The organism is Pseudomonas sp. JAI111, assembly GCF_024809425.1.
Lineage (GTDB): Bacteria > Pseudomonadota > Gammaproteobacteria > Pseudomonadales > Pseudomonadaceae > Aquipseudomonas.
The window spans coordinates 230,687-346,029 of sequence record NZ_JANUCB010000007.1 but is presented as its reverse complement, the minus strand read 5'-3'; the positions used below and the strand labels follow the sequence as shown (position 1 = coordinate 346,029).

At 60.0% G+C, this 115,343-nt stretch carries 94 protein-coding genes and 3 pseudogenes (2 of these 97 running past the window's edge); 47 read left to right on the top strand and 50 right to left on the bottom strand.

All coding sequences use genetic code 11. From position 1 onward, the window contains the following. The 18 genes from hutU to HNR03_RS22115 form a co-directional block, all read left to right on the top strand. Window positions 1–440, top strand: partial view of a urocanate hydratase gene (gene hutU, locus HNR03_RS22200; RefSeq protein ID WP_090176693.1) — the 3' portion only. The gene continues 1,249 nt to the left of window position 1, outside the view; the window shows 440 of its 1,689 coding nt (coding positions 1,250–1,689); its start codon lies beyond the left edge, outside the window; the stop codon is at window positions 438–440. A gap of 156 nt (window positions 441–596) precedes the next feature. Beyond that, window positions 597–2,072, top strand: coding sequence for a cytosine permease (locus tag HNR03_RS22195; protein WP_259155748.1), 1,476 nt, complete (start codon window positions 597–599; stop codon window positions 2,070–2,072). Between the two features lie 69 nt (window positions 2,073–2,141). Next, window positions 2,142–3,110 (top strand): ABC transporter substrate-binding protein, encoded by a 969-nt coding sequence (locus HNR03_RS22190; RefSeq protein WP_090176687.1) that lies wholly within the window; start codon window positions 2,142–2,144, stop codon window positions 3,108–3,110. Window positions 3,111–3,180: 70 nt separating this feature from the next. Beyond that, window positions 3,181–4,032, top strand: coding sequence for a proline/glycine betaine ABC transporter permease (locus HNR03_RS22185; RefSeq protein WP_010464518.1), 852 nt, complete (start codon window positions 3,181–3,183; stop codon window positions 4,030–4,032). Beyond that, window positions 4,029–4,859, top strand: a complete 831-nt coding sequence (locus HNR03_RS22180) for a glycine betaine/L-proline ABC transporter ATP-binding protein (protein ID WP_109627517.1) — start codon at window positions 4,029–4,031, stop codon at window positions 4,857–4,859. Before HNR03_RS22185 ends, HNR03_RS22180 begins: the two co-directional genes overlap by 4 nt. Before the next feature lie 140 nt (window positions 4,860–4,999). Continuing rightward, window positions 5,000–6,523: a histidine ammonia-lyase gene (hutH, locus tag HNR03_RS22175; RefSeq protein WP_259155745.1), complete on the top strand. Its 1,524-nt coding sequence runs from the start codon at window positions 5,000–5,002 to the stop codon at window positions 6,521–6,523. Between the two features lie 118 nt (window positions 6,524–6,641). After that, window positions 6,642–8,174, top strand: a complete 1,533-nt coding sequence (hutH, locus tag HNR03_RS22170) for a histidine ammonia-lyase (RefSeq protein WP_259155744.1) — start codon at window positions 6,642–6,644, stop codon at window positions 8,172–8,174. Between the two features lie 133 nt (window positions 8,175–8,307). Further along, entirely contained in the window at window positions 8,308–9,513 is a 1,206-nt protein-coding gene (gene hutI / locus HNR03_RS22165) for an imidazolonepropionase (RefSeq protein WP_222589406.1), read from the top strand. 10 nt (window positions 9,514–9,523) lie between these two features. Next, entirely contained in the window at window positions 9,524–10,327 is an 804-nt protein-coding gene (hutG, locus tag HNR03_RS22160; protein WP_222589407.1) for an N-formylglutamate deformylase, read from the top strand. A gap of 224 nt (window positions 10,328–10,551) precedes the next feature. Further along, the gene (locus HNR03_RS22155) at window positions 10,552–11,499 is read left to right on the top strand and encodes a choline ABC transporter substrate-binding protein (RefSeq protein WP_259155741.1); all 948 of its coding nucleotides are present in this window, start codon (window positions 10,552–10,554) and stop codon (window positions 11,497–11,499) included. Then, the gene (locus HNR03_RS22150; RefSeq protein WP_259155740.1) at window positions 11,499–12,416 is read left to right on the top strand and encodes an alpha/beta hydrolase; all 918 of its coding nucleotides are present in this window, start codon (window positions 11,499–11,501) and stop codon (window positions 12,414–12,416) included. The genes HNR03_RS22155 and HNR03_RS22150 overlap by 1 nt, the downstream gene beginning before the upstream one ends. 104 nt (window positions 12,417–12,520) lie before the next feature. Beyond that, window positions 12,521–13,492, top strand: a complete 972-nt coding sequence (gene pip, locus HNR03_RS22145) for a prolyl aminopeptidase (RefSeq protein ID WP_208670458.1) — start codon at window positions 12,521–12,523, stop codon at window positions 13,490–13,492. Further along, window positions 13,489–13,926, top strand: a complete 438-nt coding sequence (gene dtd / locus HNR03_RS22140; protein WP_090176657.1) for a D-aminoacyl-tRNA deacylase — start codon at window positions 13,489–13,491, stop codon at window positions 13,924–13,926. The genes pip and dtd overlap by 4 nt, the downstream gene beginning before the upstream one ends. A 321-nt stretch (window positions 13,927–14,247) precedes the next feature. Beyond that, complete coding sequence (locus tag HNR03_RS22135; RefSeq protein WP_259155739.1) at window positions 14,248–16,071, top strand: glucan biosynthesis protein G; 1,824 nt, start codon at window positions 14,248–14,250, stop codon at window positions 16,069–16,071. Beyond that, entirely contained in the window at window positions 16,064–18,634 is a 2,571-nt protein-coding gene (gene mdoH / locus HNR03_RS22130; RefSeq protein WP_222589411.1) for a glucans biosynthesis glucosyltransferase MdoH, read from the top strand. The genes HNR03_RS22135 and mdoH overlap by 8 nt, the downstream gene beginning before the upstream one ends. Window positions 18,635–18,824: 190 nt before the next feature. Beyond that, entirely contained in the window at window positions 18,825–19,622 is a 798-nt protein-coding gene (locus tag HNR03_RS22125; protein ID WP_259155738.1) for a transporter substrate-binding domain-containing protein, read from the top strand. A gap of 143 nt (window positions 19,623–19,765) precedes the next feature. Further along, window positions 19,766–20,725: an amino acid ABC transporter permease gene (locus HNR03_RS22120; protein ID WP_259155737.1), complete on the top strand. Its 960-nt coding sequence runs from the start codon at window positions 19,766–19,768 to the stop codon at window positions 20,723–20,725. Then, entirely contained in the window at window positions 20,718–21,452 is a 735-nt protein-coding gene (locus HNR03_RS22115; RefSeq protein ID WP_208670455.1) for an amino acid ABC transporter ATP-binding protein, read from the top strand. Before HNR03_RS22120 ends, HNR03_RS22115 begins: the two co-directional genes overlap by 8 nt. Before the next feature lie 156 nt (window positions 21,453–21,608). Here the strand turns inward: HNR03_RS22115 and HNR03_RS32010 are convergent, their stop codons facing one another. The 11 genes and pseudogenes from HNR03_RS32010 to ubiE form a co-directional block, all read right to left on the bottom strand. Then, the gene (locus HNR03_RS32010; RefSeq protein WP_405046076.1) at window positions 21,609–22,322 is read right to left on the bottom strand and encodes a methyl-accepting chemotaxis protein; all 714 of its coding nucleotides are present in this window, start codon (window positions 22,320–22,322) and stop codon (window positions 21,609–21,611) included. 144 nt (window positions 22,323–22,466) lie between these two features. After that, window positions 22,467–23,525: pseudogene (locus tag HNR03_RS32005) on the bottom strand (methyl-accepting chemotaxis protein); the annotation flags it as partial. A 206-nt stretch (window positions 23,526–23,731) separates the two neighbouring features. Further along, window positions 23,732–24,439 (bottom strand): 16S rRNA (uracil(1498)-N(3))-methyltransferase, encoded by a 708-nt coding sequence (locus HNR03_RS22105; RefSeq protein WP_259155735.1) that lies wholly within the window; start codon window positions 24,437–24,439, stop codon window positions 23,732–23,734. Next, window positions 24,436–25,230, bottom strand: a complete 795-nt coding sequence (gene tatC, locus HNR03_RS22100) for a twin-arginine translocase subunit TatC (protein ID WP_090176639.1) — start codon at window positions 25,228–25,230, stop codon at window positions 24,436–24,438. The genes HNR03_RS22105 and tatC overlap by 4 nt, the downstream gene beginning before the upstream one ends. Next, entirely contained in the window at window positions 25,227–25,670 is a 444-nt protein-coding gene (gene tatB, locus HNR03_RS22095) for a Sec-independent protein translocase protein TatB (RefSeq protein ID WP_259155734.1), read from the bottom strand. Before tatB ends, tatC begins: the two co-directional genes overlap by 4 nt. 10 nt (window positions 25,671–25,680) lie before the next feature. Continuing rightward, window positions 25,681–25,959, bottom strand: coding sequence for a twin-arginine translocase TatA/TatE family subunit (locus tag HNR03_RS22090; RefSeq protein WP_084322538.1), 279 nt, complete (start codon window positions 25,957–25,959; stop codon window positions 25,681–25,683). A gap of 25 nt (window positions 25,960–25,984) precedes the next feature. Next, a complete protein-coding gene (locus HNR03_RS22085; RefSeq protein ID WP_259155732.1) occupies window positions 25,985–26,317 on the bottom strand; it encodes a phosphoribosyl-ATP diphosphatase in 333 nt (110 codons plus the stop codon). After that, window positions 26,310–26,711: a phosphoribosyl-AMP cyclohydrolase gene (hisI, locus tag HNR03_RS22080; RefSeq protein WP_259155731.1), complete on the bottom strand. Its 402-nt coding sequence runs from the start codon at window positions 26,709–26,711 to the stop codon at window positions 26,310–26,312. The genes HNR03_RS22085 and hisI overlap by 8 nt, the downstream gene beginning before the upstream one ends. A 178-nt stretch (window positions 26,712–26,889) precedes the next feature. Then, a complete protein-coding gene (gene ubiB / locus HNR03_RS22075) occupies window positions 26,890–28,494 on the bottom strand; it encodes a ubiquinone biosynthesis regulatory protein kinase UbiB (RefSeq protein WP_222589416.1) in 1,605 nt (534 codons plus the stop codon). Further along, the gene (locus tag HNR03_RS22070; RefSeq protein ID WP_259155730.1) at window positions 28,491–29,114 is read right to left on the bottom strand and encodes an SCP2 domain-containing protein; all 624 of its coding nucleotides are present in this window, start codon (window positions 29,112–29,114) and stop codon (window positions 28,491–28,493) included. Before HNR03_RS22070 ends, ubiB begins: the two co-directional genes overlap by 4 nt. Further along, on the bottom strand, window positions 29,114–29,884 hold the full coding sequence (gene ubiE, locus HNR03_RS22065; protein ID WP_007948968.1) for a bifunctional demethylmenaquinone methyltransferase/2-methoxy-6-polyprenyl-1,4-benzoquinol methylase UbiE: 771 nt from the start codon (window positions 29,882–29,884) through the stop codon (window positions 29,114–29,116). The genes HNR03_RS22070 and ubiE overlap by 1 nt, the downstream gene beginning before the upstream one ends. Before the next feature lie 155 nt (window positions 29,885–30,039). On the opposite strand from ubiE, the gene HNR03_RS22060 reads away from it, so the two are divergent. The 3 genes from HNR03_RS22060 to HNR03_RS22050 all read left to right on the top strand — a co-directional run bounded on the left by HNR03_RS22060 (window position 30,040) and on the right by HNR03_RS22050 (window position 31,831). Next, complete coding sequence (locus HNR03_RS22060; protein WP_259155724.1) at window positions 30,040–30,315, top strand: polyhydroxyalkanoic acid system family protein; 276 nt, start codon at window positions 30,040–30,042, stop codon at window positions 30,313–30,315. A 246-nt stretch (window positions 30,316–30,561) separates the two neighbouring features. Further along, window positions 30,562–30,984, top strand: a complete 423-nt coding sequence (locus tag HNR03_RS22055) for a phasin family protein (protein ID WP_259155722.1) — start codon at window positions 30,562–30,564, stop codon at window positions 30,982–30,984. 10 nt (window positions 30,985–30,994) lie between these two features. Further along, window positions 30,995–31,831, top strand: coding sequence for a phasin family protein (locus tag HNR03_RS22050; protein ID WP_259155721.1), 837 nt, complete (start codon window positions 30,995–30,997; stop codon window positions 31,829–31,831). A gap of 196 nt (window positions 31,832–32,027) precedes the next feature. Here HNR03_RS22050 and HNR03_RS22045 read toward each other — a convergent pair whose 3' ends face one another. The 10 genes from HNR03_RS22045 to HNR03_RS22000 all read right to left on the bottom strand — a co-directional run bounded on the left by HNR03_RS22045 (window position 32,028) and on the right by HNR03_RS22000 (window position 44,973). Next, complete coding sequence (locus HNR03_RS22045) at window positions 32,028–32,648, bottom strand: TetR/AcrR family transcriptional regulator (RefSeq protein ID WP_140680643.1); 621 nt, start codon at window positions 32,646–32,648, stop codon at window positions 32,028–32,030. 59 nt (window positions 32,649–32,707) lie between these two features. After that, window positions 32,708–34,390: a class II poly(R)-hydroxyalkanoic acid synthase gene (gene phaC / locus HNR03_RS22040; protein ID WP_222589421.1), complete on the bottom strand. Its 1,683-nt coding sequence runs from the start codon at window positions 34,388–34,390 to the stop codon at window positions 32,708–32,710. Window positions 34,391–34,504: 114 nt separating this feature from the next. Further along, entirely contained in the window at window positions 34,505–35,359 is an 855-nt protein-coding gene (phaZ, locus tag HNR03_RS22035; protein ID WP_222589422.1) for a poly(3-hydroxyalkanoate) depolymerase, read from the bottom strand. Between the two features lie 148 nt (window positions 35,360–35,507). Beyond that, window positions 35,508–37,187 (bottom strand): class II poly(R)-hydroxyalkanoic acid synthase, encoded by a 1,680-nt coding sequence (phaC, locus tag HNR03_RS22030; RefSeq protein WP_222589423.1) that lies wholly within the window; start codon window positions 37,185–37,187, stop codon window positions 35,508–35,510. 263 nt (window positions 37,188–37,450) lie between these two features. Beyond that, window positions 37,451–37,828, bottom strand: a complete 378-nt coding sequence (locus tag HNR03_RS22025) for a gamma-butyrobetaine hydroxylase-like domain-containing protein (protein ID WP_222589424.1) — start codon at window positions 37,826–37,828, stop codon at window positions 37,451–37,453. Between the two features lie 81 nt (window positions 37,829–37,909). After that, window positions 37,910–39,250, bottom strand: a complete 1,341-nt coding sequence (gene hslU, locus HNR03_RS22020) for an ATP-dependent protease ATPase subunit HslU (protein ID WP_208670444.1) — start codon at window positions 39,248–39,250, stop codon at window positions 37,910–37,912. A gap of 55 nt (window positions 39,251–39,305) precedes the next feature. Next, window positions 39,306–39,836, bottom strand: a complete 531-nt coding sequence (gene hslV, locus HNR03_RS22015; protein ID WP_090176604.1) for an ATP-dependent protease subunit HslV — start codon at window positions 39,834–39,836, stop codon at window positions 39,306–39,308. A 232-nt stretch (window positions 39,837–40,068) separates the two neighbouring features. Continuing rightward, window positions 40,069–40,776, bottom strand: coding sequence for an SPOR domain-containing protein (locus HNR03_RS22010; protein ID WP_222589425.1), 708 nt, complete (start codon window positions 40,774–40,776; stop codon window positions 40,069–40,071). A gap of 1 nt (window position 40,777) precedes the next feature. Next, entirely contained in the window at window positions 40,778–42,514 is a 1,737-nt protein-coding gene (argS, locus tag HNR03_RS22005; RefSeq protein WP_259155719.1) for an arginine--tRNA ligase, read from the bottom strand. A 239-nt stretch (window positions 42,515–42,753) separates the two neighbouring features. Continuing rightward, window positions 42,754–44,973 carry a primosomal protein N' gene (locus HNR03_RS22000; RefSeq protein ID WP_259155717.1) on the bottom strand — a complete coding sequence of 740 codons (2,220 nt, stop codon included), beginning with the start codon at window positions 44,971–44,973 and terminating at the stop codon, window positions 42,754–42,756. Between the two features lie 290 nt (window positions 44,974–45,263). Between HNR03_RS22000 and rpmE the strand changes: the two genes are divergently transcribed. From rpmE to HNR03_RS21985, 3 genes are all read left to right on the top strand, one after another. Then, window positions 45,264–45,497, top strand: coding sequence for a 50S ribosomal protein L31 (gene rpmE, locus HNR03_RS21995; RefSeq protein ID WP_027922104.1), 234 nt, complete (start codon window positions 45,264–45,266; stop codon window positions 45,495–45,497). Between the two features lie 14 nt (window positions 45,498–45,511). Then, window positions 45,512–46,312: a thermonuclease family protein gene (locus tag HNR03_RS21990; protein WP_259155716.1), complete on the top strand. Its 801-nt coding sequence runs from the start codon at window positions 45,512–45,514 to the stop codon at window positions 46,310–46,312. Between the two features lie 183 nt (window positions 46,313–46,495). After that, entirely contained in the window at window positions 46,496–47,764 is a 1,269-nt protein-coding gene (locus HNR03_RS21985) for a malic enzyme-like NAD(P)-binding protein (protein WP_090176589.1), read from the top strand. Between the two features lie 142 nt (window positions 47,765–47,906). Here HNR03_RS21985 and HNR03_RS21980 read toward each other — a convergent pair whose 3' ends face one another. Further along, a complete protein-coding gene (locus tag HNR03_RS21980; RefSeq protein WP_405046075.1) occupies window positions 47,907–50,348 on the bottom strand; it encodes a penicillin-binding protein 1A in 2,442 nt (813 codons plus the stop codon). Between the two features lie 217 nt (window positions 50,349–50,565). On the opposite strand from HNR03_RS21980, the gene HNR03_RS21975 reads away from it, so the two are divergent. From HNR03_RS21975 to hemE, 11 genes are all read left to right on the top strand, one after another. Beyond that, the gene (locus HNR03_RS21975) at window positions 50,566–51,630 is read left to right on the top strand and encodes a pilus assembly protein PilM (RefSeq protein WP_259155712.1); all 1,065 of its coding nucleotides are present in this window, start codon (window positions 50,566–50,568) and stop codon (window positions 51,628–51,630) included. After that, window positions 51,630–52,196 carry a PilN domain-containing protein gene (locus HNR03_RS21970; RefSeq protein ID WP_259155710.1) on the top strand — a complete coding sequence of 189 codons (567 nt, stop codon included), beginning with the start codon at window positions 51,630–51,632 and terminating at the stop codon, window positions 52,194–52,196. The genes HNR03_RS21975 and HNR03_RS21970 overlap by 1 nt, the downstream gene beginning before the upstream one ends. Further along, window positions 52,193–52,816 carry a type 4a pilus biogenesis protein PilO gene (pilO, locus tag HNR03_RS21965; protein WP_222589432.1) on the top strand — a complete coding sequence of 208 codons (624 nt, stop codon included), beginning with the start codon at window positions 52,193–52,195 and terminating at the stop codon, window positions 52,814–52,816. The genes HNR03_RS21970 and pilO overlap by 4 nt, the downstream gene beginning before the upstream one ends. Next, a complete protein-coding gene (locus HNR03_RS21960; RefSeq protein WP_222589433.1) occupies window positions 52,813–53,340 on the top strand; it encodes a pilus assembly protein PilP in 528 nt (175 codons plus the stop codon). Before pilO ends, HNR03_RS21960 begins: the two co-directional genes overlap by 4 nt. Before the next feature lie 13 nt (window positions 53,341–53,353). After that, entirely contained in the window at window positions 53,354–55,429 is a 2,076-nt protein-coding gene (gene pilQ / locus HNR03_RS21955) for a type IV pilus secretin PilQ (protein ID WP_259155709.1), read from the top strand. A gap of 4 nt (window positions 55,430–55,433) precedes the next feature. Then, window positions 55,434–55,952, top strand: coding sequence for a shikimate kinase AroK (gene aroK / locus HNR03_RS21950; protein ID WP_259155708.1), 519 nt, complete (start codon window positions 55,434–55,436; stop codon window positions 55,950–55,952). Between the two features lie 150 nt (window positions 55,953–56,102). Further along, window positions 56,103–57,203 carry a 3-dehydroquinate synthase gene (gene aroB, locus HNR03_RS21945; RefSeq protein ID WP_259155707.1) on the top strand — a complete coding sequence of 367 codons (1,101 nt, stop codon included), beginning with the start codon at window positions 56,103–56,105 and terminating at the stop codon, window positions 57,201–57,203. Between the two features lie 10 nt (window positions 57,204–57,213). Next, a complete protein-coding gene (locus tag HNR03_RS21940) occupies window positions 57,214–58,821 on the top strand; it encodes an AAA family ATPase (protein ID WP_222589437.1) in 1,608 nt (535 codons plus the stop codon). Window positions 58,822–59,170: 349 nt separating this feature from the next. After that, window positions 59,171–63,619: a glutamate synthase large subunit gene (gltB, locus tag HNR03_RS21935; RefSeq protein WP_259155706.1), complete on the top strand. Its 4,449-nt coding sequence runs from the start codon at window positions 59,171–59,173 to the stop codon at window positions 63,617–63,619. A gap of 127 nt (window positions 63,620–63,746) precedes the next feature. Beyond that, a complete protein-coding gene (locus tag HNR03_RS21930) occupies window positions 63,747–65,165 on the top strand; it encodes an FAD-dependent oxidoreductase (RefSeq protein WP_222589439.1) in 1,419 nt (472 codons plus the stop codon). A 248-nt stretch (window positions 65,166–65,413) separates the two neighbouring features. After that, window positions 65,414–66,481 carry a uroporphyrinogen decarboxylase gene (gene hemE / locus HNR03_RS21925; RefSeq protein WP_222589440.1) on the top strand — a complete coding sequence of 356 codons (1,068 nt, stop codon included), beginning with the start codon at window positions 65,414–65,416 and terminating at the stop codon, window positions 66,479–66,481. 191 nt (window positions 66,482–66,672) lie between these two features. Here the strand turns inward: hemE and HNR03_RS21920 are convergent, their stop codons facing one another. Beyond that, window positions 66,673–67,947, bottom strand: a complete 1,275-nt coding sequence (locus HNR03_RS21920; RefSeq protein WP_222589441.1) for an MFS transporter — start codon at window positions 67,945–67,947, stop codon at window positions 66,673–66,675. Between the two features lie 118 nt (window positions 67,948–68,065). Between HNR03_RS21920 and HNR03_RS21915 the strand changes: the two genes are divergently transcribed. Beyond that, on the top strand, window positions 68,066–68,962 hold the full coding sequence (locus HNR03_RS21915; protein WP_259155704.1) for a LysR family transcriptional regulator: 897 nt from the start codon (window positions 68,066–68,068) through the stop codon (window positions 68,960–68,962). Between the two features lie 417 nt (window positions 68,963–69,379). Here HNR03_RS21915 and HNR03_RS21910 read toward each other — a convergent pair whose 3' ends face one another. Genes HNR03_RS21910 through HNR03_RS21820 form a run of 19 tightly spaced genes read right to left on the bottom strand, consistent with a single transcriptional unit; the run spans window position 69,380 to window position 86,677 of the window. After that, entirely contained in the window at window positions 69,380–70,606 is a 1,227-nt protein-coding gene (locus HNR03_RS21910) for a beta-ketoacyl-ACP synthase (protein WP_259155703.1), read from the bottom strand. Next, window positions 70,606–71,334 carry a 3-oxoacyl-ACP reductase FabG gene (gene fabG / locus HNR03_RS21905; protein ID WP_222589447.1) on the bottom strand — a complete coding sequence of 243 codons (729 nt, stop codon included), beginning with the start codon at window positions 71,332–71,334 and terminating at the stop codon, window positions 70,606–70,608. Before fabG ends, HNR03_RS21910 begins: the two co-directional genes overlap by 1 nt. Then, complete coding sequence (locus HNR03_RS21900; protein ID WP_259155702.1) at window positions 71,331–71,792, bottom strand: hotdog family protein; 462 nt, start codon at window positions 71,790–71,792, stop codon at window positions 71,331–71,333. Before HNR03_RS21900 ends, fabG begins: the two co-directional genes overlap by 4 nt. After that, window positions 71,789–72,985 (bottom strand): beta-ketoacyl-[acyl-carrier-protein] synthase family protein, encoded by a 1,197-nt coding sequence (locus tag HNR03_RS21895; protein ID WP_259155701.1) that lies wholly within the window; start codon window positions 72,983–72,985, stop codon window positions 71,789–71,791. The genes HNR03_RS21900 and HNR03_RS21895 overlap by 4 nt, the downstream gene beginning before the upstream one ends. After that, on the bottom strand, window positions 72,982–73,464 hold the full coding sequence (locus tag HNR03_RS21890) for a hypothetical protein (RefSeq protein ID WP_259155700.1): 483 nt from the start codon (window positions 73,462–73,464) through the stop codon (window positions 72,982–72,984). Before HNR03_RS21890 ends, HNR03_RS21895 begins: the two co-directional genes overlap by 4 nt. Window positions 73,465–73,513: 49 nt before the next feature. Further along, on the bottom strand, window positions 73,514–74,761 hold the full coding sequence (locus tag HNR03_RS21885; RefSeq protein ID WP_259155699.1) for an NAD(P)/FAD-dependent oxidoreductase: 1,248 nt from the start codon (window positions 74,759–74,761) through the stop codon (window positions 73,514–73,516). Further along, the gene (locus tag HNR03_RS21880; RefSeq protein ID WP_259155698.1) at window positions 74,748–75,908 is read right to left on the bottom strand and encodes a sodium:proton antiporter; all 1,161 of its coding nucleotides are present in this window, start codon (window positions 75,906–75,908) and stop codon (window positions 74,748–74,750) included. Before HNR03_RS21880 ends, HNR03_RS21885 begins: the two co-directional genes overlap by 14 nt. Next, window positions 75,905–78,244, bottom strand: coding sequence for an MMPL family transporter (locus tag HNR03_RS21875; RefSeq protein WP_259155696.1), 2,340 nt, complete (start codon window positions 78,242–78,244; stop codon window positions 75,905–75,907). Before HNR03_RS21875 ends, HNR03_RS21880 begins: the two co-directional genes overlap by 4 nt. Then, window positions 78,228–78,830: an outer membrane lipoprotein carrier protein LolA gene (locus HNR03_RS21870; RefSeq protein WP_259155695.1), complete on the bottom strand. Its 603-nt coding sequence runs from the start codon at window positions 78,828–78,830 to the stop codon at window positions 78,228–78,230. The genes HNR03_RS21875 and HNR03_RS21870 overlap by 17 nt, the downstream gene beginning before the upstream one ends. Continuing rightward, window positions 78,827–79,252, bottom strand: a complete 426-nt coding sequence (locus HNR03_RS21865) for a thioesterase family protein (RefSeq protein WP_222589455.1) — start codon at window positions 79,250–79,252, stop codon at window positions 78,827–78,829. Before HNR03_RS21865 ends, HNR03_RS21870 begins: the two co-directional genes overlap by 4 nt. Beyond that, on the bottom strand, window positions 79,245–80,789 hold the full coding sequence (gene hutH, locus HNR03_RS21860) for a histidine ammonia-lyase (RefSeq protein WP_259155694.1): 1,545 nt from the start codon (window positions 80,787–80,789) through the stop codon (window positions 79,245–79,247). The genes HNR03_RS21865 and hutH (HNR03_RS21860) overlap by 8 nt, the downstream gene beginning before the upstream one ends. Beyond that, window positions 80,770–81,717 (bottom strand): glycosyl transferase, encoded by a 948-nt coding sequence (locus HNR03_RS21855; RefSeq protein WP_259155693.1) that lies wholly within the window; start codon window positions 81,715–81,717, stop codon window positions 80,770–80,772. Before HNR03_RS21855 ends, hutH (HNR03_RS21860) begins: the two co-directional genes overlap by 20 nt. Then, window positions 81,714–82,448 (bottom strand): glycosyltransferase family 2 protein, encoded by a 735-nt coding sequence (locus HNR03_RS21850; protein WP_222589458.1) that lies wholly within the window; start codon window positions 82,446–82,448, stop codon window positions 81,714–81,716. Before HNR03_RS21850 ends, HNR03_RS21855 begins: the two co-directional genes overlap by 4 nt. Further along, window positions 82,441–84,123: an acyl-CoA synthetase family protein gene (locus HNR03_RS21845; RefSeq protein WP_259155692.1), complete on the bottom strand. Its 1,683-nt coding sequence runs from the start codon at window positions 84,121–84,123 to the stop codon at window positions 82,441–82,443. Before HNR03_RS21845 ends, HNR03_RS21850 begins: the two co-directional genes overlap by 8 nt. Continuing rightward, window positions 84,120–84,665 (bottom strand): hypothetical protein, encoded by a 546-nt coding sequence (locus tag HNR03_RS21840; protein ID WP_090176512.1) that lies wholly within the window; start codon window positions 84,663–84,665, stop codon window positions 84,120–84,122. Before HNR03_RS21840 ends, HNR03_RS21845 begins: the two co-directional genes overlap by 4 nt. Beyond that, complete coding sequence (locus tag HNR03_RS21835) at window positions 84,662–84,916, bottom strand: acyl carrier protein (protein WP_090176510.1); 255 nt, start codon at window positions 84,914–84,916, stop codon at window positions 84,662–84,664. Before HNR03_RS21835 ends, HNR03_RS21840 begins: the two co-directional genes overlap by 4 nt. Before the next feature lie 9 nt (window positions 84,917–84,925). Then, complete coding sequence (locus tag HNR03_RS21830) at window positions 84,926–85,186, bottom strand: phosphopantetheine-binding protein (protein WP_090176507.1); 261 nt, start codon at window positions 85,184–85,186, stop codon at window positions 84,926–84,928. Beyond that, window positions 85,167–85,976 carry a 1-acyl-sn-glycerol-3-phosphate acyltransferase gene (locus tag HNR03_RS21825; RefSeq protein WP_222589461.1) on the bottom strand — a complete coding sequence of 270 codons (810 nt, stop codon included), beginning with the start codon at window positions 85,974–85,976 and terminating at the stop codon, window positions 85,167–85,169. The genes HNR03_RS21830 and HNR03_RS21825 overlap by 20 nt, the downstream gene beginning before the upstream one ends. Next, entirely contained in the window at window positions 85,952–86,677 is a 726-nt protein-coding gene (locus HNR03_RS21820) for a beta-ketoacyl synthase chain length factor (protein ID WP_259155691.1), read from the bottom strand. The genes HNR03_RS21825 and HNR03_RS21820 overlap by 25 nt, the downstream gene beginning before the upstream one ends. Before the next feature lie 355 nt (window positions 86,678–87,032). Here HNR03_RS21820 and HNR03_RS21815 point away from each other — a divergent pair, with 355 nt between their 5' ends. Continuing rightward, on the top strand, window positions 87,033–87,803 hold the full coding sequence (locus tag HNR03_RS21815; RefSeq protein ID WP_259155690.1) for a ParA family protein: 771 nt from the start codon (window positions 87,033–87,035) through the stop codon (window positions 87,801–87,803). 64 nt (window positions 87,804–87,867) lie between these two features. Here the strand turns inward: HNR03_RS21815 and trxC are convergent, their stop codons facing one another. Then, window positions 87,868–88,302, bottom strand: a complete 435-nt coding sequence (gene trxC / locus HNR03_RS21810) for a thioredoxin TrxC (RefSeq protein WP_046045645.1) — start codon at window positions 88,300–88,302, stop codon at window positions 87,868–87,870. A gap of 271 nt (window positions 88,303–88,573) precedes the next feature. On the opposite strand from trxC, the gene HNR03_RS21805 reads away from it, so the two are divergent. Both HNR03_RS21805 and HNR03_RS21800 read left to right on the top strand, forming a co-directional pair. Next, window positions 88,574–88,843 carry a PbsX family transcriptional regulator gene (locus tag HNR03_RS21805; RefSeq protein ID WP_259155689.1) on the top strand — a complete coding sequence of 90 codons (270 nt, stop codon included), beginning with the start codon at window positions 88,574–88,576 and terminating at the stop codon, window positions 88,841–88,843. Further along, on the top strand, window positions 88,843–89,205 hold the full coding sequence (locus tag HNR03_RS21800; protein ID WP_222589465.1) for a type II toxin-antitoxin system PemK/MazF family toxin: 363 nt from the start codon (window positions 88,843–88,845) through the stop codon (window positions 89,203–89,205). Before HNR03_RS21805 ends, HNR03_RS21800 begins: the two co-directional genes overlap by 1 nt. 6 nt (window positions 89,206–89,211) lie before the next feature. Here HNR03_RS21800 and selO read toward each other — a convergent pair whose 3' ends face one another. From selO to HNR03_RS31995, 5 genes and pseudogenes are all read right to left on the bottom strand, one after another. Further along, on the bottom strand, window positions 89,212–90,675 hold the full coding sequence (gene selO / locus HNR03_RS21795) for a protein adenylyltransferase SelO (RefSeq protein ID WP_259155687.1): 1,464 nt from the start codon (window positions 90,673–90,675) through the stop codon (window positions 89,212–89,214). Between the two features lie 48 nt (window positions 90,676–90,723). Next, window positions 90,724–94,071 carry a mechanosensitive channel MscK gene (gene mscK / locus HNR03_RS21790; protein WP_259155686.1) on the bottom strand — a complete coding sequence of 1,116 codons (3,348 nt, stop codon included), beginning with the start codon at window positions 94,069–94,071 and terminating at the stop codon, window positions 90,724–90,726. Between the two features lie 34 nt (window positions 94,072–94,105). Beyond that, a complete protein-coding gene (locus HNR03_RS21785) occupies window positions 94,106–95,848 on the bottom strand; it encodes a potassium/proton antiporter (protein ID WP_222589468.1) in 1,743 nt (580 codons plus the stop codon). A gap of 249 nt (window positions 95,849–96,097) precedes the next feature. Continuing rightward, window positions 96,098–96,961: a methyl-accepting chemotaxis protein gene (locus tag HNR03_RS32000; protein WP_405046074.1), complete on the bottom strand. Its 864-nt coding sequence runs from the start codon at window positions 96,959–96,961 to the stop codon at window positions 96,098–96,100. Beyond that, window positions 96,953–97,708: pseudogene (locus tag HNR03_RS31995) on the bottom strand (MCP four helix bundle domain-containing protein); the annotation flags it as partial. The pseudogene HNR03_RS31995 and the gene HNR03_RS32000, both read right to left, overlap by 9 nt. A 290-nt stretch (window positions 97,709–97,998) precedes the next feature. On the opposite strand from HNR03_RS31995, the gene HNR03_RS21775 reads away from it, so the two are divergent. From HNR03_RS21775 to HNR03_RS31985, 4 genes and pseudogenes are all read left to right on the top strand, one after another. Next, window positions 97,999–98,229 (top strand): hypothetical protein, encoded by a 231-nt coding sequence (locus HNR03_RS21775; protein WP_090176480.1) that lies wholly within the window; start codon window positions 97,999–98,001, stop codon window positions 98,227–98,229. Then, complete coding sequence (locus HNR03_RS21770; RefSeq protein WP_259155684.1) at window positions 98,226–98,528, top strand: cell division protein ZapA; 303 nt, start codon at window positions 98,226–98,228, stop codon at window positions 98,526–98,528. The genes HNR03_RS21775 and HNR03_RS21770 overlap by 4 nt, the downstream gene beginning before the upstream one ends. Before the next feature lie 100 nt (window positions 98,529–98,628). Further along, window positions 98,629–99,717 (top strand): annotated as a pseudogene (locus HNR03_RS31990) (cache domain-containing protein); the annotation flags it as partial. An 18-nt stretch (window positions 99,718–99,735) separates the two neighbouring features. Continuing rightward, window positions 99,736–100,581 (top strand): methyl-accepting chemotaxis protein, encoded by an 846-nt coding sequence (locus tag HNR03_RS31985; RefSeq protein ID WP_405046073.1) that lies wholly within the window; start codon window positions 99,736–99,738, stop codon window positions 100,579–100,581. 124 nt (window positions 100,582–100,705) lie between these two features. Here HNR03_RS31985 and HNR03_RS21760 read toward each other — a convergent pair whose 3' ends face one another. Together HNR03_RS21760 and putA are read right to left on the bottom strand one after the other, a co-directional pair. Then, window positions 100,706–102,508 (bottom strand): acyl-CoA dehydrogenase, encoded by a 1,803-nt coding sequence (locus HNR03_RS21760; protein WP_259155682.1) that lies wholly within the window; start codon window positions 102,506–102,508, stop codon window positions 100,706–100,708. 246 nt (window positions 102,509–102,754) lie between these two features. Next, window positions 102,755–106,705, bottom strand: a complete 3,951-nt coding sequence (gene putA / locus HNR03_RS21755) for a trifunctional transcriptional regulator/proline dehydrogenase/L-glutamate gamma-semialdehyde dehydrogenase (protein ID WP_259155681.1) — start codon at window positions 106,703–106,705, stop codon at window positions 102,755–102,757. Window positions 106,706–107,168: 463 nt separating this feature from the next. Between putA and putP the strand changes: the two genes are divergently transcribed. From putP to HNR03_RS31980, 4 genes are all read left to right on the top strand, one after another. Beyond that, window positions 107,169–108,653 (top strand): sodium/proline symporter PutP, encoded by a 1,485-nt coding sequence (gene putP / locus HNR03_RS21750; RefSeq protein WP_259155680.1) that lies wholly within the window; start codon window positions 107,169–107,171, stop codon window positions 108,651–108,653. A gap of 367 nt (window positions 108,654–109,020) precedes the next feature. After that, window positions 109,021–111,039: a type VI secretion system tip protein VgrG gene (locus tag HNR03_RS21745; protein ID WP_259155679.1), complete on the top strand. Its 2,019-nt coding sequence runs from the start codon at window positions 109,021–109,023 to the stop codon at window positions 111,037–111,039. After that, window positions 111,029–111,766 (top strand): DUF4123 domain-containing protein, encoded by a 738-nt coding sequence (locus HNR03_RS21740; protein ID WP_259155678.1) that lies wholly within the window; start codon window positions 111,029–111,031, stop codon window positions 111,764–111,766. The genes HNR03_RS21745 and HNR03_RS21740 overlap by 11 nt, the downstream gene beginning before the upstream one ends. Beyond that, on the top strand, window positions 111,766–115,343 hold the 5' portion of the coding sequence (locus HNR03_RS31980; RefSeq protein WP_405046071.1) for an RHS repeat-associated core domain-containing protein. 1,084 nt of this gene lie beyond the right edge of the window; only the first 3,578 of its 4,662 coding nucleotides appear in the window; it begins with the start codon at window positions 111,766–111,768; its stop codon lies beyond the right edge, outside the window. Before HNR03_RS21740 ends, HNR03_RS31980 begins: the two co-directional genes overlap by 1 nt.

The window sequence follows — 115,343 nt, the reverse complement described above, 5'->3', positions numbered from 1 at the left end:
TTGGCCTGGGTCTGCGCGCCAAGCTCGGCCTGGCGTTCAACGAAATGGTGCGCAGCGGTGAATTGTCCGCGCCAATCGTTATCGGCCGCGACCACCTGGACTCCGGTTCGGTAGCCAGCCCGAACCGCGAAACCGAGTCGATGCAGGACGGTTCCGACGCTGTGTCCGACTGGCCTCTGCTCAACGCCCTGCTCAATACCGCGAGCGGCGCGACCTGGGTTTCCCTGCACCACGGCGGCGGCGTCGGCATGGGCTTCTCCCAGCACTCGGGCATGGTGATCGTCTGCGACGGTACTGACGAAGCGGCTGAGCGTATTGCTCGCGTGCTGCACAACGACCCGGCGACCGGTGTCATGCGTCACGCCGATGCGGGCTACCAGATCGCGATCGACTGCGCCAAGGAGCAGGGTCTGAACCTGCCGATGATTACCGGCAAGTAATTCAGATCGCTTCACCTGTGGGAGCGAGCTTGCTCGCGATAGCGATGTGTCAGCCAATGTAGATGTTGGATGTGCCGACCTCATCGCGAGCAAGCTCGCTCCCACAGGGATCTCATACAGACAGTAATTTCAATAACAATCCATAGAGGTTGAATCATGGCTGTTAACAGCGAACGTGCAGGCAGTAAACCGTTGATCGAGAAACGCTCGATCGACTACATCCCGGAAGCGGAAAGACACGGTCGTCTGTTTAGCCAGTTCACCCTGTGGATGGGCGCCAACCTGCAAATCACCGCCATCGTGACGGGCGCTCTGGCCGTCGTGCTGGGCGGTGATGTGTTCTGGTCGTTGATCGGTTTGCTGATCGGGCAACTGCTCGGCGGCGGTGTGATGGCGTTGCATGCGGCGCAAGGGCCCAAGCTTGGCCTGCCGCAGATGATCTCCAGTCGCGTGCAGTTCGGCGTGTATGGCGCAGCCATCCCGATCGTTCTGGTCTGTCTGATGTACCTCGGCTTCACCGCAACCGGTACGGTGCTGTCCGGCCAGGCGCTGGGCCAATTGTTTGGTGTCAGCGACAGTGTCGGCATCTTGATCTTCGCCAGTGTCATTGTGTTGGTGACGGTGCTCGGTTATCGGGTAATCCACTGGATCGGCCGTGTTGCCAGTGTCATTGGCGTGATTGCCTTCGTTTATCTGTTCAGCCGTTTGATGAGCCAGACTGACGTGGGTGCACTCCTGCAAATTCGCCACTTCAGCTGGAGCAGCTTCCTGCTGGCGGTGTCGCTCGCGGCATCCTGGCAGATCGCCTTCGGTCCTTACGTGGCTGACTACTCTCGCTACCTGCCGAGCAAGACTTCCTCGGTGAAAACTTTTTTCGCCGCGGGTGCCGGTTCGGTCATTGGTGCACAAGTGGCGATGATCCTCGGTGTGTTTGCCGCCGCTTCGTCCAACGGGCAGTTTGCTGGCCATGAAGTGGCCTACATCGTCGGTCTGGGCGGTACAGGTGCCACCGCTGCTCTGCTTTACTTCAGTATCGCGTTCGGCAAGGTCACCATCTCCACGCTGAACTCCTACGGCAGCTTCATGTGCATCGCGACCATCATCAGCGGTTTTCGTGGTGATCTGAAAGTATCGCGCCTGCAGCGTCTGGCCTTCGTGCTGGTCATCGTAGGTGCTGCGACCCTGATGGCGTTGCTCGGTCAGCACTCGTTCCTCGGTGCGTTCAAGTCCTTCATCCTGTTCCTGCTGGCGTTCTTCACGCCATGGAGCGCGATCAACCTGGTGGACTACTACTGCATCACTCGCGAGCGCTATGACGTGCCGGCGCTGGCCGATCCGAACGGTCGCTACGGCCGTTGGAATATCCTCGGCATCAGCGTCTATGTGTTCGGTGTGCTGGTACAGCTGCCGTTTATTTCAACCAAGTTCTATACCGGTCCGCTGGTGGCGGCCCTGGGCGATGTGGATATTTCCTGGATCATCGGCCTGGTGCTTCCCGCAGCCGTGTATTACGTGTGCGCAAAAAAATGGCACAGCGCCGTACCCGATCGCTTGATTCTGCCAATCGAGCGGGACAGCGTCACAGCACCAAAAACAAGTGGGGCTGGCCGCGCTGCTGCTGCGCAGGCCTGATTGGACGTGGACAGGGCTGGATGCCTCTTGACTGCCGTAAGCCAATTAATGATTAGGAGCGTCACAACAATGAAATCGAACAAGACCCTGCTGACCACACTGCTTTCCATGGGCCTGTTGGCCAGTGCCGGCGCCACTCAGGCTGCCGGTTGGTGCGAGTCGGGCAAACCAGTGAAATTTGCTGGTCTGAACTGGGAAAGCGCCATGCTGCTGACCGACGTGCTGCAAGTCGTGCTGGAAAAAGGCTACGACTGCAAGACCGACAGCCTGCCAGGCAACTCCATCACCATGGAAAACGCCCTGAGCAGCAATGACATTCAAGTGTTTGCCGAAGAGTGGGTCGGGCGCAGCGAAGTCTGGAACAAGGCCGAGAAGGCCGGCAAAGTCGTCGGCGTCGGTGCTCCAGTCGTTGGCGCAGTCGAAGGCTGGTACGTACCGCGCTACGTGATTGAAGGCGACGCCAAGCGCAAGCTCGAAGCGAAGGCACCCGACCTGAAAAACATTGCCGATCTGGGCAAATACTCAGCGATTTTCAAGGACGCCGAGGAACCATCCAAAGGCCGTTTCTACAACTGCCCGGCCGGTTGGACCTGTGAGCTGGACAACAGCGAAATGCTGAAAAGCTACGGCCTGGAAAGCACCTACACCAACTTCCGCCCAGGCACCGGCCCGGCGCTGGATGCGGCCGTGCTGTCGAGCTACAAGCGTGGCGAGCCGATCCTGTTCTACTACTGGTCGCCAACCCCGCTGATGGGCCAGATCGACGCAGTGAAACTCGAAGAAAAACCAGGCGTGAACAAAACCGTGGATATCAAGGTAGGCCTGTCCAAGACTTTCCACGAACAAGCCCCGGAACTGGTGGCCGTGCTGGAAAAGGTCAACGTGCCCATCGACATCCTGAACCAGAACCTTGGGCGCATGACCAAAGAGCGGATCGAGTCGCCAAAACTGGCCAAGATCTTCTTGAAGGAACATCCTGAAGTCTGGCACGCATGGGTGAGCGAAGACGCAGCCAAGAAAATCGACGCGGCCTTGTAGGTTGAGCCTCTGCGACTGTCGTACGCGGCAGTCGCACGCTGAATCGCAACCCCTTGATTGAGAGTCTCTTATGTTTCCCGAAAGTTTTACCTTTTCCATCGCCGACTGGGTCAACGGTTGGGTCGATTCGCTGGTCACCAACTATGGCGATGTGTTCCGGCACATCTCCGACACCCTGTTGTGGGCCATCGTCAATCTTGAAGGTTTGCTGCGTGCAGCGCCCTGGTGGCTGATGCTGGCAATCGTGGCGGGCGTAGCCTGGCACGCGACCCGCAAAGTCGTGACCACCGCCGTGATCGTCGGCCTGCTGTTTTTGGTGGGTGCCGTCGGCCTCTGGGACAAGCTGATGCAGACCCTGGCGCTGATGATGGTGGCGACGGTCATTTCGGTGCTGATCGGCATTCCGCTGGGTATCCTCTCGGCACGCAGCAATCGCCTGCGTTCGGTGCTGATGCCGTTGCTGGACATCATGCAGACCATGCCGAGCTTCGTGTACCTGATCCCGGTGCTGATGCTGTTCGGCCTGGGCAAGGTCCCGGCGATTTTCGCCACGGTGATCTACGCGGCTCCACCGCTGATTCGCCTGACCGACCTGGGTATTCGCCAGGTTGACGGTGAAGTGATGGAAGCCATCAACGCCTTCGGTGCCAACCGTTGGCAGCAACTGTTCGGCGTGCAATTGCCGCTGGCCCTGCCGAGCATCATGGCCGGGATCAACCAGACCACCATGATGGCCCTGTCGATGGTCGTCATTGCCTCGATGATCGGTGCTCGTGGCCTGGGCGAAGACGTACTGGTGGGGATTCAGACCCTCAACGTCGGACGTGGCCTTGAAGCCGGTCTGGCGATCGTGATTCTGGCAGTGGTCATCGACCGCATTACTCAGGCGTATGGTCGGCCACGGCATGAGGTGAGCAAATGAACAACGAAGCCATCAGCAAAATCGAAGTCAAAAACGTCTTCAAGATTTTCGGTAACCGTTCCAAGGAAGCGCTGGGCATGATCGGCCAGGGCAAGACCAAGGATCAGGTGCTGGCCGAAACCGGCTGCGTGGTCGGCGTGAACGACCTGTCGCTGAGCATCGGTACCGGTGAGATCTTCGTCATCATGGGCCTGTCCGGTTCCGGTAAATCGACCCTGGTGCGGCACTTCAATCGCCTGATCGACCCGACCAGCGGCGCGATCCTGGTGGATGGCGTGGACATCCTGCAATACGACATGGAAGCCTTGCGCGAATTTCGCCGGCACAAGATCAGCATGGTGTTCCAGAGCTTCGGCCTGCTGCCACACAAGACCGTGGTGGATAACGTCGCCTATGGCTTGAAAGTGCGTGGCGAGAGCAAGCAAATGTGCTCTGAGCGCGCGCTGCACTGGATCAACACCGTGGGCCTCAAAGGCTACGAAAACAAATACCCGCATCAGCTCTCGGGCGGTATGCGTCAGCGTGTGGGCCTGGCCCGTGCCCTGGCAGCGGACACCGATATCATCCTGATGGACGAAGCGTTCAGTGCCCTCGACCCGCTGATTCGCGCCGAGATGCAGGACCAATTGCTGGAGCTGCAAAAGACCCTGCACAAGACCATCGTCTTCATCACCCACGACCTCGACGAGGCCGTGCGCATCGGCAATCGCATTGCGATCCTCAAGGACGGGCGCCTGATCCAGGTCGGCACCCCACGAGAGATTCTGCATTCGCCAGCGGATGAGTATGTCGATCGGTTCGTGCAGCGTCGGGCTGCGGTGGTTTAAGAATTTGCGGTGATCTGGCGGGCCTCTTCGCGGGCAAGCCCGCTCCCACAGGGGGACGCATTCCAATGTGGGAGCGGGCTTGCTCGCGATGAGGCCGGTAGAGCTGCATCAATTTTCAGGTTGTACGCACGAGGTCAAAGATGTCCCAGGCTGAAAAAATCGTTATCGCCGACGCCCCGTTGCGTTGGCAGGATGTGGTGGCCGTTGCCCGTCATGGCGCACAGCTTGAGCTGTCGACCCAGGCCTGGGCGCGGATCGACAATGCGCAGGCCATTGTTCAGCGCATCGTCGTCAGCGGCGAGCGTGCCTATGGCGTCAACACCGGCCTCGGTGCCTTGTGCAACGTCTCGCTCAAGGACGAACAACTCAGCCAACTGTCGCGCAATACCCTGCTCAGTCATGCCTGTGGAGTCGGTGCTCCACTGGCCGATGAGCAGACCCGCGCGATCATGTGTGCGGCGATCCGCAATTACAGTCACGGCAAATCAGGCATTCATCGTCGGGTGGTCGAAGCCCTGTTGGCGTTGCTCAACCGCGGCATCACCCCGCAAGTGCCGTCTCAGGGCTCGGTGGGTTATCTGACCCACATGGCCCACATCAGCATCGCCTTGCTGGGTGTCGGCAATGTCAGCTATCGCGGGCAGATTGTTTCTGCGCAACAAGCCCTGGCTGAAGAAGGTCTGCAACCGGTCCAGCTCGGCGCCAAAGATGGCCTGTGCCTGGTCAACGGCACACCGTGCATGACCGGCCTGAGCTGCCTGGCACTGGCCGACGCCACGCTTCTGGTGCAGTGGGCCGACGTGATTGGCGCCATGAGTTTTGAGGCCCAGCGCGGTCAGATCGCGGCGTTCGATGCCGAGATTATTGCGCTCAAGCCGCATCCGGGCATGCAGCAAGTCGGGATCAATTTGCGCGCGCTGCTCGATGGCAGTGAGGTGATTGCGACGAGCAAGGGCATCCGCACGCAGGATGCGCTGAGCATTCGTTCGATCCCGCAGGTTCACGGCGCCGCTCGCGATCAGCTTGCGCACGCGACCCAACAGATTGAAACCGAACTCAACAGCTGCACCGACAACCCTTTGCTGCTGGGCACGCCGGACAACTTCCGTGTCATGTCCCAGGCCAACCCGCACGGCCAATCGGTCGCGCTGGCGGCCGACCTGTTGGCGATTGCCATGGCGGAAATCGGCTCCATCGCCGAACGTCGCCTCGACCGATTGATCAACCCTCACGTCAGCGGTTTGCCGGCATTCCTGGTCGCCAATCCGGGGGTTAACTCCGGGATGATGATCGTCCAATATGTGGCCGCTTCTCTATGCGCGGAAAACCGCCAGTTGGCGCAACCGGCCGTGCTCGACAACTACGTCACCTCCGGCCTGCAAGAAGATCACTTGAGCCTGGGCACCAACGCCGCGCTTAAGCTGCATCGCGCGCTGGAAAACTGCACGCAGATCCTCGCCATCGAATATCTGCTGGCGGCCCAGGCATTTGAGTTCCTCAAGGAACAACGTTTCGGCGCCGGTACCGATGCCGCGTGGCGTCTGTTGCGCGAGCGAGTTCCTGCCTACGACCAGGACCGCTGGTTGGCGCCTGATATCGCCGCTGCGGCCGGCGTGCTGAAAGACCCGATTTTGCTGCACAAGGCTTTACCGAACCTGAACTGATTTCCACAACACCAGCGTGCCAAGGCGCCAGCCCTCTCAAAAAGATGGGAAGCGACGGACAACGGACATCTCCGGAGCGTCTGGTTAGTTAATAAAAAGCTCTCAAAAGGAGAATGATGTGACTGCGCTTAATTTGATTCCCGGCCAACTGAGCCTTGCCCAGCTGCGTGATGTTTATCAGCACCCGGTCAAAATCACCCTCGATAACAGCGCCTCGGCCCAGATCGAAGCCAGCGTTGCCTGCGTGGAACAGATCCTCGCCGAAAACCGCACCGCCTACGGCATTAACACCGGTTTTGGCCTGTTGGCCTCGACCCGCATTGCCAGCGAAGACCTGGAAAACCTGCAGCGCTCGCTGGTGCTGTCCCACGCCGCCGGTGTTGGCGAGCCAATCAGTGACGCCCTGGTGCGCCTGGTCATGGTGCTCAAGGTCAACAGCCTGAGCCGTGGTTTCTCCGGCATTCGTCGTGTGGTGATCGACGCGTTGATCGCGCTGATCAACGCCGAGGTTTACCCGCACATTCCTTTGAAGGGTTCGGTCGGTGCATCCGGTGACTTGGCGCCTTTGGCGCACATGTCGCTGGTGTTGCTGGGCGAAGGCAAGGCCCGTTACAAGGGCGAATGGATGGAAGCGACCGAAGCGCTGAAAGTCGCCGGCCTGACACCTCTGACCCTGGCCGCGAAAGAAGGCCTGGCGCTGCTCAATGGCACACAAGTGTCGACCGCTTACGCGTTGCGTGGCCTGTTCGAAGGCGAAGACCTGTTCGCCGGCGCCGTGGCTATTGGTGCCCTGACGGTTGAAGCAGTCTTGGGTTCGCGCTCGCCGTTTGACGCACGCATCCACGCCGCACGTGGCCAGAAAGGCCAGATTGACGCCGCTGCTGCTTACCGCGATCTGTTGGGCGAGCGCAGTGAAGTGTCCGACTCGCACCTGAACTGCGAAAAGGTCCAGGATCCGTACTCCCTGCGCTGCCAGCCGCAAGTCATGGGCGCCTGCCTGACCCAGTTCCGTCAGGCTGCCGAAGTGCTGGCGGTGGAAGCCAATGCCGTTTCCGATAACCCGCTGGTATTCGCCGCTGAAGGCGACGTGATCTCCGGCGGTAACTTCCACGCCGAGCCCGTGGCCATGGCCGCTGACAACATGGCGCTGGCGATCGCTGAAATCGGTTCCCTTAGCGAGCGTCGCATCTCGTTGATGATGGACAAGCACATGTCGCAACTGCCGCCGTTCCTGGTGGCCAATGGCGGTGTGAACTCCGGCTTCATGATTGCCCAGGTGACGGCGGCGGCATTGGCCAGCGAGAACAAGGCGCTGTCCCATCCGCATTCGGTGGACAGCTTGCCGACGTCGGCGAACCAGGAAGACCACGTGTCGATGGCGCCGGCCGCCGGCAAGCGTTTGTGGGAAATGGCCGAAAACACTCGCGGCGTTCTCGCGGTGGAATGGTTGGCTGCCGCACAAGGGCTGGACCTGCGCGAAGGCCTGAAAACCTCGGCAAAACTGGAAAAGGCCCGGGCGATTTTGCGTAATGAAGTGCCGTTCTATGAGAAGGACCGGTTCTTTGCACCGGACATCAATGCGGCGACCGAGTTGCTGGCCACGCGTTGCCTGAATGATTTGGTTTCGGTGAAGTTGCTGCCGAGCCTCTAAACCCCACCATACCGATCGTTCCCACGCTCTGCGTGGGAATGCAGCCCGTGACGCTCCGCGTCACTGGACGCAGAGCGTCCCTAGAGGCATTCCCACGCGGAGCGTGGGAACGATCAAAGACGAGGAATTCGGGATGAAAACTCTCTGGCAACACTGCCACGTCGCAACCATGGCGCAAGGCGTCTACTCGATCATCGAGGACGCGGCCATCGTGACGTCCGGTGCGCACATTGAGTGGGTCGGCCCGCGCGATAAATTGCCGGCGGGTGAGTACCCGGCCGTCAACGATTTGAAAGGGGCCTGGGTTACCCCAGGCCTGATCGACTGCCACACCCACACGGTGTTCGGCGGTAACCGCAGCGGTGAATTCGAACAACGCCTGCAAGGCGTCAGCTACGCAGAAATCGCCGCGGCTGGTGGTGGCATTGCCAGCACCGTGCGCGCCACTCGTGCTGCCACGGAAGACGAACTGTTCGCCAGCGCCGCCAAGCGCCTGAAAAGCCTGATGCGCGACGGTGTTACCACGGTCGAAATCAAGTCAGGCTACGGCCTGGACCTGACCAACGAACGCAAAATGCTGCGGGTCGCGCGTCGTCTCGGTGCCGAGCTGCCGGTCAGCGTGCGCAGCACTTGCCTGGCCGCTCACGCCTTGCCGCCGGAATACGCGGATCGCGCCGACGACTACATCGAACACATCTGCGCTGAAATGCTCCCGGCCCTTGCTGCCGAGGGTTTGGTGGATGCTGTGGACGCGTTCTGTGAATACCTGGCGTTTTCGCCGGCGCAGGTCGAGCGGCTGTTTATCACCGCGCAGGAACTCGGTTTGCCGGTGAAGTTGCATGCCGAGCAGTTGTCCTCGCTGCATGGTTCGAGTCTGGCGGCGCGTTATCACGCCTTGTCGGCTGATCACCTGGAATTCATGACCGAAGACGACGCCATCGCCATGGCCAAGTCCGGCACCGTCGCAGTGTTGTTGCCCGGTGCGTTCTATTTCCTGCGAGAAACGCAATTGCCGCCGATGGAGGCCCTGCGCAAGCACGGCGTGAAAATCGCCATCGCCAGCGACCTCAACCCCGGCACTTCGCCGGCGCTTTCGTTGCGCTTGATGCTCAACATGGCGTGCACCTGTTTCCGCATGACCCCGGAAGAAGCATTGGCCGGCGCAACCATTCATGCCGCCACCGCGCTGGGCATGGCCGACACTCACGGTTCGCTGGAAGTCGGCAAGGTCGCGGATTTCGTCGCCTGGCAAATAGATCGTCCCGCCGACCTGTCGTACTGGCTGGGCGGCGACCTGGAAAAACGCGTCGTGCGTCACGGCGTCGAAACGAGCGTTTAGGAGAACAGTTGTGGATAAGGTTCTGAATTTCAAACAAGGCCGCGTGCCGCTGCTGATCAGCATGCCGCATGCGGGGCTGCGCCTGACTCCGGCGGTCGAGGCCGGGTTGATCCCCGACGCGAAAAGCCTGCCGGACACTGACTGGCACATCCCGCGGCTTTATGAGTTCGCCGCCGAACTCGGCGCCAGCACCCTGGCTGCCGAATACTCGCGGTTTGTCATCGACCTGAACCGGCCGTCCGACGACAAGCCTTTGTATGTCGGCGCGACGACCGGCCTGTACCCGGCAACGCTGTTCGACGGCATTCCGTTGTTCCGCGAGGGCATGGAACCGTCGGCGGCTGAGCGTGCGACCTATCTGGAGCAGGTCTGGACGCCGTATCACAGCACACTGCAGAACGAGCTGGCGCGACTGAAAGCCGAATTCGGTTACGCATTGCTGTTCGATGCGCACTCAATCCGTTCGATCATCCCGCACCTGTTCGACGGCAAGCTGCCGGACTTCAACCTGGGCACCTTCAACGGCGCCAGTTGCGATCCACAGCTGGCCACTCAACTGGAAGCGATTTGCGCCAGGCACACCGATTACAGCCATGTGCTCAATGGTCGCTTCAAGGGCGGCCACATCACCCGTCATTACGGCAACCCGGCTGAAAACATCCACGCGGTGCAGCTGGAATTGGGCCAGTGCACGTACATGGAAGAGTTCGAGCCGTTCCGTTATCGCCCGGACCTGGCCGAGCCGACGCAAGTGGTGCTCAAGGAATTGCTGCAAGGCCTGTTGGCCTGGGGCCAGAAGCACTACAACGCATAACCCCTGTGGGAGCGAGCCTGCTCGCGATGGCGGGGTGTCAGTCGACGCAAGTGTTGTCTGACCCACCGCTATCGCGAGCAGGCTCGCTCCCACATGGAACAGTCGCCGCTGTGCAAATCTCGGTCGCTACAGTTCGCTTTTCTCCTCTCGACGCTGCGTAATGTTCTGGGCACGGTGCATGAAGACACCGACCTCACAATAATCTGCCGCACGAGATCCTACCGATGAAAAGACTGTTCACCCGCTGTCTCTCAATCCTCTGCGGCACCGCTCTCCTGAGCACCAGCGTCCTGGCCAGCGACGACGCCTCCTGCAAGGCTGTACGCATGGGCGTGGTCAACTGGACCGACGTCATCGCCACCAGTGGCATGGCCGATGTGCTGTTGAACGGGCTGGGCTACGAAAGCAAACAGACCAGTGCTGTGCAGCAAATCATCTTCGCCGGCATCCGCGACAAGCGCCTGGATATCTTTCTCGGCTACTGGAAACCGGCGATGGACAAGAACATCGCTCCGTTCGTGGCCGCCAATCAGTTGAAGGTCATGGACAAACCGAGCCTGGCCGACGCCCAGGCAACGCTCGCTGTGCCGGATTACGTCGCGGCGGCGGGGCTGAAAACCTTTGCCGACATCGCCAAGTTCAAAGACAAGCTTGGCGGCAAGATCTACGGCATCGAACCGGGCAGTGGCGCCAACACCACGATCAAAACCATGATCGAGACCAATCACTTCGGCTTGAAGGATTTCAAACTGATCGAGTCCGGTGAGGCCGGCATGCTTGCCGCCGTGCAACGGGCGGTCAACCGCAAGGAATTCGTGGTGTTCGTCGGCTGGACCCCGCACCCGATGAACATCAACATGAAGATCACTTACCTGACCGGCAGCGAAGACGTCTATGGCCCGAATGAAGGCGCGGCGACCGTCTCCACCGTAACCGCACCGGACTATGCCCAGCGCTGCCCTAACGTGTATCGGCTGCTGGAAAACCTGACCTTCACCGCCGCCCAGGAAAGCCAGTTGATGGTGCCGATCATGGAGCGCAAGACGCCTCAGGATGTTGCCAAGCAGTGGCTGCGTGATCACCCCGAAGATCTTTCGCGCTGGCTGTCAGGCGTCACCAGTCTCGATGGCAAGGACGGCGTCGCCACCGTTCAGGCCAGTTTGAAACCCTGATGACGGCTTATCCTTTATCCGCGCAGATGACGGCGTTCGTCGAGAAGACCGTCAGCTTCAACAGCACTGACGCCAGCCTTCCCGGTTTGCGTAAGGCTTACAGCGAGATGTGCCGGGCGTTCACCCCGCCACGTCCCGCAGGGCTTTATGTGGTCGATTTCGAATTGGCCGGCGTGCCGGTGCGGTCCTATCAACCGTCAGTGACATCACCTGCCGGCGGTTGCCCGTGCATTGTGTATCTGCACGGTGGCGGCTGGGTGGTGGGGGATCTGGACTCCCACGACTTCATCTGCAGCGAACTGGCGTCCACGCTTGGCGTGTTGGTGGTTGCTGTCGATTACCGTTTGGCGCCGGAGCATCCGTATCCGGCCGGCTTCAACGATTGCCTGGGTGTCTGGCGCGCGCTGCGAAGCGGCCCGTTCCGGCTTGACCCCGCGCGAACGCTGGTGGCCGGGGACAGCGCTGGCGGCAACCTTGCCGCCGCACTTTGCCTGGCGCTGCGGGATGCGAACGAGCCATTGCCGGCGGCGCAAGTCCTGATCTATCCGGGGTTGGGTGGTGATCATCAGTTGCCGTCGCGCAGTGAATGCATTGACGCCCCCTTGCTCAGCAGCAGCGATGTTGATTGCTATCACGCCCTGTACTTGCGCGGTTCGCGAAAGCCGAGCGCTTATGCGATGCCGTTGCTCGCCGGGGATTTGGCCGGCTTACCTCCGGCGCTGATCGCCGTGGCGCAATTCGACCCGCTGCGTGACGACGGTGTCTGCTACGCCGAGCGACTGAATGCGGCGGGCGTGACCGCCACGCTGTATTACGGCGAGGGGCTGGTTCACGGCTGTTTGCGGGGGCGCGGCCAGGTCGCCGAGGTCGACGCGCTCTATGAAACCCTGCTCGATTTTCTGGCGGCAAAACTCTGACTCAGCAAGGGCATGCTCATTGACGTAATTCGGGTTTATGATGCCGGACGGCAGAATAATAGAAGTCCCCCCAGGGATGACCTCGACCCCTTACGGAGCGCGCAATGCAGACTTTGTACCCGCAGATCAAACCCCACGCCCGGCACGATCTGGCTGTCGATGAAACCCATACCCTGTATGTCGACGAAAGCGGTTCACCGGAAGGTTTGCCCGTGGTGTTCATCCATGGCGGCCCGGGCGCCGGGTGTGATGCCCAGAGCCGCCGGTACTTCGATCCGAACCTGTATCGCATTGTGACGTTCGACCAGCGCGGTTGCGGTCGCTCCACGCCCCACGCCAGCCTCGAGAACAACACCACCTGGGATCTGGTTGCCGACCTTGAGCGGATCCGCAAACACCTGGGCATCGAAAAATGGGTGCTGTTTGGCGGTTCCTGGGGCTCGACGCTGGCCCTGGCTTATGCGCAAACCCATCCAGAGCGCGTGCACGGCCTGATCCTGCGCGGGATTTTTCTCTGCCGCCCGCAGGAAATCGAATGGTTCTACCAGTGTGGCGCCAGCCGTCTGTTCCCCGATTACTGGCAGGACTATGTCGCACCGATTCCACTGGACGAGCGCGACGATTTGCTCAGCGCTTTCCACAAACGCCTGATCGGCAACGATCAGATCGCGCAGATGCATGCCGCCAAGGCCTGGTCGACCTGGGAAGGCCGCACCGCGACCCTGCGTCCGAACCCGCTGGTGGTCGATCGCTTCTCCGAACCTCAGCGCGCCTTGTCCATCGCCCGCATCGAATGCCACTACTTCACCAACAACGCGTTCCTTGAACCCAATCAACTGATTCGCGACATGGGCAAGATCGCGCATTTGCCGGGTGTGATCGTCCACGGTCGTTATGACGTGATCTGCCCGCTGGACAACGCCTGGGAACTGCATCAGAACTGGCCGAACAGCGAACTGCAGGTGATTCGCGACGCCGGCCACGCCGCTTCCGAACCAGGCATCACCGATGCGCTGGTACGCGCCGCCGGCCAGATGGCTCGTCGCCTGCTCGACCTGCCACCTGAAGAAGCATGAAGGGCCTGCTGCAACGCGTGCGTGGCGCGCGAGTCGAGGTAGCGGGGGAGGTGGTCGGTGCGGTCGATCAGGGATTGCTGGTGCTGGTGGCTGTCGAGCCGGAAGATACTCGTGTCAGCGCCGACAAACTTCTGCATAAGCTGCTTAACTATCGAGTGTTCAGTGACGCCGAGGGCAAGATGAACCTGTCCCTGGCGGAGGTGGGTGGCGGGTTGCTGCTGGTCTCGCAGTTCACTCTGGCCGCCGACACCAAAAGCGGGTTGCGCCCGAGTTTTTCGACCGCGGCCCCTCCGGCCCTGGGCGAGGAGCTTTTCGACTATCTATTAAGCAAAGCGAAACAGGTGCATGGCACTGTGGCATCAGGTAGATTCGGCGCGGATATGCAAGTGCATCTGGTCAACGATGGCCCGGTGACATTCCTGTTACAGACCTGAAAGCCCTTGAAACTCCTTTTTAAGGGCTTTTCGACTGAAAACAGGGGCTTTTCGCGATAAATACTTTGTTCGCCCTGATGCGTTGTAACGCGGCCTACTAGATAATCGCGCGCTACGGGGATCGGCGTTCGTTGGTCCATTTTGACTTAGGTAGAGACTTGTCCGGGACCTGTTGGGGAATCATTTAGCCCCATAGGAGTCGGAACAATGCTCGCCAACTTGGCAAGAGTGGTCTGTAGGGTCGGTTTTTTCATGCCGGATTCCTCACAGGCCCTTTAACTGGCCGTTGGTTTTTTGATCTGTTTTCGGCGAGGGTTGCTCGTGATTGTTAGTCCCTGTAATGCACCAAAATTGTCTGCCAAACGGTTGCGAAGCGCTCTTGTAGCGGGTTCGGCATTCTTTTGCCTGCTCAGCGCCGGCCAGCTTTGGGCGTTTAATCTGGATGATGTGTCGGCCAAGGCAAAAGAGATGGCCGGGCAAAAATACGAAGCCCCGCGCAGTAACCTGCCGAACGAATTTCGTGAGATGAAATTCGCGGATTACCAAAAGATTCGTTTCCGCACCGAAAAAGCCGAATGGGCCGACCAGAAAACCCCGTTCAAGCTTTCGTTCTATCACCAGGGCATGCATTTCGACACGCCGGTGAAAATCAACGAAATCACGGCTAACACCGTCGAAGAGATCAAATACGACCCAAGTCGTTTCGATTTCGGCGATGTCAAGTTCGATCCTAAAGCCACCGAACAACTGGGTTATGCCGGTTTCCGTGTGCTTTACCCGATCAACAAGGCCGACAAGCAAGACGAAATCATGACCATGCTGGGCGCGAGCTACTTCCGCGTTGTCGGCAAGGGCCACACCTATGGCTTGTCCGCTCGCGGCATGGCCATCGATACCGCATTGCCGTCCGGCGAAGAATTCCCGCGTTTCACCGAGTTCTGGATTCAACAGCCAAAGCCGGGTGACAAGCATCTGGTCATCTTCGCGCTGCTGGATTCGCCACGCGCCACGGGTGCCTATCGGCTGACCCTGCGTCCGGGCAGCGACACCATTGTCGACGTCAAGGCCCAGATGTTCCTGCGTGACAAGGTCACCAAGCTTGGCGTTGCGCCGCTGACCAGCATGTTCCTGTTCGGCGCCAACCAGCCATCGAAAGTGCTGAACTACCGTCGCGAACTGCACGACTCCAGCGGTCTGTCGATCCATGCCGGCAACGGCGAGTGGATCTGGCGCCCGTTGAACAACCCCAAACATCTGGCCGTGAGCAACTTCTCGATCGAGAACCCGCGCGGTTTCGGTTTGCTGCAACGTGGCCGCGACTTCAGCCACTATGAAGACCTCGACGACCGTTACGACAAGCGCCCAAGCGCCTGGATCGAACCGAAGGGCGACTGGGGCAAGGGCTCCGTTGATCTGGTTGAGATTCCGACTGCCGACGAAACCAACGACAATATCGTTGCTTTCTGGAGTCCGGAAAAACTGCCGGAGCCTGGCCAGCCGCTGGACGTCGCTTATCGCTTGCACTGGACTATCGACGAAGCCGCGCTTCATGCACCGGACAGTGCCTGGGTTCAACAGACCCTGCGCTCTACAGGTGACGTGAAACAGTCCAACCTGATCCGTCAGCCGGACGGCACCGTGGCTTATCTGGTGGACTTTGAAGGTCCGTCCCTCGCGGCCCTGCCGGAAACAGCGGACGTTCGCAGTCAGGTCAGCGTTGGCGATAATGCCGAGCTGGTCGAGAACAGCGTGCGTTACAACCCGGAAACCAAGGGCTGGCGCCTGACTCTGCGGATGAAGATCAAGGATCCGGGCAAGCCTACCGAGATGCGTGCTGCACTGGTCGAAAACATCGTGCCTGCCGATCTCACCAAGACATCGCTGCCAGCCTCCAATTCTTCTGTTGCCAAGGCCGACAAGGTCGCCGCCAAGCAACAAGAGAAGACGGACAAGGAAGCCAAGGACGCCAAGCAAGCTGACGCCAAACAGGCCGATGCCAAGCCAGCTGCGGATGCCAAGAACAAGGACAACAAAGACGCCAAGCAGCCTGTCGCTGCGGACGCGGCCCCAGCCACACCGGAATCGGCATCGACTGAAGAAGTCCTGACCGAGACCTGGAGCTACCAGTTGCCTGCCGATGAGTAATTCTCAAGTACAGCCAGAGACTCTTGCCGAGTATCTGGCGCATTTACCGATGACCGACCAGCAGCGCGCGGAACTCGCGGGCTGCAAGTCCTTCAGCGAGTTGCACCAGCGTCTGTCATCTTCGACGTTCGACGCGCCGACCGAGGCTGCACAAGCCTCGGTGGGCAAGCGCCTGCTCCTGAATTCTGCTGAAGAGCTGGAAGAGGCGGAAATGCTGGGGGTCGACGCGAGCGGTCGTGTCGTACTCAAAGCGACGCCGCCTATCCGTCGAACCAAAGTCGTGCCGGAGCCTTGGCGCACCAATATTCTGGTGCGTGGCTGGCGGCGTCTGACCGGTCGCACCAATCCACCGGCTCCGCCCAAGGATGAACGCGTGTTGCCGGCGGCTCGCTGGCGCACCGTCGGTTCGATCCGCCGCTACATTTTGCTGGTACTGATGCTGGGCCAGACGATCGTTGCCGGCTGGTACATGAAAGGCATCATGCCGTACCAGGGCTGGTCGTTTGTCGACCTGAACGAAGTACTGCATCAACCGCTGCTGCAAACGGCTACTCAAGTACTGCCGTACGCGCTGCAAACCAGCATCCTGATTCTGTTCGGGATTCTGTTCTGCTGGGTGTCGGCCGGTTTCTGGACTGCGTTGATGGGCTTCCTCGAGTTGCTCACCGGTCACGATAAATACCGCATCTCCGGTAAAAGTGCCGGCAACGAGCCGATCGCCAAGGACGCGCGCACCGCACTGGTGATGCCGATCTGCAACGAGGACGTGCCACGGGTGTTTGCCGGTTTGCGGGCGACCTTCGAGTCGGTGGCGGCCACGGGTGACCTGGATCGCTTCGACTTCTTCGTCCTCAGCGACAGTAATGAAGCCGACATCTGCGTTGCCGAACAGCAAGCCTGGCTGGACGTCTGCCGTGAAGCCAAGGGTTTCGGCAAGATCTTCTATCGCCGTCGTCGCCGTCGTGTGAAACGTAAAAGCGGCAACCTCGACGACTTCTGCCGTCGTTGGGGCGGTGACTACAAGTATATGGTTGTGCTCGACGCCGACTCGGTGATGAGTGGTGAATGCCTGACCAGCCTGGTGCGCTTGATGGAAGCGACCCCGGATGCGGGCATTATCCAGACCGCGCCACGTGCGTCGGGCATGGACACCCTTTATGCGCGCATGCAGCAGTTTGCGACTCGCGTATACGGTCCGCTGTTTACCGCCGGTCTGCACTTCTGGCAGTTGGGTGAATCCCACTACTGGGGCCACAACGCGATCATCCGCATGAAGCCGTTCATCGAGCATTGCGCCTTGGCGCCGTTGCCCGGTAAAGGTGCTTTTGCCGGTGCAATCCTGTCCCACGACTTCGTTGAAGCAGCGCTGATGCGCCGTGCCGGCTGGGGCGTGTGGATCGCCTACGACTTGCCGGGCAGCTACGAAGAGCTGCCACCGAACCTGCTGGACGAACTCAAGCGTGACCGTCGCTGGTGCCACGGTAACTTGATGAACTTCCGCCTGTTCCTCGTGAAGGGCATGCACCCGGTACACCGTGCGGTGTTCCTGACCGGCGTGATGTCTTACCTGTCGGCGCCGCTGTGGTTCTTCTTCCTCGTGCTGTCGACGGCGCTGCTGGCGGTCAACACGCTGATGGAGCCGCAGTACTTCATGGAGCCGCGTCAGCTGTATCCGCTGTGGCCACAATGGCACCCGGACAAGGCCGTGGCGCTGTTCTCGACGACCATCGTGCTGCTGTTCCTGCCGAAACTGTTGAGCATCATCCTGATCTGGGCCAAGGGCGCGAAAGAGTTCGGTGGCAAGTTCAAGGTGACCTTCTCGATGCTGCTGGAGATGCTGTTCTCCATGCTGCTGGCGCCGGTGCGGATGATCTTCCACACCCGTTTCGTGCTCGCCGCGTTCCTCGGCTGGGCTGCGACCTGGAACTCGCCGCAACGTGACGACGACTCCACGCCATGGAGCGAGGCGGTCAAACGCCACGGTCCGCAAACCCTGCTGGGTTTCTTCTGGGCGCTGCTGGTGGTCTGGCTGAACCCGAGTTTCCTGTGGTGGCTGGTGCCGATCGTCGGTTCGTTGATGCTGTCGATCCCGGTGTCCGTGATCTCCAGCCGCGTCGGTCTGGGCCTCAAGTCTCGCGATGCGAGCCTGTTCCTGATTCCTGAGGAATACAATCCGCCGCAGGCGTTGCTGGCGACGGATCAGTACACTCACGAAAATCGTTGGCATGCTCTGAATGACGGCTTCGTGCGCGCGGTGGTCGATCCACAGCAGAACGCCTTGGCGTGTTCGCTGGCGACTTCGCGTCATGCTCATGCCGAGCCGATCGAATGGCTGCGCAACGAACGGGTTCGCCATGCATTGAAAGTCGGTCCTGACGGGCTGACCAACAATGAGCGTGTGTACTTGCTGAGCGATCCGGTGGCATTGGCTCGCTTGCACGAACAGGTCTGGGACGAAGGTAACCCTGAGTGGCTGGGAGCCTGGCGCAAATCGGTGAAAGCCGATCCCCATGCGCCGCTGCTGCCACTCAAGCCACTGAGCGCACAACCTCAGATGGCCTGATGAGAAGCCCCGCGAAAGCGGGGCTTTTTTTTGCCTGATCGTTTCCAACCCCTTGTGCAAATGGCCGAGTGGGTTAGCATCCGTCCCCGAATTGGTGCGCCCGGACAGTTTTCTGTTCGTATCTGCTGGTTTTCTAAAGAAAAACCGCCGTTTGCGCGCCTCACAACGCAATGGTTTTGGGGACTTGATGATGAAGAAGTATCTGTCGATGCTGCTGGTCGGCGTCACGGCATTGGTTGCAGCGGGCGCGGCGCAGGCCGGTGCCATCGATGACGCGGTCAAGCGCGGTACGCTGAAAGTCGGCATGGACCCGACCTACATGCCGTTCGAAATGACCAACAAGCGCGGCGAGATCATCGGTTTCGAAGTCGACATCCTCAAAGCCATGTCGAAGGCCATGGGCGTCAAGCTGGAGCTGGTGTCCACCGGCTACGACGGCATCATCCCGGCCCTGATGACCGACAAGTTCGACATGATCGGCAGCGGCATGACCCTGACTCAGGAACGCAACCTGCGCCTGAATTTCAGCGAACCCTTCATCGTGGTTGGCCAGACCCTGCTGATCCGCAAGGAGCTGGAAGGCACCATCAAGTCCTATAAAGACCTGAATACCGCTGACTATCGCATCACCTCCAAGCTGGGCACCACTGGTGAGATGGTCGCGAAAAAACTGATCGCCAAAGCCAAGTACCACGGCTACGACAACGAACAGGAAGCCGTGCTCGATGTAGTCAACGGCAAGGCGGACGCGTTCATCTACGACGCACCGTACAACGTAGTGGCGGTGAACAAGGTCGGTGCCGGCAAACTGGTGTTCCTCGACAAGCCGTTCACCTATGAGCCGCTGGCTTTCGGTCTGAAGAAGGGTGACTTTGACAGCATCAACTTCATCAACAACTTCCTGCACCAGATCCACGAAGACGGCACCTACGATCGAATCCATGACAAGTGGTTCAAAGACACCGCTTGGCTCAAGGACATGGAATAACGCCGGTCAGCTAGACCACGTCGCCGCCATCGCCAGCAGGCTGGCTCCCACAGGAGATTTGTGTACACCACAGATCCAATGTGGGAGCCAGCCTGCTGGCGATGGCTTCCCTGGCGACATAACTTTCGGATTTCGCTAAACCCATGAAACAGAAAAAAGCCCAATGGCCGTGGCACGTTTTGACCGTGCTGCTGCTTATCGGCCTGGCCGGCGCGTTGTATTACGCCACCTCGCTGATGTCCTACGAATGGCGCTGGAACCGCGTGCCGCAATACTTCGCCTACCACGCCGAAGAGTCCCAGCGCGCCGCCGACATCTCTACCGTCAGCGAACTGGTGCGCAAGGGCGATAAAGCCGAAGTCACCCTGCGCAATGACGCGGGCGATGAACAGCACCTGACCGTCGACGACAACAGTCTTCAAGTTGCCCAAGGCGATGACGTCGCCGAAGGCGATGTGATCGGCGTCACCCGCCACTGGGCCGCAGGACCGCTGATGTGGGGCCTGTGGACCACCTTGTGGTTGTCGGTGGTCTCCGGCGTGCTGGGGCTGTTGATCGGTCTCGCCACGGGACTGTGTCGTCTGTCGAATAACCCGACGTTGCGCGATCTCTCGACGATCTACGTTGAGCTGGTGCGCGGTACGCCGCTGCTGGTGCAGATCTTCATTTTCTACTTCTTTATCGGCACGGTGATGAACCTGTCCCGGGAGTTCGCCGGGATCGCCGCGCTGTCGTTGTTCACCGGCGCCTATGTGGCGGAGATCATCCGTTCCGGCGTGCAGTCCATCGCCCGTGGCCAGAACGAAGCCGCGCGTTCCCTGGGTTTGAGCGCTGGCCAGTCGATGCGCCACGTAGTGCTGCCGCAGGCGTTGAAGCGCGTGCTGCCGCCGTTGGCCGGGCAGTTCATCAGCCTGGTCAAGGACACCTCGCTGGTGTCGGTGATCGCGATTACCGAGCTGCTCAAAAGCGGTCGCGAAGTCATCACCACCTCGTTCTCGCCCTTCGAAATTCTGTTCTGCGTAGCCGGGCTGTACCTGTTGATCAACCTGCCGCTGTCGAAAATCGCCAGCCGTCTTGAGCGGAGGCTCGCGCAAAGTGATTGAAGTCCGCAATCTGGTAAAAGTCTTCGACACCCGTGGCCAGGTGGTTCGCGCGGTGGATAACGTCACCACGCAGGTGGCCAAGGGCGAAGTGCTGGTGGTCATCGGCCCCTCGGGGTCCGGCAAGTCGACGTTCCTGCGCTGCCTCAACGGCCTGGAAGCATTCGACTCGGGCTCGGTGAGCATCGACGGGCTGCAACTGGCCGATCCGAAAACCGATGTGAACGCCTATCGCCGCGAAGTCGGCATGGTGTTCCAGCACTTCAACCTGTTCCCGCACATGACCGTGCTGGAAAACCTCTGTCTGGCCCAGAAAGTCGTGCGCAAGCGCGGCAAGAAAGAGCGCGAGGCCAAGGCCATGGTGCTGCTGGAAAAGGTCGGTATTGCGCAGAAGGCCCACGAGTTTCCATCGCGCCTGTCCGGCGGCCAGCAGCAGCGTGTGGCCATTGCTCGTGCGTTGGCCATGGAGCCCAAGGTGATGCTGTTCGATGAACCGACCTCGGCACTCGACCCGGAGATGGTCGGCGAAGTGCTGGACGTCATGAAAACCCTGGCCGTGGAAGGCATGACCATGGTCTGCGTCACCCACGAAATGGGTTTTGCGCGGGAAGTAGCGGATCGGGTGTTATTTTTCGATCACGGTAAATTGCTGGAAGATGCTTCGCCGGCCGAGTTCTTCGATGCACCGAAGGACCCGCGGGCGCAGGCTTTCTTGCGCCAGGTTCTCTGACTTCGGCGACCTTACGGTCGCCATCGCGGGCAAGCCCGCTCCCACAGTAATTTCGTTGTTTACGCTACTTGCGTTACACCGCCGAACCCTGTGGGAGCGGGCTTGCCCGCGATTGCATCACCTCGGTCCCAAGTGAACCGAGGCCTTCGCATCACCTCAAACCTTGAATCTGCCCACCAGCATCTGCAAATGCGTCCCCAGCCGCGCCAGTTCGACACTGGACGCCGCGGTCTCTTCACTGGCTGCCGAGGTCTGTTCCGACACATCGCGCACGTTCAGCACGCTGCGGTTGATCTCTTCAGCCACTGCAGTTTGCTGCTCGGCAGCGGCGGCAATCTGCTGGTTCATCGACTGGATCGCCGACACGGTACGCGTGATGCTTTCCAGCGAGCTGCCGGCGCGGCGCGTCAGTTCGACGCTGCTGTCGGTCAGGCTGCGGCTGTTGTCCATGATGGTTGCGACTTGCTGGGTGCCGGTTTGCAGGCCGACGATCAGCTCTTCGATTTCTTCGGTGGACTTCTGGGTGCGCTGGGCGAGGCTGCGGACTTCGTCGGCGACTACCGCAAAACCACGTCCGGCCTCACCGGCCCGAGCGGCTTCGATCGCCGCGTTGAGCGCCAGCAGGTTGGTCTGTTGGGCGACGGATTTGATCACGTCGAGGACGCTGCCGATCTTGTCGCTTTCGCGTTTGAGATCGCTCATGGCGGCGGTGGAATTGCCGACTTCGAGGGCCAGGCGTTCGATCTGGGCGATGGCTTCGCCGACGACCTTGTCACCTTCACGCGCCTGCTGATCGGCGGCGACGGCGGCTTCAGAGGCTTCTTCAGCGTTACGCGCGACCTCCTGAACAGTGGCGGTCATTTCGTTCATGGCGGTCGCCACCTGATCGGTCTCGACCTTCTGGCTGTTGACCCCGGCGCTGGTTTGCTCGGTCACGGCGGACAGTTCTTCGGCGGCGCTGGCAATTTGCGTGACGCCATTGCTGATGCCGCCGATCAGCTCGCGCAGGCCCAAGGTCATGCTCTGCATGGCGCGTTGGAGCTGGCCCAGTTCATCGCGGCGCTCGGAGACCAGGTTGTGGGTCAGGTCGCCTGCTGCGACGCGTTCAGCCACCTTAAGGGTCTGGTTCAACGGGATCACGATCTGGCGAGTGATGGCCCACGCAGCGAGCAAACCAAACGCCAAGGCCAGAACGGTCGCCATCAGCAGCAGGTTTTTGGCGTGCGCAGCGTCGGTGTCACGGACGATGGTTTGCGATACGGTCAGTTTTTTGCTGACATCGAGCAGGATGTCCCCTTGCGCGGCCATTTGCTTGAGGGCGGCGGCGCTGGCGACCTGCGAGTCGCGGAATTGGCTGACGGCGGCGCGGTAGGCTTTGAGCGAATCCGTCGCCTGTTGCAGGTTGGCGATATGTTGCTCAGGCAGTTTGGCCGGCAGGCTTTCGAGATTTTTCAGGGCGTTGTCGATGGCGTCCAGCGCGGGTTGCTCGGCCTCGGTTTTGCCGCTGTAGGTATAACCGCGAACCTGGAAGCGCGCTTGCTGAATCAGCTTGCTCAGGTCGATCACACTGTTGAAGTCGGCGACGCTGTTGCCTTGCAGCATGGACTTCTCGACTTCGGCGACGCGGGCCACGGCGTTGTCGGCGTTCGCACCGAGTTTGCTGCGGGCATCTTCGCGATTCGCTCCGGCCTGGACCATGGTGCCGAACGCTTGCTTGTACTGGCTGACGGCGGTCAGTTGCTGGTCGATCATCGCCACGTCGTCTGGCTGTTCGATCAGTTTGCGCGCGGTTTGCAGGCCGGCGTCGAGCTGGCCCAACAAGTCGTTGACGGCGCCCGGACCTTGTTCGCCTCGGCGCATTTCATAGTCCAGGCGTGCCAGACGCAGGTCTTTGGTCAGGTCATTAAGGCTGGCGATGAACCCGAGCTTGTCGCCACGGTTCATCACGCCTGTCAGGCCGGTCCAGCCCGTGAAGGTGATCAGCAACGTTAGCAGCAGCACCAGACCGAAGCCGATCCCCAGTTTGCGATTGACGCTTACATTTCCCAGACTCTCGGCTAGCGAACGGTACATGCTGCAACTCCCTCGGACCACACATGGTTTTATGAGGGCTGTATCGGCAGGCGAGCACGAATCTGTAGGCGTATACGTTGGCCGGGACGAGGAATTTGCCTGTGGGAGTGAGCCTGCTCGCGAAAGTAATCTACCAGTCAATATTGATGTTGAATGTGATGGCCTCTTCGCGAGCAAGCCCGCTCCCACAGTGTAGGTGTTCAGCTTTAGAACAGGCGGGCGAGCAGGGCGGTGACGGCGGTTTCGACGCGCAGGATGCGCTCGCCCAGTTGCACCGGTTGCAGGCCAGACTTGGCCAGCAGGTCGATTTCGTAAGGAATCCAGCCACCTTCGGGGCCGATGGCCAGGGTCACCGGCTCGTCCAGGCCGCGGGGGCAGGGCGGATAGTTGCCGGGATGGCCGACGAGGCCGAGGGTGCCCTCGCTGATGGCGGGCAGGCGATCCTCGACGAACGGCTTGAAGCGCTTCTCGATTACGATGTCGGGCAGCACACTGTCCCGGGCCTGTTCGAGGCCGAGGATCAACTGTTCGCGAATCGCCTCGGGTTCAAGGAACGGCGTTTGCCAGAAGCTCTTCTCGACGCGATAGCTGTTCACCAGGATGATTCGTGGCACACCCATGGCCGCTACGGTCTGAAACACCCTGCGCAGCATTTTGGGCCTTGGCAGGGCCAACACCAGTGTCAGCGGCAGCTTGGCCGGTGGCGGCTGGTCGAGGGTGACGCGCAATTCGGCTTCATCGGTGTCCAGGCGCAGCACTTCGGCTGAGCCCATAAGCCCGCCGATGCGCCCGACCCGCATGCTGTCACCGACGACGCAGCGATGGACTTCCTGCATGTGCGTCAACCGGCGATCACGCAGGATCACCCGGTCGGCCGCAATGAAGTCGGCCTCTTCGAGGAGCAGCAGGTTCACGGCTGGGTCGCTGGCGGCTGGTCGTTGTGATCGTCCGCCGGCTGGTCGTCCGGATGCTCGCCGCGTTTGCTGATCAAGCCGCCGAACAGCACGCCGATTTCAAACAGCAGCCACATTGGCACCGCCAGCAAGGTCTGCGAGAAGATGTCCGGTGGTGTCAGGATCATGCCAACCACGAAGCAGCCGATGACCACATACGGGCGGATTTTCTTCAGGTATTTGACGTCGACCACGCCGATCCATACCAACAAGACCACGGCCACCGGGATCTCGAACGCAACGCCGAAGGCGAAGAACAGCGTCATGACGAAATCGAGGTAGCTGGTGATGTCGGTCATCATTTCCACGCCGGCCGGTGTGGCGGCGGCGAAGAATTTGAAGATCAGCGGGAACACCAGGTAATAGGCGAACGCCATGCCGGTGTAGAAAAGCACAATGCTGGACATCAGCAATGGCACCGCAATGCGCTTCTCATGCTTGTACAGGCCCGGCGCGATGAAGCCCCAGATCTGATGCAGGATCACCGGGATCGCCAGGAACAGCGAGACCATCATCGTCAGTTTCAGCGGCGTCAGGAACGGCGACGACACGTCGGTGGCAATCATCGTCGCGCCAGCCGGCAGGTACGCGCGCAGTGGCGTGGAGACGAAGGTGTAGATCTGCTGGGTGAACGCAAACAGCCCGGCGAAGATAATGAAAATCGCCGCTACGCAGCGCAGCAGACGGGTACGCAGCTCGGTGAGGTGCGAAACCAGCGGCATGTGCTGGTCGTTTTCAGGGAGATCGCTCATGGGGCTCGCGGCGGCAGTGTTGGGTCATGAGGGGCTGGCGCAACAGGCGCAGCCGCAGGCGTAACAGGTTCAACCGGCGTTGCTGCAACAACGGGCGCAGGTTCGGCGGCCACTGCAACAGGTGTAGCGGCTGGAGCCTGAATCATCTGTTCTGCCACGGGCTCAACCGGCTGGACCGGTGTGGCTTCCTGCTGGGTCGGCGTGAAAATCTTCCGCGCCTCCTGTTCCAGCGACAGAATGTGCTCATTGTGCAGTTGGCGACGGATCTCGTCGGCACCGATTTCACGTTCAACTTCCTGTTTGATCGCGTTGAAGCTGCGCTTCAGGCGGCCGACCCACAGGCCGGCGGTGCGCGCAGCACCCGGCAGACGCTCGGGGCCCAGCACCAGCAGGGCAACGAGGCCGACGAGCAGCAGTTCAGAGAAGCTGATACCAAACATAAGTCAGTGCTCACACGTCTTTGCGGATTGGCTCTTCGACTTTTTGCGCCTGCACATCGATGGTGTGCGGCTGGTTCACGGACTGCGTGGTCTGTGGCTGAACCGGTGGAACCGGTTGGGCCGGGGTCACAGTCGGGTCAACCGGCTTGTCTTCGTCGCTCATGGCTTTCTTGAAACCCTTGATCGACTCGCCCACGTCAGTGCCGAGGTTTTTCAGTTTTTTGGTGCCGAACACCAGCACGACAACAACCAGGATGACGATCCAGTGTTTCCAGTCAAAAATGCCCATGTTGCTGCTCCTCTCTAATAATTGTTCAGGCGGACGGGCGCGAGGCTTTCTCGGCGTGTCCGGACAGACCGAAACGACGGTCCAGTTCATCGAGTACAGCCTGAGGATGCTGCCCCAGTTGGGCGAGCATTACCATGCTGTGGAACCACAAATCGGCGGTTTCGTAGATCACATCGCTGCAGTCGCCGCTGATGGCGGCATCCTTGGCGGCAATGATGGTTTCGACCGACTCTTCGCCGACTTTTTCCAGAATCTTGTTCAAGCCCTTGTGGTACAGGCTGGCGACATACGAGCTGTCGGCGGCCGCGCCTTTGCGATCTTCAAGTACCTGGGCCAGACGGGTCAGCGTGTCACTCATGGGTGTGTCCTGCGCTATAGATGGCGTGCGGGTCCTTGAGCACCGGGTCGACGGTTTTCCAGTCGCCGTTCTCGAAGACACGGTAGAAGCAACTCTGGCGGCCGGTATGGCAGGCGATGTCACCGATCTGCTCGACCATCAGGATGATCACGTCGGCGTCACAGTCCAGACGCATCTCATGCAGCGTCTGCACATGGCCGGACTCTTCGCCCTTGCGCCACAGCTTGCCGCGCGAACGTGACCAGTAAATGGCGCGGTTCTCGGCAGCGGTCAATTCCAGTGCTTCGCGGTTCATCCAGGCCATCATCAGGACGTGCCCGGTCTTGTGATCCTGTGCGATCGCCGGCACCAGGCCATCGGCATCCCACTTGATCTCGTCCAGCCAGTTTTTCATCTTCGATTCCCGAGGGGCAGCGACAAGCTTCAAGCTTTAAGCTTTAAGCCACAAGTAAAAGCCGATCTGTATCGCGCTTTCATAATGTGTAGCGTTGCTAATCTACAGCCATAAACCAAAAGTGAGCGCTACGAATATCGCTTGAAGCTTGAAGCTTATCGCTTGCAGCTCAATACGGCTATCGGCGAACGACCAGATACAAGCCGACGGCCATCATGATTCCGGCCGGCCAGTAAGCCAGTTCGTTCAGCGGTCCGCCGATGGCGAGTATCGCACCACCCGCCAGGTGGGCGGTGCCGAGCAATCGCAGGAACCATTCATCCCGGCGCCGGTGCCACGGTGGCGGCGGGTCATAGGCATGAGGCTGGGACATCCGTTCGAGCAGGTCGCGGGCCATGTTGGCCAAATGCGGGAGCTGCTCGAACTGGCTCTGTACGTTGCCAAGCAAGGCTTTGGGGCTGACCCGCTCGCGCATCCAGCGTTCGAGGAACGGTTGGGCGGTGTTCCACAAGTCCAACTCCGGGTACAGCTGACGGCCCAGGCCTTCGATGTTCAACAGGGTTTTTTGCAGCAAAACGAGCTGCGGCTGCACTTCCATGTTGAAGCGTCGAGCCGTCTGGAACAGGCGCATCAGCACCTGGCCGAAGGAAATATCTTTTAACGGTTTTTCGAAGATCGGCTCGCACACGGTACGGATCGCCGCTTCGAACTCGTTGAGTTTGGTTTCCGCCGGCACCCAGCCCGAATCGATGTGCAATTGCGCCACACGACGGTAATCGCGCTTGAAGAAGGCGAAGAGGTTGCGGGCCAGGTAATCCTGGTCTTCCGGGGTGAGGCTGCCGACGATGCCGCAGTCGATCGCAATGTACTGCGGGCTCCACGGGTTCACGGTGCTGACAAAGATGTTGCCCGGGTGCATGTCGGCATGAAAGAAACTGTCGCGGAAAACCTGGGTGAAGAAGATCTCCACACCGCGTTCTGCGAGCATTTTCATGTCGGTGCGCTGGTCGGCCAGGGTCGCGAGATCGGTGACCTGAATCCCGTAAATGCGCTCCATCACCAGCACTTTCGGCCGGCACCAGTCCCAGTAGACTTGCGGCACGTAAAGCAGCGGCGAGCCTTCGAAGTTGCGCTTCAGCTGGCTGGCGTTGGCCGCTTCGCGCAGCAGGTCGAGTTCGTCGTAGATGGTTTTTTCGTAGTCCTGGACCACGTCCACCGGGTGCAGCAGACGCGCGTCGGCCGAGAGTTTCTCGGCGGCGCGAGCGAGAATGAACAGCCACGCGAGGTCCTGGGCGATGATCGGTTTGAGGCCCGGGCGGATCACCTTGACCACCACTTCTTCACCGGTTTTCAGCTGCGCGGCATGCACCTGCGCCACCGAGGCCGAGGCCAGCGGCTCGACGTCGAATCGGCTGAACACTTCGCTGATCTTTTTGCCGAGCTGCTCTTCGATCAGGTTGACCGACACCTGTGAGTCGAACGGCGGCACGCGGTCCTGAAGTTTCATCAGCTCATCGGCGATGTCTTCCGGCAGCAGGTCGCGGCGTGTTGAAAGGATCTGGCCGAACTTGATGAAAATCGGTCCGAGGTCCTGCAGCGCCAGGCGCAAGCGTGCGCCACGGCTCAGGTCCAGCGTCTTGCGCGGGAACCAGCGCCACGGCAACACGTAGCGCAGCGCCAGCAGAAACCAGGGCAGTGGCAAGGCGAACAGCAGGTCATCGAGGCGGTAGCGAATCACAACGCGCTGGATGCGCAACAAACGGCGGACGGCAAGCAGCTTCATGCGTTATCGCTTGGGTCGAGGGATCGGGAAAGGCGCTCGAAACGCGCCTCGAGACGTTCCAGATCGAGTTTGATCTGGTCCAGTTCACTGAAACGGGCTTCGGCTTCGCGCTGGCCGACGAGGGTGCGCGATTCTTCAGCCAGGTATTCGCCCAGGTTCTGGTTGAGGCTGGCGAACCCCTGCTGATACCAGCGTGCGCGGCTGCGCAGGTGACCGCCAACCAGTTGCGTGGCGACCGGCCCCAGCCAGCGCGAGAGCTCGTACTCCCAGTCCAGTTCAAGGTCCTGAAGGATCGCCGCCAGTTCCAGCAGTACGCCGCTGTCGCCGTCGAGTTCGACTTCAGGGCCATGCAGGACTGAGGTCTTGTCCTTGCTCATCGCCAGTTTCAACAGGCTGGAACCCGGTGCACGCAAGGTGCAATCGGCGCCGGTTTCCCAGTGAGCGGCGAGCATCAAGCCTTCATCGCTGGGCAGGATGAACAGTTGCAGCGCCGGACTGCGGCAATCGACGGCAATCACCCTGCCGCTCAAATGCGCCAGTCGCGGCAGCGCCGTGCTGTCGAGACGCAGCACCCGGTTCAGACCGAGTTCAACGCTGGCGAGCAGGCCGGCCAACAACATCAGGGTTTGATGCCGCGGTGCAGGGCGACGATGCCTGCGGTCATGTTGTGATAGGTCACGCGGTCGAAACCGGCCTCGACCATCATCGACTTCAGGGTTTCCTGGTTCGGGTGCATGCGGATCGATTCGGCCAGGTAGCGATAGCTTTCCGAGTCGTTGGTGATCAGCTTGCCCATCAACGGCATGAAGGCGAACGAGTAGGCGTCGTAGGCTTTGGACATCAGCGCGTTGGTCGGTTTGGAGAATTCCAGCACCAGCAGACGGCCGCCCGGTTTCAGCACGCGCAGCATCGAGCGCAGTGCATCTTCCTTGTGGGTGACGTTACGCAGGCCGAAGGCAATGGTGACGCAGTCGAAATGGTTGTCCGGGAACGGCAGTTTTTCAGCATCGGCCTGAACGAATTCGACGTTGCCGGCCACACCCAGATCCAGCAGGCGGTCGCGACCGACCTTGAGCATGGATTCGTTGATGTCGGCCAACACCACTTGGCCGGTCGGGCCAACGAGGTGCGAGAACTTCTTGGTCAGGTCGCCCGTGCCACCGGCGATATCCAGCACCCGATTACCGGTGCGAACACCCGACAGTTCGATCGCGAAACGCTTCCACAGACGGTGCATGCCGCCCGACAGGAGGTCGTTCATCAAGTCGTATTTGGCGGCTACCGAGTGGAAAACCTCAGCGACTTTTTCCGCTTTTTGGCTTTCCGGAACGTTTTTGAAACCGAAGTGAGTGGTGGGTTCGGCATCGCTGCCTTTGCGCTGATCAGTCATATCGCTGTCACCAGAAGAGAATGCGGGACATTCTAATCCCGGTGGCCTGCTTTGTCTTGGCAAGGCTGCAGGTAAGATGGACTGCCACGGGGACGTTTTGCCGCAGTGACGGTCAAGATGCTTCAGGAAAGTACTCATAAAGCAGGAGTTATTTGATGGCCCGTATTAGTGTTGAACGTGCCCACGGCCTGGGTAAGGAAGCTGCCCGCGAGAAGGCCGAGAAGCTGGCGCAGAAACTGTCCGAGCAATATGGCCTGGAACCGCAGTGGTCCGGCGACACCCTGAACCTCAAGCGTTCCGGTGTTAAAGGGGCGGTGCATGTGGGTGAGGATTCGATCAAGGTTGATGTCGAGCTGGGTCTGTTGATGTCGGCCATGAGTGGCACCATCAAATCGGAAATCGAAAGGGCCCTCGATAAAGCGTTGGCCTGATTTCCGAATCGAAACACATCCCCTGTGGGAGCCAGCCTGCTGGCGATTGCGGTGGCATCAGTCAGCAGTGATGTTGATGGAAAAATCGCTATCGCCAGCAGGCTGGCTCCCACATTTGTTTTGTGGTGTGTCCCAAAGGTTTATGTCAGTTGTTAGGGTGCCGTTTCTAATTTTTCTCCCTACTTTGTGCCTGAGCCCGACACTTTCGCGGGCAGTTCCTCAAACCTTCTGCGCGTGAGGTGCACCATGGCCAAAGTTATTTTGAAGAAAAAAATCGACGCTTCGACAACCGCTCTGAGCGACGTCAAATCCTATGCCCGCAAGATCTGGCTGGCAGGCCTGGGTGCCTATACCAAGGTCGGCCACGAGGGCAGCGAATACTTTCAAGAGTTGATCAAGGCTGGTCAAATCGTTGAAAAGAAAGGCAAAAAAGTAGTGGCCGAGAAACTTGAAGCCGCTAACTCAGAGATCGATGAAGCCAAGAGTGAAGTGAGCACTTTCAAAGGCAAGGTGGAACTTCAACTCGACAAGGTCGAGAAGGCTTTTGACTCGCGTGTCGCAAGTGCCTTGAATCGCATCGGCATTCCGTCTAAACATGACGTTGAGACACTCTCTGCTAAGCTCGATGAGCTGACGGCATTGCTCGAACGCGTCGCGCGTAAATCTTAAGGAGAACGGGATGGCTGGCAAAAAGAACACCGAAAAAGAAGGCAGCTCGTGGATCGGGAAAGTCGAAGACTACTCCCGCAAAATCTGGCTGGCTGGTTTAGGCGTGTACTCGAAGATCGACACTGACGGCAGCAAGCTCTTCGATACATTGGTTAAAGACGGCGAGAAAGCCGAGAAGCTCACCAAAAGCGCTGTCGGCAAGAAAGTCGATGCCGCCAAGGACACCGCTTCGTCGGCCAAGTCGCGTATCAGCGGCGTTAAAGACCGTGCACTGGGCAAGTGGGATGAGCTGGAAGGCGCTTTCGACAAGCGTCTGAACAGCGCCATTTCGCGCCTGGGTGTACCAAGCCGCAATGAAGTGAAAGCACTGCACAGCAAGGTCGATACCCTGACCAAGCAAATCGAAAAACTCACCGGTGCCAAGGTTGCGCCTGTTGCGGCGAAAACCGCGGCAGCCAAACCTGCGGCAAAAACCGCTGCCAAGCCGCTGGCAAAAGCTGCCGCTAAACCAGCTGCTAAAGCAGCGGCCAAGCCGGCGGCCAAAACTGCTGCCGCCAAACCTGCTGCCAAAGCAGCAGCCAAGCCGGTCGCAGCGAAAGCAGCTGCAAAACCAGCGGCCAAGCCTGCGGCAAAAACCGCAGCAGCCAAGCCAGCGGCCAAACCTGCCGCAGCGAAAAAACCGGTCGTGAAAAAACCGGCAGCGCCTAAAGCGGCTGCACCGAAACCAGCAGTGGCTGCCGCCAAACCGGCAGCCCCGGTCAGCGCATCGAACTCCGCTGCCGCACCGACCCCTGCTGTCACCCCGACTGCCGCGCCAGCTCCATCGACGCCAACCAGTCAGTCCTGATTTTTCAGGGCTCAAAAAAACGCCCGGCCTGCAAAGGTCGGGCGTTTTTGTTTGTGAATGTTTTTCCCGGTACGCCGTAAATTCCTGTGGGAGCTAGCCTGCTAGCGATAGCGGTTCATCAGTCAACAGCAATGTCGGCGGATAAATCGCTATCGCTAGCAGGCTAGCTCCCACAGGGTGCGGCGGTGTTCAGGGGTTAATCGTGTTCTTCGAGGTACTGCAAAGCCAACTGCTCCGTCGCGACCTTGATCGGCGGCAGCAAGTGCGGCGCCACCAGCATCATGATCTGGTAGACCACCAGCCTCACCTCACCCTCTCGATCCAGAATCCGCTGATAGTCCAGTGAGAACAGCAGCGTCATGGTGATCTGCTCTACCAGTTGCCCCAACGCTTGCGTGTCGCTGACCAACTGTCCTTGGGCTTTGAGCCGCGCGAGCAGTGAAGCCAGCGTGCGTTTGAGTGCATTGAGCAGATTGCGGATGCCCTTGGCCAGTTTCGGCAAGCGCCCGGCCAGGTTCGACAGGTCCTGAAACAAAAACCGGTAGTGAGCCAGCCGTTCGACGATCAGGTGCAGGAACAGCCAGTAATCCTCCGGGGCCAGTTCCACATCGGCCGGGGGATCAAGCAGTGGCGCGAGCTCGGCCTGGAAACGCTCGAACAGTCCGAGAATCAGCGGTTCCTTGCCGTGGAAGTGGTAGTAGAGGTTGCCTGGGCTGATCCCCATTTCGTTGGCAACTTCCATGGTGGAGACGTTGGGTTCGCCCTTCTGATTGAATAACTGCAGGGCACATTCGAGGATCCGGTCGCGGGTTTTCATCCAGTCTTCTTAATGGTCGAGTCATGCCACGGCAGGCGTGTGTCGTGGTTCGTGGTCCGTCAGCGCACACGCACGTAAGTGCCGGGTGCCGCCTCCATCGGTGGATAGTTCTGGTTGCCCAGGGCCATGTGGGTTTCCTTTAGCGCGCCCGAACGCTGTTGAATCCAGCCCAGCCACTGCGTCCACCAACTGCCGTCGACTTGTTTGGCGTCGTAATACCAGGCCCTTGGGTCGCTGCTCAGTTTCGCGCTCTCGACGAAGTTGGCTTTGGGGTTGCTCGGCGGGTTGAGGATGCTCTGCACGTGGCCGCTGTTGGAAAGAACGAAGCGCCGCTCGCCCCCCAGCAACAGCGTCGAGCGATACACCGCGTCCCATGGCGTGATGTGGTCGTTGATGCCGGCCACGCTGAAACTGTCGACGGTGACTTTCTGCAAGTCGATCGGCGTACCGCACACTTCAAGACCGCCCGGATGACTCAACGGGTTGTGCTTGAAGAAGTCCAGCAGATCACCATGGAAGGCGGCAGGCAGGCGGGTGTTGTCGTTGTTCCAGTAGAGAATGTCGAAGGCCGGCGGCTCCTTGCCCAGCAGGTAGTTGTTGACGAAGTAACTCCAGATCAAATCGTTGGGGCGCATCCAGGCGAACACCTTGGCCATGTCGCGCCCGTCCAGCACGCCCTTCTGATAAGAGCGACGCTTGGCCGCTTCCAGCGTCTGCTCGTCGGCGAACAGTGTCGCTGGAGAGTCCATCTGACTGTCCAGCAGGCTGACCAGATACGTCGCGCTGGACACCCGCCGCAGCTGCCGCTTGGCCTGCAAGTGCCCTTGCAGGGCGGCGATGGTCAGCCCGCCTGCGCAAGCACCCATCAGGTTGACCTCGCGGGCACCGGTGATCGCCCGGCAGACATTCATGGCTTCTTCAACGGCTTCTACGTAGGACGACAGCCCCCATTCGCGATGCCGCACATCCGGGTTGCGCCAGCTGATCATAAAGGTCTGCAGGCCGTTCTTCAGGGCGAACTGGACGAAGCTGTTGTGTGGGCTCAGGTCGAAAATGTAGTACTTGTTGATCTGCGGAGGCACTACCAGCAGCGGCTTGGAATACTGCTTTTCACTCATTGGCTTGTACTGGATCAGCTCCAGCAGTTCATTGCGAAACACCACGGAGCCGGTGGTGGTTGCGACGGTTTTGCCGACCTCGAAAGAGTGCTTGGTGACCTGTCTGGGCAGGCCGTCGTTGTGCAGGAAGTCGTCAACCAGATGGCCGAGGCCACGCACCAGACTGTTGCCGCCGGAATTGAAGATTTCCTTGATCGCCAGTGGATTGAGCAAGGTGTTTGACGGCGCCACGGCGTCGTTGAGCAAGGCAAAGGCAAAGTGCGCGCGGGCAAGGTCGTCGGGCGCCATGCCGCTTTCGTCGATCCAGCTTTTGACCTGCTTCTGCCAGCTCAGGTAGGCCTGCAAGCTGCGGCGATAAAAAGGGTTGAGGCTCCACGCCGGGTCGGCAAAACGACTGTCCTGCGGGTTGATGGGGTGCAGGGTTTCACCCAACAGTACGCGACCCAACTGACCGCCCAGCTTCAAGGCATGGCGGGCACTATGCACCGGGTGGCGCAAACCGTGGGATGCCACACTGCGCAAGGTCGATAAAAGATCCCGGCCGCGCAGACCGGTAATTGCACTCTGTGCGTTGATGAACGCGGCGGGCGTAGGCAAAAAGTCCCTTGCTGGTCTTTCGCGCATGAATCAACACTCCTTCGTCTTCAGGCCAAAAACAAATACACCGAACCAGAACACCATAGACGCTGTAACGGGTTGTTGCGCGGTGCGGCGTCCTGCCGCCCGACAATGGGCCGGTTAACCGCCCAATGGCGACGGATGCGGGTGCATCACGGCGCGCTGCCGCTCCTCTTCAAGGAATTTCATGATGATCGGTGCCACGGCTTCGGCGCGGGTAATCAAAAACAGATGCCCGTCATCGATGATATGCAACTGGGCATTGGGAATCCGCCAGGCCAGCATGCGCATGTTGATCAGCGGGATCAGGGGATCATCATCGCCGGCCAGTACCAGGGTTGGCTGGTTGATCTTGTGCAGCCAGTGAATGCTGGTCCAGCCGAATCCGGCGAACAGCTGCCAGTAGTAACCGAGCTTGCCTGCCGAACGCACCTTCGCCGCATGGCTGGCGGCCAGCGTCGGATCGCGCCGGAACGAGCCGCCGTAGATCATCGGTGCAATACGAATCACATGGGATGGCTGGATGTAGCGCCGAGGGCTGGCCATCATCCACAGCACTTTCGGTTTGCCCGGCACCATCACGGTGCCGGCCGCAGTGGCCGCCAGCACGAGTTTCTTGCAGCGTTCGGGATAGTCATAGGCGAATTGCTGGGCGAGGGCGCCTCCCCAGGAAACGCCGATGACGTTGACTTGCCCGTAGTCGAGGTAGTCGAGCATCCGCGCCGTGAGTTTGGCCAGGCCCGGAAAGCGGTATGGCCGATTGGGCGTGGATGATCCGCCGACGCCGGGGACGTCGAACGCGATGACTTCCAGGTCCGGGTCCAGTGCCGCGACAAACGGAAACACCAGCTCCAGGTTGGCGCCGATACCGTTGAAAATAAGCAAGGGCGTCAAATGAGGCTTGCCGGGACGTACTGCCGTGCGGAGGGTCTGGCCATCCAGGTCGACGGTACGGAATATGAAAGATTGCGGCATGGCTTCAAGCCCTGTGGGTGAATTCATCCCCGATCTCCCCTGAGGGAGCGGGCTTGCTCGCGAAAGCGCCGCAACAGTCGACATCAATGCCGAATGATCAAACGCTATTGCGAGCAGGCTCGCTCCCACAGTGGGTGGGGTGTGTCGGTTACCGCTCGTGTACGTAAGTGCCTGGCGCTGCCTCGCCTGCCGGGTAGGTTTTGTTGCCTAGGCTTGTTGGGGTCTTTTTCAGTTTGCCCGAGCGCTCGGCTTGCCATGCCTGCCAGTGCAGCCACCAGGAGTCGGTGTGCTTGGTGGAGTTTTCTTGCCAGTCCTCGGCTTTGACCGGCATTTCGGTGCTGGTCATATAACGTGACTTCGGATTGCCAGGCGGGTTCAGAATGCTTTGGATATGCCCGCTGCTGGACAGCACGAACTCGACCTTGCCGCCAAACAATTGCGCCGACTTGTAGCAGGACTTCCATGGGGTAATGTGGTCGTTGGTGCCGGCCAGCGAAAAGATGTCGGCGGTGACCTGCTTCAGGTCGATGGGGGTGCCGCACACTTCCAGTGCGTTGGGGCGGATCAGTGGATTGTTTTTGAACATCTCGATCAGGTCGCCGTGGAATGCGGCGGGCAATCGGGTGGTGTCATTGTTCCAGAACAGGATGTCGAACACCGGTGGCTCGTTGCCGAGCAGGTAGTTGTTGACCCAGTAGTTCCAGATCAAATCGTTGGGGCGCATCCAGGCGAAGACTTTCGCCATGTCGCGGCCTTCCAGCACGCCGGCCTGGTAGGAATGGCGCTTGGCGGCTTCGAGGGTTTGTTCATCGACGAACAGTGCTACGTCGCTGTCCAGGGTCGTGTCCAGCACGCTGACCAGCAAGGTCAGGGCGTTGACCTTCTTCTCGCCGATCGCGGCGTAGTGGCCCAGCAGCGCGGTGCAGGTGATGCCACCGGAGCAGGCGCCGAGCATGTTCACGTCTTTGCTGCCAGTGATCGCCATCACCACGTCGACTGCTTCCTTGAGCGCTTCGATGTAGGTCGACAGACCCCACTCGCGCTGCTCCTTGGTCGGGTTGCGCCAGCTGACGATGAAGGTCTGCACATTGTTGCGCAGGCAGAAACGCGCCAGGCTCTTGTCCGGGCTCAGGTCGAATACATAGAACTTGTTGATCTGCGGCGGCACCACCAACAGCGGACGCTCGTGCACCTGCTCGGTGATCGGGCGGTACTGGATCAGCTCCAGAACGTCGTTGCGGAACACCACCGCACCTTCGGTCACGCCCAGGCTCTTGCCGACTTCGAAGGCGCCCATGTTGACCTGGCTCGGCATGCCGCCGTTGTGCACCAGGTCCTTGGCCAGATGCGAGAGACCATCGAGCAGGCTTTTACCGCCGGTTTCGAAGAAGCGTTTGACCGCCGCCGGGTTGGCCGCACTGTTGGTCGGGGCCATGGCTTCGGTCATGAGGTTGATCACAAAATGCCCGCGACTGACGTCTTTGGGCGGCAGGTTACTGTCGTCGATCCAGGCGTGGAGTTCCTTGCGCCACGCCAGGTAAGTTTGCAAATAACGTTTATAGAGCGGGTTCTGGCTCCAGGCCGGATCGGCAAAGCGACGGTCATCGCTAGTGGGTTGAAGCTCGGATTTTCCGAATAACACGTTCTTCAGTTCAAGGCCGAAATGGGCGACATGCTTTGCACTGTGAATCGGTTGCTTGATGGCCTGCCTGAGCACCATTCGAGCGGACGCCAGAAGATCCTTTCCACGCAGCCCAACGACAGGATTCAGCCCCAAGGTGTTTTCCGAGGCTTGATACTTCAAGTCATCGTTATTCTTGTTACTCATCTACGACGCTCCATTGTCCTGAGACGAGTACCTGGGTCCAGCTGTGTAGTCGCACACAGCCAAGGCCAGGTACTACTGCTCGGGTGACCGTTAATTCTGCATCGCTGCTTTTTTCAATCGCAGAGAGCACTGCAGGGAACTTGCCAGCTCCATTGGTTACCCGAGTTTAATTTTTTTCGCAAGCGGGCCAATCAGCGACCCAGGAGCGGAGCATTCAAACAGATGGAATTAGAAAATGCCCTCTAATGAGCAAGAGGCTTGACTTAGAGCATCAGCTTGACGACGGACTGGTTGGGGTCGCGGGTTTTCCCGGCCGCTTTGAGCTCGGCAAGATAATCATCCCAGAGTGCGTCCTGGCGTCGCCCCAGTTCGTACAAATATTCCCAGGTGAACAAGCCGCTGTCGTGGCCATCGTCGAAGGTCAATTTCAGTGCGTACTGACCGGCCGGTTCTACCTTGGTCAGGCCTACGCCGATCTTGCCAAATTGCAGGATAGGCTTGCCGTGGCCCTGGACCTCGGCGGAAGGAGAGTGCACGCGCAGGAACTCGGCGGGCAGGTGATATTCCTCACCGGACGCGTATTTCAGCGACAGGGTTTTCGAGGCTTTGTGCAGCTTGATATCGGTAGGGATTTGGCTCATGGAGCCAGCCTACAAGTTTCAAGCTTCAAGCTGCAAGCGGTAGGTGACCGACTTGCAGCTTGTGGCTTGCAACTTGCCGCTTTACAGAATGTAGCGGGACAGGTCTTCGTTCTGCGCCAATTCACCCAAGTGGCTGTTGACGTAGTCGGCGTCGATCATGATCACCTTGTCGTCGTGGGCGCTGGCCAGGTCGCCGGCGCTGAACGACACCTCTTCGAGCAGGCGCTCGAGCAAGGTGTGCAGGCGACGGGCACCGATGTTCTCGGTCTTCTCGTTGACCTGCCAGGCGATCTCGGCGATGCGCTTGATGCCGTCCGGCTGGAACTCGATGGACAGGCCTTCGGTTTTCAGCAAGGCGCAATATTGCTCGGTGAGCGAGGCGTGCGGCTCGCTGAGAATGCGCTCGAAATCTTCAGGCGTCAGCGCCTTCAATTCGACACGAATCGGCAGACGACCTTGCAGCTCAGGCACCAGGTCGCTCGGCTTGCTCAAGTGGAACGCGCCGGAGGCGATGAACAGGATGTGGTCGGTCTTGACCATGCCCAGCTTGGTGTTGACGGTGCAGCCTTCGATCAGTGGCAGCAAGTCGCGCTGCACGCCTTCACGGGACACGTCGACGCCGCCGGAGTTACCGCGCTTGGCGACTTTGTCGATTTCGTCGATGAACACGATGCCGTGCTGCTCGACCGCTTCCAGGGCCTTGGCCTTCAACTCATCATCGTTGACCAGGCGGCTGGCTTCTTCGTCACGCACCAGTTTCAGCGCTTCCTTGACCTTGATCTTGCGGCTCTTGCGTTTGCCCTTGCCCATATTGGCAAACAGGCTCTGCAACTGATTGGTCATTTCTTCCATGCCCGGTGGCGCGGAGATGTCGACGCCGGCCATTTCGGCGACTTCGATTTCGATCTCCTTGTCATCCAGCTGGCCTTCACGCAGGCGCTTGCGGAACAGCTGGCGGGTGTTGGAATCGGAAGAAGACGGCGCGTCGTCGTTGCTGAAACCCATGCGTGCCGGTGGCAGCAGGGCGTCGAGGATGCGGTCTTCGGCGGCGTCTTCGGCGCGGTGGCGAACCTTGGTCATTTCCTGTTCGCGCAGCAGTTTGATGGCGGCATCGGCCAGGTCACGAATGATCGATTCGACGTCGCGACCGACATAGCCGACTTCGGTGAACTTGGTGGCTTCGACTTTGATGAACGGCGCATTGGCGAGTTTGGCCAGGCGACGGGCGATCTCGGTTTTACCGACACCAGTCGGGCCGATCATCAGGATGTTCTTGGGGGTGACTTCAACGCGCAGCTCTTCAGGCAGCTGCATCCGGCGCCAGCGGTTACGCAGCGCGATGGCGACGGCGCGCTTGGCATCGTCCTGGCCGATGATATGGCGATTGAGTTCGTGGACGATTTCACGGGGAGTCATGGACATAGTAATTGGCGGTCCTCAAGCAAAAGTGAGCCGTGGCACTAAGGCCGGAACAGGCTTACTCCGCGAGGTCCTGCTCCTCAATGGTAAAGGTGTGGTTGGTGAATACGCAGATGTCGCCGGCGATGCCGAGTGCGGTTTCGACGATTTCCCGGGCCGACAGATCGGTTTTCTTCAGCAAGGCGCTGGCGGCAGCCTGGGCGTAACCGCCACCGGAACCCATGGCGATCAAGCCTTGCTCGGGCTCTACCACGTCGCCGTTGCCGGTGATGATCAGAGAGGCGTCTTTGTTGGCAACCGCGAGCATGGCTTCGAGGCGGCTGAGGGAGCGGTCAGTGCGCCATTCTTTGGCGAGTTCGACAGCGGCGCGAACCAAGTGGCCTTGATGTTTCTCAAGCTGGCCTTCGAAACGCTCGAAGAGCGTGAAGGCGTCAGCGGTGGCCCCGGCAAAACCGGCGATAACCTGGCCGTGGTACAGGCGGCGAACTTTCTTCGCGTTGCCTTTCATCACGGTATTGCCGAGAGAAACCTGGCCGTCGCCGCCCATGACGACTTTGCCGTGGCGGCGAACTGAAACGATGGTGGTCAAAGGGAGAGTCTCCACGCAGCGGGGCGAAAATGCCTTATGCAAACTCATATGGGGGTGGTGGCGCGTATTTCAACTGTGGGGCAGGAGAGGGGACGAGCGGTGTAGAGGGTGATCGTTCCCACGCTCTGCGTGGGAATGCAGCCCGGGACGCTCCGCGTCCCTTTCTAAAGCTGGAACGCGGAGCGTCCCTTGAGGCATTCCCACGCGGAGCGTGGGAACGATCAGAGGTGGGTCAGCGGTTCTGGCGTTGTTGTAACAACAGGTTGCTGAAGCCGGCGCCGGCCAGTTGTTTCTGAGCGGTGGTCAGTTGTTCGCGGTTGCTGAACGGCCCGACCAACACCCGATACCAGGTTTCGTCTTTAACAGTGCCGGATTCAACCGCCACTGCCTGGCCCAGCAGAATGATCTGCGCCCGAACCTTGTCCGCGTCCGCTTGCTTGCGGAAGGAACCCGCCTGCAAGAAGAACTTGGTCACTGGCGCCGCCTTCGACACCGGTGGTGCTGGCGGCGGTGTGATCCCGGCCAATGCGGCCTGAGCGCGCTGTGTGTCGATCTTCGCCGCCTGCTCTGGTGTGACCGGCGTGGTCGGAACGGCTGGCACTTGCGGCGACGGCAGGGTTTTCTCCGGCACGGCGTCCGGTGGCACGATCACTTCCGATTCCGGCAGCAGGGTATAGAAGTCGTACTTGGGCTTGACCGGTTGCGTCGGGCTCGGCGGCGTCTTGTTGGCCTCGGCGATTTTCGTCGCTTTCTGCTGCTCGATCTTCTCGCGCTTGACGCTTTCGCTGCCCTTGCCCGGCTCCAGCTTCATCAGGAACACCACGAACGCGCCGACCGTCAGGCCGATCGCCATCCACAGCCAACCCGGGATCGGTTGCTTTGCAGGGGCTTGGTAACGGCTGGCGCCACGCTTGGGTGCAGGTTTTTTCTTGGCAGCCAACTTACATACGCTCCAGAGTTTCCAGACCCAAGAGTTCCAGGCCTTGCTTGAGAGTGCGACCGGTCAGCGCGGCGAGGCGCAGGCGGCTCTGCATTTGCGCCGGGGTATCGGCGCTGAGGATCGGGCAGTTCTCGTAGAAACTGGAGAACAGACCGGCGACATCGTACAGGTAGGTGCACAGGATGTGCGGTGTGCCTTTTTCGCCAACGTTATTCAGCACTTCGCCGAACTGCGCCAGCTTGGCCGCCAGTTCGTGTTCGTGCTCCGCTTCGAGGACGATCTGGCCTTCGACTTCGCTGAAGTCCTTGCCCAGTTTGCGGAACACACCAGCCACCCGGGTGTAGGCGTACAGCAGGTAAGGCGCGGTATTGCCTTCGAAGTTCAACATCAGATCGAAGTTGAAGCTGTAGTCGCTGGTGCGGTGTTTGGACAGGTCGGCGTATTTCACCGCGCCGATGCCGACGACCCTGGCGATATTGCGCAATTCGTCATCAGCCAGCTCTGGATTCTTGTCCTTGACCAGGGTGTAGGCGCGTTCCTGGGCTTCGGTCAGCAGGTCGATCAGCTTCACGGTGCCGCCGTCACGGGTCTTGAACGGACGGCCGTCTTTACCATTCATGGTGCCGAAGCCCATGTGTTCCATTTCCATCGGGTGCGTCACGAAACCGGCCTTGCGGGCGACCGCGAACACTTGCTGGAAGTGCAGCGCCTGACGCTGGTCGACGAAGTACAGCGCGCGATCAGCCTTGAGCTTGCCGCTGCGGTAGCGTATCGCCGCCAGGTCGGTGGTGGCATAGAGGTAGCCGCCGTCTGCCTTGACGATGATCACCGGCAGCGGGTCGCCGTCGGCGTTCTTGAATTCGTCAAGGAACACGCATTGCGCGCCGTTGCTTTCAACCAGCAGGCCGGCGGCCTTGAGGTCATTGACTACGTTGATCAGGTCGTCGTTGTAGGCGCTTTCGCCCATCACGTCGGCCATGGTCAGTTTGACGTTCAGCAGTTCGTAGATTTTCTGGCAGTGCGACAGCGAGATGTCTTTGAACTTGGTCCACAGCGCCAGGCAGTCTGGGTCGCCGGCCTGCAACTTGACCACCAGGCCGCGGGCGCGGTCAGCGAACTCTTCGGATTCATCGAAGCGTTGCTTGGCGGCGCGGTAGAAGTTCTCCAGGTCCGACAGTTCGTCGCTGGTGATCGGATTTTCCTGAAGGTACGCCATCAGCATGCCGAACTGGGTGCCCCAGTCGCCAACGTGGTTCTGACGGATCACCTCGTCGCCGAGGAACTCCAGCACGCGCGCCACGCCGTCGCCGATGATGGTCGAACGCAAGTGGCCGACGTGCATCTCTTTGGCCAGGTTCGGCGCCGACAGATCGACCACGGTGCGTTGCACCGGGCCGGCCTTGCGCACGCCGATGTGTTCGTCGGCCAGCGCGGCGTCCAGGCGTGACGCCAGGGCATCGGTATTCTGGAAGAAGTTCAGGAAGCCCGGGCCGGCGATCTCGGTCTTGGCGACGTTTTCGTCAGCCGGCAGCGCAGCGATGATCTTCTCGGCCAGGTCACGCGGCTTCATGCCGGCCGGTTTGGCCAGCATCATTGCAATGTTGCTGGCGAAGTCGCCGTTTTTCTTGTCACGGGAGTTTTCCACCTGGATCGCCGGCGACAGGCCTTCAGGCAACACACCTTCGTTGACGAGTTGGGTGATGGCTTGTTGGATCAGCTGGCGAATGGTGTCTTTCATGGTGTTCTCTTTCGACCGCAAGCGCGGCGGCGCCTGGATGCGCTAGTGGAAAAACTGGGCATTATCCGTGGCCCAGACGTGCTTGCCAACTATAGCGGGCAGGTTATGGATATGTGGTGACAAATCGGCCGCCATCGCGGGCAAGCCCGCTCCCACACTGGATTGGCGGCGGTTACCTATTATGTGCCTGACACAGAACCCTTGTGGGAGCGGGCTTGCCCGCGATGGCGATCTTGAAATCAATACAAATCGACGGGATCGACATCGAGCGACCAACGCACCGCTCGCCCGCTCGGCATCTGCTCCAGCACCAGCAGCCAACTGGCAAGCAATCGGTGCAATGGCGCTCGAGCCGTGGCCTGCAACAACAATTGCGCACGATAGCGCCCGGCACGTCGCTCCATTGGGGCCGGCACCGGCCCAAGCAGCTCGATTCCGGTCAATTGCTGCTCAGCCAGCAAACGCTCGGCCTCACTGCACGCCTCATCGAGAAAACCTTCGGCTTGCCCTGGTTTATGCGCTTCTGCCCGCAGCAGCGCCAAATGCGCAAACGGTGGCAATCCTGCAGAACGACGTTCGCTCAAGGCCTGCTCGGCAAAGGCGAAATACCCCTGTTCGGTCAATTGCACCAGCAGTGGATGGTCGGCCAAATGCGTCTGGATAATCACCTTGCCCGGCTCTTCGGCCCGGCCCGCACGGCCTGCGACCTGGACGATCAACTGAGCCATGCGCTCGCTGGCGCGGAAGTCGCCGGAGAACAGCCCGCCGTCGGCGTCGAGAATCGACACCAGCGTCACCCGTGGAAAGTGGTGCCCTTTGGCAAGCATTTGCGTACCGACCAGGATGCACGGATGGCCTTTCTGGATAGTGGCGAACAGCTGATTCATCGCGTCCTTGCGCGAAGTGCTGTCGCGGTCGACCCGCAGCACCGGGACGTCCGGAAACAAAATGCCCAGCCGCTCCTCGGCGCGCTCGGTGCCGGCGCCGACGGGCCGTAAATCGACCTTGCCACATTTCGGGCAGTGCCGAGGTACGCGCTCGACATAGCCGCAATGGTGACAACGCAGTTCGCCGGAGCGCTGGTGCACGGTCATTCGGGCGTCGCAGCGCTGGCACTCGGACATCCAGCCACAGTCATGACACAACAGCGTCGGCGCGAAGCCGCGGCGGTTCAGGAACACCAACACTTGCTGACCGGCAGCCAGTGTCTGACCGATGGCTTGTTGCATCGGCCCGGAAATGCCGCTGTCCAGCGGACGGCTTTTCACATCCAGACGCAGGAACCGCGGCTGCTTGGCGCCACCCGCTCGTTCATTCAGACGCAGGAGTCCGTAGCGACCGGTGTAGGCGTTGTGCAGGCTTTCCAGTGACGGCGTGGCGGAGCCGAGCACGATTGGAATGTTTTCCTGCCGTGCACGAACCAGTGCCAGATCCCGGGCGTGGTAACGCAGGCCTTCCTGCTGTTTATAGGAGCTGTCGTGCTCTTCATCGATGATGATCAGGCCGGGGTTTTTCATCGGCGTGAACAGCGCCGAGCGGGTGCCGATAATAATGTCGGCGTCACCGTCCCGGGCGGCGAGCCAGGCTTCGAGGCGCTCGCGGTCATTGACTGCAGAGTGGATCAAGGCGATGCGCGCATTGAAACGCTGCTCGAAGCGCGCAAGGGTTTGCGGACCGAGGTTGATCTCCGGGATCAGCACCAGCGCCTGCTTGCCCGCCTCAAGCGTCTCGCGGATCAACTGCAAATACACTTCAGTCTTGCCGCTGCCGGTGACGCCGGCCAGCAGGAAGGCGTGATAACTGTCGAACCCGGCGCGAATGGCTTCATAAGCAGCGCGCTGCTCGGGGTTGAGCGGCAGCTCGGGTTGCGCGAGCCAGTGTTCGTGCCGAGCGCCAGGCGCGTGCTTGCGGATTTCCACCTGCACCAGATCCTTGGCGAGCAGCAAATCCAGGCTGTCCTTGCTCAGCATCAGCTTGCTCAGCAATTGATGAGCGACGCCGTGAGGATGTTGTGCAAGCGTCGCCAGGGCTTCACGCTGGCGGGGCGCGCGGGCGATGCGCGGGTCATCCAAGCTGGCACCGGGCGTGGCGGACCAGAATCGCTCCTGGCGTGCTTCGGCCAGTTCGCCCTGACGCAACAACACTGGCAGTGCCCAGCTCAACGTGTCACCGAGGCTGTGCTGGTAATACTGGGACGTCCACAGGCACAGCTTGAACAGCGCCGGTGGCAGCGGCGGGGTGGCGTCGAGCAGGGCCAGCGCCGGTTTGAGTTTCTCCACCGGCACTTCGCTGGTGTCGGTGACTTCCACCAGAATCCCGATCATCTCCCGTCGGCCGAATGGCACTCGCAGGCGCATGCCCGGTTGCAACTGGGCGCGCAGGACCCCGGCCGGGGCGCGGTAATCGAACAGGCGGCGCAGGGGCGAAGGCAGGGCGAGGCGCAAAATGGCGTCGGGCACGCGGGGGGATCTCGGTCAGCAGGCGGTAAAAAGGCTCAGGCACATAACCTTGTAGGAGTGAGCCTGCTCGCGATAGCGGTGTTTCAGACGACACAAACGTGAATGACAGATCGCTATCGCGAGCAGGCTCACTCCCACAAGGGACGGCGCTTTGGGTCGGGAGCCTAGCAGACGGTCGGTATAAGCGACAGCTTGCGTGATTGGCGATGTCTGGTAGAATCCGCGGCCTAATTACGTGCGGTATTCAACAATAGTGTTGAGTGGCGGCACGCTAGCCCGAGGAAGACACCATGAAAGCCGATATCCATCCAACATACGAAGTCACCGCAGTTACCTGCAGCTGTGGCAACAAGTTCGAAACTCGTTCGAACCTGGCCAAGCCTCTGGCGATCGACGTATGCAACGAATGCCACCCGTTCTACACCGGTAAGCAGAAGACTCTGGATACTGGCGGTCGTGTACAGCGCTTCGCAGACCGTTTTGGCGCTTTTGGCAAAACCAAAGCTCCAGCTGCTGCAGAGTAAGGTTGAAGGGCCCTATGGGCTTTTCCTTGCTGTTAAAAAAGGCGTCCCTCGTGGGCGCCTTTTTTGTGTCCGCGATTTGGCTGTCCGGCGCCCACGCCTTCTGTCCGGTGCCGAGTGGGCTTACACCCGTGGCGGTGCAGCGAGTGGTCGATGGCGACACCTTGCGCTTAAGCGATGGCCGCAGTGTACGCATGATCGGCCTTAATACGCCTGAAATGGGCAAGCAGGGCCGTTCCGACGAGCCGTTCGCCGTGGCGGCACGCAAACGCCTGGAAGCATTGGTGGCTGCCAGCGACGGGCGGGTGGGTTTGCTGCCGGGTAAAGAGAGCAAGGATCACTACGGTCGCACGCTGGCTCATGTCTACGGTGCCGATGGCAGCAATCTCGAAGCGCAGATGCTTGCCGAAGGTCTTGGATTTCAAGTCGCGGTAGCGCCGAATGTCGATTTGGTCGGCTGCCAGCAAGCCGCCGAGCGCAGTGCCCGTCAGGCCGGTCTTGGCCTGTGGCGGCAATCCCCTGTACTGAAAGCGGAGCAGATCAGCACCTCGGGCTTCGCCGTGCTCAGTGGGCGTGTCAGCAAGGTTCAGCGCAATCGCGGCGGGGTTTGGATCGAGTTGCAGGATTCGGTTGTATTGCGCGTTGCACCCAATTTGTTGGGGCAGTTCGATGTTGCACAGCTGGAAAAGCTCAAAGGCAGGCAAATCGAGGCGCGTGGCTGGGTAGTGGATCGGTCGCGGCGTGGTGGTTTGAAATCCGGCCAGGCGCGCTGGCTACTGCCGCTGACCGATCCGTCGATGTTGCAGATGACGCCTTGAAAAAGAAATTGTAGACATTTTTAAATTAGATTGTGAACAGTCTATCCCTTGTGTTCCGTGGCTCTTGGCCCAAAGTCGTAGGGCAGGGCGCTTGACAGGGGTGACTGGTCAGTCTTGTGGGGATTTTGCGAGGCGCGTATCCTCGCTGACCAGTCTGTCCAACAGTAAAAGCGGAATGCCCCCATGTCTGATCTGAAAACTGCCGCTCTCGAATATCACGCCCATCCTCGTCCAGGTAAGCTGAGTGTCGAGCTCACCAAGGCCACCGCTACCGCCCGCGACCTGTCGCTGGCCTATAGCCCCGGCGTAGCCGAACCAGTACGCGAAATCGCTCGTGATCCTGAACTGGCCTACAAATACACCGGCAAAGGCAACCTGGTTGCAGTCATTTCCGATGGCACCGCGATTCTTGGCCTGGGTAACCTCGGCCCACTGGCGTCCAAGCCTGTCATGGAAGGTAAAGGCGTGCTGTTCAAGCGCTTCGCCGGTATCGACGTGTTCGACATCGAAGTCGACTCCGAAAGCCCACAAGCCTTCATCGACACCGTCAAGCGCATCTCCATCACCTTCGGTGGCATCAACCTGGAAGACATCAAGGCGCCTGAGTGCTTTGAGATCGAACGCGCTCTGATCGAGCAGTGCGACATTCCAGTGTTCCACGATGACCAGCATGGCACCGCAATCGTGACTGCGGCCGGCATGATCAACGCCCTGGAAATCGCTGGCAAAACCCTGGCTGACGCCAAGATTGTCTGCCTGGGTGCCGGTGCGGCCGCCATCTCCTGCATGAAATTGCTGGTGAGCATGGGCGCCAACATCGAAAACATCTTCATGGTCGACCGTACCGGCGTGATCCACTCCGGCCGTGACGACCTGAACCAGTACAAGGCTGTCTTCGCTCACGCGACCGACAAGCGCACCCTGGCTGACGCTCTCGCCGGTGCTGACGTGTTCGTCGGCCTGTCTGGTCCGAACCTGCTGAGCGCTGAAGGCCTGAAGTCCATGGCGGCCAACCCGATCGTGTTCGCATGCTCGAACCCGGATCCGGAAATCGCCCCGGAACTGGCTCACGCCACCCGTGACGACGTGATCATGGCCACCGGCCGTTCGGACTACCCGAACCAGGTCAACAACGTACTGGGCTTCCCGTTCATCTTCCGCGGTGCCCTGGACGTTCGCGCCAAACGCATCAACGAAGAAATGAAAGTGGCAGCGGCCAACGCCCTGCGTGAACTGGCCAAGCTGCCGGTTCCTCAGGAAGTGTGCGACGCCTACGGCGGCATCAAGCTGGAATTCGGTCGTGAGTACATCATTCCGAAACCAATGGATGCACGTCTGATCACCGTGATCTCCGATGCCGTGGCCAAGGCCGCTATCGAGACCGGCGTGGCGACCCTGCCGTATCCGAAGAACTACCCGCTGAAAAGCGTGGATGACGTGTTCAACGGATAACAGCAGCACCCATAAAAAAACCCAGCCTAGTGCTGGGTTTTTTTATGGGCTTCTAGTGGCAAGCTACAAGCTACAAGTTGAAGCGTGCGCATGGCGTTTGCTTTTACTTGTGGCTTGCAGCTTAAAGCTTGCTGCTGCTTCTCTAGAACAAATCGATCGGCGCCGACTCATCCGCTGGCAGCGGGCTGCCCGGCGCTGTGCCGTTACCCAGTTCATTCACCGATGGCGGCGTGTCTTCAGCCTTGAACAGTTCGAAGTAGGCCCCTGGCGTTCCAGGACTGGCCGCGCGGCCGCTGACCGGGTCGACCCGCAGGCTGAGAATGCCTTCTGGCTCTGGTTGCGTATGAGGCGGCTTGTCTTTAAGGGCTGCCGCCATGTAGTTCATCCAGATCGGCAGCGCCACGGTGCCACCGAACTCGCGCTTGCCCAGGCTTTCAGGCTGGTCGAACCCGGTCCAGACGGTGGTTACGTAGTCGGCGTTGTAGCCCGAGAACCATGCATCCTTGGATTCGTTGGTGGTCCCGGTCTTGCCCGCGATGTCGCTGCGGCCCAAGGCCAGGGCGCGACGGCCGGTACCAAGCTTGATCACGTCCTCAAGCATGCTGTTGAGGATGTACGTGGTGCGGCCATCGATGATGCGTTCAGCCACCGCAGGCGTTTGTGGCGTAGTGCCTGGCGCGGCCGCAGCCTCGCCCGGGGTCTGGTTGACCGTAAACGTCTGGGCGACCGGTGCGGCGATACCGCTGGTGGCTGCGCCCCCCTGAGGCACGCTCGGTGGATTGGCAACGAACAGGGTGTCACCGTTGCGGCTTTCGATTTTATCGATGATGTACGGGCTGACCTTGTAACCGCCGTTGGCGAAAGTGCTCCAGCCTGTGGCGATTTCCATCGGTGTCAGGGTCGCGGTGCCCAGCGCCAGCGACAAGTTGCGCGGCAGGTCCTGCTTGTTGAAGCCGAACTTGCTGATGTAGTCGATGGTGCGATCAACGCCCAACGCCTGCACCAGGCGGATCGAGACCAGGTTGCGCGACTTGTACAAACCTTCACGCAGGCGAATCGGCCCGAGGAAGGTATTGGTGTCGTTCTTCGGACGCCAGACCTTGTCCAGGTACTCGTCGACGAACACGATCGGCGCATCGTTGACCAGGCTGGCGGCGGTGTAGCCGTTATCCAGCGCGGCGCTGTAGACGAATGGCTTGAAGCTCGAACCCGGCTGACGCTTGGCCTGCATGGCACGGTTGTAGTTGCTCTGCTCAAAGGCAAAACCACCGACCAGCGAGCGGATGGCGCCGTTCTGCGGGTCAAGCGACACCAGGGCACCTTGCGCTTGCGGGATCTGGCTGAATTTCAGTGAGTTGTCCGGCTGGCGCTGAACGCGGATCAGATCACCGACCTGGGCCACATCCGACGGTTGTTTCGGGTTGGCGCCCATGCTGTTGGTGTTCAAGAACGGACGTGCCCACTTCATGCTGTCCCAGCTGACGTGTTCGTCACCGGTGCGAGTCATTACTTGCAGGCCGTTCTTGTCGACTTGAGTGACGATCGCAGGCTCGAGGGTGCTGATGGTGCGCTGTTTGGTCAGCTCGACTGCCCAGGCTTCGCGAGTCTTGCCCGGCAGGCGCGACTCGGGACCGCGATAGCCGTGACGCTGGTCGTACGTCATCAAGCCTTCGTGGACCGCCGTGTTGGCCATTTCCTGCAAATTGCTCGGCACCGTTGTGGTGACGCGGAAACCTTCGGTGTACGCGTCGCTGCCATAGCGGCCGACCATTTCGGCGCGGGCCATTTCAGCGATGTAAGGCGCGTTCACTTCCGGGGTCGGCACGTGGTAGCTGGCGTTCAGCGGCTCATTGATCGCGGTGGTGTAGTCGGCTTCGGAAATTTTTCCGAGCTTGTACATGCGTCCGAGGATCCAGTCGCGACGTTCCTTGCTGCGAGCCGGGTTGGCCAGCGGGTTGAAGCGCGAAGGGGCTTTGGGCAGGCCGGCGATCATCGCCATTTGCGCCAGGCTGACGTCACGAATCGACTTGCCGTAGTAAACCTGCGCAGCGGCTTCGATGCCGTAGGCGCGGTTACCAAGATAGATCTTGTTGACGTACAGCTCGAGGATCTCGTCCTTGGTCAACTGCCGCTCGATCTGCAGGGCCAGGAGGATTTCGGTGGTTTTACGTGAGAAGCTGCGTTCGCTGGTCAGGAAGAAGTTCTTGGCGACCTGCATGGTGATGGTGCTGCCGCCGGACTGGATGTGTCCGCTTTTAACCAGTTGGGTCGCTGCGCGCATCAGGCTGCTGGGGTCGACGCCGTAGTGGTTGGCAAAATTGTCGTCTTCAGCACTTAGTAACGCATTGATGAAATTGGGGGGAATGTCGGCGAAACGGATCGGCGTACGGCGCATTTCGCCAAATTCGGCGATCAACTTGTTGTCGCTGCTGTAAACCCGCAACGGAATCTGCAACTGGATGCTTCGCAGAGCCTCCACGGACGGCAATCCGGGACTAAGGTAAAGATACGCGCCGCTCAGACCGAGAAGCAGTCCGCAGAAAACGGCGACGATGGACCAACCGAAAAATTTCAGCAGACGAATCAAGGCTTTGGGATATCCAGGGCAAAGAATGAATTAGGCAACAGGGTTCAGAAAACAGGGAACGACCCGCGCTTGCAGTAAAAACCGGAAAAAATCGCTCGGCATTATAAGCATTTTTCCGTCGAGAGCGTCATTTGCGCTGCTGTCAAGACGGGTGGTTTGAACGCAATGGATATTACAGAGTCCGTAAGACACGGATTGTCATAGGGAATTGGTAGTGCTAGGACTCTTCAACAAGAAAGCCAATACGCTTCTGGGGATCGACATCAGCTCCACGTCGGTGAAGCTATTAGAGCTTAGTCGCCAAGGCGACCGTTATCGGGTTGAAGCCTATGCGGTCGAACCGTTGCCCGCCAACGCCGTGGTCGAAAAAAATATCGCCGAGCTCGAAGGCGTGGGGCAGGCACTCGCGCGCGTGCTGGCAAAGGCCAAGACCAGTCTGCGGAACGTTGCCGTGGCCGTCGCCGGCTCGGCCGTCATCACCAAGACCATCGAGATGGACGCCGGTCTTTCCGACGACGAGATGGAAAACCAGCTCAAGATCGAAGCGGATCAGTACATTCCTTACCCTTTGGATGAGGTCGCCATCGACTTCGAAGTCCAGGGCGCTTCGGTGCGTAACCCCGAGCGGGTCAATGTGCTGTTGGCGGCCTGTCGCAAGGAAAACGTCGAAGTGCGTGAAGCGGCTCTGGCCCTCGCCGGCCTGACCGCTCGCGTGGTGGACGTCGAGGCCTACGCGCTGGAGCGCTCCTATTCTTTGCTGGCAACCCATCTGGCGGCCTCTCAGGAGCGTTTGACGGTGGCAGTGGTCGATATTGGCGCCACCATGACCACCCTCAGCGTCCTCCATAACGGGCGGATCATCTACACCCGCGAACAATTGTTCGGCGGTCGCCAGCTCACGGAGGAAATCCAGCGCCGTTATGGCCTGACCCTCGAGCAGGCCGGGCTTGCGAAAAAACAGGGTGGATTGCCGGACGACTACCTCAGCGAAGTATTGCAGCCTTTTCGCGATGCGCTGGTGCAGCAGGTTTCCCGTTCATTGCAGTTCTTCTTCGCCTCCGGTCAATACAACGCGGTCGATCACATTCTGCTGGCCGGTGGTACCGCGTCGGTCCCGGGGCTTGACCGGTTGATCGAACAACGGCTCGGTACGCCGACCCAGGTGGCTAATCCGTTCGCCAATATGGCGCTGAGCAGCAAGGTCAATGCGGGCGCCCTGGCGAGCGATGCGCCGGCCTTGATGATCGCCTGTGGACTGGCCCTCAGGAGTTTCGACTGATGGCACGGATCAACCTTTTACCCTGGCGCGAGGAGCTGCGCGAAGCACGCCGCAAACGCTTTTTGCTGGCGCTGGTCGGCGTGTTGGTCGGCTCCGTGGGAGCCGTACTCATTGCGGACCAGATCATCAGCGGTGCGATTGACCGGCAAGTGGCCCGTAACGATTACATCGACAAGCAGATTGCCGTGGTCGACGAGCGGATCAAGCAGATCAGCGACCTGAAATCCCGTCGCCAGCAACTGGTGGAGCGCATGCGCATCATCCAGGACCTGCAAGGCAATCGCCCCATCAGCGGACGGATTTTCGACCAACTGGCGCGCACACTGCCGGACGGGGTGTATTTCACCGAAGTGAAAATGGTCGGAAAAACCTTATCGATCACCGGCGCGGCGGAGTCCAACAATCGAGTGTCGGAATTGATGCGCAATCTGGACGCCTCGGATTGGTTCGACGCACCCAGCCTCACGGAGGTCAAGGCGACCACCGCCGGTCAGCTGGATCAGGCCAATGTTTTTCAGTTGACTGTCCGTCAGACGCAGCCCGCCGTTGTAGAGGTGGGTCAATGAACCCTTCTGGATGGTTCGAAGCGCTGCGCAAGATCGATATCAACGATCTGGACACCAACAACATCGGCTCCTGGCCTCCAGCGATCAAGGCGCTGGCAGGGATTCTGCTGATGATTCTGGTGCTGGCGCTGGGCTATTCCTTTTACCTCAGCGATCTGGAAGATCAATTGGGACTCAAGCGCGAACAGGAATCGACCCTCAAGGAGCAATTCGCGACCAAGGCCCGCATGGCGGCGAACCTCGAGCTGTATACCCAGCAGATGACGGAGATGGAGAACTCATTCGGCGTATTGTTGCGGCAATTGCCCAGCGACACCGAAGTGCCTGGTCTGCTGGAAGACATTACCCGTACAGGGTTGGGCAGCGGGCTGGAGTTCGAAGAGATCAAATTGCTGCCGGAGGTCACGCAGCAGTTCTACATCGAGTTGCCTATCCAGATCACTGTTACCGGTGCCTATCATGACCTGGCGACGTTTGTCAGTGGCGTGGCCGGGCTGCCGCGGATCGTTACGCTGCATGATTTCGACCTCGCTCCGGTCGACCCCGAGAGTGGTCCCAAGCTGCGCATGAGTATCCTTGCCAAGACCTATCGCTACAACGACAAGGGGCTGCAGAAATGAGCCCGGCTCGTTGTTTCTCGATGGCGATGTTGTTCGCTGGCCTGGCGGGCTGTGGCAACGCCAATGACGTCAGTGACCTCGATGCCTACATGAATGAAGTACGCCTCAGGCCGCCCGGCAAGATTGAACCAACGCCGACTTTTCGGTCTTACCCCACGTTCACGTACAACGCTGCCAACCTGCGCAGCCCGTTTTCCCGGCAGGTCAGGGTCGATCTGGCGGGCCAGAAGCATGGCTCGCGCAACGTCAAGCCCGACCCCAACCGCACCAAGCAGTACCTCGAAGGTTTCAACATCGAGCAGTTTGAAATGGTCGGCACGATCTCCAATGCGACCGGCTCCTTTGCGCTGTTGCGCGGGGCGGGCGGTGTGCATCGGTTGAAAGTCGGCGATTACCTGGGGCGTAACGATGGACGGATCGTCGCCATCAGCGGCTCACAAGTCGATGTGGTCGAAATCGTGCCCGATGGCCAAGGTGCCTGGCTGGAACGACCGCGGACCATCCCTTTGAAAGAGCACTCATAGTGGAACTCGAACAATGAACAGGACTTTCTCAACCGTCGGTATCACGCTATGGATAGCGTTGCTGTCGCCGATGGTACAAGCGGCCAACCTCAAGGCGCTGGATGTCGCCGCGCTGCCGGGTGATCGCGTCGAGTTGAAGTTGTCTTTCGACGGGCCGCCACCGGAGCCCCACGGATACACGACCGAGTCACCTGCGCGAATCGCGCTCGATCTACCCGGTGTGGTCAATCAGCTGACGAGCAAGAATCGTGATCTGGGCGGCGGCAATGCGCGCAGCGCGACGGTGGTGGAGGCTAAAGATCGTACGCGGCTGATCATCAACCTGACCCAGTTGACCCCGTACAACGCCCGGGTCGAAGGCAACAAACTGATTGTGGTGGTCGGGCAGGGGGCCACCAGGGCGCCTCGACCGCCGGCCAGTGCGCCCCGCGTCGCGACGGCAAAGCCTGCCCCGGTGAAAGCCTATGTGCCCGCCAACAAAGCCATCCGTGGCGTGGACTTCCAGCGTGGCACCCAGGGTGAAGGCAATGTGGTGATCGACTTGTCGGATCCTTCAATCGCCCCGGATATCCAGGAGCGCGACGGCAAGATCATCCTCGGTTTCGCCAGGACCCAATTGCCTGAGCCGTTGCGCGTGCGTCTGGACGTCAAGGATTTCGCCACTCCGGTTCAATTCGTCAACGCCAGTGCCACGGGCGACCGGGCGACGATCAGCATCGAGCCCAGCGGAGCGTTCGATTATTCGACCTACCAGACCGACAACAAGCTGACGGTCAGTATTCGTCCGATGACCGTCGACGACCTGCAAAAGCGCAACGCCGAGCGTTTTGCCTATACCGGTGAAAAGCTCTCGCTGAATTTCCAGGACATCGATGTGCGTTCGGTACTGCAGTTGATCGCCGATTTCACCAACCTCAACCTGGTCGCCAGTGACACCGTGCAGGGCGGCATTACCTTGCGTTTGCAAAACGTCCCATGGGACCAGGCGCTGGACCTGGTGCTGAAAACCAAAGGCCTGGACAAGCGCAAGATCGGCAACGTTCTGCTGGTGGCGCCGGCCGATGAAATCGCCGCTCGCGAACGCCAGGAGCTGGAATCGCAGAAGCAGATCTCTGACCTCGCGCCGCTGCGTCGAGAGTTGCTGCAGGTCAATTACGCCAAGGCTGCCGACATCGCCAAATTGTTCACTTCGGTAACCAGTGCCGAAGCGAAAGCCGACGAGCGGGGTTCCATCACGGTTGATGAGCGGACCAACAACATCATTGCCTACCAGACCCAGGACCGCCTCGACGAACTTCGGCGGATCGTCGCGCAACTGGATATACCGGTGCGCCAGGTGATGATCGAGGCGCGAATCGTCGAAGCCAATGTCGACTATGACAAAAGCCTCGGTGTGCGCTGGGGCGGTTCGGCTCAGAACAAGGGCAACTGGAACACGTCCGGGGTCAGTGGCTCCTCGACGACCATTGGTACGCCGGGCAGCACCAGCACCAACTCACCGTTTGTCGATCTGGGTGCTGCCGGCAATACCTCGGGGATCGGCATCGCCTTCATCACCGACAACGTGTTGCTGGATCTGGAGCTGACGGCGATGGAGAAGACCGGCAACGGAGAAATTGTCTCGCAGCCGAAGGTCGTCACGTCCGACAAGGAAACCGCAAAAATCCTCAAGGGCACCGAGATTCCCTATCAGGAAGCCAGTTCCAGTGGCGCGACTTCGGTGTCTTTCAAGGAGGCCTCGCTGTCGCTTGAAGTGACGCCGCAGATCACCCCGGACAACCGGATCATCATGGAGGTCAAGGTCACCAAGGATGAGCCGGACTACCTGAACAAGGTCCAGGATGTACCGCCGATCAAGAAAAACGAAGTCAATGCCAAGGTGCTGGTCAACGACGGCGAGACCATCGTGATCGGTGGAGTTTTCTCAAATACTCAGAGCAAGGTTGTAGATAAGGTGCCATTTCTCGGTGATGTGCCGTATCTTGGCCGCCTTTTCCGGCGTGACGTGGTTTCGGAGAAAAAATCCGAGCTGCTGGTATTTCTCACTCCGCGTATCATGAATAACCAGGCGATTGCTGTGAGTCATTGATTCTGTGCGAAATTTGATTCTTGTTGGACCGATGGGGGCTGGAAAAAGCACCATCGGCCGGTTGCTGGCCAGAGAGCTGCGCCTGCCGTTCAAAGATTCCGATAAGGAAATTGAATTGCGCACGGGCGCCAATATCCCGTGGATTTTCGATAAGGAAGGCGAACCGGGCTTCCGTGACCGCGAGCAGGCAATGATTGCCGAGCTGTGTGGTTGCGACGGCGTGGTGCTGGCGACCGGTGGTGGCGCGGTAATGCGCGAAGCCAATCGTCGGGCACTGCGCGCCGGTGGTCGGGTGGTTTATCTGCACGCCTCCGTCGAGCAGCAGGTCGGCCGCACTTCCCGTGATCGCAATCGGCCGCTGTTGCGTACAGCCGACCCGGCCAAGACACTTCGGGACCTACTGGCGATCCGCGATCCGCTTTATCGGGAAATCGCCGACCTGGTGGTGGAAACGGATGAGCGGCCGCCGCGAATGGTGGTGCTCGACATTCTCGAACGCTTGCAGCAGCTACCTCCCCGTTAATGCCCGGCGCGAAATGCGCTATCCTCGGCGTCCTGCCACAACCGCTCAAGGTTGTGGCAGATGGCTGCCAAACGGCGTCACACCAACAGGCATCATGGACATTCGTTAATTCAAGGCAGGACGCCTGATTCATCTTCACTGTGGGGACACATGCAGACACTCAAGGTCGACTTAGGCGAGCGCAGCTACCCGATTCATATTGGCGAAGGTTTGTTGGATCAGCCTGAGCTGCTGGCCCCGCACATCCGCGGACGGCAAGTAGCGATCATCTCCAACGAGACCGTTGCGCCGCTCTATCTGGAGCGTCTGACCCGCAGCCTCGCGCAATTCTCGGTGATTTCCGTGGTGCTGCCCGACGGCGAAGCCTTCAAGACCTGGGAAACCCTGCAACTGATTTTCGACGGCCTGCTGACCGCACGGCACGATCGACGTACCACGGTGATCGCCCTCGGTGGTGGTGTTATAGGTGACATGGCCGGTTTTGCCGCGGCCTGTTACCAGCGCGGCGTCGATTTCATCCAGGTCCCGACCACATTGCTGTCGCAAGTCGACTCCTCGGTGGGCGGCAAGACCGGGATCAACCATCCGCTGGGCAAAAACATGGTCGGCGCGTTTTATCAGCCGAACGTGGTGCTGATCGATACCGCCACCCTCAATACCCTGCCGGCCCGCGAACTCTCTGCCGGGCTGGCGGAAGTCATCAAGTACGGGCTGATCTGCGATGAGCCGTTCCTGACCTGGCTCGAAGAAAACGTCGATCGCTTGCGCGCCCTGGATCAGGTGGCCCTGACGTATGCCATCGAGCGCTCTTGCGCGGCCAAGGCGGCGGTGGTCGGTGCCGACGAGAAGGAAACCGGCGTTCGTGCCACCTTGAACCTGGGTCACACCTTCGGCCACGCTATCGAAACTCATATGGGCTATGGTGTCTGGCTGCATGGCGAGGCTGTGGCTGCTGGCACCGTAATGGCGTTGGAAATGTCTGCGCGCCTGGGCTGGATCACCGAGCAGGAACGTGATCGTGGTATTCGCCTGTTCCAGCGCGCCGGATTGCCGGTCATCCCGCCTGAAGAGATGACCGAAGCCGATTTTCTCGAACACATGGCAATTGACAAGAAAGTGATCGACGGTCGTTTGCGCCTGGTGCTGCTGCGCCACATGGGCGAAGCGGTGGTGACCGACGATTATCCGAAAGAGGTTTTACAGGCCACGCTGGGAGCGGATTACCGCGCCCTGGCTCAGCTTAAAGGTTAATAAGATCCCGATGACTAGTTTGCATGCCGACGAGGCTTTCCTCGGCCATTACCAGTTAAACCATGACCCTTTTGCTCCACGGGTGCCTGGTTTCAAATTTTTCCCGGCCCAGCGCAAGCCGGTGCTGGGACAACTGCACCATCTGGCGCGTTACAGCCAGTTGCTGCTGGTGGTCACCGGCCCGCAAGGCAGTGGCAAGACCCTGTTGCGTCAGGCGCTCGTAGCCAGCACCAACAAACAGTCGGTGCAGAGCCTGGTGGTTTCCGCCCGTGGCGCCGGTGATGCGGCTGGCGTGCTGCGTCAAGTGGCCCAGGCGCTGAACATCGAACAGGCCGAAATCGGCGCGATCCTCTCTCAAGTGGTGCAGTTGGCGCTGACGGGGCAGGAAGTCTATTTGCTGGTGGATGATGCCGAGCAACTCGACGAATCCGCGCTGGAAGCCTTGCTGGCGCTCGCCGCTGGCGCGCCGGAAGGTCGGCCGCACGTGTTCCTGTTCGGTGAGTCCTCGCTGATTGCTCAGCTTGACGCGCTCAGCCTTGAGGAAGAGCGTTTCCACGTCATCGAATTGCAGCCCTACACCGAAGAAGAAACGCGCGAATATCTGGCTCAGCGCCTTGAAGGTGCCGGCCGGGGTATCGAACTTTTTACCGCAGATCAGATCTCTGATATTCACGAAAGCTCCGACGGTTGGCCTGGCAATATCAACCAGGTCGCCCGCGATGCAATGATCGAAGCCATGATTGCCAGCCGCTCAGCGGTGAAGCGTCCAAGTATGGGGTTCAACATGCCGAAGAAACACGTATTGGCGATATCCGCCGTCGTCGTGGTCGCGGTAGCCGCCGCCTGGTTGATGCCAGGTCGCAGCAAAGCACCGACCACTGGCGCTCCTGCCAACGAGCAGGCGCAATTGCCGCTCGGCCAGGGCGCGCCAAAACCCAATAGCGGCGGTGCACCATCCGTCGAATTTGCCGGTAATACACAACCGATGCCGTTACCGCTGGTCGGTAACTCGCAACCAGTTATGCGCGGTCCGTTGGCCGAAGCGGCTGGCGGTATCACTGAAGGTGACGACGGCGTGCCTGTCGAAGGTTCCAGCGCTAAACCGCCTACCGTGACCACCACTGCGCCGCCTGCGGGTATCCAGCCTGGTCCTGCACCAACGCCTGCCGCCAAACCGACGCCTGCGCCGACTCAGGTGGCAACAGCCAAGCCGGTCCCGACCGCGCCTGCCGTGAAGCCGGCTCCAGCGCCTGCCAAGCCCGCCGCCGTGGCTACCGCCAAACCTGTCGAGAAAGCGGCCGAGAAGCCCGCTGCCGCCGCGAAAGGCGCCGGTGGCACCTGGTACGCCGGGCAACCGACGAGCAACTACGTGGTGCAGATCCTCGGTACCAGCTCTGAAACGGCCGCGCAAAACTTCGTGAAAGAGCAGGGCGGCGAGTACCGTTATTTCAAGAAAGTCCTCAACGGCAAACCGCTTTACGTCATCACCTACGGTAACTTCGCCAACCGCGATGCAGCCGTTACCGCCATCAAGGCCTTGCCAGCGAAGGTTCAGGCTGGTAAACCTTGGCCTCGCACTGTCGCCAGCGTCCAACAGGAACTGGCAACAACTCGCTGAAGATTCGGCGGCCTTACCCAGGCCGCCTCTCCAAGCACCTCAAAATTTCTACAAGCGCATGCCGTCTCTACAGACCGCGTGCCTTGTGGTGTCTGCGTCATAGTGGTCTTTGAGTCGTTGCGGTCAAAATTAAAAAAGTTTTGACTAGCACAGCATATCGCTTTAAACCTTTCACAAATGCGACATAGATTTGCGACATTTCGTCGTCAAATTTGTGAGCGTAAGTGTCGGTGTGTACAATGACCTCCCTTTTGCCCCCGCAAAGCTGGCGTACGTTCGGCGCGGACGGTAAGTGGTTGAATTGAAAAGAAATTTGCCTCGTAAGAGGCAGCCTGGTGAGAAAGTGTCTATGAAAGCAGGTCTGTACCAACCAGATGAATTCAAGGATAACTGCGGTTTCGGCCTGATAGCCCATATGCAGGGCGAGCCCAGTCATACCCTTTTGCAAACGGCCATCGAGGCCCTGACCTGCATGACCCACCGCGGTGGGATCAACGCCGACGGCAAGACCGGTGACGGTTGCGGTCTGCTGATTCAAAAGCCGGACGTGTTCCTGCGAGCCATCGCCCAGGAAACCTTCGGTGTCGAATTGCCCAAGCAATATGCCGTGGGCATGGTCTTCTTCAACCAGGACCCGGTCAAAGCCGAAGCCGCTCGCGAGAACATGAACCGCGAGATCCTGGCTGCCGGCCTGACCCTCGTCGGCTGGCGCAAAGTGCCGATCGACACCAGCGTCCTCGGCCGTCTGGCCCTCGAGCGTCTGCCGCAGATCGAACAAGTGTTCATCGGTGGCGAAGGCCTGAGCGATCAGGACATGGCGATCAAGCTGTTCAGTTCCCGTCGTCGTTCGTCCGTGGCCAACGCCGCCGACGTAGATCACTACATCTGCAGCTTTTCCCACAAGACCATCATTTATAAAGGCCTGATGATGCCGGCGGACTTGACCGCCTTCTATCCAGACCTGAGCGACCAGCGCCTGCAAACCGCGATCTGCGTGTTCCACCAGCGCTTCTCCACCAACACCCTGCCGAAATGGCCGTTGGCTCAACCGTTCCGCTTCCTGGCGCACAACGGCGAGATCAACACCATCACCGGCAACCGCAACTGGGCCGTGGCCCGTCGCACCAAGTTCGCCAACGACCTGATGCCCGATCTCGAAGAGCTCGGCCCGCTGGTCAACCGCGTCGGTTCCGACTCCTCCAGCATGGACAACATGCTTGAGCTGATGGTCACCGGTGGCATCGACCTGTTCCGTGGCGTGCGGATGATCATTCCGCCTGCGTGGCAGAACGTCGAAACCATGGACCCGGACCTGCGGGCGTTCTACGAATACAACTCGATGCACATGGAACCGTGGGACGGCCCGGCCGGCGTGGTAATGACCGACGGTCGCTACGCGGTGTGCCTGCTCGACCGTAACGGTCTGCGTCCGGCGCGTTGGGTCACCACCAAGAACGGATTCATCACCCTGGCCTCTGAAATCGGTGTCTGGAACTACCAGCCTGAAGACGTGATCGCCAAGGGGCGCGTGGGCCCGGGCCAGATCTTTGCCGTGGACACCGAAACCGGTCAGATCCTCGACACCGACGCCATCGACAACCGCTTGAAGTCCCGTCATCCGTACAAGCAATGGCTGCGCAAGAACGCTCTGCGCATCCAGGCGACCATGGAAGACAACGACCACGGTTCGGCTTTCTACGACGTCGATCAGCTCAAGCAGTACATGAAGATGTATCAGGTCACGTTCGAAGAACGCGATCAGGTGCTGCGTCCGCTCGGCGAGCAGGGCTACGAAGCCGTGGGCTCGATGGGCGACGATACGCCGATGGCCGTGCTGTCCCAGCGCGTGCGCACGCCGTACGACTATTTCCGCCAGCAGTTCGCGCAGGTCACCAACCCGCCGATCGACCCGCTGCGTGAAGCCATCGTCATGTCGCTGGAAATCTGCCTCGGTGCCGAGCGCAACATTTTCCAGGAGTCGCCGGAACACGCCTCGCGCGTGATCCTCAGCTCGCCGGTCATTTCCCCGGCCAAGTGGCGCTCGCTGATGAACCTCGATCGTCCGGGTTTCGAACGCCAGATCATCGACCTCAACTACGACGAAAGCGTCGGCCTCGAGGCGGCTATCCGCAATGTCGCCGATCAGGCTGAAGAAGCTGTGCGCTCCGGTCGTACCCAGGTGGTGCTGAGTGACCGTCACATTGCTCCGGGCAAACTGCCGATCCACGCTTCGCTCGCCACCGGCGCGGTGCATCACCGCCTGACCGAAAAAGGCCTGCGTTGCGACTCCAACATCCTCGTGGAAACCGCTACCGCCCGCGACCCGCATCACTTTGCGGTGCTGATCGGTTTCGGCGCCTCGGCGGTCTACCCGTTCCTGGCCTACGAAGTGCTGGGCGACCTGATCCGCACCGGTGAAGTGCTGGGCGACCTCTATGAGGTGTTCAAGAACTACCGCAAAGGCATCACCAAAGGCCTGTTGAAGATCCTGTCGAAGATGGGCATCTCGACCATCACCTCGTATCGCGGCGCGCAGCTGTTCGAAGCTATCGGCCTGTCCGAAGAAGTTTGCGACCTGAGCTTCCGTGGCGTACCAAGCCGCATCAAGGGCGCGCGTTTCGTCGACATCGAAGCCGAACAGAAAGCCCTCGCCGCCGAAGCCTGGAGCCCGCGCAAGCCAATCCAGCAAGGTGGTCTGCTGAAGTTCGTCCACGGTGGCGAATATCACGCTTACAACCCGGACGTGGTCAACACCCTGCAAGCCGCTGTGCAGCAGGGCGACTACGGCAAGTTCAAGGAATACACGGCGCTGGTGGACAACCGTCCGGTGTCGATGATCCGCGACATGTTCAAGGTGAAGACCCTGGACACGCCGCTGGACATCAGCGAGATCGAACCGCTGGAATCGGTGCTCAAGCGCTTCGACTCCGCCGGTATCTCCCTTGGCGCCTTGTCGCCGGAAGCCCACGAAGCCCTGGCCGAAGCCATGAACCGCCTCGGTGCGCGTTCCAACTCCGGCGAAGGCGGCGAAGACCCGGCGCGCTACGGCACCATCAAGAGCTCGAAAATCAAGCAGGTCGCGACCGGCCGTTTCGGGGTGACCCCGGAATACCTGGTCAACGCTGAAGTGCTGCAGATCAAGGTCGCTCAGGGCGCCAAGCCTGGCGAAGGTGGTCAACTGCCCGGCGGCAAGGTCAACGGTCTGATTGCCAAGCTGCGTTACGCAGTGCCGGGCGTGACCCTGATTTCGCCACCGCCGCACCACGACATCTATTCGATCGAAGACTTGTCGCAGCTGATTTTCGACCTGAAACAAGTCAACCCGAAGGCCCTGGTCTCGGTGAAGCTGGTCGCAGAAGCGGGCGTCGGCACCATCGCCGCCGGTGTGGCCAAGGCCTACGCGGACTTGATCACCATTTCCGGCTACGACGGTGGTACCGGCGCATCGCCGCTGACCTCGATCAAATACGCGGGCGCTCCGTGGGAACTCGGCCTGGCCGAAACCCACCAGACCCTGCGCGGCAACGACCTGCGCGGCAAAGTCCGGGTGCAGACCGACGGCGGCCTGAAAACCGGCCTCGACGTGATCAAGGCGGCGATCCTCGGCGCTGAAAGCTTCGGCTTCGGCACCGCGCCGATGATTGCGCTGGGCTGCAAATACCTGCGCATCTGCCACCTGAACAACTGCGCCACCGGCGTCGCGACCCAGAACGAGAAGCTGCGCAAGGATCACTACATCGGTACCGTCGACATGGTGGTGAATTTCTTCACCTACGTCGCCGAAGAAACCCGTGAGTGGCTGGCCAAGCTGGGCGTGCGCTCCCTCGAAGAGCTGATCGGTCGTACCGATCTGCTGGAAATCCTCGAAGGTCAGACCGCCAAGCAGCAACACCTGGACCTGACGCCGTTGCTGGGCAGCGATCACATCCCGGCAGACAAACCCCAGTTCTGTCAGGTGGACCGCAACCCGCCGTTCGACAAAGGCCTGCTGGCCGAGAAAATGGTCGGCATGGCCACTTCGGCCATCAACGACATGAGCGGCGCCGATTTCGCGCTGGATATCTGCAACTGCGACCGTTCGATCGGCGCCCGGATCTCCGGTGAAATCGCGCGCAAGCACGGCAACCAAGGCATGGCGAACGCGCCGATCACCTTCCGCTTCAAAGGGACGGCCGGTCAGAGCTTCGGTGTATGGAACGCTGGTGGTCTGAACATGTACCTGGAAGGCGACGCCAACGACTACGTCGGCAAAGGCATGACCGGCGGCAAACTGGTCATCGTTCCGCCGAAAGGCAGCGTCTACAAGACTCAGGACAGTGCCATCATCGGTAACACCTGCCTCTATGGCGCTACCGGTGGCAAGCTGTTCGCCGCCGGCACCGCGGGCGAGCGTTTTGCGGTGCGTAACTCCGGTGCCCACACCGTTGTTGAAGGCACTGGCGATCACTGCTGCGAGTACATGACCGGTGGTTTCGTCTGCGTTCTGGGCAAGACCGGTTACAACTTCGGCTCAGGCATGACCGGCGGTTTCGCCTACGTGCTCGACCAGGACAACACCTTCGTTGACCGGGTCAACCACGAACTGGTGGAAATCCAGCGGATCAGCGGTGAGGCGATGGAAGCCTACCGCAGCCACTTGCAACGCGTGCTGAACGAATACGTCGAGGAAACCGACAGCGAGTGGGGTCGTAACCTCGCTGAAAACCTCGATGACTATTTGCGTCGTTTCTGGCTCGTCAAACCGAAGGCAGCGAGTCTGAAATCTCTGCTCTCGAGTACTCGTGCGAGTCCGCAATAAACGACGCAGCTGCAAGCGGAAAGCTTCAAGCCGCAAGCTTGAGGCCGTGCGCGGTGTGGCGGATTAATTTGATTTTCTTGCAGCTCGAAGCTTGTAGCTTGGAGCTGTCGTGTACGAGGTTTTGAAGATGGCCGAACGTCTAAATAACGACTTCCAGTTCATCGATGTCGGGCGCAAGGATCCGAAGAAGAAACTGTTGCGTCAACGCAAGAAAGAGTTCGTGGAGATCTACGAACCCTTCAAACCCCAGCATTCGGCCGATCAGGCCCACCGCTGCCTGGGTTGCGGTAACCCGTATTGCGAATGGAAGTGCCCGGTGCACAACTTCATTCCGAACTGGCTGAAGCTGGTGGCCGAGGGCAACATCCTCCAGGCCGCCGAGCTGTCGCACCAGACCAACACGCTGCCGGAAGTTTGCGGCCGGGTGTGCCCGCAGGACCGTCTGTGCGAGGGTGCCTGCACCCTCAACGACGGTTTCGGCGCGGTGACCATCGGTTCGGTCGAGAAGTACATCACCGACACCGCGTTCGCCATGGGCTGGCGCCCGGACATGTCCAAGGTCAAGCCGACCGGCAAGCGTGTTGCAATCATCGGTGCAGGCCCGGCCGGCCTGGGTTGTGCTGACGTGCTGGTACGCGGCGGCGTGACGCCGGTGGTGTTCGACAAGAACCCGGAAATCGGTGGTCTGCTGACCTTCGGCATCCCCGAGTTCAAGCTGGAAAAGACCGTGCTGAGCAATCGTCGCGAAGTCTTCACCGGCATGGGCATCCAGTTCCGCCTGAACACCGAAGTGGGCAAGGACGTGACCGTCGAGCAACTGCTCGAAGAATACGATGCCGTGTTCATGGGCATGGGCACCTACACCTACATGAAGGGCGGCTTTGCCGGTGAGGACCTGCCGGGCGTGCATGACGCGCTCGACTTCCTGATCGCCAACGTCAACCGCAACCTGGGCTTTGAAAAGTCGCCGGAAGATTTCGTCGACATGAAAGGCAAGAAGGTTGTGGTGCTGGGTGGTGGCGACACGGCGATGGACTGCAACCGTACTTCGATTCGTCAGGGCGCCAAGTCGGTGACCTGTGCTTATCGTCGCGACGAAGCAAACATGCCGGGTTCGCGCAAAGAGGTGAAGAACGCCAAGGAAGAAGGCGTGAAATTCCTCTACAACCGCCAGCCGATCGCCATCGTCGGTGAAGACCGCGTCGAAGGTGTGAAGGTGGTCGAGACCCGTCTCGGCGAGCCGGACGCCCGTGGCCGTCGCAGCCCTGAGCCTATCCCGGGTTCTGAAGAGATCATCCCGGCCGACGCCGTGGTCATCGCCTTCGGTTTCCGTCCAAGCCCGGCATCGTGGTTCGAACAGCACAGCATCCAGACCGACAGCCAGGGCCGCGTCGTGGCCCCGGAGCAAGGGAAGTACAAGCACCAGACCAGCAACCCGAAAATCTTCGCCGGTGGCGATATGGTTCGCGGTTCTGACCTGGTGGTAACGGCGATCTTCGAAGGGCGTAATGCCGCTGAAGGGATCCTCGATTACCTGGGCGTCTGATCACTTTCCAATAGTTTGGAATGCAATACCTGTGGGAGCTGGCCTGCCGGCGATGCAGACACCTCGGTCTACCAGACCAACCGAGGTGTCTGCATCGCCGGCAGGCCAGCTCCCACAGTGTTTTGTGGTGCTGCAATCACTGCATTCCCCCGCGACAAATTGACCCGATAGACAAAAGGCTGACCTGCAACCGTGCCTTTTGTGTCGCGCTCTGAGAAAATGCCCGCACTTTTTTTCCGGATGCCGACATGACTGCCCTGAAGAACGACCGTTTCCTTCGCGCCCTGCTCAAGCAACCCGTAGACGTCACCCCTGTGTGGATGATGCGTCAGGCCGGTCGCTACCTGCCGGAATACCGCGCCAGCCGTGCCAAGGCCGGTGACTTCATGAGCCTGTGCATGAACCCGGAGTTCGCTTGCGAAGTCACGATGCAACCGCTCGACCGCTATCCTCAACTGGACGCGGCGATCCTGTTCTCCGACATCCTCACCATCCCCGACGCGATGGGCCAAGGCCTGTACTTCGAAACCGGTGAAGGTCCGCGCTTCAAGAAAGTCGTCAGCACCCTGGCCGACATCGAAGCCCTGCCGATTCCCGATCCACACAAAGACCTCGGCTACGTCATGGACGCGGTCAGCACTATCCGCCGCGAACTGAACGGTCGCGTGCCACTGATCGGCTTCTCCGGCAGCCCATGGACCCTGGCCACCTACATGGTCGAAGGCGGTTCGTCGAAAGACTTCCGCAAGACCAAGGCCATGCTCTACGACAACCCGCAAGCCATGCACTTGCTGCTGGACAAGCTGGCGCAGTCGGTCACCAGCTACCTCAACGGCCAGATCATGGCCGGCGCACAAGCGGTGCAAATCTTCGACACCTGGGGCGGCAACCTCTCGGCGGCGGCGTACCAGGAATTCTCCCTGGCCTACATGCGCAAAATTGTCAGCGGCCTGATCCGTGAACACGAAGGACGCAAGGTTCCGGTCATTCTGTTCACCAAGAATGGCGGCCTGTGGCTGGAAAGCATCGCCGATGCTGGCGCTGATGCCCTTGGCCTTGACTGGACCTGCGACATCGGCGAAGCCCGCCAACGTGTCGGCAATAAAGTCGCGCTGCAAGGCAACATGGACCCGACTGTGTTGTACGCCAAGCCAGAAGCCATTCGCGCCGAAGTCGGCCGGATCCTCGCCAGCTACGGCAAAGGCAGCGGCCACGTGTTCAACCTTGGCCATGGCATCACGCCGGAAGTTGATCCGGAACACGCGGGTGCGTTCCTGCGCGCGGTTCACGAATTGTCGGCGCAGTATCACGAGTGATCGTCGCCCAATAAAAAACGCCCGGCAGATGCCGGGCGTTTTTGTATGGAGATCTCGGGCAACACTCGGTCCCTGTGGGAGCGAGCCTGCTCGCGATGAGGTCATAACATTCAATATCTCAGTTGGCTGTTATGCCGCCATCGCGAGCAAGCTCGCTCCCACAGTTGTTTATGGCTGACTGGTATTTGTGTTTAAGCCTTTACACCGCCCAACGGCGGCAACTTCGCCAGCTTCAAAGCCACCAGCAGCGCAATCACCAGCAACCCGCCAATGAACAACCCGATCCCATTCCATCCACCCATGTGCCAGAACACCCCACCCGCCGTCCCGGCGATGCTCGATCCGGCGTAATAGCTGAACAAATAAAGCGACGACGCCTGCCCCTTGGCCTTGATCGCCCGGCGCCCGATCCAGCTGCTGGCCACGGAGTGCGCGCCAAAGAAGCCAAACGTGAAGATCAGCATGCCGATGATCACCAGCGGCAATGGCGTGAACATCGTCAGGGCAAGACCGGCGAGCATCAGCACAATCGTTGCCCAGAGCACTTTGCGCCGGCCCAGTTTGTCAGCCAGCGAACCGATTTTCGCCGAGCTGTAGATACCCGACAGGTACACCACCGACAGCAGCCCGACGAACACCTGATCCATATGGTAAGGCTCGGCCAGCAAGCGATAACCGATGTAGTTGAACAGCGTGACAAACGCGCCCATCAACACAAAAGCTTCAAGGAATAGCAGCGGCAGGCCCGCATCGCGGAAGTGCATGGTGAAGCCATCGAGCAGGCTGCGCGGGTGAAGTGAGCGAGCGCGGAAGTTGCGCGATTCGGGAAGGATTTTCCAGAACACCGCCGCCGCGATCAGCGCCAGGCTGCCGATCACCAGCATCGCGGTGTGCCAGCTCACGAAGTCGATCAACACACCGGTAATCAAGCGTCCGCTCATCCCGCCAATCGCGTTGCCGCCGATGTACAGGCCCATCGCCAGGCCGATGTGTTGCGGGTGGATTTCTTCGCTCAGGTACGTCATGGCAACTGCCGCCAGACCGCTCAGCGACAACCCGATCAACGCGCGCATCACCAAGACGCCTTGCCAGCTCGGCATCATCGCGCTGGCCATGGTGCACAGCGCGGCGGCGAACAGGGCCGCGACCATCACCGGTTTGCGTCCGATGCGGTCGGAGATAGGCCCAGTGATCAGCAGACCAATCGCCAGCATGCCAGTGGCCACCGACAGGATCAGGCTGCTCTGCGCCGCATTGATCGAATACTCGTGGGACAGCAGCGGCATCATCGGCTGCACGCAGTAGAGCAAGGCGAACGTCGCGAAACCGCCGCAGAACAGCGCCAGCACCGTGCGCATGAACATCGGCGTGCCTTTTTCGATGTAGATCTCCTTCAATTCGGCGACGGCATCGTCGACCGCAGCGGGCGGAACTTCATGAGCAAGGGGGGCGACAGCAGTTTTCACTTCAGACCTCGGAGGACGCAGCCGGTCAGGCAATGAAAAAAGCATATAGCTGGCTAATGATTCAATCCAATATATTGTTCGACCTGTTTGATAGGTTTAACGACCTAATGGAGTTTTCATGGAATTGCGTCACCTGCGCTACTTCATCGCCGTCGCCGAAGAACTGCATTTCGGCCGCGCCGCCCAGGTGTTGGGCATCTCGCAACCGCCATTGAGCCAGCAGATTCAAGCGCTGGAACAGGAAGTCGGTGCGCGGCTGTTCGAGCGAACCAATCGTCGGGTCGAGCTCAGCGAGGCGGGTCGGTTGTTCCTGGAAGAAGCGCGGTTGGTGCTGGCGCAGGTCGATAAAGCCGCTGACGTGGCGCGTCGTGCGCAGCTTGGCGAGTTGGGTGAGCTGAAAATTGGTTTCACCTCGTCGGCCCCCTTCAACTCGACCATTCCCCAGGCGATTTTTTCATTCCGCCAGCGCTTTCCGGCCGTGCATTTGAACCTGCGGGAGATGAGCAGCACCCAAGTGGCCGATGCGCTTGTGGATGAGTCGATCGAGGTCGGGATCATGCGACCGCTGGGGTTGCCGGACTCCCTCAGCGTGGTGGAATTGATGCGTGAACCGTTGGTGGCCGTGCTCAGCTCCAAGCATCCGCTGGTGAGCGGCAGCGAAGAGGGGTTGTTCCTGTCGGCATTGGCCCTCGAACCCTTCGTATTTTTCCCACGCAGTTATGGCAGTGGTCTGTACGCACAATTGCTCAGCCTGGCGCGGGACGCTGGTTTCAGCCCGCACTTTGCGCAAGAGGCGGGTGAGGCGATGACGATTATCGGGCTGGTGGCGGCGGGGCTGGGGGTGTCAGTGCTGCCAGCGTCTTATCAGCGGATGCGTATTGACGGCGTGGTGTACCGGCCGTTGCTCGATCCGGAGGCTGTGTCGGCGGTATGGCTGGTGCAGCGCAAGGATCAGAAGTCGCCGATGGCCAAGGCGTTTGTGGAGTTGTTGACGAGGAAGGTTGAGGGAAGTTGAGCACGGGACACTTAAAACAGATGAGTTTTAAGCGGTCAAAATCGCGGTACGTAAAGCGCTTGGCGTGTGATGGCATCGGGGGGTGGCACAGTCAGGCGAATGGCCAGTCGTTGCCCCTGATCCTTTTTCAGGCAATACTCGCGCCGCTCCCGAAAGGGGCTTGTGAGACTCTGAGTATCCTGGGAAACCAGCCATCGCAGAGCCAGACAGGTACCGGGCGATGACAAGCCGACCTGTTTGTGAAGGGGCGCCGAAAGGCGCCCCTTGTCGTTTCCGAGGTGCTCACCTCAGTCAACCTTTACCAACTCCCCTCGCAACCCCACACCGGTCACTACAGGCTTAAGCGCCACCGCCACGGCAAACAGCGCGGCGATGCGCTGAAACTGAGTCATTCCCTTTACTCCAAACGTGTCCGGATCAGTGCCAACGACGGAAAATCAACGAGGTGTTAACGCCACCAAACGCAAAATTGTTGTTCATCACGTATTCATTACTCATCTGCCGGAACTCGCCGCGCAGGTAGTCGAGCTTGCCGCAGAGCGGATCGACATCGTCAAGGTTGAACGTGTGCACATACAGGTCGCGGTTCATCATTTCGATGCTGAACCAGGACTCCAATGCTCCGCACGCACCCAAGGTATGGCCGAGGAAGCTCTTTTGCGAACTGATCGGCATGTGTTCGCCGAATAGCGCACTGGTCGCCAGTGTTTCGGCGATGTCGCCCTGTTCAGTCGCCGTGCCGTGACCATTGACGTAGCCAATGTCCGAAGGCTGCAGCCCGGCGTCTTCCAGGGCCAGTTCCATGGCCCTGCGCATGGTGACCTGTTCCGGTCGGGTGGCGTGCTGGCCGTCGGCGTTGCTGCCGAAGCCGACGAGTTCGGCGTGGATGCGTGCACCGCGAGCCAGCGCGTGTTCGAGTTCTTCAAGCACCAGCATTCCGCCGCCTTCGCCTATCACCAGGCCATCGCGGGCGCTGTCGTAGGGACGCGGAGAGGTCTGCGGTGCATCGTTTTTCAGGCTGGTGGCGTAGAGCGCGTCGAAGACCATGGCTTCGGTCGGGCACAGTTCTTCGGCGCCGCCGGCGAGCATCAGTGGCAGTCGGCCGAACTTGATCGACTCGTAGGCATAACCGATGCCCTGGCTACCGCTGGTGCAGGCGCTGGAGGTCGGGATCAATCGGCCGGTGAGACCAAAGAAGATGCTGATATTGGCCGCGGTGGTGTGCGGCATCATCCGCACATAGGAGTTGGCGTTCAGGCCCTCGGCCACCGAGTTGAGCAACATGTTGCCGAATGCCTTGATCTCGTCGGTGCTGCCGGTGGACGAGCCGCAGGAGACGCCCATGCGCCCGTCCTTGATCGACTCGTCACCCAACAGCCCGGCATCGGCCAGCGCCTGTTCCGCCGCGCCGACCGCCAGGCGTGAGACCCGGCCCATGCTGCGCAGTTGTTTGCGGGTCCAGTGGGCGGGCACTTTAAAGTCGTCGATGGGCCCGGCCAGGCGCGTGTTGAGTTCGGTAAAGCGATCCCACTCGTCCATCCGGCGAATGCCACTGCGGTTGGCCGCGAAGTTGGCGGCGATGGTTGCCCAGTCGCTGCCCAGTGAGGTGATGCCGGCCATGCCGGTGACGACGACGCGCTTCATCAGCACAGGCCTCCATTGACGGCCAGAACCTGCCGGGTGATGTACGACGCTTCCGCCGACATCAGGAAATTCACCGCGCTGGCCACCTCTTCCGGGGTGCCCATGCGTTGTGCGGGAATCATTTTCATCAGTTCTTCCACCGGCACGTTTTCGTCGAGCATTGCCGTGTCGATCAGGCCGGGTGCGACACAGTTGACGGTAATTTTGCGCTTGCCCAGTTCGATCGCCAACGCTTTCGCCGCGCCGATCAGACCGGCCTTGGACGCGCTGTAGTTGACCTGGCCGCGATTGCCGATCAGGCCGGAAACCGAGGTGATGCAGACAATCCGCCCGGCAGCGCGACGACGAATCATCGGCATCATCACCGGGTGCAGCACGTTGTAGAAACCGTCGAGGTTGGTGCGCATCACCACATCCCAATCATCCTCGCTCAGTGCTGGAAAAGCACCGTCGCGGGTCAGGCCGGCGTTGAGCACGACACCGTAGTAGGCGCCATGGGTTTCAACGTCGGCTTCGAGGATGGCTTTGCAGCCGGCGCGGTCGGACACGTCGAATTGCAGGATGCGCGCCTGGCGCCCCAGCGCCTGGATTTCGCCTTGAACGATCACGGCGTCCGCCAGACCGCTGCGGCAATGCAGGACGATGTCATGCCCTGCCTGGGCCAGGCGCAGCGCGATGGCGCGGCCGATGCCACGGCTGGAGCCAGTGACCAGTACGGATTCAGTCATGACTGGACTCCTTCGGGTTCATGAAGATATTGAGCGGCCTGAGGTGGGCGGAACACGTTCAGACGGGCGCTGGCGTGAATGCCTGGAGCGTTGATGTGGCATTCGAACACGCCCATGCCGTTATCGTCTTCCAGCGAGCGCATCCCGTGGATGGTTAGCTCGGTGCCGACGGGGAAGTGTTCCACGTTGCATTCGAATTTACGCGTACCGAGCAGAAAACCCAGCACCACGCCATCGCCCCGCTGGCGCGCGTGGCAACCGGCGTACGCGGCGACACTCTGGGCCATCAGTTCAATGCCGACCCAGGCGGGCATGCTGCCGTCGGCACGGCTGAACAGGCCATCGGGCCTGACGGTGAGGCGTGTGCGGATCTGGTCGTCATCGAACTCCAGAATCTGTTCGATGAAGATCATATCGCCAGCGTGCGGCAGCAGTTCGGCGATCGGCCAGTCAATCATGGGGCGTCTCCGATTATCAGGCTGACGTTGTTGCCACCGAAGGCAAAGGAATTGCTCATCAAGTAGCGAGGTGCAATGGACGTCAGGCGATCGGTCGGGGTCACCCAATCCAGGGCCGGTAGCTCAGGATCAGGCTGGCCGTCCCAGACGTGGGGCGCCAGGGCCTGCTCGCGGTTGTTCGTGCTCAGGCTCAGCCAGCAGAACGCCGCTTCCAGGGCACCGGCGGCGCCAAGGGTGTGACCGGTCATCGGCTTGGTTGAAGAACACGGCACACCTAGCGGGAACAGGGTCGCTACGGCCAGGCTTTCCATGGCGTCGTTGTGTTGGGTCGCGGTGCCATGCAGGTTCAGGTAACCGATCTGAGCGGGTTGCAGATTTGCTCGGCACAAGGCTTTGCGCATGGCTTGCAAGGCGCCACGGCCAGTCGGTTCCGGCGCAGAAATGTGGTGCGCATCTGAACTGGCACCGCTGCCTAGCAGTGCAATCGGCTGGCCGTCGCCGGCATTTTTGCTCATCAGAAACAGCGCGGCGGCTTCACCGATATTGATGCCGTTGCGGTTGACCGAAAACGGATTGCAACGTTGCTCGGACACTGCTTCCAACGCCGAGAAACCGTTGAGGGTCAGTTTGCACAAACTGTCGACGCCGCCGCACAGCACCGCATCGCACACGCCCAGATCCAGCAGGCGTTGGGCGCTCATCAGCGCCCGGGCGCTGGAGGTGCAGGCGGTCGAGATCACATAAGCCGGGCCGCTCAATTGCAGCCAGTCGGCGAGGAAATTGGCCGGTGCGCCTAGCTCCTGCTGCTGATAGTCGTAATCGGCAGGGAAATGATGCTCGCGAATGTAATGGGCCAGGCCACGGCTGGCCTCATGGATGCCCGATGTGCTGGTGCCCAGCACCACACCGATACGGTCACGGCCGTAGGTCTGGATCGCACGATCGATGTCTTCGCGGATTTGCAACGCGGCTTCCAGCAGTAGCTGGTTGTTGCGGCTGCTTTGCTGAGCCAGTGCCGCTGGAATCGGGGCCAATTCGCCACTCACCGCCGCCACCGGCAATGAGCGCTCCGGGACCCAGCCAGCCTCGCTGCGCATGCCAGAGCAATCACCGGCAAACAGATTGCGCGCGACTTCCGTTTTGTCGCGACCCAGGGCACAGATAACCCCAAGGGCGTTCAGATAGGCGGTCATGGCTCGTCTCCGCTAAGGGGCGTGACTTGATACTTGGGACCTTTGGGCAGGTTCAATTCGAAGCTCATCGGTTGTGAATAACGGACGTCCCAGTGCGTGGGCAAGGAGCGTTGACTGCCATGTTGCCAAGCCGTGGGGTAGTTGCCCGACAGTTCATCCTTGGGTGTCAGCGCAAACAGCAACGCCGCGAACAGCTCCCGGGCTTCCGGGTTCGGCGGCAACAGGCCGTCGGCTTTCCATTGGCCATCGATCAGTTTCTGGCGAGCCTGTGGAATGCCCAGCAAATCCATCATCGACCAGCGAATGCCTGGGCCTTCACGCTGGATCACCAGCACCCAGTCCTGACGTTGTTCGGCGACCAGGCGCTGAATGTGCAACTGCAGCGGCAACGACAGGTTCGGGGTTTGCTCGGGCAGCGGCGGACTGCTGGCGCAAGCGCTCAGCAACAGACAGCAACCCAGGAGCAGGAAACGAATCATCAGACCTCACCTTCAAGGGAAGTTCGCCACAAAAAGGCGTTCACGTTATTCATGTGACATCTCTGGCGCAGAGTTCTGACAGCATGCGCAGCCGACGTTTGGGTTCACTGACGAACGGATTGCGCTCGTCCCAGGCATAACCGGCGAGGATCGCGCTGATCATGCGGCGGATGTCAGGTGAACCGTCCGGATGGAAAATCACATCCTGGAAGGTTCCGGCGTACCAGCCTTCGACGTAGCAGCGGAATGTGTCGACGCCGCGCTTGAGCGGTGCGGCGAACTCGGTTTGCCAGTCGACGCTTTCACCTTGCAGTTGGCGGTGCAGGACGCCGGCGGCCATGCTCGCCGAGCGCATGGCGATGGTCACGCCGGAGGAGAACACCGGGTCGAGGAATTCCGCAGCGTTGCCCAGCAGTGCAAAGCCCGGGCCGTGCAAGGTTTTGACGTTGGCCGAGTAGCCACCAATGGTGCGCGCGGGGGTGTCCCACACAGCGTTGTTCAAGACGCTGGCCAGGCTTGGGGTTTCAGCGATAAAACCGCGCAGGCACTCGTCCAGGTTGTCCATGCGGCCTTCAAAGTGCTCGGCTGCCGCCACTACGCCGACCGAGCAACGGCCGTTGCTGAACGGGATGGTCCAGAACCAGATATCGCGATGAGTCGGATGGGTGGTGATGAGGATTTTTTCCCGCTCGAAGGTCGGGCTGTCGATGTTGTCTTCGATGTGGGTGAACACGGCCTGGCGCACCGGGAAGTTCGACGGCGCTTCAAGGTCCAGCAAGCGCGGCAGCACGCGGCCGTAGCCGCTGGCATCGAGCACGAAATCAGCTTCGACGCGGTATTGGCTGCCATCTTCTCGCTGCACTTCGAGCTGCGGTTTTGCCAGGGTGAAATCGGCGCTGACGATGGCCTCGCCGTAGCGAACTTCCACGCCTTGCAATTCGGCCTGGTCGGCCAGCAACTTGTCGAAATCGGCGCGTTGAACCTGGAAGGTGGTCGGCTTGCCGTGGCTGAACGTGTCGCCGAAATCAAAGGCGCTGTATTGGTCGCCCCAGGCGAACGCCGCACCATTCTTCAACTGGAACCCGGCGGCGTTCACCGCGTCGAGCATGCCGGCCTCTTCGACGAAATCCAGGCAGTGCGACAACAGGCTTTCGCCGATGGAAAACCGTGGGAAATGCTGGCGTTCGATCATCAGCACGTCATGACCTTTGCGCTTGAGCAGCGCGGCGGCGATGGCGCCCGAGGGGCCCGCACCGATAACGACGACCTGGCGATGTTCCATTTCAACTGTTGGCACGGGGGCTCCTTGCCGGGGCGGCGATATTCAAAGGGGGGCTGTGCATGCCGGCGAGTGCCGGCAGCAATGTAGCGATCAAACCCATCAACATCAGTGCGAAATACAGCGCCGGACTGATGAGCTGTTGTTGCAGCAGCAGGTTGAGAAAGACGATCTCACTCAAGCCGCGAATATTCAGCAGCAGGCTTTCGCGCCAGCGGCTGGCGCCCTCGAACGAGGCGCCGGCCCAACCGAGGCCCAGCCAGTTGCCCAGCAGTTTGCTGGCTATCGGCAACAGCAGCAGCGCCGCCAGCTGGACCCAGCCGAGGCTGGCCATCGCAGCGTGAACGTTGATCTGCACGATACCGAACGTCAGGATCAGCGGAATGGCGATCCAGGTTTGCAAGCGGCTCATCCAGATCGCCGGCAACGGTAGCACCAGCGGCACTTTCAGCGCGGCCATGCACAACAAGTAACCGATGCCGAAAATCAGCGCGTTGAGCTTGAAGTGTTCGGCGACAACCAACAGTGCGAAGAAGCCGCCGCTGTACAGCATCGGTTGGCGCGCACCGAGCAGACGCAGCAGCAATGGCAGGCAGGCGCCGGCCAGCGGCAGCAAGAGGCTGCTCAGGTGCAAACTGCCTTGGGCGAAACCGAACAGCGTCCAGCACGTCAGGTCGATGAGAATCGCCGTTTGTACCAGGCGTCGGGTGGCGTCGGGTGGGTAATGAATGTGTCGCAGGTACAAATACAGCACCGGAATCGCGGTGATGGCGAACACCAGGCCGACCGCCAGCGAGCTTATCCAGGATTGCGCCGGCAGCAGCCAAACGGCGGTGGCGAGTCCGCAGACAAACGGAATACAGAAACTCGGCAGAGCAATTTTCAGGCTCTGGCGATCCAGTCGCAGGTCGATCACGTCACTGAGGATGTGCCCGAGCAGCAAGGCAAAACCCAGGCTGTAGAGGTTTTTCAGCCACGTCGGCGAGATCAGTTCGGTGCCGCTGAGTTGCCAGCCCGGCTCGATCCAGAAGTACATCAGCAGCGGCAGGCCGAAGGTCGCCAGCAGCAACTGGCTGACGATCGGGATCAGGCCGAAATGCCGACCGACCCGGGTGGCCGCGGCGAACATTGCCAGGGCCATGAGCCAAAACACGGCGATCATCATGCCGCGGACTCCGTAACGGCAGCGGTGTGGACATGGCGTCCGGCCCACGGCGCGAGGATGAAGCTGAAAGCCAGGCCCAGGCTGACCGACAGGCCGAAGTTGCTCACCGCCGGTGTGCTGGACACCGCCAGCAGACCGAACGACAGCCAGGTGGTAACCGCCGCCAGCAACGTACCCAGCAGGCTCACGGCGGCACCGCCGACCTGTTCGCGCATGAGGATCGCGTAATCGACGCTGATCGCCGTCACCAGCAACAGGCCGAACAGGCTGAACAGCGTCAGCGGCTGACCCAGCCAGCCAAGACTGGCCAGACTGCACAATGCGGCCAACAAGGGCAGCGAGACGATGCGCAGCGCGCCACCAAGGCCGAATGGCACGATCAGCACCAGCACGATCAATGCGCAGGAAGCGAGTTTGAGCTCAGCGGCACTGATCTGGGTCGCCGCAAAAACAGTGTTCAGTTCACCGAGACGGTCGACCAGTTGGACACCCGGCAAGTCCAGCGCCTGAGCGCGCAGCAGCGAAGGATTGTTCAGGCCCTGCAGACTGACCATCGCCGCCACGCCGTCATCGGTCGGCCCCAGCCACAAGGTGCGATAGGGCTCGGCCAACGGACCGGTTAGCGCCGCGTCGATGTCTTCGGTGGGCAATGCCTGCAATTGCATAAGCTCTGCTTGCAGCGCTTGCGCTGTCACGCCGAGGTCGAGCAGCGGCTGCCAGAATTGCGGCAATTTGTTCAGCGCTTCGTGCACTTTGTGCTGTTCGCTCGGTTGACTCACCAGTTGGTTGAGCGACAGATAACCCTGGAGTTTGTCCATCTTGACCAGCTGATCGAGACGCTCGCTCAGCGCGGTTTGGCGCTCGAGCAGCTCTTGCTGGTTGGCTGCACGCACCAGGAAGAACTGGCTGGTGGGTTGATAACCGGTAATGCGCGCGATGGTCCTGGCTTCGTCCGTCAATTGCTGCGGCGTGCCGATCCACTGGCGGATATCGTTCTTGCTCTCGAGTTGCAACAAGCCGCCGACGCAAAAGGCAATCAGCAGTGCCAGCAGCACCGGCGTACGCGCAATTTTGAGCAACGATTCGCGTAGCTCCAGCAAAAATTCACTGACGCGCAGCGGCCATTGCGCCGGTCGCAGGTCCGCGCCCTTGAGCAGCGCCGGTAGCAGGCACACCGCTGACAGGTAGGCGCCAAGCAGGCCGGCGGCGGAGAATACGGCGATCTGGGTCAGCGCCGGGAATGGCGTCCACGCCAGCGCCAGGTAGCCGATGCAACTGGTGATCAGGCTCAGCGTCAGGCCTGGCAAGGTCAGGCGTAAAGCCGGCCAGCTGTGCCAGGGTTTCATGCTCCAGCTTTTCGACAGGTAATGCAGCGGGTAATCGACGGCAACGCCGATCAGGCTCGACCCCAGCACCAGCGTCATCACATGCATGTGACCGAACAGCGCCACGCAGGCCACGGCGCCAAACAGCATGCCCACCAGCACCGGCACGAACGCCAGCAAGACCCGCCAGCGCCGGAAGGCCAGCAACAGCAACAACAGAATGCCGACGGTAGCGCCGCCACCGACCCAGGTCATTTCGCGAGTAGCTTGTTGCTGACCGTTGGCCGCGTACAGCAAGCCGCTGGCGGCAAGCAGTTGAACGTCGCTCTGGGCCGCTTCTTCGCGGCTGTGTTTGAGCAGGGCGGCCACTTGCAGCGGCAGGTTCATGTCGAAGGCGTTGCCGGTGGTTTTTGCTCGCAGCAACACCCAGCTTTTACCGTCGGCATCGGCCACCAGTGCGCCGCTGCCGATGTCCAGTTGCACGGCGCCGTGTTGTGGCTGACTGTTCTGGATGCGTCCGGTCAGCCCCAGCCAGTCTTCCTGGCTCGGCACCAGACTGAAACCGGTGAAGGGGTCGAACAGCGCTTGCACGCGCTGTTGGATGAAGGCGTCAGGGTGTTCGATCAGTTGCTGACGATCTGTGGCAGACAGCATTGCCAATCGGCCTTGCAGCAATTGAGTGCGCAGCGCTGGCAAGTCGGCTTGCAGGGTCCATTGGACCTTCTCGAACAAACCGCTGGCCTGCCATTGCTCACCCAGTTTCTGCGCCATGGCGATGGCTTTTGGGCGATCTTTATGGCCGACCAGCACCAGCATTTCGCGGTTCAGCGGTTCTTGCATGCGTTGTTCGGCGCGCAATTCCAGCGCGTCCGGCGCCGTGCCCGGCACCAGTTCCATCAGGTTGGCCGACAGCGGCGCGCCGTTACGCCATTGCCAGCCGGCGAGCGCAAGCACCGCCAGCAGCAGGATCAGAAACAGCCACGGGAGCCTGCGTTCACTCGGCAAAGTCATGTTGCTCCGCGTCGCTCAGCGGTTGCGCGCTGGTGCTGTCCTGCATGCGCAACAGAGTGCTGTCACCCTGGGTTTCCAGCAGTTCGATGCTGTGCACCAATTCGCCGCCGGTGATGTTGATCTGATTGAACACTTGCTTGAGCAGCATCGAACGCGGGGTCAGTGTCAGCTTCCAGTCCTGTGCCTCGCCGCTCAGCGACAGCTCGAAATCTCGTTGCAGACCGCTGCTGTCACCTTGCAGCACGGCGAGGAACAACCGGTTCTGCTCGGCGCCAGCACTCTTGCCTGGCAGCATCTGCCAACCGTTGGCGTCACGTCGGGCAATACCCTTGTCGGTGATGCGGTAATCCTGCTGCAGCGGCGTCTTCAGCAACCAGAGCAAACCGTGGTTTTTGGCGAGGACGAAAGTGCCCTTGCTGGTCAGTGGCTGGGGCAGCGCACGCAGGTGTTTTTCCTGGATGAAATTGCCATGGATCACATCGGGTTTGGCCAGTTGATCGCTCAGTTGTTGCAGATCGAAGGCGTGAGCGATCGATGACAGCCCAAGTAGCGCTAACGCACCCAGGCATTTAAAAAACGGGCTCATGCCAGGATCCTTTCAACGGCGTCTGTGAAGATCTTAGGTGAAGCCAGCTGCATCTCACGGCTGGCCATGTCCACGGCTACCTGCACCGAGCTGGCGCGGGTCAAGCGTTCGCCGGTTTCCAGGTCGCTGATCAGGTAGCTGATTTTCAGGCGGTTCTCCCACTCCACCAGATTGGCGCGCACGTTCAGCTTCTGGCCGAACACAGCACCACGCACATAGCGCAATTGCAGGTCGATCACCGGCCAGGCGTAACCCGATTCGACCATCGCGGTGTAGTTGTGGCCGATTTTGTCCAGCAGCGCGCAGCGGGCCACTTCCAGGTATTTGACGTAATGGCCGTGCCAGACGACGTTCATGGTGTCGACGTCAAAGAACGGCACGAGGATTTCCGTATCGGTATGAAGCACTCCTTTGCTACGCATGCAGCCTCCAGTGTTGTTCGGCAATCCGCTTGAGGCACAGGCGCAATTCACCTTCCAGCGCACGGTCTTCGATGACCGGCGGGAAGTCCTTGCCCAGTTCTTCGTGCATGGCGGCCAGGGCTGGCGGCAACGGACGCGCGTCTTCAGCCTTGCTGCGCAGCCACACGCCCTGGTTAGCGGCGAGCAACGTGGCAGCGGCGACTTGTTCGGTCAGCTCCAGCACGCGGATCGCATCACGGGCGGCGATGGTGCCCATGCTCACCTTGTCCTGGTTGTGGCATTCGGTGGAGCGCGAGAAGACGCTGGCCGGCATGGTGTTTTTCAGGGCCTCGGCAGTCCAGGCGCTGGTGCCGATCTGCACGGCCTTGAAGCCGTGATTGAGCATCGCCCGGTCAGCGCTGGCGCCGGACAAATTGCTCGGCAAACCATGGTTGTAACGCTCGTCCACCAACAGCGCGAGTTGACGGTCGAGCAGGTCGGCGACGTTGGCCACCAGGTTTTTCAGGCTGTCCATGGCGAACGCGATGTGGCCGCCGTAGAAATGCCCGCCGTGCAGCACGCGCTCGGCTTCAGCGTCGATGATCGGGTTGTCGTTGGCGCTGTTGAGTTCGATCTCGATGAACGAGCGCAGCCAGTTCAGGCTGTCGGCCAGGACGCCGAGGACATGCGGCGCACAGCGCAGGGAATAGCGGTCTTGCAGGCGATGCAGCGGCGCGGTCGGCGCGTCGATCGCCAGGTCTTTGCGAAGCCAGGCGGCCACTTGCATCTGCCCTGGATGCGGTTTGGTGGCGAACAGGCGTTCGTCGAAGTGTTCCGGGTTGCCTTGCAGCGCGACCACATTCAGCGCGGTGATGCGCGTGGCCAATTGCAGCAGGTAATCGGCTCTGGCATAGGCCAGGCAGGCAAGGCCGGTCATCACGGCAGTGCCGTTCATCAATGCCAGGGCTTCTTTCGGGCGCAGCACCAGCGGCTGCCAGCCGAGTTCACGGTGCACGTCGGCCGCCTGGCGGCGTTCGCCACGGAACATCACCTCACGCTCGCCGGACAAGGTCGCCGCGACGTAGGACAACGGCGTCAGATCACCGCTGGCGCCCACTGAACCTTCTTCCGGTATCAGCGGCAGGATGTCGTATTCGAGGAACGCGTGCAGGCGCTCCAGCAGCTCCACGCGCACACCCGACACGCCGTGGCACAGCGACTGCAAACGCGCGGCGAGCACCGCGCGCGTGGCCTGGGCGTCGAGCAGTTTGCCCAGTCCGCAACCGTGGAAGGTGTACAGATGACGGGGCAGGGCCTCGACGTGATGCAGCGGCACGGCGACCACGCAAGAATCGCCGTAGCCGGTGGTCACGCCGTAGATCACGCCTTCCTTGTCCAGCAGGGAATCGAGGAATCGCGCGCCCTTGGCAATGCGCTCACGGTACGCGGGATCACTTTGCAACTGCGTCGGCACCTGACGGTTGGCCAGGGCCAGCACGTCTTCAATGCGCAAAGGGAGTTCGCCGAAGGTTACCGGCTCAAAGGTTGGCGTCGTCATCGGTCTTCCAGAAAGGGTAAAAGTTGAACCATTGTTGAGGCGCTTCGAGGCAATAGTGGCCCAGGCGTTCGGCGTAGCGGGTCGCCCACTGATGGATGACCTGTTCGCGGTCGTTGCGTTTCCACACCACGGCCTCTGTAAACGGCTCGAGGATCACGCGGTATTGGCCCGACGGTTTCTTCAGGCACATCAGCAGATTGATCGGGCACTTGAGCAGGCCGGCCAGCAGCCACGGTCCCTGAGGGAACGCGGCCTGATGACCGAGGAAGTCCACCGTCACGCTACGCCCGCCATGCAACGGCACACGGTCGCCGGCAATCGCCAGCCACTCGCCGCGCTCCAGGCGTTCATGCAGTTGCAGCATGATCAAAGGGTCCAGCTCGCTGACCTGAATCAGCCGCAAATTGGTCGCCCCGGCTTCACCCAGCAGACGGTTGAATTGCTCGGCATGCTTGGTGTGCACCAGCACGTTCATCGTGACTTTCTCGCCAATCTCCGCCAGTGCGCGGCAGACTTCGAGGTTGCCCAGGTGCGCGCCCACCAGCATCTGCCCGCGCGTGCCGCGCAACTGATTGCGCAGCAGTGCCGGGTCGATGATTTCGATTTGCTCGATGCTCAGCTTGCCGTTCCACACATCGAGCTTGTCGAGCATCGAATCGGCAAAGGCCATGAACTGGCTGAACACCCGCCACTGGGTCGGGCGCAATTCAGGGCGACCACTCCAGTCGGCAAGCCGTTGCTGGTATTGCCAGGCGCTTTGACGGGCGCTGCGACCGAACAGGAAAAAATACAGGACGATGCCATACAGCAGCGGGCTCAACAGACGACGACCGAGGACCTTGGCGCCGAACGCGGTGAGTTTCATCAGCCAGAAACTGCCGCGTTCCTGACGGTCGGCCCAGTGCTGTTTGTCAGCGTTGATGTTCATGTCCGCCACCGTCGCCAGAGAATCAGCGGTGCCCGCAGCAACATGCCGAAGAACAGCCGTGTGTGCATGCTCGAAATCAGCACGTTGTCGTGGAACATGCGGAAATGCGAGACCCCGTCCAGCGGGTAACGAACCCGCACCGGCAACCACCGCATCGGCAGATTGCGCCAGGCCAGCCGCACGAGAATGTCCGAGTCGAAATCCATGCGCTTGCCGATTTTTGCCGAGTCGATCAGCGCCAGCGTTGCTGGCAGTGGATAGATGCGGAAACCACACATGGAATCGCGAATCTGCAATGAAAGCGTGTTGATCCAGACCATGACGTGGGTCAGGTAACGGGCGTACAAACGACCTTTAGGCACGCTGGCGTCGTATTGCGGATAACCACAGATCACCGCGTCGGGATGCCGGCGCGATTCTTCGATGAAGGTCTTCACATCCTGCAGGTCGTGCTGGCCGTCGGCGTCCACTTGCAAGGCGTGGCTGAAACCCAGGCGCGAGGCTTCGCGAAAACCGGTCATGACTGCACCGCCCTTGCCCTGATTGGCGGCGAGGCGGATCAGGTTGACCATTTCGCGCTGCGCGAGCTGGTCGAGCACTCTGGCGCAGGCCTGATCGCTGGCATCGTCCACCAGAATGCACGGCAGGCCGCTGGCAATCAGCGCGTCGACCACCGTGGTGATGGCGGTTTCATGGTTGTAGACCGGAACCACGGCGCAAGGGTTATGCATCACCCACAGCCTCCAGCAAGATGCGCCCGCTGGAGCAGGTCGCGGTTTCATTGCGATAGGCGAAGTACAGCTTGCCGCGCTCCGGATCAAAGCGCAGGTGCAACTGGACCTCATCGCCCGGGCGCACCAGTTGCTGGAACTTCAGCACTTCCATGCCGGCAAATTTTGCGGGCAGCTTCATCAATTGCTGGCCCAGGCTCAAGGCCCAGTCCACCTGAACCACGCCAGGCAGCACCGGTGTCTTCGGGAAGTGTCCGCTGAAATAGGCCAGGTCCGGCGGCACGGCCAGTTGCAGGCTCCATTCACCTTCGACTTCGACTTGCTCCAACACTTGCGGCGCCTTGGGGCGGGGCGCCAGCAGCAAGGCTTCGACGTCGGCCTGGGGCAGTTTGCCCTGAGCATTCAGCGGCAACTGGCGCAACATCCGCCAGCGTCGTGGCAGCGCCAGGGCTTCGCAATGTTGGCTAAGATGCTGACGCAGCGCTTGGGTGAGCGCGCGGCGTCCCTGATTGCGCAATGCATGCAGGCCAGCGTCTGTCAGCACCAGCAGCGCACCCAGCGAGGCGCGATTTTCCCGGACCACGCCGAGGCGCGCTTCGGCCACCCAGTCATGGTCAGTCAGCGCCTTTTCCAGCATCGGCAGCGAGATACGTTTTTCTTCCAGCTTGACGATCCGGTCCAGTCGTCCAAGCAGTTCGAAGCGGCCGTCGGCAGCGATTCTGGCCGCATCGGCGGTGTGCTCGATGTGGCCGGCGGGCAGGTAGGGAGACGCGATCAAGAGGGCGCCATCGTTGTCCTGGCTCAGCTCGATATCAGCAAAGGGTTGCCAAAGCTCGTGACCCTGGCGCCAGGCGATGCCGCCGGTTTCCGAGCTGCCAAAGATTTCTGTCGGCCATTGGTGCAGTCGCTCGAAAAGGCTTTGCGCAGCCTCGGCCGGTAGCGCGCCGCCGGATGAAAACACTCGGCGAACGGCGCTCAAGGCCGGCCAGTCGAGGTTGTCGCCCATGCGCTTGAGCAGCGCCGGGCTGGCGACCCAGGCAAACGCCGGGTGTTCGCGGCTGGCGCGTTGCAAGTCTTCCGGAAAGGCCAATTGTTTGCGCAGGAATGAGCGCCCGGCGCACAGCGGCCACAACACCCGAAACAACAGGCCGTAGATGTGCTGGGTGGCGACGCTGCCGATGATGCAGGCCTCCCCCAGTTCCGCGCCCCACAGCTGTTCCAGCGCTTCAACTTCGTTAGCCAGTTGGCGCAGGTTCTTGTCGATGCGCTTGGGCTCGCCACTGGATCCTGAGGTGCACAGGCTTAGCTGGCAGCGATCCAGATCCAGCGCAGCGGCGCTCAGTGGGGCGTGGCGGTAATCGGTGAGATGCGCGTCATCCGCCTGATCGGTCAGCCATAGATCAACTTCGCTCGACCAGCGCTGGCGAGTCTGGGGTTGCAGATCGGCGGGCAGCAGCACACTGACCCCGGCACGCCAGGCACCGAGCAGGGCAATCGCCAGCTCGGCGGCGTCTTCCAGGTGCACGGCGATGCGTTGCACGCCTTGGGATTGCAGGCCGGCTGCCAGGCTCAGGGCCTGTTCGCAAAGCTGTGAGTGATTCAATGCCGGCTCGGCCGTCACGGCGCGCTCCGGTTGAGCCTTGAGCAGCAATTGCTCAAGTTTTATCCAATTCATGGGTGGCCTCGTACCCGTTGTCGTATGAGCCATTCAATGGCAAACAGCAAGCCCATCAATCCGTAGGAAATCAGGCCGGTGTACAACATCCACCAACTCAGCGGCGCCCAAAGCGTCAGGGCGGCGGCGAGCAAACCGTTAAAGAGAAAAAAAACACACCAGACGATCGTCACCTGACGGGTATAAACAATGGCCCTGGCCGGCAAGTGCGGTTCACGCAGCCTTGCCAGCCGCTCGACCATCGGTGGTCCGATTTTCAGGCTCAGGCCAAACAGCCCGAGCAGGAAGGCGTTGATCAGCACGGGATACCAGCGCAATAACAACGGACTGTCGAAAAGCGCCAGCAACAGGCAAAAACCGATGGCGGTCAATGCCATCCACAGGCTGCCCGGGCGACGCGCGCCGAGCACGGCACGCGCCAGCCACAAGCTGCCCAGCAACAGGCCGAACTGCCACGGAGCAAAATGCTCCATGCCGAAATACACCGCAAAGGGGTACAACAGGCCTGCCAGCAGCAGGCCCAGGCCGATCAATCGGCTCATGCGGCGGGTTGAACCAGACGGTAGACCGCCTCGACCACGTCGCCGACGGTGCGCACCGATTTGAATTCTTCGGCGGCGATTTTCTTGCCGGTCTGGCGCTTGATGTGATCAATCAGGTCGACGGCGTCGATGCTGTCGATTTCCAGGTCCTGATACAAATTGGATTCGAGGCTGACGCGGTCGGGATCCAGCTCGAAGAGTTCGACCAAGGCATCGCGCAGGGTGTTGAAAATGTCGTCTCGAGTTTGCATGGTCCGGTCTCAAGCTGCCTGTTTTGCTGTGACGAACGCCGCAAGGCTCGCCACGTTGCTGAAATGATTACGAGTGTCCTTGGCGTCGGCATCGATTTTGATGCCGTACTTTTTCTGGATCGCCAGGCCCAGTTCCAGGGCGTCCACCGAGTCCAGTCCCAGGCCTTCGCCAAACAGCGTCTGGTCGTCGCCGATATCGTCGACGCTGATGTCTTCCAGGCCCAGGGCTTCGATGATCAGCAGTTTGATGTCACGGTGTAGATCGCTCATCTTCGGCGAGCTCCTTGATAAAGTAGTGATGCAAATAATCGTTGAGCTTGCGCGAGGCCTGAGGCGCAGGGCCACACGCGGCGAAGGCTTGTGGATCTATATCGGCCCCGACACGGAAACTGAAGTGCACACGGCGTTTTGGGATGCGATACCAGGGTTCTGCCTTGGTCAAAGTGCTCGGATTGACCTTGATGATCACAGGGGTGAGGATTTTCGCACCGCGCATGGCGATTGCCGCGCCTCCCCGATGAAAGGCCGGCGGTTTGCCTGGCTGGGTACGGGTGCCTTCGGGAAAAATGATCAGGGTCTGGCCGTTTTTCAGTGCGTCGGCTGCCGTGTCCAGCATGTCCATGCTGCCGTCGTTGCTGATGTAATCGGTGCGGCGCAGAGGGCCACGGGTGAAGGGGTTGGTCCAGAGGCTTTGCTTGACCACGCAATTGGCGTGGCTGACCAGGCCGATCAGGAACACCACATCGATCAGCGACGGGTGATTGGCAACGATCATCTGGCCCGGTCGACCGAGTTTTTCGGCGCCCTGGATGTCGTAGGTGAGCACGCCAGTGCGAGCCATGAACCGCACGAAAAACCAGAAGCAGCGGCTGACAGTGACGCGCGCCCGCAGTCGATGTGCCTGGGCGTCGCCGGGCAGGCAGCTCAATAGCGGGAAAACCAGCAGACGCAGGCACAGTCCACCCAACCCGAAGAGGGTGAAGCTCGCGGCGGTGGCCAGCAGACGCCAGTAATAAGCGTCGCGGTTTTTTTCGGTTACAGGTTGCGTTGCCAGGTCCATACACGATTTTTCCAGGCATGTTGGCAGGTGGTCTGCTGGCCGAGCAGGGTACGCAATAGATTCAAGGCATGGGGCCATTGGGCTTTTGACAACGGATCCGCAGGGCTGTTCATGGACAGCTGCCACTCGGTGCCCGGTGTCAGTAACAGACCGACCGCATAAGGGAATGGCACGTCATCAATCCAGGCCGAGTAGGCTTGGGGTGGTTGTTCTTCGGTAACGATCAGCAAAACGGCAGGCGCGCCTTCGGCGAGCAGTGCCGCGGCCTCTAGCATGCCGTTTTCGAGGCCGTCACCGGCAGCGGCGAGCGCGGTCATTTCGCTGGTTTCACCCCGCAGGATCGACCAGAGGCCAATCACTGCGTTGTGAACCGACAAGCTGAATTGAGTAGGCGACAACGGCTGATCGGCGGCCAGGTCGCTGAGTATTTCGAAGGTCCGTGGGGTTTCGCCGTGGCGGGAAATAAAGACCAGCGGTAGTTCATCGCGACCCTCGGCCAACGGCCAGCCGACACTGAACGCCATCCGAGCGAGGCGACTGAGCCGCCGACGCTGCATCGCCGGGAGAAAAGACACGTCGGGGGCTGCATCGCTGTTCTGAAGCGCGACCGGTTGTCGGCTCCAGGCCTGCCAATCGTCCACGCTTTCGAGCCCAGGGGCCCACGCGCGCCATTGGGCGATATTGAAGTTGATCACAGACATTCTTCCCGCCCCTGCGGGCTTTCTTGACGCGGCGAGCTGCAAAAAAGCGCGAGCTACCTTACGTGGCGCTTGGCGCCGAGTGACGGGCATTATCCCGTTGCGGCCGGCGCGTAGCAAATGATGGTTACATTTTGCTCAGCGAAATGTACTGGTTGGTCCGCTGTACGCTGTCGTTTGGCCATTATCCACATCGTGGTGCTTGGGTCTGTCGGCTCAGTCAGCGATCAACGGCAGAGATAGCGGATTTTTTATTAAGAGATTACCGCTGACTGTGTAGTCCCTATGCCGATGAGGTAGCTAAGCAGCGCCGTGGACTACTACACTCGGTCATTCTTTGATACACGGAGGTTTTGACATGCGGCGCGTGGTGTTCAATCAGAAAGGTGGCGTGGGCAAATCCAGCATTGCCTGCAACCTGGCGGCGGTCAGTGCCAGCGAGGGGTATCGTACGTTGTTGGTGGACCTCGACTCCCAAGCCAACTCCACTCAATACCTGACGGGCCTCACAGGTGATGCCATTCCGATGGGCATCGCCGACTTCTTCAAACAGACCCTGTCGTCCGGGCCGTTTTCGAAGAAAAACCAGGTCGATATCTACGAGACACCATTCGATAACCTCCATGTCATCACCGCCACGGCTGAATTGGCTGATCTACAGCCCAAGCTCGAGGCCAAGCACAAGATCAACAAGCTGCGTAAATTGCTTGAAGAGCTGGACGGTGATTACGACCGTATCTACCTCGATACGCCCCCAGCGCTGAACTTCTACGCGGTATCGGCGCTGATCGCCGCTGACCGGGTGTTGATTCCTTTCGATTGCGATAGTTTTTCGCGCCAGGCCCTTTATGGCCTTTTGGCAGAAATCGAAGAATTGAAGGAGGACCACAATGAAGGGCTGGAAGTCGAGGGAATCGTCGTCAATCAGTTCCAGGCCCGTGCAAGTCTGCCTCAGCAGATTCTCGACGAGTTGATTGCCGAAGGGTTGCCGGTGCTCCCTGTCTATCTGGGCAGCTCGGTGCGCATGCGTGAATCCCACCAGGCCAACACGCCGCTAATCCACCTTGACCCACGGCACAAGCTGACCCAGCAGTTCATCGAACTGCATAACTTGCTGGAAAAAGCCTGATTCGCGCTAATCACTGACCTGATGCGGGAGTGGGCTTGCTCCCACATTAAGGTTCGTGGTGGTTTCAGATCCCCTGGCTACGCAACCAGCTCATCAATTGCGGTAAAGGGAAGGCCCCACTCTGGCGCGCCACTTCCCGGCCGTTCTTGAACAGAATCAAACTCGGAATCGAACGAATCCCCAACTGCGCCGACAACTGCTGATTCGCCTCACTGTCCAGTTTGGCCAGCCTGCATTTACCCGCCAGTTGCACCGCCGCCTGCTCGAACACCGGAGCAAACGACTTGCACGGCCCGCACCAGTCTGCCCAGACGTCCACCAGCAACGGCAGATCGCCCTTGATCTGACTGGCGTAGTCACTTTGCTTCAATTCGAACGGTTTGTTCAGCAAGACCTCGGCTTTGCAGCGGCCGCATTTTGGATGGTCGTTGAGGCGCTCGGCAGGGATGCGGTTGAGGCCGTTGCAGTGGGGGCAGGGGATGAGGAGTGGGTCGGTCATGATCGGGCGGGCTCTGAAAGGTTGGGCAATACAAAGCTGATCTGGAGTCGCAACCTGCGTTTATCAAGAAAGATTTTTAGATCGAGGACGCAGACTGTCGCAAATGCTCACATATTCCAGAGTTTCGGATTGCAATCGATGGCTACGCTGGAGGCAACTTTACCCGCTTAGATACCTTAATAGGAGTTCGCTTTTGCCTTTAGCGTCGTGCTACTTTTGTTGCACTTATCGAGAAATCGATATCTCTCAATTGTCGGATAGGAGTTATCCCATGTCCGTGACTTCCAGAATTCGCCGTCAAGGTGGCGCCGCGGTGATTACGCTCCCCCCTACTTTACTGAAGCTCCTGCATTTGGACGTGGGGGCACAACTTGAACTGAATGTCGTCGACGGTGAGTTGATTGCCCGCCCGGTTATCCAGTCTTCTCGCAAGCGCTACAGCCTCGCCGAGTTGCTGGAAGGGGCCGAAGAAATAGCAGAACTGAATGCCCAGACGGCGTTTGCACGTGAAGGCGATCCAGTTGGCCGGGAGTTGGGTTGATGGTGCGCCGGCAAGCCCCGCAGCGGGGTGATGTCTACTGGATTGATCCGAACCCGGTTGCTGGGCGGGAGATGATGGATCGGCATCGATTCGTGGTGATCACCCCAAGGGAGATCAACTCTTTGGGTGTCAGCATGACGGTACCGGTGACCAGCGGTGGGAGCTTCAGCCGAAGCTCCGGTTTGGCAGTCATCGTCTCTGGCCACGAAACGAATGGCGTTGCGGTTTGTAATCAGGTACGCAGTTTTGATATTGAGCAGCGTGTTCGCGACGGCTCAGCCAAATTTATTGAGCGGCTGGATGACATCACGATGGCAGACATCATCGCCCGAGTCGTCAGTGCCATCGATCCCCTGGAATGAACAGCTTCACGACGAACAACTGATCTCCAGATGCTTGCCCCATTCCGGCGGCCGCTCGGCGTAACTCTCCATCCCCGGTTGTTCTTCGAAGGGATTGCTCAGCACCGCGTGCAAACGGCGAACCTCTGAATAGTCACCACCCTCTGCCGCATCGATGGCTTTCTGCGCCAGGTAGTTGCGCAAGATGTACAGCGGATTGACCGCGTGCATCCGCGCGCGGCGCTGTGGTTGATCCAGCGTTCCGTCGCGAGAGACCCGGGCGATGTAAAGCTCGCCCCAGGCATCGAAACCCTTGATGTCGACGAAATCGTCGCGCAACCGGGCTACAGCCAGTTCGGGTGATTCATCGCCAAGTCGGCGGAAGAACAGGCTGTAGTCGACGCCGCTGTTCTGCATCAGTTGCAGCAGATGCTCCAGCAATTTCTGGTCGTCCTCTTCGGCGGTGGTGAAGCCGAGGCGGCGGCGCATCAGGTCCAGGTAATGGGCCTGGTAGAGCGGAAAGTACAAACCAAGAGTTTCGCGCAGGGCTTCGACGCTGATGAACGGCGTCAGGGCCTGGGCCAGGGCGCTGAGGTTCCATTGCCCGATCGGCACTTGATTGCTGAAAGAGTAACGACCCTGATCATCCGAGTGGTTGCAGATGAAGTGGGCGTCGAAATCATCGAGGAAGGCAAATGGGCCGAAGTCGAAAGTGATGCCCAGGATCGACATGTTGTCGGTGTTCATGACGCCGTGGCAGAAGCCGTAAGCCTGCCATTTGGCGATCAGCTCGGCATTGCGCTCGACGATCTCGCGAAACATCGCCAGATAAGGTTCCGGCTGTTCCAGGCATTCTGGAAAGTGCATGGCCAGCACATGCTCACCGAGTTCTTTCTGTTTCTCGGGGCGTTTGGTGTAGTAGAAATATTCGAAATGGCCGAAGCGCACATGGCTCGGCGCCAGGCGCAGGACCATGGCCGCGCGTTCCTGTTTCTCACGCCATACCGGCGTGTCGGAACCGATCACGCAGAGTGCGCGAGTGGTCGGGATGTTCAGGGCATGCAGCGCTTCGGAGGCGAGAAACTCACGGATCGAGGACCGCAGCACGGCCCGTCCATCGCCCATTCTTGAGAACGGTGTCTGGCCCGCCCCCTTCAGGTGCAAGTCCCAGTGCTCGCCGGCTTCGTTGTAGACCTCGCCCAGCAACAAACCGCGACCATCGCCCAGCTGCGGATTGTAGGAACCGAACTGATGGCCGGAATAGACCATCGCCCGCGGGACCGCATCGGCCCAGAGCTTATGGCCACTGAACAGCTCTGCGAACTCCGGGGTATAGGCCACGGCCGGGTCGAGATCGAGCAACGCCATGGCGGCAGGGCTCGCAACGACAAGGCGCGGGTTGTCGATAGGTTCGGGCAACACATGGACGGAAAACGTATCGCCCAAGCGGGCGAAGCGATTATCGAAGGTCAGTTCGTCGAGGACTTTCAACGGCCATCTCCAGCAGAATGTCCGAGCATTCTGCTAGGGATAAGCCGGTTAGTCGAGCTTGGCGGCCGGCGGCTCTTGCGGTTCGTCATCTCGCTTGGGGACGATGGTTTTGGATTCCGGCTCGATCGGCACCATTTTGTATTCCTGGCCCTGGAGGTTCTTGAGGTAAACCTCCATCTGGCGGAACGAGATGTTGATGTGCTGCTTCTTGAACTCACGGTTGATGAAGCGGTTGACCTCATCGAGCACCGGGTTACGGTCGCCGAGGTCGCGCACGTGCATGCGCAACTCGTGGTCGAGGGTGCTTTCGCCGAAGTTCAGGAAGTACACGTGCGGTTCTGGATCCTTCAGTACGCGCGGGTTATCCCGGGCAGCTTTGAGCAGCAGCTCTTTCACCAGATCCAGATCGGAGCCGTAATCGACGCCTAGCTTGAGCGTCACGCGAGTAATGGTGTCGGTCAGGGACCAGTTGATCAGTTGCCCGGTGATGAACGTCTTGTTCGGGACAATGATGTCCTTGCGATCGAAGTCGGTGATGGTGGTGGCGCGGATACGGATCTTGCTGACCGTGCCTGACAAGTTGCCGATGGTGATGGTGTCGCCGATGCGCACAGGACGCTCGAACAGAATCATGATGCCGGAGATGAAGTTTGCGAAAATTTCCTGCATCCCGAAACCTATACCCAGCGATAGCGCTGCCACCAGCCATTGCAACTTGTCCCAGCTCACGCCGAGTGTGGACAGGGTCGATACGAAACCGATGCCGGCAATCGCGTAAGAAAGCAGCGTGGTCGTGGCGTAGGCGCTGCCCTGCGCCAGGTTCAACTTCGACAGCACCAGCACTTCCAGCAGTCCCGGCAAGTTGCGCGCGAGGGCGAAGGTGATGCCGATAATGATCAGGGCGCCGAGCAAGTCGCCAATACTGAGCGGCACCATGCTCAAGTTGGCGCCGGTGCCGCTGGTGTATTCGTAAAGGGTGATGTTGTCCAGGTACGAGAACACCGAGATCAGATCGGACCAGACCCAGTACAACGCGGCGATGAAACCACCCAGCAACGCCAGGCGGATCAGTCGCAGCGATTGTTCGTTGACCTTTTCGATGTCCAGCGTCGGCTCTTCGATCACCGCTTCGCCTTCGCCGGCTTCTTTTGCGGCCTGCCGTTTGGCCAGCGCTCGCTGATAAGCCAGGCGTCGGGCCGCAACGCTGAGGCCGCGAACGAAAGTGGCTTCGATCACCAGCCAGAACATCAGCAGATAGAGTGTATTGATCAACCGGTCGCTCAGTTTCAACGCCGTGTAGTAGTAGCCGAAGCACACCGCCACGAACAACGCGACGGGCAGGACGGTGAACATGATCCCCACCGCTTTGCGAAACAGCGATGCGTTCTGGTGAGTCGGGCTGCTGACCAGCAGGCGGCTGAGCAGCCAGGCCATCAAGGCGTAGCACGTCAACACCACCGGCATGCCGAGCACATCATCGGCCAGTGTCGCGGGTTGCAGTTCGGCGACAGCCACCACCGCGACCAATGCCATCACCACAAGCCCCAGCCTGCGGACCCAGCCTTGCAGGAATTCGACCTGGGGTTTTTCCCAGCGGAAATGCAGTTCGGCTACGCCACCCGGCGCGAGGATCCGGTAAGCGGTGTAGAACACCAGCCAGGCCTGGGCCATTTGCAGCAACGCCGCGCCCATGTTGGCATTCTGTCCGCGGGCATCGATCTGCAACGCCAGGCCGCACAACGCGAGGCCCAGGGAAACCGGCATCGCCAGCAGAATATTGATCAGGATGGCCTGGGGGGTGTGCCACTGGCTGTCACGTTTGAAGTGACCGATGTCCTGGTGAACCTTGTTCAGTCGGGCATACAGGCTTTTGCGCCGCCACAACAGGGCGCCGATCAGCAGCACCAGTGGCAGAAACAGCAACGGTCGCTGAATCAGGCCATCGGTCAGTTCACTGAGGCTGGAGGCCCACGGCAGCGTCGTCACCTGGCGTTGCAGGCGTTCCGGCACGGCGCGCATCCATTCCAGGTCCAGCGGCTTGTTGCTGGGAATCCAGAACATCTGTTCATCGAGCGTCGCCCGCAGGCTTTGCGCGGTGCTGAGCAATTGTTTCTGATTGAGTTGCAGGGTGATGGATTCGTTGAGCACCGCGCTCAGTTCGCGGTTCAGTCGCTCCAGCAGATCCGCGCGGGTCGTGGCCAAGTCCAGCAGGCTCTTGCGCAGCTGCGGAGTGACTTGTTCCGGCGGTTGGGACGCCAGCAGGTTGTCGACATAGGCTGCCGGGTTGCTGAGCAACTCCCGTTGCTGGCTGACTTCAAACTGGTAGAGGCGAATGTCGGCAATCTGGTCGGCCAAATCTCGATCAAGCTTGAGGTGCGGCAGCGATTGTTTCTGTTTGTAGAGAATCTTGGAGAGCAGCAGGCTGCCCTTGAGCACGTTGATTTGCTCGTCCAGCGCCGCATCGCTCTGTGTCACGTTGTCCAGCTGCTGCTTGGTCTGCAGGTTCTGCTGGGTGACTTCGTTGAGACGGTCAGTGCTTTTGAGCAGGTAGTCGGAGAGTTTCAGGTTGGCTGCGCTTTCAGTGGCAAGCAAGCTGCTGCTGCCCGACTTCTGCGCTTCGATGGACTGCTGCGTCACCGTTTCCTGGGACTGAGCCAGACGCTTCTGGTTGATCAGGGTTTGCAGCTCCTGGATTTCCTGATCCAGGCGATCGGATTTTTCCGTAAGCAAGTCATGCTGGCTGTTGCCCAGGTCTTGCAACTGGCTGTTGCCGGCCAGTTCCTGACGACGCAGCGGGATCAGGGCATTGAGGGCTGCGAGCTCGGCATTGAGCAGGTCTCGCTGTTCGCCGGTCAAGGTCTTGCCGGCGTCTTTACCGGTCTTGAGGATGTTGTTGATCTGCTGAATGCGCGTCTGGCTGCTGGAGATTTCAGCCTGGGCTCGCTCGGGACGGGTCTGGGCGGTAATCACCAGACTGTTGGCCTCGGCCAGTGCTTTTTGCAAATCGCTTTGCTGGGTCGAGCGCTCGGTGAGCATTTGCTCAAGCTGCTGGATTGACTGATTGGCGTAGCGTTGCGCCACCGGCAGCACTTTGGAGGCTTTAAGCCGGACCAGCTCACGCTGGTTTTCGATGTTCTGCTTGGGTGCGGTGGCCAACTGTTGCTTGAGGGCCGCCAGCTTCTGCTCGTAATCGCGCTGATTATTGAGCTGGGTCAGCGTGTTTTGCAGGATCGATTGCAAGGCTTTCTGATCGGCTTCCGGCAGTTTGCGGTCGGCGATCTTGTCCAGGTTCGCCTGCACGGCTTCGGCGGACGGCGGTTCGGCCGCTTGCAGGGCTCCGACAGAAAGACTCAAGCCCAGCAGGGCCATGATGAAAAAGGTGCGCAGGGTTGACATAGAGACCGATCGAAAACGAGACGAAGTGTGGAGTTTAGAGGAACAAGCCGGGACCCGGGCGACTTCCTTCGGGGAATCTGACGCCCACTTTGCCGATCTTGTTCCCGTCCATGACCGCGACGGTCCAGATGGTGTTGTTCCACTCCACCTGGTCACCGACAACGGGTGCGCCACCGACTTTCTGTGCGATGAAGTGCCCCAGGGACATGTCCGGATCGATGCCTTCGACTTTCAACCCGTACAGCGCCGCAACCGCAGCCAGCTGGGCGTCTCCTTCGAGCACGAAGTCGCCGAAGAAACGCAAATCCAGCCCGCGTTGCGGTGCCTGGCTGAAGAGTTTTCCCAGCGCCGGAAGGTTATGTTCATGGCCGATAACGCAGAGCAAATCATCGACTTCAAGCACCGTACTACCCGACGGATGGAGCAGTTGCTGGCCACGAAACAGTGCAGCGATGCGAGTGCCTTCCGGCATTTTCAGCTCGCGAAGGGGCGAACCGATGCACCATTTTTCCGGGCCCAGGCGATAAACGAACAGTTCCCACTCGCTGGTGACATGCACTTCCAGCGCAGAACGGGAGATCGGTGCCGGCTCCGGCGGGACGGTGACTTTTAACAGTTTTGCCACCCACGGCAGGCTCGTGCCTTGCACCAGCAGGGACACCAGCACAATAAAGAAGGCGAGGTTGAAGTAGAGCTGGGCATGGGGCAGCCCGGCCATCAGCGGGAACACCGCCAGAATGATCGGGACCGCGCCGCGCAATCCGACCCAGGAGATAAATGCTTTCTCGCGTCCGTGGAAGGCTTTGAACGGCAGCAGGCCGACCAGCACCGACAACGGCCGCGCAAACAGAATCATCCACAGCGCCAGCCCAAGAGCGGGCAGGGCGATGGGCAGCAGGTCATGCGGGGTCACCAGCAACCCCAGCACCAGGAACATGCCAATCTGCGCCAGCCAGGCCATGCCGTCGAGCATGTGCAGGATGCCATGGCGACTGCGCACCGGACGGTTGCCGATGACCAGGCCACAGAGATAGACGGCGAGGAAGCCGCTGCCGTGCAGGGCGTTGGTCAGGGCGAACACTGCCAGGCCGCCGGCAATCACCAGAATCGGGTAGAGGCCGTTGGCCAGGTTGATCCGGTTGACCAATTGCAGCATGACCCAGCCGCCGCCCAGGCCGATGATGGCGCCGATGCCGAACTCCCGCACGAAATGCCCCAACAGGCTCCAGTGCAGGCCGGTCTGGCCGCTGGCAAGCATGTCGATCAGGGTGACGGTGAGAAACACCGCCATCGGGTCGTTGCTGCCGGATTCGATTTCGAGGCTGGCGGTGACCCGTTCGTTCAAGCCTTTGCCACCCAGCAGCGAGAACACCGCCGCGGCGTCCGTCGAGCCGACAATGGCGCCGATCAGCAAGCCCTGAATGATGTTCAGGTTGAACAGCCAGGCCGCGACCAGACCGGTCAGTGCGGTCGTAATCAATACCCCGACGGTGGCCAGCGACAGCGCGGGCCACAGTGCCACACGGAAACTCGCGACCCGGGTGCGCAATCCGCCGTCGAGCAGAATCACCGCCAACGCGAGGTTGCCGACCAGATAAGCCGTTGGATAGTTATCAAAGATAATGCCGCCGCCGTCGACGCCGGCCGCCATGCCCACGGCCAGGATAATCACCAGAATCGGGATGCCAAGGCGGGACGAAAGTGAGCTCACCAGAATGCTTGCACCTACCAGCAACGCGCCGATCAAGAACAGGCTGTTGATGGTCGTCGCATTCAAAGGCAGTACTCCAGAAAGCTGAAAGACGGACACAAACTGACCATGCAGTCTGCGTGCCAGCGATTCTAACCTGTTGAAATGTGATGCTGTCAAAAAGGTTTTGCAGCATTGGATATCAGGGGGCGTGATCGTTCCCACGCTCTGCGTGGGAATGCAGCCCGGGACGCTCCGCGTCCCAATACGGACGCGGAGCGTCCATTGAGGCATTCCCACGCAGAGCGTGGGAATGATCCTTCAAGGAGGTAACCGTTAAAGGCTAAACCGCCCAACCATGTTGTTCAGGTCCAGGGCCAACCGCGACAGTTCATTGCTCGCCGCGCTCGTCTGGTTCGCCCCGGTCGCCGACTGCACCGACAGATCCCGGATGTTCACCAGGTTACGATCCACTTCCCGGGCCACTTGCGCCTGCTCTTCAGCCGCGCTGGCGATCACCAGGTTGCGCTCATTGATCTCGACGATGGCACTATTGATCGTGTCCAGCGACAAACCGGCACCACGGGCAATGTTCAAGGTCGATTCGGCACGTTCGGTGCTGTTGCGCATCGAATTCACCGCGTGTTCGGTCCCGGTCTGAATGCTGCCGATCATGCGCTCGATTTCGCTGGTCGACTGCTGGGTGCGATGGGCCAGTGCACGAACCTCGTCCGCCACCACCGCAAATCCGCGACCGGCCTCACCGGCACGCGCCGCTTCGATCGCCGCGTTTAGCGCAAGCAGGTTGGTTTGATCCGCCAGGCCGCGGATCACGTCCAGCACCTTGCCGATGTCGCGGGATTCATTGGCCAGATCACCGATCAAGGTCGCCGTGCTCTGCACATCAGCGCTCATGCGTTCGATGGCACTGACAGTTTCCTGCACCAGATCACGACCGTCACCGGCCGAGGTGGTGGCGTTTTTCGAGGCTTCGGAGGTGCTCACGGCGTTGCGGGCGACTTCTTCCACGGCGCTGGTCATTTCGTTGACTGCGGTGGCAGCCTGTTCGATTTCGTTGTTCTGCTGAGTCAGGCCGCGGGCGCTTTCGTCGGTGACGCTGTTCAACTCTTCTGCGGCGGACGCCAATTGTGTGGCCGAGCCAGAAATCCGTTGCAGGGTGTCGCGCAGCTTCTCCTGCATCTTCGACATGGCCAACAGCAAACGACCGGCTTCGTCCTCGCCATCGACATGAATCGGACGAGTCAGATTGCCTTCAGCGATTTCTTCGGCGGCGCTCAAGGCATTGGCGATGGGCTTGGTGATGCTGTTGGTCAGCAACCAGGCGAACAGCAAGGTCAGGCCGCCAGCGATGACCAGCAAAGTGATGACCAGGTTAAAGGATGTCGAATACTGGTCACCTGCCTGGGTGTTGGTGGCGTCAACCTGTTGTGTATTGATCTCAAGCAACTTGGCGAGGGCCGAGTTGACGCCTTCTGAGTTGGAGAGCAATTCGGTGTTGAGCATCTTGCGCAGTTCATCGACCTGGTTATTGCGCGAGAGTGTCTTCATGCGGTCTTCGAGCTGGCGATACTGCGCCAGCAACTGCACGTATTGATCGTAAGCCGCGCGTTCTTGCGGGCCGTCGATCAGCGGTTCGTAAGCCTTCTGAGCATCGCGAATCTGCTGATTGCGCAGTTCAAACAGCTCGAAGGTTTTCTGCTGCACGTCCGGTTCGCGGTTGACCAGCAAACGGTAGGACAACACCCGCAGACGCAGGGTCAGTTGGGTGAATTCGTCCAGGCTCTTGATGCTCGGGACACTGGTGGAGGCGATGTCTACGCCCGCTGCGCGAATCTTGCTCATCTGGTTCAAGGCAAACACCCCCAAAACCAGCATCAAACCGCCAATCAGGGCGAAACCGAGGAACGCTCGCGGTGCGATGTTCATATTACGAAGGGACATGGTGTTTACCGAAATGAGCGCACCCGTGCGGTGCCGAGACTGACGTATGGATGACTTATCGGTCATGCGACTAAAGTCTTGAGTGGCTGCGCGGTTTTGTCGCACGGCACGCCCGGCGACGAAGTGCAGGAACCAGATCCGCCAATCACAGTCTTTAAAGTTCGCGAGGAAGCTCATCTGCCAGGAAAATCAAGGCCTTGCGCCCCAATATCCCTGGCATCCGTGGTGACTTTTCTTTATCGTACGCGCCCTTTGAAAATGCTTGGAAAATCAAAATGTTGGAAGCATCCCTAAGCCAATTGGAACAGCTGGTCAGCGACCTGGTGCAACAGAACCAGAGCCTGCTCGCCACCAACCAAACCCTGAGTGCAGAACTGGCCCAGGCCAAGGATGAAAACGAGAGCCTGCAACTGAACCTGATGGAACAGGAAGAGAAACAAGGCGCCACCGCCGCACGCATCCAGGCCCTGGTTGAGCGCGTCAGCGCCGGCCCGGTCAGCGCATGAGCTACGGCGCCGCAGGGGTAAAAGTCGTCTCCATCCTGGGGGAGGACTATTCGATCAAGGCGCCGGCCGGGGAAGAGCAAACCCTGCTGGACGCCGCAATGATGTTGAAAGCTGCCTTGGCCGATACCAAAAGAAAGTACCCGACGCTGATCGGTGACCGCCTGCTGGTGCTGGCCGCGATGAATCTGTGTTCCCAGCAGATCGAAATGCAGAAGCAGCACAAGCAGGAACTCGACCGTTACCAAGAGCAAGTCAGCGCCACGGTTGAAGTGATCTCCAAGACGATCAATCAGGCCTGATCGGCTTTGCGCACAACCAAAGAATAAATTGTCGGTTGCGTTGTATACAATCGGCACGGCTGTTGCAGTGTTTCAGCCTCTTATTCTTTGGGGGTGCTCCATGCAGTTTTGGCGACGCAGTATTCAATGGCAGTTGATCCTGAGTATGGGCACCGCCCTGCTGGTCAGTATTCTGATCGTGATTGGCATTTATACCCTGGTGGTCAACCGTCTCGCCCAGAGCTACCTGGTCGAACAAGCGTTGCCGTCGAGCATCGAGGCGATGCGCAACGACATCGAGCGTATCCTCGTTCAGCCCCTCACCGCCGCCAAGGACATCGCCAGCAACAGCATGGTGCGCGACTGGTTGGCCGGGGGTGAAAGCAGCGCCCGGACAGACGCGTTCGTGCAGTACCTGGAAGGCATCCGCGCCGAGCACAAAGCGTTCACCGCGCTGATCGTCGGCACCGCTTCAAACCACTATTTCACTGAAAAAGGCCTGGACCGGACCCTCAGCCGTTCCAACCCCAAAGACGCCTGGTTCTATTCGTTTCTCGACAGCAACCAACCGCGCACCCTCAATATCGACAATGACACCGCGACCGGAGAATTGGCGCTGTTCATCGACCTCAAGGTCGAGCAGGCCGGTAAAACCGTGGGCGTTGCCGGGCTTGGCCTGAGCATGAAAGAGCTGTCGGAGCTGATCCACAACTTCAGTTTCGGCGCGCGCGGCAAGGTCTATCTCGTGCGTTCAGACGGTTTGATCCAGGTTCATCCCGAAGCGGAATACAGCGGTAAACGCACACTGGCCGAGCAAATCGGCGCGCCGGCCGCACAAGCGGTGATGGGCCACCTTTCTGGCTCAAAAGCAGTTGCCACCAACAGCAGCTTCGTGCGCGATGGCGAAGATTATCTGGCGTTGAGCCTGCCGTTGCGGGATTTGGGCTGGACCCTGGTGGCCGAAGTGCCACAGTCGCAGATCTACGCCGAAGCCCGGCGTGCCATGTGGATGAGCAGCGGCATCGGTCTGGCAGTGGCGCTGGTATGCCTGCTGTTGGTGGTCTTGCTGGCCCGTGGGTTGGTGCGGCCGATTCGTCAGGTAACAGCGGCGCTGGTGGCCATCGGTAGCGGTGGTGGAGATTTGACTCACCGGTTAGATTCCAGTCGCGCCGACGAACTGGGTGACCTGGCTCGAGGCTTCAACCGATTCCTGGACAGTCAGCGCCAGATGATTGGCGAAGTACTGACCACCAGCGAGCGTTTGCGCACGGCCGTCGGCCAAGTGGCGCGAGTGGTGGACAACACCGCCGAACGCTCTGGTCGCCAGCAGGAAATGACCGACATGGTCGCCACCGCTGTCCATGAGATGGGCCTGACCGTGCAGGAAATCGCCCAGAACGCGGGTAATGCCGCCGTCGCTTCGCAGAATGCTCGCGATGAAGCGATGCAGGCGCGGGAAGTGGTGGGTGGGTCGATCCGGCATATTGAAAGCATGTCGAATGAAATCGGTATTGCGGCGGGTGCCGTGGGTGAGTTGGCCAATCAGGTAGCGTCCATCGATCAGGTGCTGGCGGTGATTCGCGGGATTTCCGAGCAGACCAATTTGCTGGCACTGAATGCGGCCATCGAAGCCGCGCGAGCCGGTGATATGGGGCGTGGTTTTGCGGTGGTGGCGGATGAAGTGCGCACGCTGGCGCGGCGGACGCAGGCGTCCACCGATGAGATTCAACAGATGATCGGCAGCCTCAAGCAGGGCGCGGAGAATGCGGTGTCATCAATGCATTCCGGGCAAGCGGCGACAGGCACAGGCGTTGAGTCGAGCCAGCGCACCGGCGCTTCATTGACGGCAATCACCGGTCAGGTCGAACGCATCAGCGACATGAACCATCAGGTGGCAACGGCGACGGAAGAGCAATCGGCGGTGACCGAAGAGATCAACCGCAATGTCCAGGGGATTTCCGATCTGGCGCGGGCGACGGCAGGCGAAGTCAGGGCTTGCCGCGAGGACTGCCAGACGTTGCAACGGTTGGCCGATGATCTGGCGCGGCAGATGAGCAGTTTCAAACTCACCTGACCGATCGTTCCCACGCTCTGCGTGGGAATGTAGCCCGGGACGCTCCGCGTCCCTTCCGGAGCCGAACGCGGAGCGTCCGTTGAGGCATTCCCACGCGGAGCGTGGGAACGATCAGTGTGAGGGGTTAAAACCACTCATCCTGCATCCCAAGGCACACATCATCCCGCGCCTCAAGAATCGCCAACTCATGGTGGCAACCCGGTACTTCCCACGTCAGGAAATACCGCGCCGCCTGCAGCTTGCCTTTATAGAAGCTCACATCCGCCGCATTGCCTTTGGCCAACCCTTCCTCGGCACGAATCGCCTGCTCCAGCCAGCGCCAGCCAATCACCGTGTGCCCGAACACTTTCAGGTACAGCGCCGAATTCGCCAGGCTGCTGTTGACCTTGCCCTGACCCAGGTCGGTGAGCAAACCGATGGTCACCGCTTGCAGGCGAGCCACCAGTTTTTCCAGCGGTTCACGCAGTGCCGTCAGCGATTCGTATGCCTGAGCGCGCTCGGCGGTGTCGGCGATCAGCCGGATCAATTGCTTGAGCCCGGCACCTCCGTTTTGCGCCAGTTTGCGTCCCAGCAAATCCAGCGACTGAATGCCGTGAGTGCCCTCATGAATCGGGTTCAGGCGGTTGTCGCGGTAGTACTGCTCAACCGGATATTCGCGGGTATAGCCGTGGCCGCCGAGAATCTGGATCGCCAGTTCGTTGGCCTTCAGGCAGAACTCCGACGGCCAGGATTTGACGATCGGCGTCAGCAAATCCAATAGCTCATGGGCCTGCTTGCGCTGGTCTTCGGTCTCCAGCGTCGTGGTGTCGTCGAACAATCGCGCCGCATACAACCCAAGGTCGAACGAGCCTTCGACGTAGGCCTTCTGAGTCAGCAACATGCGTTTGACGTCAGCGTGCTGAATGATCGCCACCGGCGCGGTGTTCGGGTCCTTGCTGTCCGGCACCCGACCCTGCGGACGCTCACGGGCGTACTCCAGCGAATACAGATAACCGGCGTAACCGAGCATCACCGCGCCCATGCCGACGCCGATCCGCGCCTCGTTCATCATCTGGAACATGTAGCTCAAACCGTGGTGCGGCTTGCCCACCAGATACCCGACACACTCCCCGTTATCGCCGAAGTTCAGCGCGGTGGAAGTGGTGCCGCGCCAGCCCATCTTGTGGAACAACCCGGCCAGTAGCACGTCATTGCGCTTGCCGAGGCTGCCGTCATCGTTGACCAGAAACTTGGGCACGATAAACAGCGAAATACCCTTCACCCCGGCCGGTGCGTCGGGCAATTTGGCCAGCACCATGTGCACGATGTTTTCCGACAGCGGATGGTCGCCGCCCGAGATGAAAATCTTGTTGCCCTTGAGGCGATAGGTGCCGTCAGACGCAGGCTCGGCGCGTGTACGAATATCCGACAGCGAAGAGCCGGCGTGCGGCTCGGTCAGCGCCATGGTGCCGAAGAAGCGACCGTCGATCATCGGTTGCAGGAAGCGCTGCTTCTGTTCATCGGTGCCGAAGCTTTCGATCAGGTTGGCCGCGCCCATGGTCAGGAACGGATACGAAGTCGATGCCGCGTTGGCCGATTGAAAATGCGCAAAGCAAGCCTGGGACAACAACGTAGGAAGCTGCATGCCGCCAGCGTCGAAACTGCGTGCCGCGTTGAGGAAACCGGCTTCGAGGAAGGCATCCACCGCCGGTTTTACTTCCGGAATCAGAATCGCCTGACCGTTTTCGTAGCGCGGCTCGTTCTCGTCGTTCTTGCGGTTATGCGGCGCGAAGAATTTCTCGGCGATGTTGCGCGCGGTGCCGATGGCAGCATCGAAGGTTTCGCGGTTGTGCTCGGCAAAACGCTCACGCTGGGTCAGGCCCTCGGCATCGAGGACTTCATACAGCTCGAAAGCCAGATTGCGGGAACTGAGCAACGTCTCGGACATGGCGGCTTACCTTTTTTTGGAATGGGCCGAGTCTAGGCGTGGGAATAAAGGCTGAACAGGATGATTGATGAGCGTGATGGTGTGGTGCGGGCACCGCTAATCAAATGTGGGAGCGGGCTTGCTCGCGATAGCGGTGTGTCATCCAGTTTATGAGTCGGATGACACACCGCTATCGCGAGCAGGCTCGCTCCCACAGGGATTTTGCTCACCGGGCAGCCATTGCGGTTTGCCCGGTCTTGTTGCGGTTTAGCCGATAGTCATCAGACTGGCATTACCACCCGCCGCAGCAGTGTTAACGCTCAACGCCCGCTCGATCACCAGGCGCTCCAGCGCAATGTTGGTCTCACCTTGGGACAAGCCATGAACCCCGACAATCGCCCCGGCACGCTTGGCCACTTGCTGGCACACCGCACGCAGCTGATCGGAATGGCCATGATGCAGAACCGCATCAAACACCACTTCGTCCTTGTTCCAGTCGGACACCAGCTTGATCTTCGCCTGAATGTCCTTCGGCAGACGTGCGAACAAAGCCTTGGTCAGGTCAGCGTCCGGCCAAACTGCCGAGCCACCCACCGCCAATACCGCCGCCAGTTGTGTCAGCAGGTCGCCTTCGACTTCCGCCAGGCACAGCACGTGTTCACGCGGCAGGATGGCGTAGCTGTTGCGCTCGCCGGTCGGGCCTGCCAGAACGCGGGTGATGCCGCTTTGCGATTGCGCCGCGAACTGCACGCACAGGGTGCTCAAGTCGCTGAACTTGTTGCTGTCGGCCCAGGCTTTCAGGGCTGTCAGCGGTTTGCTCATGGCATCGCGCAGACGTACATCCGGCGCTGCGATGGCGTCGCCGCGAGCGAAGGACTGTTCAATCGCATCGGTAGGACGCGTCGACAGCAGACGGTACAGGTACAACGGACCGCCAGCCTTCGGACCGGTGCCCGACAAGCCTTCGCCGCCGAACGGCTGCACGCCCACCACGGCACCCACGATGTTGCGGTTCACGTAGACGTTACCGGCGTGGACGTTGTCGATCACCTTGGCGATGGTCTCGTCGATCCGGGTGTGAACACCCAGGGTCAGGCCGTAACCCGAAGCGTTGATCTGACCGATCAGTTGATCGATGTCCTTGCGCTTGTAACGAACCACGTGCAGCACCGGACCGAAAATCTCCCGTTGCAGTTCGTCGAAGCTTTCCAGTTCGATCAAGGTCGGCATCACGAAAGTGCCGCGTTTGACTTCTTCGGTATTGGCGATGGCCACCTGGTATACGCTGCGACCTTTGTCGCGCATGGCCTGGATGTGCTTCTCGATGCCCGCCTTGGCTTCGGCGTCGATCACCGGGCCGATGTCCACGGACAGGCGTTCCGGGTTACCGAGGCGGCATTCAGCCATCGCGCCCTTGAGCATTTCGATGACACGGTCAGCGGAATCTTCCTGCAGGCACAAGACGCGCAGAGCCGAGCAACGTTGGCCGGCGCTGTCGAAGGCTGACGACACCACGTCGATGACGACTTGTTCGGTCAGTGCCGAGGAGTCGACGATCATTGCGTTCTGGCCGCCGGTTTCGGCGATCAGCGGAATCGGGCGACCTTGTGCATCAAGACGACCGGCGACGTTGCGTTGCAGCAAGCGAGCGACTTCGGTCGAACCGGTGAACATCACGCCTTTGACCCGATCGTCACCGACCAGACGAGCACCCACGGTTTCGCCGCGGCCCGGCAGCAGTTGCAGCACGCCTTCCGGAATCCCGGCTTCGAGCAGCAAGCGCACGGCTTGAGCCGCTACCAGTGGGGTTTGTTCCGCAGGCTTGGCCAATACCGGGTTGCCGGCAGCCAATGCAGCAGCTACTTGGCCGCTGAAGATTGCGAGCGGGAAGTTCCACGGGCTGATGCACACCACCGGACCCAGAGGGCGGTGGGCGTCGTTGGTGAAATCGTTACGTGCCTGCACCGCGTAATAACGCAGGAAGTCCACGGCTTCACGCACTTCGGCGATGGCGTTGGCGAACGTCTTGCCGGCTTCGCGAGCCAGCAGGCCCATCAGCGGCTGGATTTCGCCTTCCATCAAATCAGCGGCACGTTCAAGAATCGCGGCACGTTCGGCGGGCGGGGTGGCCTGCCAGATCGGTGCAGCCTTCAGGGCGCACTGGATCGCGTTGTCGACGTCTTCGACGGTGGCTTCCTGCACGTGGCCGACTACGTCACGCAGATCGGACGGGTTCAGGACTGGCGCAGGGGTTTCAGTGCTGGAGGCGCAACCGAGCATCGGCGCGGCTTTCCAGTGGTTGTGAGCAGTGGCCAGCAGGGCGCAGGACAACGAAGCCAGACGATGTTCGTTGGCCATGTCGATGCCGCTGGAGTTGGCGCGCTCGGCGCCATAAAGATCACGCGGCAGCGGGATACGTGGGTGCGGCAGGCCGAAGCCGCCTTCCAGCGTCGCCATCTGCTCGATGCTGGCCACTGGATCGGCCACAAGCTCCTGAATCGAAATCGACTGGTCGGCGATGCGGTTGACGAACGAGGTGTTCGCGCCGTTTTCCAGCAGGCGACGTACCAGGTACGCCAGCAGTGTTTCGTGAGTGCCGACCGGTGCGTACACGCGGCACGGACGGTTCAGCTTGCCTTCGGAAACCTTGCCTACAACCTGTTCGTACAACGGTTCACCCATGCCGTGCAGGCACTGGAACTCGTACTGGCCGGGGTAATAGTTCTGACCGGCGATGTGGTAAATGGCCGACAGGGTGTGGGCGTTGTGCGTGGCGAATTGCGGGTAGATGACTTCCGGCACCGACAGCAGTTTGCGCGCGCAAGCGATGTAGGAAACGTCGGTGTACACCTTGCGGGTGTAGACCGGATAGCCTTCCAGGCCTTCGACCTGGGCGCGCTTGATTTCGCTGTCCCAGTACGCGCCTTTCACCAGACGGATCATCAAGCGATGACGGCTGCGACGAGCCAGGTCGATCACGTAGTCGATGACGTACGGGCAACGCTTCTGATAAGCCTGGATCACGAAACCGATGCCGTTCCAGCCGGTCAGTTGCGGCTCGAAGCACAGGCGCTCCAGCAGATCCAGCGACAGCTCGAGGCGGTCGGCTTCTTCGGCGTCGATGTTCAAGCCGATGTCGTATTGCTTGGCCAACAGGGTCAGCGACAGCAGGCGCGGGTACAGCTCGTCCATCACGCGCTCGTACTGGGCGCGGCTGTAACGCGGGTGCAAAGCGGACAGCTTGATCGAAATGCCCGGGCCTTCATAAATCCCACGACCGTGGGACGCTTTGCCGATCGAGTGAATGGCTTGTTCGTACGAGGCCAGGTACTTCTGGGCGTCATGTTCGGTGAGTGCTGCTTCGCCGAGCATGTCGTAGGAGTAGCGGAAACCCTTGGCTTCGAACTTGCTCGCATTGGCCAGGGCTTCGGCGATGGTTTCACCGGTCACGAACTGCTCGCCCATCAGGCGCATGGCCATGTCGACGCCCTTGCGGATCATCGGCTCGCCGCTCTTGCCGATGATGCGGCTCAGGGACGACGTCAGGCCGGTTTCGTTATGGGTGGCGACCAGTTTGCCGGTCAACAGCAAGCCCCAAGTGGCAGCGTTGACGAACAGCGAAGGGCTGTTGCCCAAATGCGGCTGCCAGTTGCCGGTGCTGATTTTGTCGCGAATCAGGGCGTCGCGAGTGCCTTTGTCCGGGATGCGCAGCAGCGCTTCGGCCAGGCACATCAGCGCCACGCCTTCCTGGGACGACAAGGAGAATTCCTGCAGCAAACCCTGAACAATCCCGGCACGGCCGCCGGCGCTCTTCTGATTGCGCAGTTTTTCGGCAATCGAAGCAGCGAGTTTGTTGGTGGCTTCCGCCATGGCGACCGGCAGGCGAGCCTGTTCGATCAGCATCGGCACCACTTCCGGCTCAGGGCGACGGTAAGCAGCGGTGATCGAGGCGCGCAGGACCGATTGCGGCAGGATGCTTTCAGCGAATTCGAGGAAGCACTGGTGGGCGTGATCCAGAGGCGCATCGACGGACTCGTCGGAATCCTTGGTCAAACCACTCAGCTCGGTCAGGGTTGCACCACCCTCGAGTTTTTCCAGGTAATTGAAAATTGCCTGCTTGATCAGCCAATGCGGCGTGCGATCAATCGAAGTCGCGGCCGCTTTGAGGCGCTCGCGGGTCGGGTCATCTAGTTTGACCCCAAGGGTGGTGGTAGCCATATTTTTATCCTCATGTTTGCCACGACCGCGTGGCATCAGCTGGCGGCAAGATTAGCCGTGCAACCGTTGAGGTGCAACCGGGTGCAACCCTTTTTTTGTCGGAATAATAAGCAGCTCGTCAGGAAATAAATTCCGGTACGAACGTCCTGCTTCTGCTTGGTGCTTTTACTTCTAGTAAACCGTCAGGACTGCCCTAAAAGGGAGCAAAAACAGGGCTTTTTCAGGTAAATCGTATTAGGTGCAACTTATTCTCATAAAACTGGTTGCACCTTATTTGCTTTGTTGAATAGCATTCGCGCCCAAGGTGCAACCGGTCAAAAAAGACAGGTGCACCGGCTGATGGCTTTCCTGGGGAAACATCAGTCATAAATGCGCGGGGCTGGAAATCGGTTCAACAGACGTTGTCGTCTGTCGGCGTTTCACGCTTCGCCGTACATAAAAACAAAGCCAGGGCATCACTCGAATGAGCGTAAGCAATCCAACCCTGATCACGTTCGTGATCTACATCGCAGCAATGGTGCTGATCGGCTTGATGGCCTATCGCTCCACCAACAACCTTTCTGACTACATTCTGGGTGGTCGCAGCCTGGGCAGCGTCGTTACCGCGTTGTCTGCCGGTGCTTCCGACATGAGCGGCTGGTTGTTGATGGGCCTGCCGGGCGCTATCTACATGTCCGGTCTGTCCGAAAGCTGGATCGCCATCGGTCTGATCATCGGTGCTTACCTGAACTGGCTGTTCGTCGCCGGCCGTCTGCGTGTGCAGACCGAGCACAACGGCGATGCGCTGACCTTGCCGGATTACTTTTCCAGCCGATTCGAAGACAAAAGCGGTCTGCTGCGAATCATCTCTGCGGTCGTGATCCTGGTGTTCTTCACCATCTACTGCGCCTCCGGCATCGTCGCCGGTGCCCGTCTGTTCGAAAGCACCTTCGGCATGTCCTACGAGACCGCGCTGTGGGCCGGTGCTGCTGCAACGATTGCCTACACCTTCGTCGGTGGTTTCCTGGCAGTGAGCTGGACAGATACCGTGCAAGCCACGCTGATGATCTTCGCCCTGCTGCTGACGCCGATCATCGTGCTGCTGGCCACCGGTGGCATCGACACCACCTTCCTGGCCATCGAAGCGCAAGACCCAAGCAACTTCGACATGCTGAAAAACACCACCTTCATCGGCATCATTTCGTTGATGGGCTGGGGGCTGGGCTACTTCGGTCAGCCGCATATCCTGGCGCGTTTCATGGCGGCGGATTCGGTCAAATCGATTGCTAATGCCCGTCGCATTTCCATGACCTGGATGATCCTGTGCCTGGGCGGCACCGTCGCTGTAGGCTTCTTCGGTATTGCCTACTTCTCGGCAAACCCTGCCGTGGCCATGCCTGTGAGCGAAAACCACGAGCGTGTGTTCATCGAACTGGCCAAGATCCTGTTCAATCCCTGGATTGCCGGTGTGTTGCTGTCGGCCATCCTGGCTGCCGTCATGAGCACCCTGAGCTGCCAGTTGCTGGTGTGCTCGAGTGCCCTGACCGAAGACTTCTACAAAACCTTCCTGCGTAAGAGCGCTTCCCAGGTTGAACTGGTCTGGGTCGGTCGCGCCATGGTGCTGCTGGTTGCCCTGATCGCTATTGCGCTGGCGGCTAACCCGAGCAACCGGGTACTGGGTCTGGTCAGCTACGCCTGGGCAGGTTTCGGTGCTGCATTTGGTCCGGTTGTGCTGATCTCCGTGATCTGGAAAGACATGACCCGTAACGGCGCACTGGCCGGCATCCTGGTCGGCGCGATCACTGTGATCGTGTGGAAACACTTCGAGCTGCTGGGTCTGTACGAAATTATCCCTGGCTTCATCTTCGCCAGCCTGGCGATCTACATCGTCAGCAAACTGGGCACGCCGACGACCGGCATGCTGCAGCGCTTCGCTGCTGCCGAGGCTGATTACCGCCTGAACAAGTGATCGCGATGAGCTGAAGCTCTGACCATTCACCGAGCATAAAAACGGCCCGCTTCCTTTTGGAGGCGGGCCGTTTTTTTTGCCTTGCGATTGCGGCGGACATGGCACAGATCCCCTGTGGGAGCGAGCCTGCTCGCGATAGCTTCGGGTCAGTCGACATCAATGTTGAATGAACAATCGCAATCGCGAGCAGGCTCACTCCTACAGGGGAGGGTGGTGGTATTGAGGGAGATGTCTGTAGCAAAACACACTCATTTCTGAAGGAAAAATCTCTAAAAAAGTAGGGCAAATCTGATTTTCCTGTCCCTCCCTCAACACCCTTTGTTGCTCATGCAGAATCGCCCGCCTTCATTCTGCAGAGACACATCGGATGTTCGCTCCTGCCAATCAACCGCGTTTCACGTTGACCATCGACGGCGTCCAGAATGAGCTCAAGGTACTTGAGTTCACGGGCACGGAAGCCATTAGCCAACCCTACCGTTTTGACCTCGAGCTGGTCAGCGAACGACCGGACATCGAGCTTGAAAGCCTGCTGCATCGTCAGGCGTTTCTAAGTTTTGATGCAGAAGGTTCCGGCATTCACGGTCAGATTTTTCGGGTCGGGCAAAGCGATTCCGGGAAGCGTCTGACGGGCTATCAGGTCAGCCTCGTACCACGACTGGCCTACCTGGGTCAGCGCATCAACCAGCGAATCTTCCAGCACAAAAGTGTGCCAACGATCATCGCGCAGGTTTTCAAGGACCACGGCATCCAGCGCGATGCGTTCGAGTTTCGTCTCGGCAGCGACTACTCGCCTCGCGAATACTGTGTGCAATACGCCGAAAGCGATCTCGCGTTCATTGAGCGCCTGTGTGCCGAGATCGGTATTCACTACCACTTCCAGCACAGTCCTGACGGGCACCTGCTGGTGTTCGGCGATGACCAGACGGTGTTCCCTCGTCTGCCCGAGCCGACGCTGTACTTGCCGGGCAGCGGCATGGCGGCGCAGGCACCGGCCATTAAACGCTTCAACGTTCGCTTGGAAACCCGCACCACCGCAGTCGCCCGTCGCGATTACGACTTTCAAAAGCCACGCCTGCAACTCGAAACCCGTCTCGACAGCGAACAGCGTCCGGTGCTGGAGGATTACCACTTCCCGGGTCAATTCATTGATCGCGAACATGGCAAGCAACTGACCCAACGCACACTCGAACGCCACAACGCGGACTTTCGTCAGGCCGAAGGTAAAGGCGACGATTCGACGCTGGTTTGCGGACATTTCCTGCATCTCGCTGAGCATCCACACCAGGCGTGGAATGACCTGTGGCTGATCACTGAAATCGAACACCGTGGCCGACAGCCGCAGGTGCTGGAAGAGTCAGCCACCAGCGACGACCCGGATGATTTCCAGGGTTATCGCAATACGTTTCTGGCGACGCCGTGGGACGTTTCCTTCCGCCCGCCACTGGGGTCGGACAAACCACGCATGCTCGGCTATCAACCTGCCGTGGTCACCGGGCCGGTCGACAGCGAAATCCATTGCGACGAGTTCGGCCGGGTCAAGGTTCAGCTCGCCTGGGACCGCGACGGACAACTCAATGAGCATTCCAGTTGCTGGCTGCGGGTAGCCACTGGCTGGGCCCACGACCGTTACGGCAGTGTGCTGATTCCGCGGGTCGGCATGGAAGTGCTGGTCGGGTTTATCGACGCCGATGCTGACAAACCGCTGGTGATGAGTTGCCTGCCGAATGCGGCGACGCCAGTGCCGCTCGACCTGCCTGCTGACAAGACCCGCAGCATTTTCCGCAGCCAGAGCAGTCCCGGTGGCGGCGGTTACAACGAATTGCGCATCGAGGATCGCAAAGGCGCCGAGGAAATCTACCTGCGCGCCCAGCGAAACTGGACTCAACACGTGTTGAACGATCAACAGGTGCAGGTCGATAACGCCCGCAGCATTGTCGTCACCGGCATGGCTCGCCATGAGTTGAAGGCTGACGAGCAGCGCATCACTCATGGCCAGCGCCAGACCGAAGTGAAACTCGACGATCACTTGGTGGTGGTCGGTGACCGGCACATTCGTGTGACCAGTCAGGCGCTGAATGCCACTCAGCAATTCCATGTCAGCGCTGGCCAGCAAGTGGTCATCGACGGCGGCGCCAGCGCGACGATTCAGGCCGGCGGGCAGTGGATCAACATTGGCCCCGGCGGGATTTTCAGCAGCGTACCGATTCAGGTGGGCGGCGCATTGATGCCGGCCATGGCAGCGGCACCTGCCTCGCCCGACATGCCATTGAAACTCGCCGCCGCCCCGGCTGCATTGCTGAGCGCCGCGCAGATCCTCAGCCTGAAAAGTGACGCGCCGTTCTGTGAGGAATGCGAGCGCTGCAAGGACGGTGTCTGTGCAGCCTGATTGCCTGTCGCCTCATGAATGGCTGGAACGACATCCGCTAAAACCGTCGGAACAACTCTTCGCGATCTTCAGTAATGCCAGCGCAGCGGAGCCATTCAAAGCGTGGCAGCACGCGATTTCTGCTGAGGCACCGAGCCCGATCTGGGCCGACACCGACTACGCCGAGTGGGAACCTGTCATGCCCTATGTCGGAATCGTCGCTGCGGGCGGTGAGTTTCTGGAGTGGGTTGCCAGCACCGATTCTCGGGATTGGGGTTGGCTGGCGGTTTCTTCTGCCTCTCAAGACGTGCTGGTCGAGCATCTGCGCAGCCTCACTCAAGTGCTTTTACCCAACGGTAATGCGGTGTTTTTTCGGTTCTGGGATGGGCGTTATTTGCTGCCGATTCTTCAGTCTGCCGAGGTTAAGGTCGCGCAGTTAATGCCTGTGATCGACCGTTGTTTGATCAATGGTCAGCCGCTCGATATCGGCGGTAGTGCGCTTAAAACTTCCAGGGTTTTTCCGTGGTGGGAAGTTTCTGCATCGCTGCTCGAACACCTCGCCAACGAGTCCGCAACAACCCGTATTAACAACTTGTTGATGTGGTTGAGCGAGGACCGACCTGATCTTTTTGAGGCGTTTTCGCCGAGCGTATTGCGGCACAAAGTCGCGACTTTTCTAGATACGCCGGACCTGCCTCAAGCACCGAAATCAGCCTTGGTGGATTACCTGATAACGGAGCTGGACTGATGGATCAGATCGTATGGATCGAGCAGGAGCTCGACGGTTTTAAAGACACCTTGGTTTTGTATCGGCAGCAACTTGGCAGCTTCTTGAGCCGGAATGCGGACAAGGCCAGCCGCGCGATGGACATGCCTTCGCTGTTGGACATGGAGCGGCTGATAAAGCTTGGCGATACGACGACAGCGGTGAGTAGTCGCGACGACGATTTTTTCTCGGGTTTGGCGCGGTGTCCTGCAAGTGGAATCCTGGAGATCGAGAGCAAGTTCGAATCGGTTTATGACATTCCGTTGGGGAATATTTCGGTTGATGTGGTTGCCAGCGATGGCGGAGAGAGCACACCGGTCAAGCTCGACGAGTACGGTAAAGGGCAGTTCGTAGGGACACCGGGCAAGTTCTACCGGGTTCATGTTCAGAGTGAAGTTACGCCGGATCAAATTGATGATCTGTTCTCCTCTTACGATGGCCTGACCCAAGAACTGGAAAGTTGGCTGCGCAAAGAGTGGGAAGGCTACAAACCACAATGGTCGCATTCGACTTTTGCCGCCGCTGGTAACGGACTGCTGGCGGGAAGTTGGGCGGCGGTCATGGGAGTTTGGGACGGTCTAAATCTCGTCTTTGACATCCTTCAAAATCCTGGCGCTCACCTTGAACGACTAGGCAGCAGTGCGCAGCAACTTATCGAGCTGGCGAAGCAATCCCCCGCTGCGATGGAAAAAGCCTTGTTGCTGGCGAGTGATGAGGCGGCGCTTTGCCTGCTGTTTCGTGCCGCGAGTCTTTGGTTTTCGGCGTTACCGCCAAGTGAAGTTGTGGGTACCACAGCAGGGGCGGTCAGCAATGCCATTGTCTCGGTGCTGATCGATGTTTTGATTGCTTCGGCGCTGGTTTTTACGGGTGTCGGCATGCCCGTAGCCGTGGCCTATTTGAAGCTTCGTGGAATCAAGTACGGGATGGTGTTGGCCAATCTCGCGATACGTTTCGTCGAGGCCACTTTCAATATCCTCAACACCTTCATGAAGTACGTCGACCAGTACAAATCGGTCGCCGCGCGCGGTGTAGCGGCGGGTCTCAAAAAAGGTCGCATGCAACTGCGCTGGGATGCCAAGCGCAACACCACACTCAAGCAAACCGAGCATCACGACAACGTCCCGGTTCAAGCGAAAAACCCCAACGGCGACCCCGCCGATTCCGCCGACAAAACCGCCACCAACAAATGCCCAGTGTCGATGGTCACTGGCGAAGAGCTGCTGACCCTCAGCGACGGTGCGCTCGATGGTTTGCTGCCGTTCGATTTCACCCGGCTCTACCGCACCAGCGCCGCCGAGATCGACTGTGGCCTCGGTTTCGGTTGGAGCCATTCGTTGTCCCATCGACTGGAAATCGACGGCGACACGGTCATCTGGATCGACCACGAAAACCGTCGCACCACCTTTCCGCTACCGTCCGCCGAATGTCCGGAGATTCATAACAGCCTGTCGCGCGCGGCGATTTATCTCGGTGATGAACCCGAGGAACTGATCCTCGCCCAAGCCGGTGACGAAGCCCGTTTCTATCACTTTCAGAATGGTTTTCTGACAGCGATCAGCGACGGATACGACAACCGTCTGCGCATCACCCGCGACAGACAGGGCCGCATTCAACGTCTCGACAACGGCGCCGGCCGCGCCTTGCTGTTGCGCTATGAGCGCAGCCATCTGATCGCCGTCGACTACCAGGTGTTTGTCCCGGCCCAGACGCTCGATAACCCCTGGAAGACCGAGCAGACGCTGGTCAGTTATCGCTACGACGAGCGCGATCAACTCATCGAAGCCACCAACGCCGCCGGCGAAGGTGAACGCTACGACTACGACGACCACCACGTCATTCTCCAGCGGCAACTGGCCGGTGGGGCGAGTTTCTTCTGGGAGTGGGAACGCTCCGGCAAGGCGGCCCGATGTGTCCGCCACTGGGCTTCGTTTGCGCAAATGGACGCGCGTTATGTCTGGGACGACGAGGGCAGCGTCACCGTCCACAACATCGATGGCAGCGAAGAGGTTTATGTCCACGATGATCGTGCACGGCTGGTGCGCAAGGTCGATCTGGACGGCGGTGAACACCTCAAGGCCTACGACGACCAAGGCCGGTTGATTGCCGAGCAGGATCCGGTCGGCGCGGTGACCGAATACCGCTACGACGAAGTCGGACGGCTGGTGGCGCTGATTCCGCCAGAAGACGAGCCAACGTCCTACGAGTATCGCAACGGTTTCTTGCATGCGCGCTATCGCGGTAATGCGGTGTGGAAATATCAGCGCAACGCTCAGGGCGACGTCACCGAAGCGACCGATCCTGACGGGCAGGTCACTCACTATCACTACGACGAAAAAGGTCAGTTGCTGTCGATCCGCTACCCGGATACCAGCCGGCATGTGTTCGTCTGGAATGGTTTGGGTCAGTTGGTGGAGGAAACTCTGCCGGACGGCGGTCGGCGGCGCTTTTCCTACGATGCACAGGGTCGGCAGATTACCCGTCAGGACGAACATGGCGCGGTTACGAAATACCAATGGGACGCCGTCGGCCGACTGATCCAGACGATTCTTCCTACCGGCGCGAGTCGTGCCTACAGCTACAACGCCTACGGCAAGATCACCGCCGAACGCGACGAACTCGGTCGCGTCACCCGCTACGAATACCTCGACGACCTGCACCTGGTCAGCCGCCGCATCCATGCCGACGGCACCGAGCTGAAGTATCGCTACGACAACGCGCAGTTGTTGCTCACGGAAATCGAGAACGAATCCGGCGAAAAATACCGGCTGGACTACACCCCTGGCGGATTGATCCGACAGGAAACCGGATTCGACGGCCAGCGCACCGCATACGTTTACGACCTCAACGGCCATCTGCTGGAGAAAACCGAATTCGGTGATGACGGCTCGCAGCTGATCACCGGGTACGAGCGGGATGCGGAAGGGCGGCTATTAGTCAAAACCCTGCCCGACGGCATCAAGGTTCAATACCGCTATGACAGCCTCGGGCGATTGGTCAGCGTCGACGACGGCCACGACCACCCGCTGGAATTCGAGTACGACCAACAGGACCGATTGATCACCGAGCATCAGGGCTGGGGCACGTTGCGCTACGCCTACGATGCCTGCGGCCAGCTCAATCGCCTGCGCCTGCCGGACGGCAGCAAACTTGATTATCACCACGCCAAGGGCGGCGCACTGACCGCCATCGACCTCAACGGCGCGCGGCTCACGACCCACCAGTTCGTCTTCGGTCGCGAACGGCAACGCCAGCAAGGCCAGTTGCTCAGCGACTATGCCTACGACGATCAGGGACGTCTGAAGGCCCACGCTGTCAGTCAGCAACACCAAGCGCTGTATCGCCGCGACTATGCCTACAGCACCAACGGCAATCTCGACAGCATCGCCGACACCCGTCACGGCCAACGCAACTACCAATACGACCCGCTCAACCGCCTGACCCGCGTCCGCCACTTGCGCGACCAGCCGCCGGAAAGCTTCGCCCACGACCCGGCCGGCAACCTGCTGATGCAGGACCGCCCCGGCGCCGCGAAGGTCCGGGGCAATCGGTTGTTGATGCA

Coding starts and splice junctions, on each gene's coding strand:
- HNR03_RS22045 (WP_140680643.1), bottom strand. CDS start 32,648: ATGAAAACCCGCGACCGGATCCTCGAATGTGCCCTGCAGTTATTCAAT.
- HNR03_RS32010 (WP_405046076.1), bottom strand. CDS start 22,322: ATGAACGAAATGACCGCCACTGTTCAGGAGGTCGCGCGTAACGCTGAA.
- HNR03_RS21820 (WP_259155691.1), bottom strand. CDS start 86,677: ATGTCTGTGATCAACTTCAATATCGCCCAATGGCGCGCGTGGGCCCCT.
- hutI (WP_222589406.1), top strand. CDS start 8,308: ATGAAAACTCTCTGGCAACACTGCCACGTCGCAACCATGGCGCAAGGC.
- HNR03_RS22125 (WP_259155738.1), top strand. CDS start 18,825: ATGAAGAAGTATCTGTCGATGCTGCTGGTCGGCGTCACGGCATTGGTT.
- mscK (WP_259155686.1), bottom strand. CDS start 94,071: ATGTCAACCCTGCGCACCTTTTTCATCATGGCCCTGCTGGGCTTGAGT.
- hisI (WP_259155731.1), bottom strand. CDS start 26,711: ATGAAAAACTGGCTGGACGAGATCAAGTGGGATGCCGATGGCCTGGTG.
- HNR03_RS32000 (WP_405046074.1), bottom strand. CDS start 96,961: ATGCAGGAGAAGCTGCGCGACACCCTGCAACGGATTTCTGGCTCGGCC.
- ubiB (WP_222589416.1), bottom strand. CDS start 28,494: ATGAAGCTGCTTGCCGTCCGCCGTTTGTTGCGCATCCAGCGCGTTGTG.
- hutH (WP_259155745.1), top strand. CDS start 5,000: ATGTCCCAGGCTGAAAAAATCGTTATCGCCGACGCCCCGTTGCGTTGG.
- HNR03_RS21865 (WP_222589455.1), bottom strand. CDS start 79,252: ATGCGTAGCAAAGGAGTGCTTCATACCGATACGGAAATCCTCGTGCCG.
- HNR03_RS21805 (WP_259155689.1), top strand. CDS start 88,574: ATGTCCGTGACTTCCAGAATTCGCCGTCAAGGTGGCGCCGCGGTGATT.
- HNR03_RS21855 (WP_259155693.1), bottom strand. CDS start 81,717: ATGAACATCAACGCTGACAAACAGCACTGGGCCGACCGTCAGGAACGC.
- HNR03_RS22055 (WP_259155722.1), top strand. CDS start 30,562: ATGGCCAAAGTTATTTTGAAGAAAAAAATCGACGCTTCGACAACCGCT.
- HNR03_RS22025 (WP_222589424.1), bottom strand. CDS start 37,828: ATGAGCCAAATCCCTACCGATATCAAGCTGCACAAAGCCTCGAAAACC.
- HNR03_RS21910 (WP_259155703.1), bottom strand. CDS start 70,606: ATGAAGCGCGTCGTCGTCACCGGCATGGCCGGCATCACCTCACTGGGC.
- putA (WP_259155681.1), bottom strand. CDS start 106,705: ATGGCTACCACCACCCTTGGGGTCAAACTAGATGACCCGACCCGCGAG.
- HNR03_RS21960 (WP_222589433.1), top strand. CDS start 52,813: ATGAGCCCGGCTCGTTGTTTCTCGATGGCGATGTTGTTCGCTGGCCTG.
- HNR03_RS21745 (WP_259155679.1), top strand. CDS start 109,021: ATGTTCGCTCCTGCCAATCAACCGCGTTTCACGTTGACCATCGACGGC.
- HNR03_RS21835 (WP_090176510.1), bottom strand. CDS start 84,916: ATGCAAACTCGAGACGACATTTTCAACACCCTGCGCGATGCCTTGGTC.
- HNR03_RS22085 (WP_259155732.1), bottom strand. CDS start 26,317: ATGAGTGACACGCTGACCCGTCTGGCCCAGGTACTTGAAGATCGCAAA.
- HNR03_RS21930 (WP_222589439.1), top strand. CDS start 63,747: ATGGCCGAACGTCTAAATAACGACTTCCAGTTCATCGATGTCGGGCGC.
- HNR03_RS22180 (WP_109627517.1), top strand. CDS start 4,029: ATGAACAACGAAGCCATCAGCAAAATCGAAGTCAAAAACGTCTTCAAG.
- fabG (WP_222589447.1), bottom strand. CDS start 71,334: ATGACTGAATCCGTACTGGTCACTGGCTCCAGCCGTGGCATCGGCCGC.
- HNR03_RS22195 (WP_259155748.1), top strand. CDS start 597: ATGGCTGTTAACAGCGAACGTGCAGGCAGTAAACCGTTGATCGAGAAA.
- HNR03_RS21880 (WP_259155698.1), bottom strand. CDS start 75,908: ATGATGATCGCCGTGTTTTGGCTCATGGCCCTGGCAATGTTCGCCGCG.
- HNR03_RS21825 (WP_222589461.1), bottom strand. CDS start 85,976: ATGGACCTGGCAACGCAACCTGTAACCGAAAAAAACCGCGACGCTTAT.
- pilO (WP_222589432.1), top strand. CDS start 52,193: ATGAACCCTTCTGGATGGTTCGAAGCGCTGCGCAAGATCGATATCAAC.
- aroB (WP_259155707.1), top strand. CDS start 56,103: ATGCAGACACTCAAGGTCGACTTAGGCGAGCGCAGCTACCCGATTCAT.
- HNR03_RS21985 (WP_090176589.1), top strand. CDS start 46,496: ATGTCTGATCTGAAAACTGCCGCTCTCGAATATCACGCCCATCCTCGT.
- HNR03_RS21875 (WP_259155696.1), bottom strand. CDS start 78,244: ATGACTTTGCCGAGTGAACGCAGGCTCCCGTGGCTGTTTCTGATCCTG.
- HNR03_RS31985 (WP_405046073.1), top strand. CDS start 99,736: ATGATTGGCGAAGTACTGACCACCAGCGAGCGTTTGCGCACGGCCGTC.
- phaZ (WP_222589422.1), bottom strand. CDS start 35,359: ATGCCGCAATCTTTCATATTCCGTACCGTCGACCTGGATGGCCAGACC.
- gltB (WP_259155706.1), top strand. CDS start 59,171: ATGAAAGCAGGTCTGTACCAACCAGATGAATTCAAGGATAACTGCGGT.
- HNR03_RS22190 (WP_090176687.1), top strand. CDS start 2,142: ATGAAATCGAACAAGACCCTGCTGACCACACTGCTTTCCATGGGCCTG.
- HNR03_RS21990 (WP_259155716.1), top strand. CDS start 45,512: ATGGGCTTTTCCTTGCTGTTAAAAAAGGCGTCCCTCGTGGGCGCCTTT.
- pilQ (WP_259155709.1), top strand. CDS start 53,354: ATGAACAGGACTTTCTCAACCGTCGGTATCACGCTATGGATAGCGTTG.
- hutH (WP_259155694.1), bottom strand. CDS start 80,789: ATGACGACGCCAACCTTTGAGCCGGTAACCTTCGGCGAACTCCCTTTG.
- argS (WP_259155719.1), bottom strand. CDS start 42,514: ATGAAAGACACCATTCGCCAGCTGATCCAACAAGCCATCACCCAACTC.
- phaC (WP_222589423.1), bottom strand. CDS start 37,187: ATGAGTAACAAGAATAACGATGACTTGAAGTATCAAGCCTCGGAAAAC.
- HNR03_RS22185 (WP_010464518.1), top strand. CDS start 3,181: ATGTTTCCCGAAAGTTTTACCTTTTCCATCGCCGACTGGGTCAACGGT.
- HNR03_RS21915 (WP_259155704.1), top strand. CDS start 68,066: ATGGAATTGCGTCACCTGCGCTACTTCATCGCCGTCGCCGAAGAACTG.
- mdoH (WP_222589411.1), top strand. CDS start 16,064: ATGAGTAATTCTCAAGTACAGCCAGAGACTCTTGCCGAGTATCTGGCG.
- HNR03_RS21845 (WP_259155692.1), bottom strand. CDS start 84,123: ATGAATTGGATAAAACTTGAGCAATTGCTGCTCAAGGCTCAACCGGAG.
- HNR03_RS21840 (WP_090176512.1), bottom strand. CDS start 84,665: ATGAGCCGATTGATCGGCCTGGGCCTGCTGCTGGCAGGCCTGTTGTAC.
- phaC (WP_222589421.1), bottom strand. CDS start 34,390: ATGCGCGAAAGACCAGCAAGGGACTTTTTGCCTACGCCCGCCGCGTTC.
- dtd (WP_090176657.1), top strand. CDS start 13,489: ATGAAGGGCCTGCTGCAACGCGTGCGTGGCGCGCGAGTCGAGGTAGCG.
- HNR03_RS21800 (WP_222589465.1), top strand. CDS start 88,843: ATGGTGCGCCGGCAAGCCCCGCAGCGGGGTGATGTCTACTGGATTGAT.
- putP (WP_259155680.1), top strand. CDS start 107,169: ATGAGCGTAAGCAATCCAACCCTGATCACGTTCGTGATCTACATCGCA.
- HNR03_RS21890 (WP_259155700.1), bottom strand. CDS start 73,464: ATGATTCGTTTCCTGCTCCTGGGTTGCTGTCTGTTGCTGAGCGCTTGC.
- hslU (WP_208670444.1), bottom strand. CDS start 39,250: ATGTCCATGACTCCCCGTGAAATCGTCCACGAACTCAATCGCCATATC.
- HNR03_RS21895 (WP_259155701.1), bottom strand. CDS start 72,985: ATGACCGCCTATCTGAACGCCCTTGGGGTTATCTGTGCCCTGGGTCGC.
- HNR03_RS21850 (WP_222589458.1), bottom strand. CDS start 82,448: ATGCATAACCCTTGCGCCGTGGTTCCGGTCTACAACCATGAAACCGCC.
- ubiE (WP_007948968.1), bottom strand. CDS start 29,884: ATGACTGATCAGCGCAAAGGCAGCGATGCCGAACCCACCACTCACTTC.
- HNR03_RS22050 (WP_259155721.1), top strand. CDS start 30,995: ATGGCTGGCAAAAAGAACACCGAAAAAGAAGGCAGCTCGTGGATCGGG.
- HNR03_RS22070 (WP_259155730.1), bottom strand. CDS start 29,114: ATGTTGTTGGCCGGCCTGCTCGCCAGCGTTGAACTCGGTCTGAACCGG.
- trxC (WP_046045645.1), bottom strand. CDS start 88,302: ATGACCGACCCACTCCTCATCCCCTGCCCCCACTGCAACGGCCTCAAC.
- tatB (WP_259155734.1), bottom strand. CDS start 25,670: ATGTTTGGTATCAGCTTCTCTGAACTGCTGCTCGTCGGCCTCGTTGCC.
- pip (WP_208670458.1), top strand. CDS start 12,521: ATGCAGACTTTGTACCCGCAGATCAAACCCCACGCCCGGCACGATCTG.
- HNR03_RS21830 (WP_090176507.1), bottom strand. CDS start 85,186: ATGAGCGATCTACACCGTGACATCAAACTGCTGATCATCGAAGCCCTG.
- HNR03_RS21775 (WP_090176480.1), top strand. CDS start 97,999: ATGTTGGAAGCATCCCTAAGCCAATTGGAACAGCTGGTCAGCGACCTG.
- HNR03_RS22155 (WP_259155741.1), top strand. CDS start 10,552: ATGAAAAGACTGTTCACCCGCTGTCTCTCAATCCTCTGCGGCACCGCT.
- hemE (WP_222589440.1), top strand. CDS start 65,414: ATGACTGCCCTGAAGAACGACCGTTTCCTTCGCGCCCTGCTCAAGCAA.
- HNR03_RS22090 (WP_084322538.1), bottom strand. CDS start 25,959: ATGGGCATTTTTGACTGGAAACACTGGATCGTCATCCTGGTTGTTGTC.
- HNR03_RS21760 (WP_259155682.1), bottom strand. CDS start 102,508: ATGTCCGAGACGTTGCTCAGTTCCCGCAATCTGGCTTTCGAGCTGTAT.
- HNR03_RS21770 (WP_259155684.1), top strand. CDS start 98,226: ATGAGCTACGGCGCCGCAGGGGTAAAAGTCGTCTCCATCCTGGGGGAG.
- HNR03_RS22150 (WP_259155740.1), top strand. CDS start 11,499: ATGACGGCTTATCCTTTATCCGCGCAGATGACGGCGTTCGTCGAGAAG.
- HNR03_RS21900 (WP_259155702.1), bottom strand. CDS start 71,792: ATGATTGACTGGCCGATCGCCGAACTGCTGCCGCACGCTGGCGATATG.
- HNR03_RS21815 (WP_259155690.1), top strand. CDS start 87,033: ATGCGGCGCGTGGTGTTCAATCAGAAAGGTGGCGTGGGCAAATCCAGC.
- HNR03_RS22120 (WP_259155737.1), top strand. CDS start 19,766: ATGAAACAGAAAAAAGCCCAATGGCCGTGGCACGTTTTGACCGTGCTG.
- HNR03_RS21970 (WP_259155710.1), top strand. CDS start 51,630: ATGGCACGGATCAACCTTTTACCCTGGCGCGAGGAGCTGCGCGAAGCA.
- tatC (WP_090176639.1), bottom strand. CDS start 25,230: ATGAGCGATCTCCCTGAAAACGACCAGCACATGCCGCTGGTTTCGCAC.
- HNR03_RS21940 (WP_222589437.1), top strand. CDS start 57,214: ATGACTAGTTTGCATGCCGACGAGGCTTTCCTCGGCCATTACCAGTTA.
- HNR03_RS22060 (WP_259155724.1), top strand. CDS start 30,040: ATGGCCCGTATTAGTGTTGAACGTGCCCACGGCCTGGGTAAGGAAGCT.
- HNR03_RS21870 (WP_259155695.1), bottom strand. CDS start 78,830: ATGAGCCCGTTTTTTAAATGCCTGGGTGCGTTAGCGCTACTTGGGCTG.
- rpmE (WP_027922104.1), top strand. CDS start 45,264: ATGAAAGCCGATATCCATCCAACATACGAAGTCACCGCAGTTACCTGC.